The sequence below is a fragment of the Pseudobdellovibrionaceae bacterium genome (assembly GCA_020635075.1).
Taxonomy (GTDB): Bacteria; Bdellovibrionota; Bdellovibrionia; order Bdellovibrionales; family UBA1609; genus JADZEO01.
The window spans coordinates 634,386-749,728 of sequence record JACKAM010000001.1 but is presented as its reverse complement, the minus strand read 5'-3'; the positions used below and the strand labels follow the sequence as shown (position 1 = coordinate 749,728).

Annotated in this window: 110 protein-coding genes (2 of these 110 cut by a window edge); 42 read left to right on the top strand and 68 right to left on the bottom strand. The window is 50.9% G+C overall.

Annotated features, from left to right (window positions below):
• The 3 genes in view from H6624_03255 to H6624_03245 are tightly spaced (at most 33 nt apart) and all read right to left on the bottom strand, a layout consistent with a single transcriptional unit that may run on beyond the window.
• On the bottom strand, positions 1-479 hold the beginning of the coding sequence (locus tag H6624_03255) for a DUF2799 domain-containing protein (GenBank protein ID MCB9083332.1). The gene continues 541 nt to the left of window position 1, outside the view; 479 of the gene's 1,020 nt are visible here — the first part of the coding sequence; its start codon is at positions 477-479; its stop codon lies off the left edge, out of view.
• Between the two features lie 33 nt (positions 480-512).
• Positions 513-1,877 carry a hypothetical protein gene (locus H6624_03250; protein ID MCB9083331.1) on the bottom strand — a complete coding sequence of 455 codons (1,365 nt, stop codon included), beginning with the start codon at positions 1,875-1,877 and terminating at the stop codon, positions 513-515.
• Positions 1,878-1,890: 13 nt separating this feature from the next.
• Positions 1,891-3,486 carry a TldD/PmbA family protein gene (locus H6624_03245; protein MCB9083330.1) on the bottom strand — a complete coding sequence of 532 codons (1,596 nt, stop codon included), beginning with the start codon at positions 3,484-3,486 and terminating at the stop codon, positions 1,891-1,893.
• A 533-nt stretch (positions 3,487-4,019) separates the two neighbouring features.
• On the opposite strand from H6624_03245, the gene H6624_03240 reads away from it, so the two are divergent.
• The gene (locus H6624_03240) at positions 4,020-4,595 is read left to right on the top strand and encodes a hypothetical protein (protein MCB9083329.1); all 576 of its coding nucleotides are present in this window, start codon (positions 4,020-4,022) and stop codon (positions 4,593-4,595) included.
• A gap of 126 nt (positions 4,596-4,721) precedes the next feature.
• Here H6624_03240 and H6624_03235 read toward each other — a convergent pair whose 3' ends face one another.
• Entirely contained in the window at positions 4,722-5,906 is a 1,185-nt protein-coding gene (locus H6624_03235; protein MCB9083328.1) for an MltA domain-containing protein, read from the bottom strand.
• 557 nt (positions 5,907-6,463) lie between these two features.
• Here H6624_03235 and H6624_03230 point away from each other — a divergent pair.
• Together H6624_03230 and H6624_03225 are read left to right on the top strand one after the other, a co-directional pair.
• Positions 6,464-7,213: a tetratricopeptide repeat protein gene (locus H6624_03230; GenBank protein ID MCB9083327.1), complete on the top strand. Its 750-nt coding sequence runs from the start codon at positions 6,464-6,466 to the stop codon at positions 7,211-7,213.
• Positions 7,214-7,490: 277 nt separating this feature from the next.
• The gene (locus H6624_03225; protein ID MCB9083326.1) at positions 7,491-7,883 is read left to right on the top strand and encodes a hypothetical protein; all 393 of its coding nucleotides are present in this window, start codon (positions 7,491-7,493) and stop codon (positions 7,881-7,883) included.
• An 18-nt stretch (positions 7,884-7,901) separates the two neighbouring features.
• Here H6624_03225 and H6624_03220 read toward each other — a convergent pair whose 3' ends face one another.
• Complete coding sequence (locus H6624_03220) at positions 7,902-8,783, bottom strand: HAD family phosphatase (protein MCB9083325.1); 882 nt, start codon at positions 8,781-8,783, stop codon at positions 7,902-7,904.
• Positions 8,784-8,785: 2 nt separating this feature from the next.
• A complete protein-coding gene (locus H6624_03215) occupies positions 8,786-9,505 on the bottom strand; it encodes a hypothetical protein (protein ID MCB9083324.1) in 720 nt (239 codons plus the stop codon).
• A 249-nt stretch (positions 9,506-9,754) separates the two neighbouring features.
• Between H6624_03215 and H6624_03210 the strand changes: the two genes are divergently transcribed.
• The gene (locus H6624_03210) at positions 9,755-10,765 is read left to right on the top strand and encodes a nitronate monooxygenase (protein MCB9083323.1); all 1,011 of its coding nucleotides are present in this window, start codon (positions 9,755-9,757) and stop codon (positions 10,763-10,765) included.
• Here H6624_03210 and H6624_03205 read toward each other — a convergent pair.
• A complete protein-coding gene (locus H6624_03205) occupies positions 10,751-11,149 on the bottom strand; it encodes a response regulator (protein ID MCB9083322.1) in 399 nt (132 codons plus the stop codon). The genes H6624_03210 and H6624_03205 overlap by 15 nt on opposite strands.
• Before the next feature lie 226 nt (positions 11,150-11,375).
• Here H6624_03205 and H6624_03200 point away from each other — a divergent pair, with 226 nt between their 5' ends.
• Positions 11,376-12,854 (top strand): GHKL domain-containing protein, encoded by a 1,479-nt coding sequence (locus H6624_03200; protein ID MCB9083321.1) that lies wholly within the window; start codon positions 11,376-11,378, stop codon positions 12,852-12,854.
• Between the two features lie 19 nt (positions 12,855-12,873).
• Here the strand turns inward: H6624_03200 and H6624_03195 are convergent, their stop codons facing one another.
• Entirely contained in the window at positions 12,874-14,061 is a 1,188-nt protein-coding gene (locus H6624_03195) for a hypothetical protein (protein MCB9083320.1), read from the bottom strand.
• The gene (locus H6624_03190) at positions 14,058-16,898 is read right to left on the bottom strand and encodes an immunoglobulin domain-containing protein (GenBank protein ID MCB9083319.1); all 2,841 of its coding nucleotides are present in this window, start codon (positions 16,896-16,898) and stop codon (positions 14,058-14,060) included. The genes H6624_03195 and H6624_03190 overlap by 4 nt, the downstream gene beginning before the upstream one ends.
• Positions 16,899-17,180: 282 nt before the next feature.
• Between H6624_03190 and H6624_03185 the strand changes: the two genes are divergently transcribed.
• Positions 17,181-17,864: a hypothetical protein gene (locus H6624_03185; GenBank protein ID MCB9083318.1), complete on the top strand. Its 684-nt coding sequence runs from the start codon at positions 17,181-17,183 to the stop codon at positions 17,862-17,864.
• Between the two features lie 6 nt (positions 17,865-17,870).
• Here H6624_03185 and H6624_03180 read toward each other — a convergent pair whose 3' ends face one another.
• From H6624_03180 to hflK, 4 genes are all read right to left on the bottom strand, one after another.
• Entirely contained in the window at positions 17,871-18,980 is a 1,110-nt protein-coding gene (locus H6624_03180; GenBank protein ID MCB9083317.1) for a hypothetical protein, read from the bottom strand.
• 162 nt (positions 18,981-19,142) lie between these two features.
• Positions 19,143-19,838: an MBL fold metallo-hydrolase gene (locus H6624_03175; GenBank protein MCB9083316.1), complete on the bottom strand. Its 696-nt coding sequence runs from the start codon at positions 19,836-19,838 to the stop codon at positions 19,143-19,145.
• On the bottom strand, positions 19,835-20,830 hold the full coding sequence (gene hflC / locus H6624_03170; protein MCB9083315.1) for a protease modulator HflC: 996 nt from the start codon (positions 20,828-20,830) through the stop codon (positions 19,835-19,837). Before hflC ends, H6624_03175 begins: the two co-directional genes overlap by 4 nt.
• Position 20,831: 1 nt before the next feature.
• Positions 20,832-21,782: an FtsH protease activity modulator HflK gene (gene hflK / locus H6624_03165; GenBank protein ID MCB9083314.1), complete on the bottom strand. Its 951-nt coding sequence runs from the start codon at positions 21,780-21,782 to the stop codon at positions 20,832-20,834.
• Positions 21,783-22,011: 229 nt separating this feature from the next.
• Here hflK and H6624_03160 point away from each other — a divergent pair, with 229 nt between their 5' ends.
• Positions 22,012-23,061, top strand: a complete 1,050-nt coding sequence (locus tag H6624_03160; GenBank protein ID MCB9083313.1) for a class I SAM-dependent methyltransferase — start codon at positions 22,012-22,014, stop codon at positions 23,059-23,061.
• A 97-nt stretch (positions 23,062-23,158) separates the two neighbouring features.
• A complete protein-coding gene (locus H6624_03155) occupies positions 23,159-23,338 on the top strand; it encodes a hypothetical protein (protein ID MCB9083312.1) in 180 nt (59 codons plus the stop codon).
• 22 nt (positions 23,339-23,360) lie between these two features.
• On the opposite strand, the gene H6624_03150 is transcribed toward H6624_03155, so the two are convergent.
• From H6624_03150 to H6624_03120, 7 genes are all read right to left on the bottom strand, one after another.
• A complete protein-coding gene (locus H6624_03150; protein MCB9083311.1) occupies positions 23,361-23,756 on the bottom strand; it encodes a hypothetical protein in 396 nt (131 codons plus the stop codon).
• Positions 23,753-23,953 carry a hypothetical protein gene (locus H6624_03145; GenBank protein ID MCB9083310.1) on the bottom strand — a complete coding sequence of 67 codons (201 nt, stop codon included), beginning with the start codon at positions 23,951-23,953 and terminating at the stop codon, positions 23,753-23,755. Before H6624_03145 ends, H6624_03150 begins: the two co-directional genes overlap by 4 nt.
• Before the next feature lie 128 nt (positions 23,954-24,081).
• Positions 24,082-24,903: a protein phosphatase 2C domain-containing protein gene (locus tag H6624_03140; protein ID MCB9083309.1), complete on the bottom strand. Its 822-nt coding sequence runs from the start codon at positions 24,901-24,903 to the stop codon at positions 24,082-24,084.
• Positions 24,904-24,908: 5 nt separating this feature from the next.
• A complete protein-coding gene (locus H6624_03135; GenBank protein MCB9083308.1) occupies positions 24,909-25,655 on the bottom strand; it encodes a protein kinase in 747 nt (248 codons plus the stop codon).
• 1 nt (position 25,656) lies between these two features.
• On the bottom strand, positions 25,657-25,929 hold the full coding sequence (locus H6624_03130; protein ID MCB9083307.1) for a hypothetical protein: 273 nt from the start codon (positions 25,927-25,929) through the stop codon (positions 25,657-25,659).
• 122 nt (positions 25,930-26,051) lie between these two features.
• A complete protein-coding gene (locus H6624_03125; protein MCB9083306.1) occupies positions 26,052-26,456 on the bottom strand; it encodes a CBS domain-containing protein in 405 nt (134 codons plus the stop codon).
• A gap of 101 nt (positions 26,457-26,557) precedes the next feature.
• Positions 26,558-27,043 carry a YajQ family cyclic di-GMP-binding protein gene (locus H6624_03120; GenBank protein MCB9083305.1) on the bottom strand — a complete coding sequence of 162 codons (486 nt, stop codon included), beginning with the start codon at positions 27,041-27,043 and terminating at the stop codon, positions 26,558-26,560.
• 237 nt (positions 27,044-27,280) lie between these two features.
• On the opposite strand from H6624_03120, the gene H6624_03115 reads away from it, so the two are divergent.
• From H6624_03115 to H6624_03105, 3 genes are all read left to right on the top strand, one after another.
• Positions 27,281-27,658, top strand: a complete 378-nt coding sequence (locus H6624_03115; protein ID MCB9083304.1) for a hypothetical protein — start codon at positions 27,281-27,283, stop codon at positions 27,656-27,658.
• Positions 27,659-27,768: 110 nt separating this feature from the next.
• Positions 27,769-28,338 (top strand): biotin transporter BioY, encoded by a 570-nt coding sequence (locus H6624_03110; protein MCB9083303.1) that lies wholly within the window; start codon positions 27,769-27,771, stop codon positions 28,336-28,338.
• A gap of 42 nt (positions 28,339-28,380) precedes the next feature.
• Positions 28,381-29,280: an S-adenosyl-l-methionine hydroxide adenosyltransferase family protein gene (locus H6624_03105; protein MCB9083302.1), complete on the top strand. Its 900-nt coding sequence runs from the start codon at positions 28,381-28,383 to the stop codon at positions 29,278-29,280.
• Between the two features lie 6 nt (positions 29,281-29,286).
• Here H6624_03105 and H6624_03100 read toward each other — a convergent pair whose 3' ends face one another.
• Positions 29,287-29,820, bottom strand: a complete 534-nt coding sequence (locus H6624_03100; GenBank protein MCB9083301.1) for a hypothetical protein — start codon at positions 29,818-29,820, stop codon at positions 29,287-29,289.
• A gap of 225 nt (positions 29,821-30,045) precedes the next feature.
• Positions 30,046-30,642: a hypothetical protein gene (locus H6624_03095; GenBank protein ID MCB9083300.1), complete on the bottom strand. Its 597-nt coding sequence runs from the start codon at positions 30,640-30,642 to the stop codon at positions 30,046-30,048.
• A gap of 133 nt (positions 30,643-30,775) precedes the next feature.
• Here H6624_03095 and H6624_03090 point away from each other — a divergent pair, with 133 nt between their 5' ends.
• The 14 genes from H6624_03090 to H6624_03025 all read left to right on the top strand — a co-directional run bounded on the left by H6624_03090 (position 30,776) and on the right by H6624_03025 (position 45,125).
• Positions 30,776-31,516, top strand: coding sequence for a hypothetical protein (locus H6624_03090; protein ID MCB9083299.1), 741 nt, complete (start codon positions 30,776-30,778; stop codon positions 31,514-31,516).
• Positions 31,517-31,699: 183 nt separating this feature from the next.
• A complete protein-coding gene (locus H6624_03085) occupies positions 31,700-34,546 on the top strand; it encodes a TonB-dependent receptor (GenBank protein ID MCB9083298.1) in 2,847 nt (948 codons plus the stop codon).
• A gap of 25 nt (positions 34,547-34,571) precedes the next feature.
• Entirely contained in the window at positions 34,572-35,354 is a 783-nt protein-coding gene (locus H6624_03080) for a DUF3450 domain-containing protein (GenBank protein ID MCB9083297.1), read from the top strand.
• Positions 35,354-36,688: a MotA/TolQ/ExbB proton channel family protein gene (locus H6624_03075; GenBank protein MCB9083296.1), complete on the top strand. Its 1,335-nt coding sequence runs from the start codon at positions 35,354-35,356 to the stop codon at positions 36,686-36,688. Before H6624_03080 ends, H6624_03075 begins: the two co-directional genes overlap by 1 nt.
• A gap of 4 nt (positions 36,689-36,692) precedes the next feature.
• Positions 36,693-37,241, top strand: a complete 549-nt coding sequence (locus tag H6624_03070; protein MCB9083295.1) for a MotA/TolQ/ExbB proton channel family protein — start codon at positions 36,693-36,695, stop codon at positions 37,239-37,241.
• Complete coding sequence (locus tag H6624_03065) at positions 37,238-37,648, top strand: biopolymer transporter ExbD (GenBank protein ID MCB9083294.1); 411 nt, start codon at positions 37,238-37,240, stop codon at positions 37,646-37,648. The genes H6624_03070 and H6624_03065 overlap by 4 nt, the downstream gene beginning before the upstream one ends.
• 3 nt (positions 37,649-37,651) lie before the next feature.
• Positions 37,652-38,272, top strand: a complete 621-nt coding sequence (locus tag H6624_03060) for an energy transducer TonB (GenBank protein ID MCB9083293.1) — start codon at positions 37,652-37,654, stop codon at positions 38,270-38,272.
• Between the two features lie 11 nt (positions 38,273-38,283).
• On the top strand, positions 38,284-39,585 hold the full coding sequence (locus H6624_03055; protein MCB9083292.1) for a tetratricopeptide repeat protein: 1,302 nt from the start codon (positions 38,284-38,286) through the stop codon (positions 39,583-39,585).
• Positions 39,586-39,746: 161 nt separating this feature from the next.
• Positions 39,747-40,778 (top strand): outer membrane beta-barrel protein, encoded by a 1,032-nt coding sequence (locus tag H6624_03050; GenBank protein MCB9083291.1) that lies wholly within the window; start codon positions 39,747-39,749, stop codon positions 40,776-40,778.
• 350 nt (positions 40,779-41,128) lie between these two features.
• Positions 41,129-41,923 carry a hypothetical protein gene (locus H6624_03045; GenBank protein ID MCB9083290.1) on the top strand — a complete coding sequence of 265 codons (795 nt, stop codon included), beginning with the start codon at positions 41,129-41,131 and terminating at the stop codon, positions 41,921-41,923.
• A 198-nt stretch (positions 41,924-42,121) separates the two neighbouring features.
• On the top strand, positions 42,122-42,301 hold the full coding sequence (locus H6624_03040) for an HNH endonuclease (GenBank protein MCB9083289.1): 180 nt from the start codon (positions 42,122-42,124) through the stop codon (positions 42,299-42,301).
• A gap of 582 nt (positions 42,302-42,883) precedes the next feature.
• Entirely contained in the window at positions 42,884-43,825 is a 942-nt protein-coding gene (locus H6624_03035; protein MCB9083288.1) for a carbonic anhydrase family protein, read from the top strand.
• 170 nt (positions 43,826-43,995) lie between these two features.
• Complete coding sequence (locus tag H6624_03030; GenBank protein ID MCB9083287.1) at positions 43,996-44,268, top strand: DUF493 family protein; 273 nt, start codon at positions 43,996-43,998, stop codon at positions 44,266-44,268.
• Between the two features lie 185 nt (positions 44,269-44,453).
• Entirely contained in the window at positions 44,454-45,125 is a 672-nt protein-coding gene (locus tag H6624_03025; GenBank protein MCB9083286.1) for a hypothetical protein, read from the top strand.
• Between the two features lie 51 nt (positions 45,126-45,176).
• Here H6624_03025 and H6624_03020 read toward each other — a convergent pair whose 3' ends face one another.
• The 6 genes from H6624_03020 to amrS form a co-directional block, all read right to left on the bottom strand.
• On the bottom strand, positions 45,177-46,271 hold the full coding sequence (locus H6624_03020; protein ID MCB9083285.1) for a TIGR04283 family arsenosugar biosynthesis glycosyltransferase: 1,095 nt from the start codon (positions 46,269-46,271) through the stop codon (positions 45,177-45,179).
• Positions 46,258-46,662: a hypothetical protein gene (locus H6624_03015; GenBank protein ID MCB9083284.1), complete on the bottom strand. Its 405-nt coding sequence runs from the start codon at positions 46,660-46,662 to the stop codon at positions 46,258-46,260. The genes H6624_03020 and H6624_03015 overlap by 14 nt, the downstream gene beginning before the upstream one ends.
• Before the next feature lie 113 nt (positions 46,663-46,775).
• On the bottom strand, positions 46,776-48,014 hold the full coding sequence (locus tag H6624_03010; protein ID MCB9083283.1) for a hypothetical protein: 1,239 nt from the start codon (positions 48,012-48,014) through the stop codon (positions 46,776-46,778).
• Positions 48,015-48,085: 71 nt separating this feature from the next.
• Positions 48,086-49,459: a chloride channel protein gene (locus tag H6624_03005; GenBank protein MCB9083282.1), complete on the bottom strand. Its 1,374-nt coding sequence runs from the start codon at positions 49,457-49,459 to the stop codon at positions 48,086-48,088.
• A gap of 135 nt (positions 49,460-49,594) precedes the next feature.
• On the bottom strand, positions 49,595-49,918 hold the full coding sequence (locus H6624_03000) for a hypothetical protein (GenBank protein MCB9083281.1): 324 nt from the start codon (positions 49,916-49,918) through the stop codon (positions 49,595-49,597).
• Between the two features lie 360 nt (positions 49,919-50,278).
• Positions 50,279-51,358: an AmmeMemoRadiSam system radical SAM enzyme gene (amrS, locus tag H6624_02995; protein MCB9083280.1), complete on the bottom strand. Its 1,080-nt coding sequence runs from the start codon at positions 51,356-51,358 to the stop codon at positions 50,279-50,281.
• A 76-nt stretch (positions 51,359-51,434) separates the two neighbouring features.
• Between amrS and amrB the strand changes: the two genes are divergently transcribed.
• Positions 51,435-52,223 carry an AmmeMemoRadiSam system protein B gene (amrB, locus tag H6624_02990; GenBank protein ID MCB9083279.1) on the top strand — a complete coding sequence of 263 codons (789 nt, stop codon included), beginning with the start codon at positions 51,435-51,437 and terminating at the stop codon, positions 52,221-52,223.
• Positions 52,216-52,782 carry an AmmeMemoRadiSam system protein A gene (gene amrA / locus H6624_02985; GenBank protein MCB9083278.1) on the top strand — a complete coding sequence of 189 codons (567 nt, stop codon included), beginning with the start codon at positions 52,216-52,218 and terminating at the stop codon, positions 52,780-52,782. Before amrB ends, amrA begins: the two co-directional genes overlap by 8 nt.
• A gap of 12 nt (positions 52,783-52,794) precedes the next feature.
• On the opposite strand, the gene H6624_02980 is transcribed toward amrA, so the two are convergent.
• The 4 genes from H6624_02980 to H6624_02965 all read right to left on the bottom strand — a co-directional run bounded on the left by H6624_02980 (position 52,795) and on the right by H6624_02965 (position 58,747).
• Positions 52,795-54,729 (bottom strand): hypothetical protein, encoded by a 1,935-nt coding sequence (locus tag H6624_02980; GenBank protein MCB9083277.1) that lies wholly within the window; start codon positions 54,727-54,729, stop codon positions 52,795-52,797.
• A 152-nt stretch (positions 54,730-54,881) separates the two neighbouring features.
• Positions 54,882-56,537, bottom strand: a complete 1,656-nt coding sequence (locus H6624_02975; protein MCB9083276.1) for a hypothetical protein — start codon at positions 56,535-56,537, stop codon at positions 54,882-54,884.
• The gene (locus H6624_02970; protein MCB9083275.1) at positions 56,482-56,940 is read right to left on the bottom strand and encodes an ankyrin repeat domain-containing protein; all 459 of its coding nucleotides are present in this window, start codon (positions 56,938-56,940) and stop codon (positions 56,482-56,484) included. Before H6624_02970 ends, H6624_02975 begins: the two co-directional genes overlap by 56 nt.
• Positions 56,941-57,085: 145 nt before the next feature.
• Positions 57,086-58,747: a hypothetical protein gene (locus H6624_02965; protein ID MCB9083274.1), complete on the bottom strand. Its 1,662-nt coding sequence runs from the start codon at positions 58,745-58,747 to the stop codon at positions 57,086-57,088.
• Between the two features lie 193 nt (positions 58,748-58,940).
• Here H6624_02965 and msrA point away from each other — a divergent pair, with 193 nt between their 5' ends.
• The gene (gene msrA / locus H6624_02960; GenBank protein ID MCB9083273.1) at positions 58,941-60,032 is read left to right on the top strand and encodes a peptide-methionine (S)-S-oxide reductase MsrA; all 1,092 of its coding nucleotides are present in this window, start codon (positions 58,941-58,943) and stop codon (positions 60,030-60,032) included.
• Between the two features lie 572 nt (positions 60,033-60,604).
• On the opposite strand, the gene H6624_02955 is transcribed toward msrA, so the two are convergent.
• The 7 genes from H6624_02955 to H6624_02925 all read right to left on the bottom strand — a co-directional run bounded on the left by H6624_02955 (position 60,605) and on the right by H6624_02925 (position 68,240).
• Positions 60,605-62,662 (bottom strand): TonB-dependent receptor, encoded by a 2,058-nt coding sequence (locus H6624_02955; protein MCB9083272.1) that lies wholly within the window; start codon positions 62,660-62,662, stop codon positions 60,605-60,607.
• Positions 62,663-62,781: 119 nt separating this feature from the next.
• The gene (locus H6624_02950; GenBank protein ID MCB9083271.1) at positions 62,782-63,501 is read right to left on the bottom strand and encodes a PilZ domain-containing protein; all 720 of its coding nucleotides are present in this window, start codon (positions 63,499-63,501) and stop codon (positions 62,782-62,784) included.
• Positions 63,502-63,658: 157 nt separating this feature from the next.
• Positions 63,659-64,771, bottom strand: coding sequence for a hypothetical protein (locus H6624_02945; GenBank protein ID MCB9083270.1), 1,113 nt, complete (start codon positions 64,769-64,771; stop codon positions 63,659-63,661).
• Between the two features lie 101 nt (positions 64,772-64,872).
• Positions 64,873-65,994 (bottom strand): hypothetical protein, encoded by a 1,122-nt coding sequence (locus tag H6624_02940; GenBank protein MCB9083269.1) that lies wholly within the window; start codon positions 65,992-65,994, stop codon positions 64,873-64,875.
• Positions 65,991-66,908 (bottom strand): hypothetical protein, encoded by a 918-nt coding sequence (locus H6624_02935; protein MCB9083268.1) that lies wholly within the window; start codon positions 66,906-66,908, stop codon positions 65,991-65,993. The genes H6624_02940 and H6624_02935 overlap by 4 nt, the downstream gene beginning before the upstream one ends.
• Positions 66,909-67,733: a hypothetical protein gene (locus H6624_02930; GenBank protein MCB9083267.1), complete on the bottom strand. Its 825-nt coding sequence runs from the start codon at positions 67,731-67,733 to the stop codon at positions 66,909-66,911.
• A 153-nt stretch (positions 67,734-67,886) separates the two neighbouring features.
• Complete coding sequence (locus H6624_02925; GenBank protein MCB9083266.1) at positions 67,887-68,240, bottom strand: DUF1304 domain-containing protein; 354 nt, start codon at positions 68,238-68,240, stop codon at positions 67,887-67,889.
• 204 nt (positions 68,241-68,444) lie between these two features.
• Between H6624_02925 and H6624_02920 the strand changes: the two genes are divergently transcribed.
• Positions 68,445-68,867 (top strand): hypothetical protein, encoded by a 423-nt coding sequence (locus H6624_02920; GenBank protein ID MCB9083265.1) that lies wholly within the window; start codon positions 68,445-68,447, stop codon positions 68,865-68,867.
• Here H6624_02920 and H6624_02915 read toward each other — a convergent pair.
• From H6624_02915 to H6624_02905, 3 genes are all read right to left on the bottom strand, one after another.
• Positions 68,861-70,267 (bottom strand): sel1 repeat family protein, encoded by a 1,407-nt coding sequence (locus H6624_02915; protein ID MCB9083264.1) that lies wholly within the window; start codon positions 70,265-70,267, stop codon positions 68,861-68,863. The two genes, H6624_02920 and H6624_02915, sit on opposite strands and share 7 nt — an antisense overlap.
• A 90-nt stretch (positions 70,268-70,357) precedes the next feature.
• Complete coding sequence (locus H6624_02910) at positions 70,358-71,137, bottom strand: nitroreductase family protein (protein ID MCB9083263.1); 780 nt, start codon at positions 71,135-71,137, stop codon at positions 70,358-70,360.
• Positions 71,134-71,553, bottom strand: a complete 420-nt coding sequence (locus H6624_02905) for a hypothetical protein (GenBank protein ID MCB9083262.1) — start codon at positions 71,551-71,553, stop codon at positions 71,134-71,136. Before H6624_02905 ends, H6624_02910 begins: the two co-directional genes overlap by 4 nt.
• 92 nt (positions 71,554-71,645) lie before the next feature.
• Here H6624_02905 and H6624_02900 point away from each other — a divergent pair, with 92 nt between their 5' ends.
• Positions 71,646-72,536: a LysR family transcriptional regulator gene (locus H6624_02900; GenBank protein MCB9083261.1), complete on the top strand. Its 891-nt coding sequence runs from the start codon at positions 71,646-71,648 to the stop codon at positions 72,534-72,536.
• Here the strand turns inward: H6624_02900 and H6624_02895 are convergent.
• From H6624_02895 to H6624_02850, 10 genes are all read right to left on the bottom strand, one after another.
• A complete protein-coding gene (locus tag H6624_02895; GenBank protein ID MCB9083260.1) occupies positions 72,510-73,880 on the bottom strand; it encodes a GAF domain-containing protein in 1,371 nt (456 codons plus the stop codon). The genes H6624_02900 and H6624_02895 overlap by 27 nt on opposite strands.
• Before the next feature lie 184 nt (positions 73,881-74,064).
• Positions 74,065-75,591, bottom strand: coding sequence for a hypothetical protein (locus tag H6624_02890; protein MCB9083259.1), 1,527 nt, complete (start codon positions 75,589-75,591; stop codon positions 74,065-74,067).
• Entirely contained in the window at positions 75,575-77,158 is a 1,584-nt protein-coding gene (locus tag H6624_02885) for a hypothetical protein (GenBank protein MCB9083258.1), read from the bottom strand. Before H6624_02885 ends, H6624_02890 begins: the two co-directional genes overlap by 17 nt.
• A gap of 11 nt (positions 77,159-77,169) precedes the next feature.
• On the bottom strand, positions 77,170-78,420 hold the full coding sequence (locus H6624_02880; protein ID MCB9083257.1) for a hypothetical protein: 1,251 nt from the start codon (positions 78,418-78,420) through the stop codon (positions 77,170-77,172).
• A 272-nt stretch (positions 78,421-78,692) separates the two neighbouring features.
• Positions 78,693-79,295, bottom strand: a complete 603-nt coding sequence (locus H6624_02875) for a hypothetical protein (GenBank protein MCB9083256.1) — start codon at positions 79,293-79,295, stop codon at positions 78,693-78,695.
• Between the two features lie 465 nt (positions 79,296-79,760).
• Complete coding sequence (locus tag H6624_02870) at positions 79,761-80,243, bottom strand: peptidylprolyl isomerase (protein ID MCB9083255.1); 483 nt, start codon at positions 80,241-80,243, stop codon at positions 79,761-79,763.
• Positions 80,244-80,333: 90 nt separating this feature from the next.
• Entirely contained in the window at positions 80,334-81,197 is an 864-nt protein-coding gene (locus tag H6624_02865) for an aldehyde dehydrogenase family protein (GenBank protein MCB9083254.1), read from the bottom strand.
• Positions 81,197-82,720: an aldehyde dehydrogenase family protein gene (locus H6624_02860; GenBank protein ID MCB9083253.1), complete on the bottom strand. Its 1,524-nt coding sequence runs from the start codon at positions 82,718-82,720 to the stop codon at positions 81,197-81,199. Before H6624_02860 ends, H6624_02865 begins: the two co-directional genes overlap by 1 nt.
• 4 nt (positions 82,721-82,724) lie before the next feature.
• The gene (gene deoC / locus H6624_02855; GenBank protein ID MCB9083252.1) at positions 82,725-83,696 is read right to left on the bottom strand and encodes a deoxyribose-phosphate aldolase; all 972 of its coding nucleotides are present in this window, start codon (positions 83,694-83,696) and stop codon (positions 82,725-82,727) included.
• A 149-nt stretch (positions 83,697-83,845) separates the two neighbouring features.
• A complete protein-coding gene (locus H6624_02850) occupies positions 83,846-84,703 on the bottom strand; it encodes a sugar nucleotide-binding protein (GenBank protein MCB9083251.1) in 858 nt (285 codons plus the stop codon).
• Between the two features lie 202 nt (positions 84,704-84,905).
• Here H6624_02850 and H6624_02845 point away from each other — a divergent pair, with 202 nt between their 5' ends.
• On the top strand, positions 84,906-86,225 hold the full coding sequence (locus H6624_02845) for a response regulator (protein MCB9083250.1): 1,320 nt from the start codon (positions 84,906-84,908) through the stop codon (positions 86,223-86,225).
• A gap of 6 nt (positions 86,226-86,231) precedes the next feature.
• On the opposite strand, the gene H6624_02840 is transcribed toward H6624_02845, so the two are convergent.
• The 3 genes from H6624_02840 to H6624_02830 form a co-directional block, all read right to left on the bottom strand.
• Complete coding sequence (locus H6624_02840) at positions 86,232-87,731, bottom strand: hypothetical protein (GenBank protein ID MCB9083249.1); 1,500 nt, start codon at positions 87,729-87,731, stop codon at positions 86,232-86,234.
• A 4-nt stretch (positions 87,732-87,735) separates the two neighbouring features.
• On the bottom strand, positions 87,736-88,695 hold the full coding sequence (locus tag H6624_02835; GenBank protein MCB9083248.1) for a hypothetical protein: 960 nt from the start codon (positions 88,693-88,695) through the stop codon (positions 87,736-87,738).
• Between the two features lie 195 nt (positions 88,696-88,890).
• Complete coding sequence (locus H6624_02830) at positions 88,891-90,417, bottom strand: hypothetical protein (protein MCB9083247.1); 1,527 nt, start codon at positions 90,415-90,417, stop codon at positions 88,891-88,893.
• A gap of 233 nt (positions 90,418-90,650) precedes the next feature.
• Between H6624_02830 and H6624_02825 the strand changes: the two genes are divergently transcribed.
• The 3 genes from H6624_02825 to H6624_02815 all read left to right on the top strand — a co-directional run bounded on the left by H6624_02825 (position 90,651) and on the right by H6624_02815 (position 93,459).
• The gene (locus H6624_02825) at positions 90,651-91,445 is read left to right on the top strand and encodes an OmpA family protein (GenBank protein MCB9083246.1); all 795 of its coding nucleotides are present in this window, start codon (positions 90,651-90,653) and stop codon (positions 91,443-91,445) included.
• Between the two features lie 56 nt (positions 91,446-91,501).
• On the top strand, positions 91,502-92,248 hold the full coding sequence (locus tag H6624_02820; GenBank protein MCB9083245.1) for a potassium transporter TrkA: 747 nt from the start codon (positions 91,502-91,504) through the stop codon (positions 92,246-92,248).
• 218 nt (positions 92,249-92,466) lie between these two features.
• On the top strand, positions 92,467-93,459 hold the full coding sequence (locus tag H6624_02815) for a hypothetical protein (GenBank protein MCB9083244.1): 993 nt from the start codon (positions 92,467-92,469) through the stop codon (positions 93,457-93,459).
• Here H6624_02815 and H6624_02810 read toward each other — a convergent pair whose 3' ends face one another.
• Both H6624_02810 and H6624_02805 read right to left on the bottom strand, forming a co-directional pair.
• Entirely contained in the window at positions 93,460-94,185 is a 726-nt protein-coding gene (locus H6624_02810) for a viroplasmin family protein (GenBank protein MCB9083243.1), read from the bottom strand.
• Positions 94,186-94,262: 77 nt separating this feature from the next.
• Positions 94,263-94,988, bottom strand: coding sequence for a dienelactone hydrolase family protein (locus H6624_02805; protein MCB9083242.1), 726 nt, complete (start codon positions 94,986-94,988; stop codon positions 94,263-94,265).
• 247 nt (positions 94,989-95,235) lie between these two features.
• Here H6624_02805 and H6624_02800 point away from each other — a divergent pair, with 247 nt between their 5' ends.
• Positions 95,236-95,487, top strand: coding sequence for a hypothetical protein (locus tag H6624_02800; protein ID MCB9083241.1), 252 nt, complete (start codon positions 95,236-95,238; stop codon positions 95,485-95,487).
• 25 nt (positions 95,488-95,512) lie between these two features.
• Here H6624_02800 and H6624_02795 read toward each other — a convergent pair whose 3' ends face one another.
• Positions 95,513-96,562: a hypothetical protein gene (locus tag H6624_02795; protein ID MCB9083240.1), complete on the bottom strand. Its 1,050-nt coding sequence runs from the start codon at positions 96,560-96,562 to the stop codon at positions 95,513-95,515.
• Between the two features lie 199 nt (positions 96,563-96,761).
• Between H6624_02795 and H6624_02790 the strand changes: the two genes are divergently transcribed.
• Positions 96,762-98,072 carry an OmpA family protein gene (locus H6624_02790; protein ID MCB9083239.1) on the top strand — a complete coding sequence of 437 codons (1,311 nt, stop codon included), beginning with the start codon at positions 96,762-96,764 and terminating at the stop codon, positions 98,070-98,072.
• A gap of 156 nt (positions 98,073-98,228) precedes the next feature.
• A complete protein-coding gene (locus H6624_02785) occupies positions 98,229-99,911 on the top strand; it encodes a hypothetical protein (GenBank protein MCB9083238.1) in 1,683 nt (560 codons plus the stop codon).
• On the opposite strand, the gene H6624_02780 is transcribed toward H6624_02785, so the two are convergent.
• Positions 99,906-101,063 carry an inorganic phosphate transporter gene (locus H6624_02780; GenBank protein MCB9083237.1) on the bottom strand — a complete coding sequence of 386 codons (1,158 nt, stop codon included), beginning with the start codon at positions 101,061-101,063 and terminating at the stop codon, positions 99,906-99,908. The genes H6624_02785 and H6624_02780 overlap by 6 nt on opposite strands.
• 158 nt (positions 101,064-101,221) lie before the next feature.
• Here H6624_02780 and H6624_02775 point away from each other — a divergent pair, with 158 nt between their 5' ends.
• Positions 101,222-101,689, top strand: coding sequence for a hypothetical protein (locus tag H6624_02775; protein MCB9083236.1), 468 nt, complete (start codon positions 101,222-101,224; stop codon positions 101,687-101,689).
• A 10-nt stretch (positions 101,690-101,699) separates the two neighbouring features.
• Here the strand turns inward: H6624_02775 and H6624_02770 are convergent, their stop codons facing one another.
• Positions 101,700-102,353: a response regulator gene (locus tag H6624_02770; GenBank protein MCB9083235.1), complete on the bottom strand. Its 654-nt coding sequence runs from the start codon at positions 102,351-102,353 to the stop codon at positions 101,700-101,702.
• Between the two features lie 271 nt (positions 102,354-102,624).
• On the opposite strand from H6624_02770, the gene H6624_02765 reads away from it, so the two are divergent.
• The 3 genes from H6624_02765 (at position 102,625) to H6624_02755 (ending at position 106,165) form a co-directional block, all read left to right on the top strand.
• Positions 102,625-103,848, top strand: a complete 1,224-nt coding sequence (locus H6624_02765) for a hypothetical protein (GenBank protein ID MCB9083234.1) — start codon at positions 102,625-102,627, stop codon at positions 103,846-103,848.
• 221 nt (positions 103,849-104,069) lie between these two features.
• A complete protein-coding gene (locus tag H6624_02760) occupies positions 104,070-105,638 on the top strand; it encodes a serine/threonine protein kinase (GenBank protein ID MCB9083233.1) in 1,569 nt (522 codons plus the stop codon).
• A 155-nt stretch (positions 105,639-105,793) separates the two neighbouring features.
• Positions 105,794-106,165 (top strand): hypothetical protein, encoded by a 372-nt coding sequence (locus H6624_02755; protein MCB9083232.1) that lies wholly within the window; start codon positions 105,794-105,796, stop codon positions 106,163-106,165.
• A gap of 10 nt (positions 106,166-106,175) precedes the next feature.
• Here the strand turns inward: H6624_02755 and H6624_02750 are convergent, their stop codons facing one another.
• Entirely contained in the window at positions 106,176-107,165 is a 990-nt protein-coding gene (locus tag H6624_02750) for a rhomboid family intramembrane serine protease (protein MCB9083231.1), read from the bottom strand.
• Positions 107,166-107,374: 209 nt separating this feature from the next.
• Here H6624_02750 and H6624_02745 point away from each other — a divergent pair, with 209 nt between their 5' ends.
• The gene (locus H6624_02745; protein MCB9083230.1) at positions 107,375-108,538 is read left to right on the top strand and encodes a hypothetical protein; all 1,164 of its coding nucleotides are present in this window, start codon (positions 107,375-107,377) and stop codon (positions 108,536-108,538) included.
• 51 nt (positions 108,539-108,589) lie between these two features.
• Here H6624_02745 and H6624_02740 read toward each other — a convergent pair whose 3' ends face one another.
• From H6624_02740 to H6624_02710, 7 genes are all read right to left on the bottom strand, one after another.
• Positions 108,590-108,868 carry a hypothetical protein gene (locus tag H6624_02740; protein ID MCB9083229.1) on the bottom strand — a complete coding sequence of 93 codons (279 nt, stop codon included), beginning with the start codon at positions 108,866-108,868 and terminating at the stop codon, positions 108,590-108,592.
• 85 nt (positions 108,869-108,953) lie between these two features.
• The gene (locus tag H6624_02735; GenBank protein MCB9083228.1) at positions 108,954-109,475 is read right to left on the bottom strand and encodes a DUF1854 domain-containing protein; all 522 of its coding nucleotides are present in this window, start codon (positions 109,473-109,475) and stop codon (positions 108,954-108,956) included.
• Between the two features lie 12 nt (positions 109,476-109,487).
• Positions 109,488-111,842 carry an ABC transporter ATP-binding protein gene (locus tag H6624_02730; GenBank protein MCB9083227.1) on the bottom strand — a complete coding sequence of 785 codons (2,355 nt, stop codon included), beginning with the start codon at positions 111,840-111,842 and terminating at the stop codon, positions 109,488-109,490.
• 16 nt (positions 111,843-111,858) lie between these two features.
• Positions 111,859-112,095: a hypothetical protein gene (locus H6624_02725; protein MCB9083226.1), complete on the bottom strand. Its 237-nt coding sequence runs from the start codon at positions 112,093-112,095 to the stop codon at positions 111,859-111,861.
• A gap of 497 nt (positions 112,096-112,592) precedes the next feature.
• The gene (locus H6624_02720) at positions 112,593-113,981 is read right to left on the bottom strand and encodes a hypothetical protein (protein MCB9083225.1); all 1,389 of its coding nucleotides are present in this window, start codon (positions 113,979-113,981) and stop codon (positions 112,593-112,595) included.
• Between the two features lie 33 nt (positions 113,982-114,014).
• Entirely contained in the window at positions 114,015-114,668 is a 654-nt protein-coding gene (locus H6624_02715; GenBank protein ID MCB9083224.1) for a DUF4956 domain-containing protein, read from the bottom strand.
• Positions 114,665-115,343, bottom strand: partial view of a polyphosphate polymerase domain-containing protein gene (locus H6624_02710; protein ID MCB9083223.1) — the 3' portion only. It continues 122 nt past the right edge of the window; only the last 679 of its 801 coding nucleotides appear in the window; its start codon lies off the right edge, out of view; its stop codon occupies positions 114,665-114,667. The genes H6624_02715 and H6624_02710 overlap by 4 nt, the downstream gene beginning before the upstream one ends.

Sequence of the window (115,343 nt, the reverse complement as noted above, 5' to 3'; positions counted from 1 at the left end):
TTCGCCGTTTCACTGATGATGCCAACAATCGCCCCCACCACCGAGTTACCACTGACTTCCGAACTTTCGCCATTCATGGATTCCATTTGCCCGTCCAGCTCTTCGCGCGACTTCTTGAGCAAATAGACTTTTCTCCCTAAGGCGAAGTTCTTTTTGAAGACTTTCTCGTCAAGACCGGCACACTGCCCGTAATAGGACTTCCCCATGGCTCCATGCCCATAGGCACTTTCCGGCTGACAGAATTCCGATAAGCCTGACTGCCAACCACTTTCGTAGGCCTGAACATCCACCTGCGTGTTATACTCACCACAAGCTCTTTGGTGGCGCTTCCAATAGTCCTTAAGACGACCTTTGCGCGCATCCACCTGTCCGTATTGGGCCCAGTCGCCCACTTCACAGGCTTTTTCACTCATGCTGGCACAGCCACTCGCCAACAGGCCCATCCCGGCCCAAAACAACAACACCACCAATGGTCGCATCCCGTACCCCCTTTGCAACCACAATTCGCCACATCAAGAACTGACTGAAACCTCACTGACCAATGCGTACTCCGGGCCCACATAACTGGAACCTCCCCCGCCGTATCCCTCATGATTTTCCTCAATCATGGGCTGGGCCCATTTCACCTGAGCAAAGTTGCTCGGGAAATGGCCCGACAGGTTTCCGCCTTTCACATAGGTGACCTGACCAGAATCATTGTCATAGAGTTTGGCCAAGCGAATCTCCGAAGAGTAGGTTAAATCCATTTCGTTGGTGAAAAGTCCCGAGAACTGAAGGATCTCCAAAACCTTTCCTTTACTCTTGCGCAAAGTCTCAATATCAGTCATGGACTCAGGCTCGACGACAATACTACCCAAAACAGTTGTCACTGGTTGATCCAAATACTGGGACATCTGCGAGGAAGTCGGATTGTGTTGGATCACATTACCCTTTGCCAAAGTCATACGGTTCTGCAGACAGCCCTCGCCGCTATAGGTTGCACTGGCAAAACAAAAATCCCGATCCGGCACCAGACTCATTTCAAAGGCATCGCCCTTAAATCCCGGAATTAGCTCCTTGCCTTTTTCCAAAAAGGGCAGCTGATAATACTTCTGCCGGGCATCCAGCTGGCTGCGGACATCATGAAACAAGGCCGTCAACACGTCGGAGTGAAGAATCACATCGTAGTGCCCCGTCTCCGGTTTTTCAGTTTTTAGGCTGGCCTTGGCGTACTCAGCTGACTCCGCGCACATGCGAACAAAGTCAATCTGCTCGGGATGGGCGGCCCAACGGGTGATCAAAAACTCCTCGGACAGCCCGCTTTGTTTATCGGTCTCAGAAAAGCAAACCTCAGCATAGATGCGCGAGTCCACCACTTCGTTGGTGAACCCTGTCGATAAGGTGCGATGGCGCTTTTCTCTGACAACAAAAAGCTCGGCCGAGTTGAAATCGCCCTTTTCGCTGTCATTGATGGCCTTCGCCAAATCTTGATAGATCTGAAAAGAGCACCCGGCCAAGTCTTTCACCATCGGAGGGAAGGCCTTCTGAGGCTGCCGATCTGACTTGCCCCATTCGTCGGGGAAATGCCATTTCTTTTCGCCACCCAACTGAGCCTTCTTTTCCAACTCATTTAACTGAGTGGCCAGATCCAGTTTTTGAAACAAAGGGCTTTCGGCCGTTCCTAGGCGACCATCGGGCTTATTGATGTAAACGCGAAGTTTAAACACCTGATTGTGGACTTCACGAGACTGGTCCAACTCAGCCCGGCTACTCTTAGATTGGATTAAATAAAATTCCTGTCTGTCTTCCTCAATCTCCAAAAGCGCCCACTGGGCCCAGGAATCATCCAGGCTTTTTGTCTTCAAGGCCTTCATCAAATCATCACGTTGCCAAAACATGGATAAAATCTCCTTAGCTCAATAACACATTGTCAACTAGCATGTAGGGGCCGCCACATCCGGCGACCACAAACTCTTTGTGGTACTTCCCACATCCACCGACTTCATTCCAGGGATGAGGAGACTCGTCCATTTCATCCTGATGGGCCTCAATTTTTGATTTGGCCACAATGGACTTTAGATAATCTGGCACATACCCCGTCATCTGGATAGCCCCCCCGTTGGGCGCTTTAAAAGTCCGTCCCGTGAGCTGACCATTTTTGATTTCTTCTACGTAGGCCATTCCGACCTGAATCCCCATCCCCTTGGGATCTTCCATGCCCCCAAATGCGGCCGATGCCAGATACCCATGGTCAACCATGGACATGAGTTCACCAAGAGTCTTATCTCCCGCTGAAAAATAGGTATTGGTCTGTCGGGTGTACACGCCATGGGTCCAGTTCTCGCGCTTGCCGTTTGCTGTGCGGGGAACACCCAAACGAATGGACGATGTCAGGTGGGTCATGGGTCTCTGCAGAACACCCTCCTTAACCAGGTAATGTTCCTGAGCCAACCAACCTTCTTCGTCAAAGTAATATGAACCCCATGCTGCAAAGGGATCACTGCCATTTTGAAAGATAGCCGGGTTGTTCAGAATGGTTGCATGTTGATTGCCCACTTTTTCCTGACTCTCATAGAGCTCGCGGGCTTTGGAGCGCCCACGGGCCCAAGTGTCCCCCTCCTGAGAGTGACCAAAGGCTTCGTGGGCAAACACCCCGGTGATCGATGGGTGCATGAGCACCTTGTAACGGCCGGGAATGATTTTATCAGCAATCAGACTTTTGCGTAGCTTTTCATAGGACTCATAGAGCTCCTGATCGGTGAATGCCATGGTTTCCCGGCCACCCAGCCCTCCGGTCAGACAATAGCCGCGTTCGCCCCTTTTCATCACCACGGCCATCGCCATGTTACGCAGGAGACTTTGGCTCATACGCACTTCACTGTCCATGAAAACAAAATCGCACTTTTCCAGGGAAATCCGCGTCTGCAAAAAGTCAGGTTTTTTGGCTTCATGATCCGCCAGGAGTTTATCTTCCATCGATTTCAGTCGATCAAAGAGTTTTTGCGACTCAGCCATGACTTCTTCATTCTGTTCCCACAAAACCTGCTCCTGGCCTGTGCCGAAGTGTACCCACGTCTGAGAATCCAGGTTTGTTGGAATCTGGCTGACAATTTCCTCATCCAGTTTTTGAGCCAAGCGTTCTTTCCAGGTCACGGCCTTGTAGGGTTGCTTGCCTTGGCCGCCACCCTGGTGACGAACACGATCGATCAAGCGATCGGCCAATATCAACAATGGCTTTTCTTCAACTTCGCACGTGGCTTCCTCAAAAAGACTGGTGCCATCATAAATGCGCAGCACGGCTCCTTCGAGCAGAGTCTCGCTCATGCTTTCTGACTTACTGTTGATGGCATAGTCTCGCTTGTGACGTCTCTCCAGAACAAGAGATGGGTACCAGTGGGGATCACACTTCTCAATCAGGCGTTTGAATACCTTCTCCCATACCGGCTTCCCCGATTGAAAATGCTCACAAAGCTGAGCCCTGACCAGGCCCTTGTCGGCTATTCCCATAATCTGCTCCTTCTGAAATCGCTCATGGCAAACCTCAGCAGATTACCCGGACCGTTTTTGCCGACTCAAGAAAATTGTCCTCTATATTATTCCCAATGAGGCACAGCAGCAAAGGTCATGGTCTGGGGATCTACTCCAAAGATCCTTCCCCACCGCTGGGGTGTTCGGGACGAAAGTTGTCACCTGTAGACAGGGATTTCTCCAATTTTGGTCGCCTTGCGGAGCATCATTTTTAAACAGAGAAGGGCGACAGAGAGTGAGGGAACGACCGAATTGAAATTTGGTTCTACCTTGCCGGCGAGTGAGTTGAGTGAAAAGCTTGCAGGGTTTTTTGATTCATCAAATTTGTTCCGCATTATTTTGTGAACCCAAGGATGAAATTCCTTCTCGTGGTTGCGCCACAATCGTCACCGGGAAGTTTTTACTTTTGTGAGTTGAAAGAAGTCTCACCTGACCTCGTAAATGCCGTTTTCATTGGCACTCCGGTTGCTCAGAAAATTTCACGGTTATTGGAATTTTACGGAGGAATACACATGAGAGCATTCAAGATTCTCGTCTTACTTTGTGCTGTTGCGGCCTTTATTGGTTGCGGCCGCACCGATCGCAAAAACCCTAAGGACAAAAACCTTCAACCTCCTGGTGGAGAACATGCCAAAGTGGTCCTGCAACCCACAGCAGCACTGTTGGGAGAAAACGCTCAAGATGGATTTGAAGTGATTCTCCCTGTGGGTGATCAAACCCAGTCGATCTCCTACAAGGGCCGATGGGATGGCGGCAATGAACCCGTTGCCTTTGCCAACCCCGGTAACGAGTCAGAAAAAATCAGCTTCTATGCCATGGGCAATGACCTGGAAGTTCTCGTTGCCGTCAGTTATCCCAATTGGGACCTGAGCAACAGCAACGATGGCATGGCCTATGTTTTCACACGGATGAAAGACCAAGAGGAAAAGTACACTGGTCAATACAAATTGTCGTTTAGAGAAAAAGAAACCTCTGCAGCCTTTGTGATCACTTTGATTGAGGCCCACATGGAAGCTCAGGGAATGACCCCTGAACAAGCTGTAGCCGATATCGCAAAATCAAAGTCGAACGAACAACCGGCTCAGTAAGGTGATTTGAATTTGCAAAAAGAGGATTGAAAACGAGACTCAATACTCCTCTCGTTTTCAGCGAAAGTCCCGACCTTCAGACATGGAAAATCCCCCCATGACGGGGAAGGTTTTCTCACCCGCTCTTCACGGATGGAGGGCGGAATTTTTTTTTGGCACAAGATAAATCAATCGACCTGGATTCTTCATCACTCCGGCGGAGCGGGCCGCCTGCTTGCCTGAACCCCAGAAATAGTCCACCCGCCCGGCGCCACGAATGGCCCCCCCAGTGTCCTGATCCAAAACCAAGCGGGTGTGACCTTCCCATGCCGAAGGTTCAGCATCCGAGTCGCTGGCAAACACAGGGATCGTGGTTTCCAAGATCGCCAAACTGCCTTTGGGGAATAGTTCCTTGTCGGTGGCGATGGTTCTGCCACCAACAACCTGGGTGCCCTGATAGCTGACTCCGCGCCCATTGGGTGCCTCCTGAAAAAACACATAGCTGGGATTACGGAATAATAAAGCCTTTTGTTGGTCCTCTGGGAGGCTGCGCAAGTGGGCTTCGATACCCTGCAGACTCATTTCCTCTTTGGGAATGATCTCCAGCAAATCCCTTCCGATCGCATAGTAAGGGTGTCCATTTTGGGCAGCGTATGTCAGATGCAATGATTTCCCTCCACCAAGATCGATCCGACCAGACCCCTGGATATGGAAAAAAAATGCTTCAATAGGATCGACATAGCAAAGCTCAATCCCTTGTTTGGCCAGTACTTTGTCGTCGTCAATTTGCTGGCGATTAGGAAAGGGTACCACCGTATCAGGAACCCCCTTTTCATCTGAAGGAATCAATCGTCCGCGAAGTATGGAGGATATGGATTTTTGCTCAGTGAGCTTTCCCTTGAGGTCAGCCAGACTGGGGAGAGCTTCAGCAAATTCTCCTAAGTTGACGATTACCATATCCGAAGGAACTGAGTAGAGAGGTTGGGACTTTTCTTTGGTTGGTTTAGTGGACCCTTCGAGGACGGGCTCATAATAAGAGGTGACCAAAACCTCCCCCCACTTTTTACCACCATAGACCTCAAAGAAGCGAAAGTGTTCTTTCAGATAGCCATCAATAGCCTCATTCTGAGGATCACTCTTAAGAAAGGCCAAAAACTGGGAGAGAGACTCAGCATACTCCTGGCGACTGAGAGTTTCAGAGCCAAACACCATTGGGCCATTGCCGTTCTTGGTGTCTTGCCAAAATTCAACCTGTTCCTTAACTGCCTTCTTAAGGCTGGCCAAATCCCCCTGCTCAAGCTGCACAGGCAGTGATCTTTTCAGAGGCCTCATGGCCTCTGACCTGTCCTTCACCGGCGCCCGCGCACAAGAAACAACAAAGACCACAAGAAATAAGACCAACAAAGAGAAAACTGGGGCCCTTGGCTGCTGAACCACAAAACTTTGTGTTGCCTTTGTCTGGGTATAGGTCCGAATGCCGAGCCATTCCCGTAAATCCGAATCCTCACCGTCGCGCAGGGCAGGAGGCTGAGTGACCGAAGGGAATAGGCTCAGCCGAACGAGGCGCGGCAGGAAACCTGACGCGACCCGAAGACGAGCCTGCGGCCGAAAAGGTGCGTGAGGATTTGCGGAGGATGGTCGGCAAAGGACCGACTTCACTGATAATGGATTTTGTGGTTCAACAGCTAAGGGCCCCAGTTTTTTCCGTGCACAATGATTCACCATACCCTCCTCGTCCCTAAGCATGGGAAAGGTGACGCCAATTATCGGCCTTACGGGTGATTTTTTCACGATCAAAGGTCTGAGACAAGGCCTAGGTGGATCTGGTCCTGGCCACTCTCTTGCTGGAAGGGAGTGTGTTGGGTTGTCTCAAAACCAGGAGTTGGTTGATGAATCTACAGGAATGTTGTCCTCGTTGTCGTCTGATTGTTCCCGCTGAAAGAATGGTTGAAATACCTCCCGTTTGCCCCCATTGCGGCTGGATCCTTTCCAAAAACGAAGAGGATGCCGGTGGCTACCTGAATCGCCGGTTTCGCCAAGCAGCGGTTCTCTTTTCGGTGGGCTTGGTTGCGGGATTTATCCACCTGGTTACCTGGGATAGCTATTTTGTTTCCGTCATACCCCTGAAAACACGCCAGATTCTTCGCATCGCTTCAACCAGCGACCTCCTTCGTCTGGCTCAGATTTGCGAAGATCGCAAAAACCCGGAATGCTCGGAGGATGCCCTCACCGCTGCAGTCAAAAAAAATCCGGATGACGTCTCCCTCAAGGAAAATCTCGGAAAAATCCGCTACCAAATGGGCGACTTCAAGGGCGCTGCGGAAGTCTACACTGAATACTTCAATCAGGGTGGTCGCCAACTGGAGCCTGCATTTCTTTACGCCAAATCCCTCCAGGAATTGGACCGCAAAGGAGAGGCAGCTCAATATTACGAGTTTATCCTGGAAAAGAAACCAGAGACTTTACAGATCACGGTGACTCAGAAGTATGTCAATCTGCTCAAGGAGATCGGCCAATATCAGAGAGCCATTGAGCTGATCGAATCAATCCGCAAAAAGGGCTCCAATGCCGCCTATTTTTTGGATGCCGAGCTCCAGGACCTTAAGAAAAAGGCCCGTAGCCGCTCCCGCTCCACCTAAAGGGAAAACCTAATCTCGGGCGAGCGACCCAAGACTCCAAATTTCCATCCATGAGGCTGTCGAACATTTCGACAGCCCACTGTCCGTGAAGATCCTTCGTGGCATATAGCTTGTAATCACTTGGTACAACCGACGTATACAGCCCGTTATCTGACCTCTGTCGGCCAATATATAGACCTCAATTGTCACTACCGGCCGAAAATTGGCGGTCCACTCCCCTATGGAAGGATAAAAGGGAGAGGGCTTAATTGTGTTTCAGCGAACGAAGGACAACAGAATGAAAAAAGGGATGAGTCACTCCTTGTTTTGGTTTTCATGCGCAGCCATGATTTTTACTCTGCTGCTCGCCGCTTGTGGCAAGGATGACAAACGTCGAAATGAACCCGCCCAGGCCTGCTCCTACAACCATGTGTGGGTCGAAGGCCGAGGATGCCTCCAGCAGTGCTATGGGCGCCCTGGTTTTGGCTGGGACCCACAGACCGGAGCCTGCCTGCAGGGACGGGTCACCTCTTGCAACTTTAACCAGGTATGGGTTCCAGAGTACGAACAGTGCTTCAATCAATGCCAAGGACTGCCCGGCTACGGCTACATTCCTGGCGAAAACCGTTGTGTACCCGGCTATCCGGGCGGCTACACCAATGGATTCAACAATCCTTACTACACCAATTAAAGTCTGAATTTGGGCCGCTCAATCCCGCGGCCTGATGAGCTGCCAATCTTGGCGAATGAATTCCACCACACTGTCATCACCATGATGGCCAATTTGATGAGTTGAGAGAGCCCTGAGCTCTTCTATAGCATTTGCCACCGCAATGGCGCGACCAGCAATTTCAAACATCTCCTGGTCGTTACAGTGATCACCGAACACAGTCAGGTCTTGGGCGCTCATGCGCTGCTCCTGCAACAACCTTTTAATAGCCGTGGCTTTGGTAGCCGCGTAGGGCTGAATGGTGATCCAATACCAATCCCGATCATAGGGATTCTGAAAAAAGCGAATCCGCAACCGGTTAGGAAACTGTTGTTCAAGCTGCTGACGAAAGACATTGAGCACATCGAACCCTGAGACTACAGTAAAACAAATGGTGGACTCTTCATCCAAAATCTTGTCCACACGTGGAACTTGCCGAAGACGAGGGTCTTTGGACTTTACCCGCTCTTTGACGTACCAATCATAGCCCAGGTTTGGGATGTCTTCATAAGAAAGATGATCGTGCTCCCCATCAAAGCTGGAGACATAGGGCCAGTGCCCCATACGTGAAATGGTAAACTCCGCCACCAATTGAGCCAAACTCTGTTCAAAGCTAAGAACCGAAAAGTGCTGACCGGTTGAAAAGTCACTGATCATGGCTCCATTGAAATGAATGACTGGCAAACGCAAAGGCAGTCCTTTGAGAATGACTCTTACTGATTCAAGACTTCGAGCCGTCGCCACAGTAAAAGGCAAACCTTCCGACAACATTTTCGTTAGCTGCTCCCGGGAAAAACGAGACAGGGTGCCTCGTGGGCAGAGAAGGGTTCCATCCAAATCAGAGATATAGAGATGGCGCAGTTGGTTCTTTGCTGTTTTCACTCTTATTTTGAAAGGATCTTGAGAGCCTTGTTCTTTTCCTGAATATTCTTTTTCGCCTGCTTCACGGTATGGACCATATCTTTCATCGCACCAGGGCCATAGGCATTTAGGCCCTCCGGAACACCGGAGTCAACGAATGCTCCGTCTTTGCCCCCAGCACGGCGAGCCCGAGGTTTGGGATTGACCCCACCTGCTCGCTCACCATCCTCATCCTCGTCCGCCTCATTAACCGCGTACCTATTTTGAGCACGATCAATGACCAGGGTGGGCGTGCCGCTTTTGTCATAGTAAACCTGATTTTCCACACCCTGATAGTACTTCCCATCCTTGTACACGTAGTGTTTATTGCCGACTTTCTTGTTGTACAAATCTTTCTTTCTTCCCGTTTCCTCAGGTGGCAATAGCACTCGAACCCGGCTCGATGTGCGAACCTCCTCGTTCACTCCTTCCGGTGCATAGACACGGATTCCACAGTCCTTACAAGCAGTGTCGATGCCTTTCTGAACTAGGCTCAACCCCTTATCAAGGGCCCGACTCATCAAAGAGGGCTTTTCCCGGTTTGTGGCCGCAGTTGAACGCGAGGGAGCCTCTTCCCCATGCATCTGCTGACGCCCATCGCGAACCATGTCCTTTACTAGGCTTGGCTTCACAAAGGCCTGAAAGGCCATCACAGCCCCACCCATCACCATAAACCAAAAAAACTGACGAATTCTTCTACGCATACATTTAGGATACTGGAATTCTACTTTTGCACCAAGAATTGTTGGCAGTGAACCGCATGAATCCCCCCCTGAGACAGGGCCAGTTTGATTCACTCTGCCTCTAGGGCCCATCCAGAGCCACAACGCGACCAAAGCAGCCTCGCCCAAAGGCCTGGCCACTGGTTCAATTCAATTCGTCTTGTTGGGATGTGACTTGTTGCCCCTTAGAGCTGTGCTAGAATGAGTCGTTTCAAAAGGAGACGATCTGGCATGAACACGATCCCTACTGATTTTACTCGCCTCGTTGGCTGTTCCTACCCCATTATCGGCGCCCCCATGTTTCTCGTCTCTAATGTTCCCATGGTCGTCGCCGTCTCTGAATCCGGAGGCCTGGGCACCTTCCCCTCTCTCAACTACCGCCCGATCGAAGAGTACAAAAAGGCCCTTCAGGAAATGAAGGCCAAGACATCCAAACCGATTGGCGTGAACATTATTGTCAACAAATCCAATACCAGGCAGGGGGAAGATCTTAAATGGGCTCTCGAATATGGGGTCGAGGCCTTTATCACCAGCCTGGGCAATCCAAAAGGGGTAATTGCAGAGGCTCATAAAAACGGAGCCAAAGTATTTTGTGACGTCACTAATCTGGAACACGCCCTTAAGATTCAGGATATGGGCGCTGATGGTGTGATCGCTGTCGGCACCGGAGCCGGCGGCCATGCGGGCCCCATTTCACCAATTGTCCTCATTCCTTGGCTCAAGGAGAAACTCTCCATTCCCATTATTGCCGCCGGCGGCATTGGCAACGGTGCCACCATGGCGGCAGCCCTGGCTTTGGGGGCCTCCGCTGTCTCTGTCGGAACCCGGTTTATCGCCAGCCAGGAGGCTCAAGTGGATGCGGCTTACAAACAGGCCGTCCTCGACGCCGGGCCTGAGGATATTGTGCTGACGACCAGGGTGTCTGGCACTCCCGCCTCAGTGATCAAAACCGAATATATCGAAAAGACTGGGCTGGATTTGCCTTGGATTGTTCATGCTCTCAAAAAGAACAAAGTCTCAAAAAAGTATGTGGTGCCTTTGATTCATCTGATGGGCATGAAGGCCATGGAAAAAGCCGCCCAAGGACCCACTTGGAAAACGGTTTGGAGCGCGGGACAAACCGTGGGCCTGATCCATGAAATTCTCAGCTGTGAGGATATTGTTAAAAAATTGGCGCAGGAATACTTCGCCACCATTCGCGGGCTCCCCGGAACGGGAAGCTCCGCTTTACTGCAAGCCTAACACCTGGCGAATAAAACCTACCATCTGATCCAGCTGAAAGGGCTTGGCCACCAGCTTATCGACTCCAAGATTTTCTGCCTCTTCATCGGTGAGGTGAGAATACCCGGAAATCAGAATCACGTGGGGCCGATAGTCCGTGACCTCTTCACGAAGTCGTCGTACCAAAGACTCGCCTGTTCCTCCTGGCATCAATACATCAGATATAATGAGGTCGGGGCGAAAATCCAGGGCCTTTTCAAATCCTTGATTGCCATTTTCGGCAAACTGGATCTCGCAATCCAGGTCATCTAGAGCCATTTCAAGGAAGCTGCGAATCAGCTCTTCATCATCGACGATCAGGACTTTCCATTTTTTTACTTCTACGTTTGCTGCTTCAGTCGTCATTTTCGAACTCCTTGCTTCCCCACTAGAATAATCAATGAAAGTCACAGGAATATGAAGCCCTTAGGAAGGTTTCTTCAAAAATATGTTTCAATTAGGTACAGGTGTACTTACTAAGTCCGTCCTTAACTCAACATTGATCCAAGTTTGAGAATGGGCCTCATCAATGTTGAATTTGAACTGCCAGACTCCGATAAGCTCTAGGTCTGGTCCAGGGGGAGCTAAGCCAATGACAATGGAGCCCACAGAGTTAGATAACGAAGTCACTCAGGACATCCGCACGGGTCGTGAGGAGACTGTTGATCGCACCGCGTTCCCGAAAGTCACGGGATGGGCAGCTATCATAGCGACACTGGTGTTTATTACCACCCAGTTCTACTTTCAAGTCTCAAACCGCAAGGCCTTTAGAGATATCTACGAGACCCACTTCCCTATTGTTGAACGCAACTCAATCAATCTGAGGCTGCACGAAAGGATCATGGCGCTGGTGGAACTGGCGGTCACCAAAGGCGATGCCAAACTGGAAGAGGAACATGAAATTTTCATGGGGGCTCTGGAACAGAATCAGGAATTGACTCAATACACTTTGGCTCCAGCCAAGGAGTTGGGACGGGCCTATCAGCTCCCCTCGCGGGAAAACCTGAGTGCTATTGAACTGGAAATCTTTCGCCTTCTAAAGGACAATAACGCACAGGAAGCCCGCAGGCTATTCGAATCTGATCGCTACCTCTATGCGGGGGACCAATACACGGGAGCCCTACAGGAGGTCTCTGAGCAGCTCAGCACCCGGCGAGATGCGATTTTGGAGTCGCAGAACAAATCACTCACTGTCGGAATCACTCTGTCACTGGTGGCCTTCACCATCGTACTGGTGTTCTGGCTGCTCGTGATGCGCGGATACGCGCTCAATCTTCGTCTTAAAACCCAGGCGGAGCATCTCCTCAAGGAGGAACAGGCTCGAACTGTGCAGGCGTCGAAGCTCTCCACGCTAGGTGAAATGGCGGGAGGCGTGGCCCATGAAATCAACAACCCACTGACTATCATCCAAGGCTACGCCGAAATCCTCGGCCAACAGGTCAAGCGCAACCGCCTCGATCCTGCTCAACTGACGAAAATTAGTGATGGCATCACCGCCACCACGGCCAGAATTGCGAAAATCGTGCGCAGCTTGCGCACCTATGCCCGTGACGATTCGGCCGCGCCCTTTCAAGCGGCTTCCATGGGGATGATCGTCGACGACACCCTGAGCCTATGTCAGGAAAAGCTCAAGAATAATAATGTCAGGCTCGACTACACTCCCCCTGCTGAACCCATCATGATTCAGTGCCGAGAGGTGCAGGTCTCTCAAGTCCTCCTCAACCTTGTTCAAAATGCCATGGATGCGATTGACGGCCACCAAGGAGAAAAGTGGATTCGAGTCGAGTTAAATAAACGCGACCAATACTGCCAAATGAGAGTCACGGACTGTGGGGCGGGAATTCCGCCTGATGTACAAGAGAAAATCTTGCAGCCCTTTTTTACCACCAAAGAGATCGGCAAAGGTACTGGACTGGGACTCAGTATTTCCCGCTCAATCATGAAGGATCACAAGGGCCGTTTCTTTTACGACCAGGATCACCCCAACACCTCATTTGTCGCAGAGATTCCACTAGCTGGAGATAGGGCAAAGGCTGATGATTCCAAGAACGTTGGGCCCATTGCTTCTTGAAGGCCCACTTAAGGAATAATCACAGACCTCGCTTTGCAAACTCGGCTTCGAATCGAGCCGACCACTTGCCATTGAACATCCGTCCATCAGCCTGGCGAATCTTGCCTAAAAAGCTAACAAAATCATCCTGCCCGGTAATGTACTTTTGGGACTCCAAAAACAAAGCTTCCACTTCCCATGCACTATCCGCCGCCCGGGCCTCTTTCCAGATTTCAAACCAGATCGAGGCCATCAAAGAGCCCATGGTATAAACCTGACCTGGATATCCGACAGAGTCACAGGCCCCATAGGCTGCAGCTGCAGTCATGCCAGCCATGTACTCTAAGTGACGACTTTGCCCACAGTGAGTAAGCCCATTGACGTTTTGGCTCAAACTTTCGCCAAGAGTCGGAGCGTCGGGAAACATCCGCGCCACCCAAAAATCCGCTAGCCCGGCTGTCAGGGCCCGGGAGCAGCCGTTTTGACTTGTGCAACATTCCAATTGAAAGACAGGTCCATCCTGGGGGCCGCAGTCCTGGTGGTTTGTGTCTCCTGTCAGATCGTAAGCGGCACCAGCACTTGAATAATAGATATGAGCTTCCATCAAAAGATGAATGAGAACATCAGCACTCCAAGCTGCATTGTCCACCTGGCGAGACCCTTGAGCCAAGAATATCTTGCTCTCGGCCACGGAAAAACCGGTGTAGCCCGCCTCCGTGATGATGCTCAGATTCTTGCCGGCTAAGGCAGAAGGGCCATTGAGTCGATTCTCAATTTCAGCGAGAGAGGTCTGGGCCCAGTAGTAGGCCATCACCTGAGGCAAACCCTCGGCTCCGGTTGTACCATAGCGAAAGCGCCAGGATTGATCGCCCGCCTGAGCACGACCGTGTTGGGCCGAGTAGACTTCGAAACTGTCGTTCTTGAGGTAGCCAGACCCATCCAAATCCTTAAGTTGAACAGCTAGCAGTTGAAGTCCTGCCATTTCATCGGCAGCGACAGGTTGCCCTTTTTGAGAAACAGGGTTTTTAAAATACAAACAACTGTCGACGTCTTCCCGTTCTAGGCAGTCCTTTCGGAACACACCTCCATAGGCCATAGTGACCGTGTCAAACCCACGCACCGAAAAACCCTCGCCACAGTTTTGAAAAACCAGCGGAAGGGAAAGGCCGATCGTAGCCAACAGAACAATCATCCAACTGTTTTTAGGAATGAGATTGGTTTTTTTCATGGCCCGTACACTCCTGCTGTGCGATCAAGAGAGATGGGAACCGCGTTCCCTTCGTTATCCACAACTCGCTGAATGGACTGAAGTTTGAGTTCCACTGACTGAGTCCAGATTGTTCCCAATGAATTGCGAACTTCAAGCTCGTAGGTCCCTCGATCCTTCCAATCCACATTGGCCCAACTCAGATTGATGCCAGTAGCGCCCGGAACAACTACTCCGTTGTGGTACCATTGATAGGTCGGAGTCGGCACGCCCACCGCTCCTGAATTGAGACTCGCCGACTCGCCCCATGCCACAGTAACTGCAGCGGGCTGAGAGGTGATCTCCGGTGCATACTGGACTTCCACCACTGCATTGCTGCTGGTAACAGAACCACGCGTGTTGGTCACCACTACCGTGTACTGACCTGCCTGAGTTCGGTTGATCGACGGTAGGCTCAAACTGTTGGTTGTTTTGCCCGTCAAATTAGTCCCATTCCGTCGCCATTGATAACTCACTGATGGCACACCGCCAGCCACCACAGAAAGTGTGACGTTTTCCCCTTCAGTCACCCGGGTGAGGGCTAAGGGTTGTCCGAGAATACTGGGCGGGAATTCCACCACAATTTGACAGAAGTTGCTATAAACACTGCCATATTGATTGGTGACTTGTAGTCTGTAGCCTCCCGCCTGAGACGCCTGGATATTAGCGATGCTCAAATTCTTGCTGGTCTGACCAGCAATGGCCGTCGTTCCATTGTACCACTGATAGGTAAAGGGAGCGGATCCACCCACGACCACAGATGTCACACTCAAGGTGGTGCCTTCCAGAACGGCCACTGTCGTTGGCGGCTGGGTTGTGATCACCGGTGGACCACCCAAGGTCACCACCGCATTATTGGAATTCACTGAATTGTAAGGGCTCGAAACCCGCACATAAAAGGTACCAATATTTCCGGAACTCGCGGACGCCACGTTATAAGTCGCGCTGGTTGCACCTGAAATTGCCGCTGAGTTTCGGTACCATTGATAACTGAGAGTTCCGGTTCCTGAGGCCACCACTCGCAGGGAGAAGGATGACCCTTGAGCCACCGTGGTTGATGCTATTGGCTGTGTCGTTATCTGCACAGGTTGATAAACGGTAACTGTCACTTCTGTGGAGTAGACCTCACCGGCCGTGTTGTAAACTCGAACCTTGTAGCGACCCGAATGAGATGTCTGAGCATTACTAATGCTTAGACTGGCAGATGTTTTGCCAGAAATGACCGAACCATTAAGGTACCACTGGTAGCTCGGGCTGGGGGTCCCCGTCGCGGCGACAGACAGGTTGATGGCACCTCCAACTGGTACATTCCGGCCAACCGGCTGGGTCGTAATAGAAGGGGTCCCATCGGGGGGATAAACGTTACCCACTAGCGGGGTTGTGGTTCTCAGACTGCGGCAGTTATCCGAGGTGTTGGCCACCCCTGATGGCACGCCAGAGAAGTTCACAGACGGGTTGGAGTAGTACAAATGTCTTGTGCAACTCACATTTGGGCAGGCATAAGACATGGTGGTACGCACCCGGGCGCTTTCATTAAAGTGTCCGGTGGAATAACTGAAGTACCCACCGCCACTGGCATTTCGCGGGTCATGGTGATTGCCCATGTTATGGCCGAGCTCATGGGCGTAGCTGTAATAAGATGTCGCGCAAGTTGCCGACACCGTGGCGAACTGGGTGGACTTCACAACAGAGGCTGTCGAGCTACGAAGAAGGTAGCCGACCCCACATGCTCCTCCGGCAGTCGACCCGAGCATGAGAATGGTCATATCAGCCTTGTATTGATCTCTCAGGGCGTGAACATTGTCCATAAAACCATCGGATGATCCACGAAAATTTCCGAGATCCGTAGACATACTCGTCGTATTTTGAGTGTAGTTGTATTCAACCATGTGAACCAATTGCATCTGGGCATCGACGGCACCACGAGAAAAGGCCGTGGTTGTCTGAGAGGCTCCTGTCCCCATTTGGGCTTCAATCGCACTCTTTCCACCGGCCTTGTTTTTGGCGTCAGTGTTGTAGGCACCCAACAGGCGAATCACCACGGCATCCGCCACAATCTCAGGAATCTCTTCATCGCCCGCCGCTTCCACCCCGCCGTCATGGGTGGCTTCATCAGCCTGAGCCTCCTCTTCTGAAATGGAGGGAAGGTCTTTACCATCGCCAGGATGATCAGGCGGGAGTGCATCGGTGTTGACCTCGCGCAGGAGGTGAACACCACCGTCGCCATAGGCGATCTCAAAGGTACGATCATCCCATTTGACATGACCGTGCCAAACACCTTGATTGTAGGTTAGAAAAACGTCTGAAAATTGAGCCTCGGGGATTTCCCCCACCCATGTCATCATATCTCCAGGGTGACTGTCCACCCGTGTCTGCTCAGCCAGGACTTCCTCACCATTGCCCAAGGGCAGCCGCAGATAACGGCGCATGGGATGACCTTTTGGAGAGATTCCGGGAGGCAAGACCCCTTCGACTAAGGCCTGTGGGTCCATCTTGATGGGCACAGCCGTTTTCACAAAACCAAAGGGTTCGTCCAAACGCTTTAACCAAGCCTGAACGCGTTTAGGACTCACATCGACAATGGCCCATACAGCGGGAGCTGAAGTTTTAACTTCGGCGGGAGGCACGGCCGTCTCCTGGTCCCTCGCTTTATTGGCGGCCGGATCTTGAGAAGACATGTCCGTCTGGCTCTGAACTGATTTTGCGGAGTCAAATGCCTTAAAGGACGTGGGCAGTGACTTAGAAAGTCCCATGTAAATAAACGCAATGGCTAAACAAAAAAGCAGCACTCCACCGATTAAGGGTGCTCGTTTCTTCATGGTCCCTCCCCTATGAAAACCTATCGTCCTTCTAGTAATCTACCTCAATTTCAAAGTTCAAAGTCTGTTAAAAAAATCGACAAGGTCCTCTTCGTGGGACCAATTGGAATTGAGCAAAAGGAAAATCCTTAGAGGTGATCCGGACTTCGGGCACGAATGAATTGCCGCAACATTTGTTTTTTTCCTAGACGGAGGTCTGATCAGCAAAGATGTCCACTGTTAAAGCAGCGTCGAAACTCCTACACTATTTATATGTCTCAAACTAAGACGAAGCATTCCCTGTTGATATTGGCAACACTCGGCCTCCTGATGGCGGGATGCGGTCACAGCCGCACCCAAACGGACAGACATCCCGCAAACGAGCTCTCCACTTTCGCAGATAGCGAGGCATTACAGCCTTCGCCATCCGGTGGGACCTTTGTTCAACTGGCTGTATTGCATTGCAAGGGCTGTCCTGATGGGCCTGTTTCATTTACGCAACAGACTTTAGAACATAGTGAGGTTCATTACAGTTCAGGTGAACTGGAGGAAAAGGCCTTTGTTCACCTGCATGCTCGCCCGCGGAAAAAGACTTCCGTGTTTCCGCCAGAGATCTCCTTTCAACAAGTGGTCAGCCTGGCCGTAGCCGCCGACACCTGGCATTTGATGGGTCTTCAGTACGACAAGTCTTCAGGCACAAAAGTAAAGAAGTCGGCGAACTATAGAGTTCTCTTGTCCATTCCCCCGTCGACACTGGCCTTTGTGGCCCACCTCATTGTATGCCTGAAAGCCCCCTGTCACGACGGAGATGACAGAGAGTTTGGGGACAACGAAGTTATTTCACTTTATCCCATTTGCGGAGAAGGGGTCGTCCTAGTGGATGCCAGAACCCCAGCTCAACAGAAGCTCTTGGAAGGCAAACCAGCGGCCCTACCTCGGGAGTGCGAGGCCAGTGATCTTAAGAGATTCAAGACCACCACTCACTGATGATTTTTATTTTTGATGAATGGGCTTGTTGACGTTGGATAGACGTCTGGCGCTAATCAACCGGCCCTCTTCATCAAACAGGCCCATGTGGTATTCCATATTCTTAAAGCGACGAAAACGTCCATCGGCCATCTTTAAGAATAGTCCATACTCACTGAGGAAGAACCCTCTCTTCACCTGACCGTTGGGATGAAAGGAGATCTCATACTTGAACTTCAGCTTTCTTCCTTGAACGGGAATTTCCACGATTTCATCCTGCAAGAGAGCACGGCGAGGCACCCCCGTGGGATGAAAGGTCAACTCCACAGGCCCCCGCTTGCTGGAAATTTCAAGAGCGAAACCTTTGTCCGATTCATAGGTATAGGCCTTGTCTTTTCCAGCCATGGTCCCTTGCGCCACTTGCCCGTTGTCATGGACCCGCAATGGATTTGCCGAATCCAACCGATACTCCAGGCCATTGAGGCGAATCTCTCCCAGCAAAGTCTCCAAGCCTCTCAGGCCATAGACATAACGGGAAAGTCCCATATCACTCGGCCCTCCTTGACTCCAAAGGCGCACTAGAGCACGAACCTGAGAATAGTCTACGGATTTGCCGCGCTCCTGGAAATAATCGGCTAACAAAGCATGGAAAATCATGCCCGCCTGATCGTCGACGGCCAGCTGATCCCAAACGTCCTGGCGAATCGCAAAGCGCTTCTCAGCAGCGGCAGAACGAAAGAGTGCTTTTACAGCCCGACAGCTAAGAGGCAAACCGTTGGCCCGCGACCCATCTTGCACACCGCTAAGGTCACTCCCGGAAATATACTTCACCTGCCCTGGCATGGACTTCAGCCGTTCACTCAGCTCACCAACTAGCTTTGGGTGCTGTTCTTCCATACGTGACAAAGCCCATCGCACCTTGTCGAATACGTATTTCTCATGGCGGGGAAACCGAGCCTGAAATCGCTCACCCTCAAAATAGTCCAACAATCGGGTGACCTGGCGATTTCCTTCTGCGCAGGTGACGGCATAGCCTTCTGAGCTCACATCCACACGTAGTGCATTGGCCAAAGGCGCCAACAATAGACCATAACCGATCAGGCATAGTCCAAACAGACCTAGAAACCCTCTGCCCATTTTTCCCTCCGTAGAAGTGGCGTTTCCCAAAGATATTATTTCAAGCCAACCTGCCGATGACTAGTCCCGAAATCCCCAATGACAGGCCGATTCAGGCTGCCGAATTGGCGTTCCAATCCCGCCCTAGCCCAAGGTCATGGTCTTGGGGGAAACATCGGCCCCCTATTGAGGATTCCCTTCGCCCAATTTTAGGTTAGCGGGAACTGCTTCTTTTATCCGTACAGGGGGATCGAGTTTCAGCTCAGACATAATTCTCGCAAAGTCCTCAATCGTATGGTTGAGTCGCAGGCGAGGGTTATAGCGCTTCTCTTCACCAATAGTTGAAACCGTCTGCCCTTTGTAGTCGTGCCCGGGATAAACAAAAGTATCATCCGGCAAGGCAAACAGCTTCTCACGCACACTCTTAAACAATTTCGCACTGTCGCCCTGTTGGAAGTCTGTTCGGCCACACCCGCGAATGAAAAGGGCATCTCCGGTAAACACTCGGTCACCAACAAAATAGGACAAGCAGGAATTTGTATGTCCTGGCGTGGCCAGTACCTTGATGACAATCTCTCCCCGGTCAAGCACCTGCCCATCCACCAAGGGCTTGTCCACTCCCTCGGCACCTGCCACAGCCGCCACACCCACCTTGGCTCCGGTCTCTCGCCTCAGGAGAGCCGCGCCCGTGACGTGATCGGCGTGAATGTGGGTTTCAAGAATCAAACGTAACTGAAGGTTAAGTTCTCCTAAGATTTGCATATCCCGCTCAAACTGCTCACGCACGGGATCAATGATGACCGCATCACGGCTCACTGAATCGGCGAGCAAATAGGTGTAGGTGCACGTGTCCCGGTCAAACAGCTGACGAAAAATCATTCGGCCTTACCTTCCTGGAGTACATCAAAAAACTTAGACTTGGTTGATAGCAGCAGCCGTGTCTCACTCGGTAAACTCCTTTCGTAGGCTTCAAGCCTCCTAACGAAAGCATAGAATTTGGGGTCCTGACCAAGCGACTTTGCATAAATCGCGGTCGCCTTGGCTTCTGCCTCACCTTTGATCTTTTGAATCGTCCGGTAGGCCTCCGACTCAATTTGCTTTAAATCCTTATCGGCCTTCCCTTTGATTTTCGCCTGTTCCCCCTTGCCAATGGAACGAATTTTCTCCGCGATACTCTGACGTTCCGAAATCATTCTCGAATACACCTTGGACTGTACGCTTTGTTCGTAGGCAATGCGACGAATTTGAACATCGATGAGTTCAATACCCAGAGGAGCCAGTTCCTTTCTCGCTCCGTCGACAATCATCGAGCTGAGTTTTTCCCGTCCCACCTCGACTGGCTCAACATCACCGGTCAATTCATCTTCGCCCATATCGACTTGGACTTCATCCGACTCCTGGTCTTTTTGTTTGCGGGCATTCCGCCTTTCGGCCACAAGTTCAAAGACCTTGTTGCTATTGCGAACCGCTTCCACCAGGTTATGCCCTGAAATTACGTCACGGGTGATTCCATCTAAAATCGCATCTAGCCGTGAGCGAGCACCTCTTTCATTCTGAACCGTCTGAATAAATTTGAGCGGGTCCTGGATGCGCCAACGAGCTGTGGTATCCACCTTGATGTATTTTTTGTCTTTCGTAGGGATCTGATTGGGATAGCCGTCCCAATTCAAAATCCGCAGATCGAGCAACCGAACCTCGTGAATGAAGGGGGCCTTCCAATGAAGGCCAGCATCCGTAACCGTCCTCAACGGTTTACCAAACTGGGTGATCACCGCCTGACGCCCTTCCTCAATGGTGAAAGCTGCCGAATAGAGAACGAGAAACAAAAAGAATCCTACCGCCAAACTGATCGGGCCTTGCCATCGACTCATGTTACTTCCCCTTCTTCAGTTGATCGAAGATGGGGAGCAACCCACCTTTCATGCTTTGGTCCACTAAGGTCACACCTTCCAGACGCTGAAACACTTTTTCCATGGTCTCAAGATAAAGCCGTTCTCTGGTGATCGCCGGAGCCCGACGGTACTCCTGCAAAACCAAATTAAATCGATCAGCATCACCCTTGGCTCGATTCAAAAGGGCCGTGGCATAGCCCTGAGCCATGGCGATCTCTTTTTCAGCCTTGCCCTTAGCTTCGGGAATCACTTCATTATAATGTTTTTCCGCCTGATTAATTGCTTGCTCCTGCTCCTGCTTGGCCGCATTGACGTCATTAAACGAAGGTTTCACAGCATCGGGAGGGTTGACGTCCTGAAGCTTAATCGAGACCACGCGAACTCCCATGTCGTATTGATCAACAATGGCCTGGGCGAGGTTCATCGCCTCGTTGGCAATCTCAGCGCGCCCGACAGTCAACACGTCGGTCACCAAACGATCACCCACAACCCGGCGCATGACGGCCTCTGAAATATCGCGAATATTGCGGATGGGGTCACGCGTGTGAAACAAATATCTTTTGGGATCAGAAATCTGAAATTGGGTGATCCACTCCACATCGGCCACGTTGAGGTCACCCGTGAGCATCAGGGATTCGTCATCGAAGCCTTCAGCATAGGTGGTTCTGTCCCCGCGAAAACTCTCCGAGCGAAAGCCAAATTCCTGCTGAAGGATTAGTTTTGTCTTGACCTTGATTGCCTCGTCCACACCAAGAGGCAGCTTAAAATGAAGCCCTGGAGGGGTTGTTTCCACATACTGGCCGAAGCGGAGCACCACCGCCTCTTCATCAGGCTCGACGGTGTAAAAGGACGAAAACAATATGGGAAGCAAAACAATGGCCGAAAAAATTCCCACCAGAAGGCCGGGCCTCTCAGCAATGAACCGCCTCATTTTGTCAAACTCATCCTGAGGTGGCTTCCACCCCCCTTTCCCACCGCCGTAGGCACTCATCGCCCCCTCCTTCAGACAGGTTGTTGGTCTAAACTCACCGAATAGGGCCGTATTTTTACCCTGTCCCTTGGGTAGCCTCAACCCATCGCTCCACACAACTTGCCGCAGCAGACCTTTTCTTGATTGATGCTGAGGGCTGTAACCCCTACCTTGATAACAGGGAGGGCGCGTGGCTCAACACTGGAGGGAAATCAAAGCCTTGAGAGGCAAAGCACGAGGGCTGCATCGCACCTTTGCGGATGAGCCAATCACCTGGGAAATCCTCGAGGAAGTGGTGGACTTTCTGCTCACCAAGCTCCGACCAAAAATGAAAACTATGGAAACTGGTGCGGGGCTATCCTCGGTCTTGTTTGCGGAAAAGCAAACAGAGCATCTCGCTATCACTCCCTCCGCAGTTGAACGCGAGCGCATTCTAAAAGTCTGTCGCGACGAAAAAATTGGTATAGCAAAATTAGAATTCCTGCTTGATCGATCTGAAAATGTCCTGCCACGACTGTCGGACAATTACCGCTTTGATTTGGTTTTGATCGATGGTGGCCATGGTTTTCCCACTCCTTTTATTGATTGGTACTATGCCAGCCGCCATTTGAATACGGGCGGCTACCTGATTATCGATGATATCAATTTGTGGACGGGTTACACTCTTTACCGGTTTTTAAATCGCCATCCCCATTGGCAAAAGGTGGCCAACTTTTCCTGGCAGGCTGCTGTCTTTCGCAAGATTAACCCCGCCGCAGGGTGGGAGTTTGAAGACTGGTACCATCAACCTTGGTTGGAGCGCCTTTATCCCCCGGCCCCTCTGGTGCGCATGACCTGGGCCCCTCTAACCGGAAATACCGTTTGGCAAAAGCGACTGTGGAGATGGCTTTGCGATCAGATGTTCAGGATGACGATTCTTCACTTTTTTCATCACCTGATCCGACGGCCCATTTTGTTGGTTTACACCTATGCCATAAAAAAGGTGTACCTACACACCCTGCATAAGCTCTACCTCCATGTCATTCGCGAGGCCTTTATTCAACTCAATCGTCTGGCCTTCATTTTACTCCCCTCTTGGGGAGTCAAGGCCTACACCTATGGACGCACTCTGGTTTGGTCCATAAACCTTCCAGAGTGGCCGGGAATCCTGAGAATGTGGTTCTGGAAATGTGTCCCCCTCTGGGTAAGGAGAGAGAATCTCCGGCGGATGTGGAACAAGCGGAGTGGTGCCCAATCGTGATGATCGTCTCACATTGAAACACAGACCTTGGTCCGATAGCTCTAACCTGTTCACAATGCTAAAATTTCAGTCGAAACGAATGGTGAAGGAGTCCACTTTGGATGCTTTTGAGAAAATCTATTATGAACTCAAGCCCTACGTGACTTTGTCTCTCGCTGTTTTTGGCCTCGCATTCGATCACAGCAGCTTGATCCTTCGTCTTCTTTCTTTAGGGCTCCTCATCATTTCGATATACCTGATCTACGCACGCCTCAAAACCCGAGGCATTATTAAGTAGTCACTAATTTTAGCCGGCTTGATTATCTGGGAAACTTGCGGTCAAAGCGAGGTTTGCGGTTGGTGTTGTAGCGAGGATTTCCCTCCTCTACCAATCGAAACTCCACCTTCTTCTTAGAGGAACCAAAGCCATCGCCCCCGCCGCCTCCGCCTCGGGTGAAACTTGGACGACTTCCTCCGCCAGATCCACCACCCGGGGACGGGGCCCTTCGAAAATCGTCGGTTGGTATGGGAGGCTCATCTTCCATTCCGCCGCCTCCGTCATCGGGCGGCAGGGGTGGAACGCCGTCTTCAAAGGCGGTCTCCACCTCTTCCGGAGGGAGATCCCCTTCGTCTTGCCCAAGGGCAAACAAGGGAGAAAAAACCAGGGTAAAAAAAAGAAGCCCGCTGATCAGGCGGGCTCGGTAGACCATCATCACTCAGCCGGCGGCTCTTCCGCGTCCATTGGCTGTTCCTCAGCGGGTGGAGCTTCTTCCATCGTCTGCTCCTCACCGGCACCCTCTGATGTCGTTGATTCGACCATCACTTCAGCGCCGGCTTCCGATTTTTCTTCCTTGTCCTCAAGACACGCAGTCAAAGGTGCTACTAATGCAAGAATCATTAACCACTTAAGCATATGCTATCCTTGGTTGGGTGTAATATGGGGACATTTTATCAAAAGCTTTCCATGAAGACCAACTGTAATCTTGGGTTCAGCAAAAAACTTTGATAAATCGAAGAGATAGCTCCCCATCTGCGAGAGCCTTAAGCCCCTTCCTCGTCCGCCAGCCGAATCAGCACCATGGTGAGGTCATCGGGTTTCCCCTTGTCTTTGCTCATCTGTAGGTGAGCCCCATCCACCAGCTTGGCCATCTTCTCTTCCATAGAGCCCCGGCGCAGATCCTCGCAGATCACACTGTGCTTAAGATTATCGGTCAGCCCATCAGAGGCCAGCAGAATATGATCCCTCTTAGCTAGCTCCAGCTCCTGGCTGATTTCCATGCGAATTGGATCTATACCCAGCGCATTTAACACCACTCCCGAAGCCGGGTGGCCAATGACGTCGTCTTCGGTGATGGCGCCAGCTTCCAGGCAGTAGCCAACTGGTGAGTGCTCGACGTTTTTGAATTTGAGCGTGCCCATCCCCCCCATGAGAAGGCCAAAGGAGTCACCTAAACTGTAGAAACGAACCCAACTACTGGTCACCTCGGCCACAGAAATGGTCGTCCCCGCGCCAATGCCCATGGCCTTGATCTCAGCATGGGCCGACTCAATTGCCTGGAGAATCATCTCCCGCCGTTCAATCCGTTCTTTAGGGTCCTGTTTGCGCCAATGAAGCGCTGCCTGGTTAAGGGTTCCCACAGCCAACTTGGAAGCGGCGGCACCGCCTTTGTGACCTCCCAGGCCATCAGACACAACTGCCAGGGCAAAGTCTTCAAAAATCATCAACCCAACACTGTCCTCATTTTCAACTTTGTCACCCGGACAACGGGAGCTGTGAATAACCCCTTCGAGCCAACCCCCGTGAAAGGACTCCAACTCTTCGAGATTTTCATTGAGAACGATACGGCCAACGTACTCGCTCATATTCATCAACTCCAGGCCATCTGTTCCAAATGATGGCGTAACAATCCAGCCGTTTTAAATTTCCGCGATATCAGTGTCTTCTTAAGTCCACAGCAGATTTCTTTTACTTCCTCGGGTTGCCTTGGATAAAAACGGGCCCCACCCAAACAGTCGTAAAAAATGCGAATCATATTAGACACATCATCGCGAATATTTTCGGGAGAGGCTGAGCCCCAGTGAAACATGTCCAGAACCTTCAAATGGAATTCCAGCCCATATCGCTGAACCATAACGTTCCCGGAATGAAGGTCACCATGGTATTCCTTGAGGCGATGAACCTCCTCCATTCCCTTGGCCAATGCGGCTAACATGTGCATGGCCTGAAACGGACTCAGGCGTTTCCCTGGTTGACGAGCCAGGAAATCATCCAGGGTTTCGCCTTCAACGAACTCGGAAATCAGGTAAGTGATTTCGTGCCCCCGGTAATAGATTCTTTCCTGAGTCAGATATTGAATAAGGATGGAACAACTTCTAAGTTTATGAAGTTTCTTTGCGTAAAACTTGGCAGCCTTATTGTTGACATTACGATGGGGGAAGAAGACCTTGGCTGCTCTCTCGATTCCAGTGAACAGCTCTTCGACAATATAGACTTCGCCTTCCCAACCCTGACCAATCTTGCGCACAATCCGGTACTTTCGGGAAAGAATAAAGCCTTCTGGAAAATCAAAAGATTCAATGGGAGCCAGCTTCTTGGGGCGTGCTCGTCGAGTCATTCTAGCCTGTCTTGACCTCGTTGTCTCCGCGACCATCCAAAGAGCCTCTGAACCAACGGTCCACCCAGAGGTAGCTACGGCCAGTGGAGGCGCCCTTCACCCGACCTTCTATCGTGAGAGTCTCACCACAAAAATGGGCAAGTCCTCGACTGGAATCAGTATTGATAATGGAGAACTCGTCCCCGTGTTCATTAACAAGCAGGAGTTCCGAGTGTCCTTTGCGAGCCAACTCGATTCGACCCGATAATTTCTGAGTATTGAGATACCAACGCATATCAGCCTTCCGGATGTGGCGAAAACCACATCTGCCACTATGCTAACCCGCCCGGAATGGCTTTGTCTTTAGCAAACATATGGGGACCTGTTCCGCCCGACAGACCTCGACCTTGGTCGATGCTAAGGCAAGCCGAGAAGCTTCATTAACACATCAATGCGCGAGACCACACCGACCACTTTGCGAGTTTTGTCCACCACCGGAAGTCTGCGGTATTTGGTCCTGTAAAGGTGAACAATCACCTCTTTCAGAGGTGTGTCCAGGTCAATGGCAAGGACGTCGTGGCGGTATTCCAATGGCGACGATACATCCCGGGTTGCTGCCTGAAGTAAAAGATCATAGTCAGAGATAATGCCAATCAAATGCCCACTGTTGTCGACAACCGGAGCACCACTGATACGATGGGTTTGCAGCATTTTGACCGCAAAATAGATCCGGGTACCTGCGGTGATACTGAGGACTTGTTTGGACATAAAGGTGTGCGCCGGCGCCTCGGAGAGGTGCTTGTCCTCTGCCACCTTTTTCATTTTTTCGATAGGCGATTTACTCTCCACAGTCAAATTATGCAACAGCCCTGATTAATTTCAAGGCTCTTTTCACTCTAGTCCCAGATCGATGGCACCATGACCTAAGAACGCATATTTTCAAACTGTACCGGGATACCCAAGGCTTGCTGTTTGATGAACTGAATGCACTCCTGAAGGGCATCGATGCTCTTGGAAGTCACTCTCACCTTGTCGTCCACAATCTGCGGCTGAACCTTGAGTTTTGAGTCCTTGATCGACTTGGTGATTTTCTTGGCCATCTCCTTATCGATTCCCTGAACCAATGTTACTTTCATCTTGAGCATCATCCCACCGACCTGTTCAGGATCTGTGAACTGCAGTGCCTGAATGTCTACCCCGCGACGATGCATCTTAGTTTGCAGGATATCCTTCATGGCGCCAATTTTGTAATCGTCCTCAGCCGAAATCTGAATTTCTTTTTTGTCCCATTCAAGCTTGGCCTTGGAACCCTTGAAGTCGTAACGACTTTGGATTTCCTTGGTTGCCTGATTCACGGCATTTTCCACTTCTTGAAGGTTCACTTCCGAGACGATGTCAAACGAGGGCATAAGGGCCTCCTCCGGCTTCCGCATAGGTTGGATAAGTGAAAGATTTACCCTGTAATTCCAGAATCATAAAGCCTTGGCCCCCCGTGCAAAATGACACCAGGTCAAATGATCATGGGGCCCCAAATGCGGCCTGCTTCAGCTCAACAGCCCAATGGGGCCATTAAGGCACTAAAATCCTGGCCCGGATTTTGGAAGTTAGGGGGGCGGGACCTGAATTCCCTGTCTAGGAGGTGCAAAATGACCCGATACTTTTCACTGGCTGCTGGCTTGATTCTCAGTATTGGCCTTGCTCTCCCCTCGCACGCGAACATTCCTCGCTCCAGCGAGAGAACCCGGCCGATGGTGAGTCCTGACATCAAGTTTATCGTCGACAACCTGAATATCATCAATCCCGGCCTGAATTTAAAAGTCGACACCGCTGCCCTCAGCCAAGACGGTGAGGATGCGGTCGGCATGGACCTGGAGCGCTTGGAGGAAATCCTTCTTGCCCGCGCCAATTTCACTCCCAAAGAAATTAAGACCCTGGGATGCACTCACGTTGCCTGTGGTGGAGGCGGAAATGGCTGTGGCCCGCCCCTGTGCAAAGAGACCAACGCACGACCCACGAGAAATTGATTTTTCGTCTTTCAATTGAAACTCATAAAGATGGTCCTGGCTCATTGTCAGGACCATTCCTTTTCTGGTAACACTCGCTCAGCAAATGACGGTCACCAAAAGGGATGCCAATGATTTCTCAAGCGCTTATACCTCGTCTTTTTCCATCTGAATTGACGCACATCAAGGGCCGCTTGTTGGCTGTTTCCTCTGGAGTGGGCCTCATGTTCTTGTTGGCTCAGGTGGCGATCCCTCTCCCCTTCACTCCGGTGCCAGTGACGGGACAAACCTTTGGCCTGCTGTTCGTGTCTTTACTCTGGGGAAGACGCCTCGGCTTTGAGACCCTATTACTCTACATAGGCCTGGGGGCATTGGGCCTGCCGCTGTTTGCCCAGTTTAAATCGGGCCTGGCTGGTGCCACCTCAGGATATCTTTTGGGCATGCTGGCGGCCTCCTATGTGATTGGCTCCCTTGCTGATCGGGGCTGGGGACGCACCTATGTGAAGGCCGTGCTGGCAGGTGCCTTAGGGCTCGCTGTTGTGTTTGCTTGCGGGCTATTGATTCTTAGATACTTCATCCCGGAGGGCACTTTACTGTCCGCCGGACTCTACCCCTTTGTGCCAGGCGCCATCCTGAAACTTCTACTAGCCAGTGGCTTGAGCGCCCATCTCAATCGCTCTGCCACCAAAGATGGAGAGTGAGGGTGGACAGAGAGTCCATTTTGCCCTAATTGTTCAGAAATGATGAAGCCCTCCTTTTTCTCGATCTTGCTAGCGTCCTGCTTAATGGTAAACCCCTTGGCATTGGCAAAATCCCTTTTAGTTTTGCAAACTGATTTTGGCCTGAAAGACGGGGCCGTAAGTGCCATGAAAGGGGTCATCTTCCAAGTCGATGACAATCTCAAGGTCAGTGACCTCACCCATGAGATCCCTGCCTTCAACACGTGGGAAGCTTCATATCGACTGATGCAGGTGATGCCCTATTGGAAAAAGGGCACCGTCTTTGTCAGTGTTGTCGATCCGGGAGTGGGCTCTAGCCGCAAAAGCGTGGTCGCCAAACTCAAAACGGGCCACCTCATCGTCACTCCTGACAACGGGACTCTGACCCATCTAGCTCAGAAGTTCGGCATTGAGGAGGTGAGGCAGATTGACGAGAAAAAAATGCGAATCAAAGGTTCTACCCTTTCCCACACCTTTCATGGAAGGGACGTCTACGCCTACACTGGTGCCATGCTCGCGTCAGAAAAGACCCCCTTCGACAAGGTGGGGCCTGCGGTTAAAGACGACCTGGTGAAATTGGATTTCACCCAAGCCACCTGGAGTGAAGGTGTTCTCAGTGGCAATATTCCGGTTTTGGATCCTCAGTACGGAAATGTATGGACCAATATCTCCAATGACCTGGCCGACAAGATGAATCTGAACGTGGGCGAACTCTACCGGGTGCAGATATTTAACCAACAACGCCTGGTGTACAACCGAGTGATCCCATTTGCTCGCACCTTTGGTGACGTGACTGTTGGCGAAGATCTGATTTACCTGAATAGTCTGTTAGATCTTGCCCTGGCCGTAAACCAAGGCAATTTTGCCAAAATGAGGGGCATTGAATCTGGATCTGATTGGACAGTGAAAATCAGCCGTCCTTAAACGAGCTTAGGCTCCAGGCTGATTTTTGGCCTTTTCGCGACTCTTTTCAGTGATGACCGTGCGGAATTCTTTAGCGAAGGATTTTTCAGCCTTTTCCACCTCATACTCAGCAATGTCTTCGCTTTGCTCTAAGATGTACTCCTGAACACGAGATTGGTCCTCTTCGCTCGCGGGCATGCGATCCAGTTGTTTTAAAATGGCATTAACCCGCTTCATTTGTGCTGCAGAAAGTGTCTTGCTCACCTGCTTAATGTAACGTTTTTTGTTGGGACTCTTGTGTGCGAAAAAAATTAAGGTCGCATAGGCGTCAGCCAACTTGTTCTGGGTGTATTCCTTTGCCTCTTGAGCCAAGTCATAATCACCAACGGTGTCGCCTTCTGACTCTTTGGCAATCTCTTTCAACTTGTTCACGAGATCATCTGCCGAATTCGCCACTATGCTGGCGTTGGCGTTGGTTCTTTTCCACCCGGCTTGAGCTGTCTCAGCGCGAAACAGTCCAAATGTTGCTGCGATGACTAGTACATAACTCAGTTGCTTCATTTTCATTCCCCCCCCGACCTTGCACTGAACTAAAAAGCAAAGCTAATGCCATGCATTACTCACCTGTTCGCCAAATGACGGGGGGCTCGTCCGAACCTGAGACAGACCGGGTGTCAAGTGGCTCAGGAAGGCCTACAAGTTCGACATCGGATTTCTCGACAGGCTGGTCAGCTTGTCCAGATTGTGGACACTGCATTCAGGTAACACTACTGAAACACATAGCTTTCAATGGGGGCGACCGGCCTTCCAATCGTCGACAGTGACGACAATGGGTTCTGACCCAAAATCAAAAAACCAGGAATCAATGACCCAATCCTCTCCACTGGCCACTTCCTTAATGGCCGCAGAATAGTGCTGAGCAAAAATAAACCGCATTCGAAAAGCATATTCTGTAGATTGGTGAAACCGCAGAAGACCTTCCTGCTCCAAGAGAGACAAATAAGTATAGACGTTGCTGCTCTTGTCCAGGCAGTCCATTTCGCCAGGAAGATCTCCGCCATTGTTGCGGCCCCTATCCATATATATAGGAGATTTTCGGCCTGCTATGGTCTCCATCAAGGCCATCACTGACTTGAGGAGCTGTCTTTCCTGCTCAGCATTTTCAACAGTCTGGCGATAAAAAAGACCAAGCACCTCATCCCTTTCCTCTCCACTCCATACTGTATTTGTGATGACCCGACAGTTGTAGCCCCAGCAAATCGGCACATGGGACCAGGTTACATCGGGAAAGACCCGCGGCTCGGGATCACGCCCATGTGCCCGTTCACTCATCATTAGGCACAGGCCGACCATTAGGATTGTTGCTGATCTGACACCCCTCATAGATCCTCCCCTATTTCCCTAACCGGATAGTAGCCACACACCTCAGAGCCTGCAAATATTTCTCACCGATCCCAGCCCTTGACCCGGCACTCCGTAGCTGTGAGACCCAATGTATCGACGGGAGGAGAGGGGTTTGTCACTTTGGCAAAGGCTGACTACAGGGCCTTTAATCTGTTTGTTGTTTCTACTCACAACAAATGCATACGCCAGCAATGCCGCTTCCCTAGAGAGGCGCCATCCAGCCCGTTGCCCAGGCCACTCTTTTGCTGTCACCGCCTTTGACCCCCAAATCGAGTGGGTGAGCGAATCGACCTACCGATTTCATGTAAAGGTTGCTTTACAGACTTGTGATTCCACTTCCTCTCGCTGGCAGCTCTATCGCAGCGACGGACAATCCGATGATGTCATTTTGAGCTTTGAACACCCTTGGACTCTTACTCCACCGCAAGTGCAAAAGGCTTTGCCAACTCCGGCAGCCATTCCCCTATCAGGTGTGAGCACGACTGAACTTCGCCGTTGGCTGCGTGAGATCTACCGCCCGGCGGGCATCGAATTGGGACACCGACCAGACTCCTGGAATCGCACCACCCTGTTGCGCTGGCTCTACCACTTGCTAGAGCAAAGATCCTTTCCTCGCCCCCTCAACCGCAGCGACCAAAATCTATCGCTTCACCTGGTTTCTCTGCAGTTCGATTTAGATCAAATCCTCACCTCAAGGGATCGGCAAAGTCTTCGCGAGCAGGAAATGGGTTTAATCAAACAGGGCGACCTGACGTTTGCCTTCGCCAATGGAACAAAAATCTCCTACCGGGTTTTACTTAATATAGATGAGTGGGGACAGGTCCGCGTTCATCACCTCAAACCACTTCCCTAATGCGCGACCACCTCTGGGGTCATTTCTTCACTGAAAATAAAGCTCCGTTGAACCGAATTCCCCTTCAGATGTGTCTGATTCTTTTTTGACAGGAAAAAATGACACCTGTCAAAGCGGTACGGACTTTGCTGATACCCCCATTGTGTGCCCTTTGTGGCACCAGCAAATGGGGGATTACTGTCTATGGGGTTTCTTATCTGTCGGGGTTTCGCCTCGGCCATACGGCGTTTTTTACTCTGGACTTCACTGATTGCAGCCTTAAGTTCATTTCTCTTGCCGGAAGTGTACGGTCAAGAATCAGAAGCTCCTGCTGCAACTGAACAATCCAGCGAAGAAACAACTGAGAATAGTCCGGCCACTGAAAGTACCACTGATCAAGAAGACTCAAAAGAAGAGTCAGAGCCCGAAAAAAAGGATGCTGCCAAGACCGAATCTCGACCTGAATCCGAAGCTGCACAAAATTCCGAGGAAAATACCGATGGTGATGCTGGCAAATCCGTCACCGTCACTCCCATAGTCGAATCCGAGGCCGAGCAGCGCGCCGCTGCTGAAAAGGCCAAATCTTATGATAAACGCGTTGAAAAACTTGAAGTCACCGGTTCTCACATCAAACGCATTGATGTGGAAGGCCCCTCACCAGTCGTGGTTCTCGACAGAGAACACCTGGAAAGATCCGGTTACAATTCCGTCGCCGATGTTTTGCGGGAGAGCACAACCAATTCCTTTGGTTCTGCTCGTGAAGCCTCGGGAAGTAACGCGGCGGGAGTTGCCCATGTGAGCTTGCGTGGACTGGGTGCGAGTCGCACCCTAGTCCTCCTTAATGGAAAACGTCTTCCTTCTGACGCCGTCACCGGTGCCGTGGACCTAAACCTGATCCCCATGGCTGCTGTCGAGCGCATCGACATCCTTAAAGACGGAGCCAGTGCCACTTATGGTTCTGATGCCCTGGGTGGAGTGGTCAATATCATCACCCGCAAGGATTACAACGGCACGGAGCTCTCGGCTCGTCAGCATGTCCCCGACATGAAGGGTGGAGAAAAGGTGGAGCTGAACCTGGTGACAGGTTCCAGCTCGGCCGAAAGTTCACTAGTAACCACGGTCCACTACAGACAAAACAAAAAGATTTTTGCCCGCGATCGCAAATGGAGTGCTGAAGGCACCTCCACCCTTGGCAGCCCTGGCTCTTACCGTCAGGTGAACGGCGACGGATCTAAAGAACCTTGGAAAGCCGACGCCCTCTGCCCTGCCGACCAAATCAGGTCCACACCAGGCGGTGACTTCTGTACTTTCAAATACGCCGACTTCGCCACCACACTTCCGGACCTGGAACAGCTGAGTGCTTTGACCGACTATACTTATGAGTTCAATGAACAGTATCGTTTTTTTGGTCGGGTCAATGCCACTCGCAAGCGAGCCAGCTGGGTGTATGCTCCTTCTCCCGGCATTTTTAAGGTACCTGCCGCCGTCGCCGACACATTGGGGCCTGGAAGCACTCCTCTCCCCGGCGTGACTCCTGGGTCAGATGTGGAGATTCGCTACCGCCTCATTGAACTGGGCAACCGACAAAGTGTGATTGAAACCACCGCCATTGGGTTTCTGGCAGGGTTTAAGGGAGAGTTCTTCAACACCTGGGATTGGGAACTGAGCAGCCATACTAATCGCGTCCACCGCACGGACTTTGGCGTCAGCGGCTATGCGGTAGAAGCAGACCTGGATGATCTGATCGCCACAGGAGCCTTTAATCCTATGGCCCCTGCCGGCTCTCGCGGCTCTTTGGACAGTGCCTTTTACAAGCCCTGGCAGGAGTCTGTCTCGGAAATCTCAGCCACTGAACTCAAACTAAGCGGTGAGCTTTTTGATATCTGGGGTGGAGCCCTAGCGCTGGGACTTGGCGGGACATTCTCCCACGAAGCCTACCAAGACATCTTCGATCCTCTTTCAGTCCAAGGAAAAGTCTTTGGTAACGCTGGATCGTCTGGAGGAGGCGAGCGCGACACCCAATCGGGTTACATGGAAATCTCAGCACCTCTGACACAGAATTTGGAGCTGCAGCTTGCCGGACGTCACGACAAATACAGTGACTTCGGAGAAACCACCAATCCTAAGGCCGCCATGCGCTGGCAAGCCTCAAAGTCTTTGATGTTCCGCGCCTCCGTCGGCACAGGCTTTAAGGCTCCGGCCATGCAAGACCTTTACGCATCGACTAGTGAAGGCTACCCGAGTTTTATCGACCATGTCGCCTGTGAAGCGGAAAAAACCGCCGGTGGTTCAACACCTTCCTGCACTCCACAGCAGTACTTGAGAATCTCTGGGGGGAATCCCAATTTGAAAGAGGAGAAGTCGCAGTCCGTGAACTTCGGTATGATCTACCAACCTTCGCAGATGTTCTCGTTCGGTTTTGACTGGTGGCAGATCAATCTCGACAATGTGGTGGGCCTGAGTCTTGAAGACGCCACCAAAGCTGAGCTGGCAGGAGCAAACCTGGCTCAATATGGTGTGGTCATTAAACGGGACAGCAGTGGATACATTGAAGAAGTGACGGCCCCACTGTTGAATCTCTCCAAGCAGGAGATCTCGGGCCTTGATGTGGCCACCGAAATTCGCCACAAGAGCAAGTTGGGCCTGATTGGATTTAAGATCGAGCATGGCCTGATCTTTTCATACAAGCAAGAAGGATTCCCAGGTACCGGATTTAAAGACATCCTGGGTGAACGCGGACTACCCCCTTGGAGAAATACGGCCACGCTCTCCTACGCTCCCAATCTCAACAATGAGATGAGTCTTGTTGCGCGTACCGTTGCCGGCACCGAAAAAACAGTGAAAGAAGAAGGCGACCTGGACAACTACACCGAGCTGGACCTTCAGTACAACTACACTGCGCCCTGGGATGGTACTTTGACTATGGGAGTGAAGAACATCGCCGGTTCCACTCCCCCACTGGATGATTCGGATCCCAATAATCAATTGGACGGAAGCCTGTTTGATGCCATCGGCCGCACCGTCTATGTGGGCTACAAACAAAATCTGTAATTGGATGAAGGACGAGAGGAACCATATGAAACAAAAGCTAATACCCATTATCCTTGGAACTTTTCTGTTTGCAGGGGCGGCCATGGCGCAACAGCCTGCTGAAACAGAACAACAGAAACTCAACCAGGTCCTGTCCTCTCAGGAAAAGGCCAATAGCGAGTCTGCACAGGCTCAGAAAAAGATCACCGAGATCTCGGATGAGACCCGCAGGCTTCTGGATGAGTACCGAATGACATTACGGAAAATTGACAACACCAAAATTTACAACGCTCAATTGGAAAAGCTCCTGGCCGACCAGGTTGCCGAAATGAAGGCCATTCAAAAAGACATCGACTCCATCCGCAACACGCAAAGGGAAGTGGTGCCACTGATGATGCGCATGATTGCCACTATGGAAAAATTTGTTCAGCTGGACATTCCTTTCCTGATGGAAGAGCGACAGGACCGGATTGGCAAACTCAAGACCATGATGAATCGGGCTGATGTCTCGACCTCTGAGAAGTTCCGGCGCGTGTTGGAAGCTTACCAGGTGGAAAACGACTACGGTCGAACCATTGAAGCCTACCGCGGCCTCCAGCAGGTGAATGGCAAAGACCTGACCGTGGATTTTCTGCGTATCGGTCGCCTCGCCCTGATCTATCAAACACTTGATGGCAAACAGGCCGGCCAGTGGATGCCTCAACAAAAAAGGTGGCTCCCCCTAGATGACTCTTTCGCCAAAAGTATTCGCAAAGGTCTGCGCATTGCCCGCAAAGAAGCCGCTCCCGATCTGATGAAGCTCCCCATCCAAACCGCTGAGGTGAAATAATGAAAAGACTTATCACTTTAATCAGTTTAATGACTGTTTTCTCCCTCCCCGCCTCGGCCAACCCGTCAAATTTGGACGAGCTCCTGGCCCAGGTCAAAAAAGAACAAGGGACAAAGGCAGAGCTACAAATCCAACGGGAAGAGGATTTCCTGAGTAAACGCGATCAGCAGATGGCGCTTTTGAAGGAAGCCCAGTCTCAACTGGCAGCGATTGAAAAGGTCACAATGGGCCTCACTCGGCAATTTGAAAAGAACGAAAAGGACCTGGCCGGAATTGAAACCCAAAAGCAGATTGTTCTGGGAACTCTGGGGGAAATGTTTGGCGTGGTCAAACAAGTCGCCGGCGACATGAGAGGCCAGTTCGAAGGTTCGGTGATTTCAGCCCAAATTCCAGGTCGCAAAGAAGCAATGGCCGATTTGGCTGAAAGAAAATCCCTGCCAGAGATCCAAGATCTGGAAAATCTGTGGTTTCACCTCCAGCAGGAGATGACCGAATCAGGAAAGGTCACCCGCTTTAAAGCTTCGGTGATCGCCCCTGATGGCACTAAGAATGTTCAACCCGTGGTGCGCGTGGGGAGCTTTAACCTGATCAGTGATGGCCTGTACCTTCACTTTCAACCCGCCACCGGTCAAATCATGGAACTGGCCAGGCAACCTGAGGGTAAGCATTTGTCGCTTGCCAGTGACTTTGCTTCCAGCAGATCATCCTTTGCCGCCTTCAGCCTTGATCCCAGTCGGGGAAGTCTTTTGTCCATGCTGGTCCAGGCCCCGAGCTTAGGCGAGAGATTTCAGCAAGGCGGAGTTGTAGGTTACGTCATTATCGCCTTGTTGATCTTGGGCCTCATCCTGGTGATCGAGCGACTGATTGTCCTTTACCGCGAAGGCAAGAAGATCACCAGCCAGTTGGCATCGACTGAGGCCAACCTCAACAATCCTCTTGGCCGTATCATGCAGGTCTTCTCCCAATACCGGGAAAAGGATCTGGAAACTCTTGAACTCAAAATTGATGAGGAGGTTTTGCGCTCTACTCCTAAACTGGAAAGAGGAATTGGCACTATTAAACTGCTCTCGGCCGTGGCACCTCTGCTCGGTCTTTTGGGAACAGTGACCGGTATGATCCTGACCTTCCAAAGCATCACTTTGTTTGGCACCAGCGATCCAAAACTCATGGCCGGTGGTATTTCCCAGGCCCTGATCACTACGGTGTTCGGATTGGTCTGCGCCATCCCGCTGCTATTGCTACACAACTTTGTGAACTCCAAGAGCAAGGGCCTGATCCAGATCCTTGAAGAACAAAGCGCTGGCATGATTGCCAGTCGCGGGGAGAAGGGGTGATCCAATGCTATTTGAAGCCTGGGAAGTCATTCAAGATTTCTTAGCCACCGGCGGTCAGGTGTTGGCGTTAATATTTGCCACCACTCTGGCCCTGTGGACCCTGATATTAGAACGAAGTTTGTTTTTGAAAAAGGACTTCCCGTCTCTAGCCAAGTCCATCAAACAGGAATGGGACAAACGCGGTGACAAAGATTCCTGGGACGCTCACCAGATCCGCCTGGCTAAAATCTCCCAGGCGCAGCAAGCGCTTTCTGAGCGCATTCCATTGATTAAAACTCTGGTCTCCGTTTGCCCCCTGCTGGGTTTGTTGGGCACGGTGACTGGAATGATTGCTGTCTTTGATGTGATGGCCGTGACCGGAACCGGAAACGCCCGGCTTATGGCCTCGGGCATTTCAATGGCCACCATTCCCACCATGGCCGGCATGGTGGCCTCCCTGAGCGGCCTCTACATGGGATCATGGCTTGAGGGAAAGGCCAAGGTTGAAACTGAAAAGCTGTCTGAGAGCCTGGTGTTTCAGGAAATTGTACGTACAAAGGAGAGTGGAATATGAGCCGCCGTCGTCAACGCCACAAAGAAGAAGACACGGGCATTGATTTGACTCCCATGCTCGACGTGGTTTTTATCATGCTGATCTTTTTTATTGTCACCACTTCGTTCGTCAAAGAATCAGGCTTGGATGTGAACCGTCCGAGTGCAGCCACGGCTGAACAAAAAGAAAGGGCGAATATTCTGATTGCCATTTCCGAAGGCGGCGACATTTGGATTCAGAAGCGCCGGGTGGATGTGCGCTCAGTGAGAGCAAACGTGGAGCGCATGCATGCCGAGAGTCCAGAAGGCTCGGTGGTCATCCAAGCTGATCAAAAATCTGAAACTGGATTACTTGTCCAGGTGATGGACCAAGTTCGACTGGCAGGGGTGGAAAACGTGTCCATTGCTGCCAATGAAGCTGCGAGGTAACCAATGCTCAGAGCCAGCGCTGCATTTTTAGCCGGACTTTTCGTGACCTTGTCTTTGTTTTATTTCATGTCACGACTGATTACCGGCGACCACCAATTGCCAAAGACCGAAGACTCGGCAAGCTTTATCGAATTTGTCCGCCTTAAGTCCCAGGATCAGGTGGAGACCCGGCAGCGTAAACTTCCGGAAAAGCCTCCCGAACCCAAAGAAACTCCGCGCATGGACCGCATGAATGTGGCCTCGGCTGATGTACCGACACAGGATCTGGCACAAATGAATATTCCGGCGATGGATCTACCATTAAATTTTGGTGGCGGCCCTCTATTAGGTGGTGCAGCCGGTGGTGGCGGCAGCGAAGTCATGCCTCTCGTGCGCATGGAACCTCAGTACCCGCGTAAGGCGGCCATGATGGGAGTGGAAGGTTGGGTGGTTCTGCAGTTTGATATCACTCCTGCGGGCACGGTCTCCAACGTCCGAGTGATGGATTCTCACCCCAGGCGTATCTTTGACCGCTCGGCCCGTCGTGCCCTGTTGAAATGGAAGTACCGCCCCAAGGTCATCGAAGGTAAACCCATTGTTCAGGAAGGCCTTAAAGTCAAAATTGACTTCAAACTGGAGAGCTAAGGAGAGACATTATGTTACGCACAACTCGACTTTCAGTTTTGATCCTCAGTCTGTGTTTGTGGGCTGTGCCTTCGTTTGCCGCTATTCCGCCCAAACAGGAATTGCAGAAGATCAAACAGCAGTTGCTTGAGAGACGCTCAGCTCTGGTCTCGCAGAGTTCTCACAAGAAACTCCAGCGTATTTACGGTTGGATCCAAAAAGAAAAGTACGATCAGGCTCTGGATATGGCCAACCTGTTGATCAAATCGACCAGCAAACGCCCTTTTGAATTGGCCCAGGCCTATCACCTCCAGGGAATCATCCATGCGCAAATGGAAAACTACCAAGCTTCAGAGGAAAGCTTTGGCCGCGCTTTAAAACTTGAGGTTCTTCCCTACACGCCAACCATGACTCTCATGTTTGCCTTGGCTCAAGTGCAGATGGCCGGAAAAAATGGCAACAAGGCCCAAGAGACTTTGGAGTTGTGGATGGCACTGGCTGAAAATATTCGCCCCGAGGCCCGGGCCTTTATTGCCGCGGTCTATGCCGAAAACCGCCAGCTTCAGTTAGCTTTGGATCAAATCACCATGGCCTTGAACGAAGTTCCAAAAGCCAACCCGGCCTGGATTCGTCTCGCCATGGCTCTGCACTCAGAATTGGGGCAATCGGAAATGGCTGTGAAAAGGGCCAAACAACTGACGGCTCTCAAACCTGACGAAAAAGCCAATTGGAAACAGCTCTCCGGATTACTCCTCAACAGCAACGAAGCCAAACCGGCCCTAGCCTCCCTGGAAACAGGAAACCGCATTGATCAGTTTAAGGAACAAGGCGAAATCATGAACCTGGTGGGATTGCGCCTACAAGAAGGCCTTCCATTTGAAGCCGCTCAACTGTTGGAACAGGGATTAGCAACGGGTAAAGTGGAGAAGACCCAACGCAATTGGGAAATCCTTTCGGCTGCATGGCTCCAGGCCGAAGATTTGGACAAATCCATTGCCGCTCTTAAGCAAGCCGCCCAGCTCAGCTCAAAGGGTGATCTAGAGTCCCGCCTGGGCCAGCTGTATATGGAACAAGAAAAGTGGCCCCAGGCGGTCTCTCATCTTAAGCGTGCTCTCCAAAAAGGAAAGCTCAAGCGGCCCAGTCAGATTCACCTGGGCATTGGCATGTCGCTTTTTCAAATGGGGAAACTCGACGAGGCTTTGCAATCATTGAAGGTCGCCAAGAAGGTCACAGCCAAAAAAGATGCGTCTCCTCTTGATGGCTGGATTGCCCACATCGAATCGGAACTTGCTCTGCGAAAAGCTGGGACTCAGGTCGCCAAAGGTTCCAACTAGGACTTGGTTGGTTGGAGCCCCCCGGCTCCCTGGGTCCCACTTTTCGCAGAGACTTTTTTTGATTCCCTATTCGAAGCGTCGAAACTCGGGGCCTCCACCGAAATCGCTTGGCATATCCGGAAAACATTTTGTCTAATGAGGCCTCAACGGGAGGCTTCATCGTGGAAGTGCTTAAGGATCTGGCTCGTGTAGGGCTTTGTTTGACATTGACTCTCGCCACCGCACACTCGTTCGCTGAAACTTTGCCTGCGGCCTCCGCCACCAGGTCACCTGCTTCCACCTCTGACTCCAGTACCACCATTTCTGGTTTTGCTGATGTGGGCTACAGCTGGATTGATGAGGACTCCTTCAATAGTGGTTTTCGCCTGTTCGCCGGCTCTCTGATGGTAGAGCACAAGTTTCAAGACAGTCGATTTTATTTAGACCTGCCGATCAAGTGGGCTGGACCCTTGGATACGGACAATGACGGAATTGCGGATTCCGCCGCGACCAACAACTTTGACTTGGCCAAAGAAAAGGCTCAACTCTATTTGGAACACAAGGTTGGAGAATGGACTCTGACTCTTGGACAATTTGATTCCATCTATGGCTATGAGGCCAACGACGCCGCCGACAATTTTTTTGCCCGCTTGGCTTGGGTGGGAATTAATGTTTCTCATGGCACCCACAACGGCCTGATGCTCGCCCACCAAAGAGGCCCTTGGTCTTTAAATCTGATTGCCTCAGACGCCGTTGGCAAAGGCTCTTTGGGCAACACTTCGCCCGAGTATGGCGGCATGATTGGCTACACTCAGGAAAATGGCTATCTCAAACTCGGCTACATTGAGTACTCAGATCACGGCGATCCCATGCGCTTTAGCGAGATTCTTTTAGGACTCATGCGCGACCATTGGGATCTTCACCTGGAGTTGGACCATGTGGATCAAGTCGGCCAACAAGATGACACCCAAGCCTTTTTAGTGAGCTTCACTTCTCAGGCAAATGACAAGTGGGCCTGGGGCCTGCGCTTTGAAGGCACCAGTGATTACCCCGGCACCTACCGCCGCATGGATCAAACTGCGGGCCTCAAGCGAACCGTCAATGATCATCTGGTCGTCAAACTCGACTACCGCCACAGCAAATCCCAATCCACCCAAGGAGCCACCGAAAGCAAAGAAGACAGCGCCGCCCTTTCCGCCGTCTATCGTTTTTAGCCTTTGTACTCTCTTTTGTGACCAATAATTCGCCTTCCAAAATGGGTGGCGACGGTTCACCTATTAGATGAAACACCTAGCCGAGGAACCACGACCTGGAACGCTCCTTGCAAAACCTTTTCGCATGCGATCAGCGCTATTTTTCCTAGTCAATTTAATGCTTTATACCGCCCTGCCGGCATCTGCGGGCTGCCGCAAGGAAGTCGCCAGGTTGGCCTCTCATGCGCCGATTGTGCTAACTCTCAAGGAGGCCCAGGACGCCTACTGGCAGATTCTTCAGCGCAATTTACCTAGAATTGCAATCGACACCAAGCCACTCCTACCAATTCCAAAAAAGTGGCCAGCAAATCGTGTGGTTTGAATCCGTAGAGGCTTACAACAAGGCCGCCAAGGATCGAGAATTTGTCCGAGGGGAGGTTCTGGTCATCGAGGACGTTCAGCGTGGAAGGCGTCTCGCTTGGTACGATTTCACTCCCTGGATCAAAAAAGACCAGCGCCCCTACCGAGAAAGGTCCGCTCCAAAACTGCGTATGCTTCAAGCGGAAGACGCCTTTTTCATCAACGACTTTGGTCTTTATTCCCGGGAGGCCCCTTTTGAAATGGGAATTCGCAATCAGGGTGGTCAGCTGAGTTTCAAAGATGCCGCTCACTACTTGATTGAGCAATCCCCTGGGGATTCCATCATATTCACCCGAACCATGTCAGAGGTGGAATTCAAAATTTGGCAACATGATCCCATTGGCTCCATCACACTGGGGCTGGACCGCCACCGCCAGGAAATCGGCACCCCCTACCATCACGTCAGTTTTTCTGTAGGCGGCTATTTCAGCGACGGACTGCCCCGCTGGCAAAGGGAAATTGATGTGAGGGTGAGTAAAGATCAGCTTCTGAGCTGGTATGAACAAGGACAGGTCTATGTGTGCCCCTTTAATATATTTGCGGTTAAACCCTTAAGATACATTTTTGATACCGACTTCCCTGTCGGGTTTGAAGTCGCTTCCGTTTCCCAAACCGTGAACCGCTACCTGGTCGAAGCCTATCGATACCAACTGGGTCAGACAGATGCTAAGAGAGCGGAGTACCATAAGGTTCTCCAGGAGACAGTCCCTATTCGCGAAGCTCACTCCGATTTTAAGATACGCTAGCTAGTCTTAAGGCAAGTTCCCGAAAATTCTGCGTCAAGCGATCGACGTCAGAATAACAGTCTGGAGTGTGGGCAAAATGAGAATAGGCGCAGTACAACAGGCCGTATTCACCCAAAGGCTAAGGGGACGAAGAGAACCAAAGCTGAATCTAAAACAAAGAAACGAAGACCGCTCCCCGCTGCCATCAAACACCGGGTGATGCTTAAATTTGCCGGCCGCTGTGGCCATATGAATCACCAGGGCCAACGATGTTCAGAAACCAAATTTCTGGAAGTTCATCACATCAAACCCCTTTCCCTTGGCGGGAACAACCATCTAGAGAATTTAACCCTCCTCTGTTCAGGACATCACCGCGCCCAACACATGGGCGTCACCTAAACACCAACGGCAAACTGTGGCTGTTTTCCGAGCCCATTGCCCGCAACCCGTTACCCGAAACGGTTCACGGGTTCGGGCGACTCTATTTCGGGTTGCGCAGTTAAAACTGGTCCCTTTGATTGTTGATCCACAAAATTGTGTTTTGCCTTTGTCCGGGGATTGGTCCGATTGCCGAGCCATTCCCGGAAATCCGAATCCTCTGCCGTCGCGCAGGGCAGGAGGCTGAGTGACCGAAGGGAGTAGGCTCAGCCGAACGGGGTGCGGCAGCAGGCTGACGCTCTCCGAAGACGCGCCCCCGGCCGAAAGGCGCGTGAGGATTTGCGGAGAATGGTCGGCAAAGGACCGCCTTCACTGACAAAGAACTTTGTGGTTCAACAGCCAAGGGCGCCAGTTCTAACTTAGCAGGTGCTCTCACTCAGCTGGGAAGAGCGAGCAGAGCCTCATGCCCGGTCCTTTCTGGAGCATGGGTTTATACGTATGGATACAAAAGCCCGACCTTTGTCGATGGAATTCAACCATCACTACAGTTTACTCCATTTTTCTTCTAGAATTTCAGGGTATTAACATCTTAGGGGGTCCTTCATGCTTGTGAGAAAATCTCTCCACTCGTCACTTGTGTCCCTGGTTGCCCTTAGTGGTACCCTGCTACTTGTTACCGGTTGTTCTTCGAGCAGCAAAAGCCAAGGTTTGCCTGAGGAAAAGCAAATCACCAAACAAGAACCTGTTCCCATGGAGGAACAAAAGGATGCCGAAGCTCAACCCCCAGCCGCTAATGCCGGACCGGGCGACCATCACGAAGAAATGCACCCCGATGAAAAGTCTCACATGGAGCATCACGCCACTGCCCATCCCCGCTGGGGATATGAAGGCGTTCTCGGCCCACAGATGTGGGGCGATTTGGCGGCAGAGTACTCCACCTGTAAGGCAGGCGATATGCAAAGCCCCATCGATCTCAAATGGTCAAAGCCTTCTCAGGGCAGGCCCCTGCAGTTTAACTATAAACCTTCGCGTTTAAAGATTATTGATAATGGCCACACCATTCAGATCAATGCCGATCAGGGAAGCCAGTTAGTGGTCAACGGTGAAACCTTCGACCTGATCCAGGTTCACTTTCACGCCCAAAGTGAGCACACCCTCAGTGGCAAACACTTTCCCATGGAAATGCACTTTGTCCACAAGTCAGCTTCTGGAAAACTGGCCGTCGTGGGGCGAATGCTCAAAGTCGGCGACAAGGCCAATCCGGTGATTGAAAAAATTTGGGCCAATCTTCCCAAGCAAAAAACGATGGAGATGGAAGCCGCAGGACATGCCATTGACTTTTCAGCCATGCTACCCAAGTCGCTTACCTATTACAACTATGCCGGATCCCTCACCACTCCGCCATGCACCCAAGGAGTCGACTGGAACGTACTCAACACTCCCCTGGAGATTTCCAAAGATCAGTTGGCGGCCTTTCGTGCTCTTTACTCCAACAATTTCCGCCCTGTCCAATCGCTCAATGGTCGCAAGGCTATCAACTACTAATTGTCCGACAAGAAAAAGACGACCCATCATCGCCAGCCGGTGATGGGTTGATCTAGATAAGCCCTTTGCAAAGAAGTGGCTGGATTTAGATTTGACCACGACCTTCCGATAGGAAATAAAGTGTTGGAGCAATCAATTTGTCTCAATATGAGATGTAAGGCCAAACAAGAATGAAACCTCGCTACCCTGGTGACCACATTAAGTTCAAAGCCATTCTTGATAAGGAATACAACTGGCCCTGCGAGTATATGTTTAAGTTCATTGTCCCCAAGGATTCCCTGCCCCAGGTCGAAGCCCTGTTTCCCAATAACGAAATCCAATTCCGCGATTCGCGCAAAGGCAACTACGTCAGCGCCACCATTAGCCTAGAGGTGGACTGCGCCGATCTAGTTATCGCCATCTACGAAAAGGCAGCCAAAATCAACGGCCTCATCGCCCTCTAAATGACTCCATAAGTCTTTGAAACCACTCATTAAAATGACAATTTAAGGCACTAGTTTTGAAATTATTACCGGCCAGGTGGGCTCAGCTCTCTCCTATTCCAGGTACAGGCAGGCATCGGCCTTGCTCCTGTTTAGGGGATTCATACTGAAGGATTCATTGACTCAAAAATAGGGAGTACCGGGTTATGAGTATCAAGAAATGGTGTTTAGCTTCAGCCGTTATGGTTGTTTTGGCGGCTCCAGCCGTTTTGTGGGCCAACGATGACTATGAGCGCAGCAACGCCGAAGAGACCTTGAACGAGGTTTCTCTGGAAGCTGAAGTGGAAGAAATGGAAGTCTACGACGAGGAAGAGCGGGCCAAAACCACAGCTCAACGCTTGAAGGAAGCGGAAAAGGAAACCACCCAGTACCGCTCTCAGATCAAAAAACTCGAAGCCAAAAAAGCTCGCTTACAAAATCAAATCGACCGTCAGAGCAAGCGCTTTGACAACAGCTCTGAAGTAAAAGCGCGAGTTGAGTCCCAGGCAAAGGATGCTGAAAGAAAAAGAGACCGCCTTAAGGACAAACTGGCCAAGCTCCAGAAGGACGTCGACCGGGTTGAACAAGCTGCTATAGACGCAAAAAATCGCAAGTCTCAGGCTCAGCGTGATGTCCGGCGCGAAGAACGCCGCGAGCGGATCCTAAAAACCCGCAAGAAAGAGGCCAATCGTCTGATCACCAAGTATAACAAGCAGATCGAGCGCAACAAAAAGCGCAAGCGCAATCTCAGTCGCACCAATCGTAAGCTTGAGCGTGACGTGATGAAGAAGGAGAGCCAAGCCGCTCGCCTTAAGCAAAAGGCCAAGCGTACAATGTAAGGCCAACGGGGCCTCAAAAGGGGCTCAGCTGAAATTAGAAGGTCAAAAGGTTTAAGCCTCTCCCATGTGAGAGGCTTTATTTTTGCCAGGTGGGGCCTGCCGGCTATCGACAAAAAAGAAGTAGGGACCAAGAATCAGCATAAACCAAACAAAAACCAAACACCCATTAATAGCACTGCACACCGCATTGTTGGTTAGCGGATAAAACACCTGATCATGAAATCGCAGAAATGGATAGCGGCCGGGTCCGAGCCATGACCGCATCCAGATATCGAAAAAATAAAACATCTGCCAGGAGTTTTGCCTCACGTATTCGCCCACCCGATACCAGGCCTTAACGCTCCCCTTAAGCCCCATATCTTTAACTTGCATCACCCACAAAATTTTGAAAAAGGGCCACAGCTTAAGACTTCCGGTTTTATCCTGCTCTTTATATACGGCGGGGGCCCGTTTAAAAAAGCTCTCCGCTCCGGTTGAGTGCAGACCCATGATGATTCCCATTAAAATGTAGCGCCGATGGAAGCCCTCCACTTCAAAGCGCCGGGCACTGGTCTGCAGGAATCCTGGCAGAAGGACCCAATGCCCCTGGCTCCGGATCTTTTCTGCCAGCTTTTGGTCTTCCAAGAAGGGCAGGGAATCATCAAACCCTCCCAGCTCCGAAAAGTACTGGCGACTCATGAGAAAGCCCTGATCCCCATTAGTGGTATTGACCCTATTAAATCGGGTCTTTTCTTCCACATAACGATAGGCCATATCATGGCCTCCATGACGACGGAGAAACTGCAGGCCAAAGTGACCGGCAACCTGATGGCTTCCATTTCTCTGCACCTCATCCTGTAGGTACAACAAAGCGTCACTTAACAAGGTCTCGCTTGGAATTCTCGAATCCGCATGCAGAAACAAAAACCAATCCGCCCTGGCCATGGTTACTGCGGCGTTGAGTTGAGCCCCTCTTCCTTTGGGAGCTCTCATCACTCGACCACCCCAAGCCTTTACAAGATTGATGGTATTGTCCGTCGATCCACCATCGCCAACGATCAATTCGAAACGCAGGCCTCTCTGGCGCCCTAAATCGTCGAGGAGTACCGCAATGCTGTGCGATTCATTGAGGGTAGGGATAATGACTGAGAGTTCAGGATTCTCCACGGCTTTCCCTTACCATGAGGCGCCAACTTCGGGTGCTGCCCGGTTCGACAATTATCTGCTTGTCTTCCTGAAGCAACAGGGAAATCTCCTCTTTCCCACCCTCACCGTCGCTTAGGGAAAGAAGCAGATAGGAACCCTTTAGCTTGTAGGTACCCGACCGCCCAAGCCCGGCTTCCACCAACAGGACCCGACCACCGGAATCAAAGACCAATTCCCTTCGACAGCCATCATTGGGCCCATCAGCACAGTCACCGTCCCCTGAGCGAGGAATGAGTTGGTAGGTTCGACCTTGATTGAAATGGGAGGAATCCCACCACGGACCGCCAATCTGAAGTCCCAAATAGAACCCGACAATCAGCACAACACTTAGAATTAGACGAAATGCCTTCACGCCTCAAGGCCTCCTCAGTGGGATCTCATATTACGAGTTTTTCCCCATCTGTCATGGTCTAGGGCAGAGTGTTAGCCCGGCCTAGGCCCTTCATAGCGGAGATCAAGAAAAAATCACCGGCTCGGACTATAGCCTGAAAAAAACCTCTCCTTGAGGCTGGATCTCAAGGCACGCCCATTCCAGCGATAAAGAGGCATAAAATCATAGTCCTCAGAAAACATGGATGCGGACTGCTCCTTGGCCAAGCGCAAGGCCACCCTGTCCCCCGGGACAAATGAAAAAAACTGGGCAATATCAAAATAAGTTTTTAGTTTAGGATTAAATTTGAAATTCATTCCAGGAGGCCCGGACTGAAAAAAACGCAGGGGCCCCAACCCCCGCCTGCCTCCCAATGGAATCCAAGCCGTGTAAAGGGGGTCTTCGCTCGGGAGATAGGCGAGGTCGTAGTCAATGGGAGTGGCTCCGCCAGCCTCACCAACCACTAGGTCATGCCCGGTAAATAACCCTCCACCCCCGTCACCTTTGCCAAATAAAAAATCCACATGGTCGGGAGTTGCCGCAGCAGGAACATTTCTTGTTGCTTGCTTCAGTGGGCAGGGATAGGGCTCATTGGATCTCTCAGCAAAGCAGATACGCAACCCTGCCTCCGGCGACCACATAATATCCGAACCTACGAGATAGGTACGAAAATGATTGTGCTGAGCCAAGAGTACCATAAAAGGCTCGCCTCCACTCCCCTCCACAAACACATGAATAGCTCCATGCAAATCCAGATCATGCCAATGTTTGGGGTCCCCCACCACGCCACTCAACCATTCCTGCGCACGACTCAATCGTGCAGGGAGGCCGCTATAGGGAAAGACAAAATTGTATTTGAGGACTTGATAATGAAGAACGACTCCTTCACCCAAATCCACGTCCCCATAGTACACTTGTCCATAACCCCTTGTTCTCTTGTTGCGGCAGGCCTCGCCAATACAGACGGGGCTCGGCCCCCGAAACCTCAGACTAAACCCAGGGCTCCTCTCAAAAGCCTTTAGGAGCATGCGATTCACTCGGCGACTGGCCACCTTCCCCGTATGATCCACCAATTCCGTCTGTGGAAGATAATCCTCATAAAAATCAACCGGCCCTATGCCCCGCGGGCTAATGAAAACCCTCGGTTTGTAGGTCTTGAGCAAGGTTCTTTCGTATGGGTTCGGCGTTAGACCATAGGTGGTTTCTGACCAGTTTCGATAGGGCGTGGATAGAGCTTCAAAAAAACGTCTCTCTTGCGGACTCCACTCATAGGGGCCGGAACACCCCAATAGAAAAACACCTGCGAGAATGGCCCATGCTATCCTTTGCCCCATATCTTTATTCAATCTCGATCAGAACAAAAGGCCAAGCCCTTCTCACAAATTTGGACGCCTCGGAACGACTCTCATAAATAGCGTCGGGCCAAAGCCATATAGAGGGACTCTCTTTGAATCAACATGGAAGTTCCATAAGAGGCAAGAGATGCCAAAAGCAAAGGAAAGAGGAGGCTATGGTTATGAGTCATCTCGGAGACAATGATCACCGCGGTTATCGGTGAACGAATCACGCCCGCAAAAAAGCTCACCATCCCAAGCAGGACAAAAGCCTGGTAAAAGGGAGTGTCGAACAGATGGGCCATAATGGAGCCAATGCCGGCACCGATCGACAAAGTGGGTGAAAAAATACCACCGGGAATACCCAAAAAATAGGAGAGTAACGTAGCTAGTATCTTGGCAAAGGGAAACACGGAAAAACCCGAAGGATGCCCCAACAGATGACGAGCCTCCTCATAGCCCGTACCAAAGGTCGACCCATCTGTGAAAAACCCAATTGCCGCAATAAGAACGGCAAGCACAAGAGTCCAGATCCATGCCTTTCGCCCAGCAAGGGAAGACATTTTTGCCGTCCCCCGCACAACAGCCAAACTAAAAAGACCGCCGAGGGCGCCCCCAACGAGTCCGACCGGAGCCGCGTAGAGAAGACCAAATCCACTTAGGCTAGCTGCCGCCACACCAAAGTAAAAGTATTGTCCACTAATCGACAAGGCCGTCAAACCCGAAACCACAATGGCCATGAGAAGAACCGATGTTTCCTTCTCATAAAATGACCTTCCCAACTCCTCGATAGCAAAAACAATTCCCGCTATCGGCGTATTAAAGGCCGCAGACACACCAGCCGCTCCACCAGCCAAAATCAGGGATCGCGGAGAATACAAGACTGGAGCCCTCAAATAACGCCCAAAGCTTTTCAAGATAATGGCACCCAATTGCACCGTCGGACCCTCACGACCAATGCTAGCCCCGCACAGGAGCCCCATGACAGTACCGACAATCTTTCCCACCCCCTGCTTAAAGTTGAGGATTTTATCGGCATTCGCACAGTCTGGCTGTAGAGCCGCAATCACCTGAGGGATACCTGAGCCCTCCGCTGCGGGAAAATAGCGCGTTACCAAATAGCGTAGGCCCACCAAGCCCAGGGGCGTAACAACAAAAGGAGCCCAATTATAGCGCTCATACAGTCTATAAAAAATACCCGCCGCCTCATCTGAAAGGGTGGCGAAGACAATGGCCGCCACCCCCAATAGGGAGGCTCCCACCCATATGTATATTCGATTCAACCAATGGTGAGTGGAGCGAATTTCATCCGGGACGTCATAATCAATATTTAGGGACGGGATGTGGATGTGACCGTGGCGTATCTCATTGATTTGATTCTTTAGATCTTCGGCGTGGCGCTTGAGGTCCTTATACTGCTGCTTTAAATCGTCAATCTTTCTCATCGACCCGCGTTACCACTTCAATTCAAGTTCATTACCAAAAGGAGAGGTCTGGGATCGACAGTAATCAATTATCCCTCCATTGGCAAGGACTGCCCTCCTCCCTCCCCCAAAAGAAGGGCCAGCCCGAGCAAACCTCTACCAACTGGGGTAAAGGTCTTTCTTCCAGCGTCGCCGGTCGACCCTTCGATCCTGAATACGCCGGCGTTGCCGATCGATTTGCTTCTTCAAGGACTTCATCAGACTCATCAGATTGCCTCCATTGGCATGGGCGACCAGACGGTGTTTGAGAGTTCGCACTGAGAGAGTCAGGCCATACTGCCGTTTTCTCCCCTTGGGCTCAACAGACAGATGAATGTCAGCACCTCTGGGCAAACTTCCTTCGAGCCATTCCAGGCTCTTCGTCATTTCGTCGCGAACCAAGTCCTTCGGTTCCATTCCTTTGTAGTTTACTGAAAACACGTGAACCTCCTTGTGGGGAAACAAACCAGTCCATTTTCCGGACTGGAAGGTCAAAACAACAACAATCAAAGGGACATTTATGTGGAGCGGGGACTCATCTGCCCGAGGGCGGATGGCTTTCTAAAGCGAATTCAGGGGACCAATGAAAGGTGGAATATAGCGAAAGCAAAGTCGTGGCCAGAAGTGCTGAAATCAAAATGAGGGTCATGTGAACTCCTCCTTCCCATTGGCTTAAAGGCTCTGGGATGATGGTCGTAAACTTACCGCAACTCACCCGAAAAATGGAAATTAAAAAAATCAAGTGGACCCATAAGCTCAGCTTGTTACAGTCTGAAAAGGGGCCAAATCACTCACCTTTTTTTAGGCAAAGTCAGCCAAACGCACAGGGAGCCGTCTGGACCCCCAGTTCCCTGGAGACTGTTCATAGACACCAGAAATCTGACATCCACACTTCTTACAATTGCTGCCAGCCAATTGGTAATCGAGGAGATTATACCAGTCTCTCACAATCACAGCCTCGCGGCACTGAGGGCAGAATGTCGTGTCGCCTTCAACAAAGTGTACATTGCCGGTGTAAACAAAATGTAGGCCTGCCCGCATCGCCGTTTGCCGGGCGCGAACGAGTGTCTCAAGAGCCGTTCTCTCCTTGTCACGCAGCTTATAATCAGGGTGAAAGGCGCTGAAATGCACAGGGGTCTCTGGCCCCAGTTTTTCATAAATCCACTGAGTCATATTTTCCAACTCACCCTGGCTGTCATTTTCTCCAGGGATCAACAAAACAGTGATTTCCAGCCATACCTTCGTCTCTTTCTTGAGGTATTCAAGTGTATCCAAAACCGGTTGCAAATGCCCGCCACAGAGTCGGTGGTAAAACTCCTCGCTAAATCCCTTAAGATCCACATTGGCCGCATCCATATGGCGAAAAAAGTCCGGACGAGCTTGATCCGTTATATAGCCGGCCGTCACAGCAACTGTTTTGAGTTCCCGCTGGTGGCAGGCAATAGCGACGTCACGAGCGTATTCATAAAAAATGACCGGATCGTTATAAGTAAAAGCGATAGAGCGACAGCCAAGGTTTTCCGCCGCCCGGGCAATCAATTCTGGCGGAGCAGAATCACTCAATGTCTGCATCTCTCTCGATTTCGATATATCCCAATTCTGACAGAATTTGCAGGTGAGATTACAGCCAGCTGTGCCAAAGGACAACACAGGGGTACCTGGCAAAAAGTGATTGAGAGGTTTTTTTTCGATAGGGTCGACGCAGTAGCCACTGGAAAGACCGTAGGTGATCAGGACCATCTGTTGGTCCTGGTGGGCCCTGACATAGCAAAGGCCTCTTTGGCCTTCTTTCATTTGGCAGTGACGCGGACACAGATCACATTGGATCCTTCCGTCCTCCATGCGATGCCAAAATTCACCTTTCACTGTGGTCTTACTCATAGGAACATTATGGGACCTGAATTTCATTTGGCAAGATGACTTGACCCGCACCCCTTTCGTGCACAGATTGTTATTAATGGAACACGTAAGACAGCCGGCTGTCGCCGGGGCTTTTTATCCTTCCTCACCTGAGCTGATCAGAGCTCAAATTCAAGAATTTATGGGACTTGCCGCCGAGGTACAATGGCAGGCTAAGGCCCTAGTTGTTCCCCATGCAGGTTACATCTACTCTGGACCAATCGCGGCCCAGGCCTATCAGAGTTTAACCGCCCTTGGATCGACACCCTCACGAGTGATCCTTCTTGGCCCCTCCCACCGGGTTCCTGTTCGTAGTATGGCCTTACCAAGTGCAAGTTCTTTTTTGACTCCCCTGGGCAGCGTTGCCATTGATCATCAAGCTGCGAAAACCCTGGGATCTCTGGAATTCGTGGAACTGTCGGATGAAGCCCATGCCTTCGAGCACAGCCTGGAAGTGCAGCTCCCCTTTTTGCAAACCATCCTTGGGCAGGATTTTCAGATTTTGCCTCTGGTCGTGGGTCATGCATCACCGGAGCAAATCTGCCAAGCGCTGGAACTTGTGACTGACAAGGACAGCCTTATCGTGGTGAGTACAGACCTCAGTCACTATCTGTCTTATCGGCTCGCTCAAAGTGTTGATCAAGAAACTGTTTCAGCAATTTTGAAGTTCCAAAGTGATGTCATTGAGCCCAACCGTGCCTGCGGGGCCTATCCTCTCAAGGGGCTGATGAAATACGCTCAAAAAATGGGTTGGAAACCAGAGCTCCTTGATCTACGAAATTCAGGAGACACGGCCGGAGACAAAGACCGGGTGGTTGGCTATGGAGCACTTCTCTACCATGAGTGAACAAATACTGAGTCAGGAAGACAGGTCTCGGCTGTTAAAACTCGCCCGCCAGGCCATTCAGAACCGTCTGGATGGCGGAATATCTGAAATTGAAATCGAAGATCAGTCTCTTGTTCTCCAAACTTCAGGTGCGAGCTTCGTGACTCTCAGAATTGATGATCAACTCCGAGGTTGCATTGGCAGCCTTCAAGCCTATCGACCTTTGGCAGTTGATGTGTGGGAAAACGCCCAAGCCGCGGCCTTTCATGATCCACGTTTTTCTCAGCTAAAAGCCGCTGAACTGGCTCATCTTAAGATTGAAATTTCTGTCCTCAGCCCACCACAACCCTTGCCTGTGGAGAATGAAGAAGACCTACTAAGCAAGATACGCCCGGGCATTGATGGACTCATTCTCACTTCGGGCTCACGGCGCGCCACTTTTTTGCCTGCTGTATGGGAAAGCCTGCCTGACCCCAAGGAGTTCCTTTATCACCTCAAACTCAAGGCCGGAATGGGCCCAAATGAGTGGCCTGAGGACATTGAATTCGAAACCTACGGGTCCACTTCTTTTGCAGAATAGTAACGTGAGCCTTCAGTTATTCTGAGCGCCGTCTAAAATCCAGATCTTCACCTGTTTGATCTCATCAGCGCTAATCGGCCCTGTGGGAGGCATTTCGCCAGCATTGATGCGATTGTAGATCAATGATTTGGATGGGTCCCCCGGGGTCACCCGCAAGATGGCTGAGTCATACTGGTCCAATCTTTGCCCACCTCTTTGTTCGGTGGGTCCATGACAACCGAAACAGTTCTTTGAAAATACACCCCCCGTAGCCACCAAATCCGAGTAGGTCGTAGCTATGAGATTGCCTGCGCGCAAACAGGCTTCGACACCTGCCAATCCATTAGTTGTAATACAATTGTCGATTTCAGTTCTCCCTACCTTAAAAGGTTTAATGCCACTCTCCTCCAAACAAGTGGCGATCCACGCCTGGTCACCTTGGGTGGAACAACCCTGGAATTGGGCCTGAGTGGGAATTAGCGGCAGATGTCCGCGGTCGGCTAAACAGGCAGCCACCTTACCCGGTCCGGCGGCAGCCACGCACGAATCAATTTCGGTTTGATTGACGGGAGCAGGTAAAACACCATGAGCTCCTAGGCAGGTGGCCACTCCGGCTTGCCCCTTATGCTGAAAACAGCCCGTAATTTGCTCTTGGAGCAGAACCTGGGATGTGTGCCCTTGCAGGCGCAAACAATTGGCAAGGCTGCCCACCGTCACATTGGTGATACAGGCACTGACCACTGATTCGGTTACTGTGGACGGCAACAATCCTTCTCGATTCAAGCAGGCCGTCACTTCGGGGGCCGTTTCGCCCTCAAACTGGACACAGCTATTGACGTCAGGCTGCATGACCGCCCGGCTTAAGAACCCCCGGTTGCGAAAGCACTTGGTGATATTCTCAAGACCCACTGCTGTTTTACAAGTTTCGTACTGCACCTGATCCAAGCCAGGAGGGAGTGCCCCGCTCGCTGCCACGCAATTGACCACATTCGCCTCACCGCCAACTGAATCACAAAAGGCAATCTCTGGTTGAGTTATAACCGCGGGCAACTCTCCACGGATTCGCAAGCAAGCCACAAGGCTGGTAAAAGGAACTGAGTTCAAACAGGAGTTGATCGATGCCTTGGCCACTCCACTTTCCAAAAGGCCATTCAAATCCAAACAGTCTGCCAAATTGTCCACGCCCACCTCCTCGACACAGCGACCAACATGAAGAGGACTCATAAACAAGGGGACATGACCACTGCGGCGCAGGCATTTCACAATGTTGCCTTTTCCCACGGCACCGATACAGCCGGCAATGACAGTCTGATCCACTCCATTAGGGAGGATGCCGGAATCGTCCAAACAGCTGGCCAGCCTCGCCTGACCTTCGACCGCGTCACAAATGTTGACCTCTCGCTGAGAGATGAATTTTTTCTCAGGAATATGCCCATTGGCGCGCAGACACCTTTCGATATTTTCCGGACCCACATTGGTGTGGCAGGCGCTCAAGTCGGCTTGAGTCAGTCCTTCCCACAATACTCCCCATCTCTCCAGGCAGTTGGCCAAACCGTCAATACCCACACGCTCGATACAATTGTCCACGTCGGCCTGTTTGGGCAGGCGATAACCATGCACCGGAACTCCTGCCTGGGTCATGCACATGGCTAATTCAAATTCACCAGGTCCGGCCACGCCCACACATTGATCGACCAGATTTTGAGTCAGACTCGGGGGACGCACACCCATTTGGCTCAAGCACAGAACCAAACCCTCGGGGCCAGAGCGGTTTCGGCACTCGCGGAATTCAGAAAAAATGAGTTTTTCAGTTCTTAAAGGTGGCAACTGATTGTTATTGCCTCCACTGGAGCCCTGAATGGAATTGATCTTCTTAGGGGAAAACTCACCCCCACAGTTTTGAAATGATAATACAAAAATCAGACAGCAGACGGTCGCCACCGCCCATCGGTTGACAATCCCACCCATGAAACATTTCCTCCTGGCTTCACCCTTAAGGCATTACCGATGCAAGAATGCCTCCCAGTGAGTAGGCGGACAAGTCGCCAGGAATACAGATTTATCTCACATTGAAACAGTGACTGCTTTGTCTATATATATCGCACTCGCGGGGAGATTGATCACTTCTGATCAAGAGGGGGGCGAACGGGGAGATAGGCGGTGGCTCGTAGCTCAAAATCGGATAGTTGTTTTTCAAGCTGATCAAGAAGCCGGGACTTTACTTCTTCATTTACAAAGGCCTCTGTCAATGAATTGAACCATAGCTGACGAAGTTCAAAATAAGTGATATCAGTTTTTTCAACCGCATTTACACATTCATCAATGATGGAGCTGACGAAAATCCCCTCATCATCGGTGGACAAACTCACCCGCAAACCCAGCCGCAGGAAGCGCAAAAAAGGATGCATTTGGTCTCTATCCACGGCACCCAGCTTCCAATTACTGATCTGGCTATTTTCAATGGCAATCGAGTTTTGCTTCGCCCACTCCAGTGTCACGGGATCATTTAGCAACAACACACCATGGCCAATCCGTTTGGCGCCAAAGATGATGGCGTCTCGCACATTGCGCGGATCTCCCAGCTCTCCGGCATGAGCCGTCATCTGCAGGGGGAGAACCTGCTCCTTAAGTTTTCCTCTTTTAGCCGCCAGGACCGGACCGTAGATCACCTGGCCATTTTCAAGAAAGGGAGTCTCGGTCTCATTACCTAGAATATCGACACCTAACAGAACCTCTCCCCCGCCATTTTCCTTGGCGTGATCCCAAAGTGCCTTCAGTCGCTTGCGGTTTTTTTCGGCCGATCTCGTGCGGGCAAAAGCGCCATTCCACCTCACATCAATCCCAAACTTTTGCATGAATGCCTGATGAAGCGGAGGATAGACCTGAGCAAAGTTCGGGCGTGAGCCTGTGCTGCGGGTAAACTCCACATAGGAAACACCAGCCTTTTTGGCCCTTGCCAAAAAATCTTCATAAACCATTAGGTCAAACTTCTGTTTGCCCACCACTTCTTCCAGCCAATCAAGAAGCACAAAGACCACGTCAAAACGGGTAAAAGGATGTGAAGCTGGCTTCTCTGACAATACAAACAGATTAAGAAGTTTTTCTTGATCAGCCCTAGGCGCTGACTTAAATCGCCTGCCCTTTGGCCACTTTTGCAAGAACGCCCTTTCTTCAGGGTACAAAGTGAGTCCACCTACCCTCTGAATAAGATCCTGCCCATCGACGATGGGGTTGTGCTTTTGAAGGACCTCCCTGAGGAGGTCCACGGTCACCGTCCCAGAGGGGTGAATGTGCAACAGCCCCCCTTTGGGAATTTCTCGACAAAGGCGCTGAACCAATTTCGATTGCTGACGGACTCGATCAAGATCAAAACGGGAAAGCTTTGCCGCCCTAATCCGACTCTCGGCCACTCTAGCCTCCTGCCGATCACGCAACTGCTGCAGCTCTTTGTCAGACAGCTGGCAACCGGGATGGGCTATCAAGCGATCTTCCCAATCAGCTCTTTCAATCAGTTCCGGGGTCTCTTGGGCATAGTGATCCGCCACGTAGGCAGAAGCCTGCTCATACTTAAGCCATTGGTGAGTCAGCTTGTCGTCCAGATTCGCGCAGAGCGGAGCTTGGACCCCACTGCCCAAATGCTGGCAGCCAAGCTGAATCACAGCTAGCAGGGCAAAAACAATTGGAGATCCTTTTGAAAGGGAGGGGCGCACAGAGGAAATACTACTTTGCCCCATTGGCCGAGAGGAAGGAAGCCACATCACGATGAGATCCGGCATTGGCAAATCCAAGAGGAGTCATGCCTGCTGAATCCTTGGCATTGACGTTGGCATTTTTGGAGACCAAATACTTCACTACGTTCAAACGTCCATCCATCGCAGCCAAACACAGGGCTGTTAAGCCTTGGCTACTTGAGGAATCCAGCGACGCTCCTTTTTCCACCAAAATCTTAACCACAGGCAGGTGCCCTTGCTTTGAGGCAGCCATCAAGGCGGTCATGCCAGTCGCGTCTTTTTTGTCCACCTCAGCCTGGTTCCCCAACAAAAACTCCACCACTTCCACACTGCCCTTTAGAGATGCCATCATCAAAGGAGTGAGTCCCTTATCAGTTGCCGAGTTCACATCCACTCCACCTGAAACCAGGGACTTTACGGTGGAGAGATCCCCTTTCATGGAAGCCATGATTAGCTTTTTGGAGTCATCCGCATGTGAGAAAGGTGCCCACAGAAAGAGACAGCAAACCGCTACCACAATTTGTCTCATTACCACGACTTCACTCCTCAAGATCCACCACCATTGTCGATCATCCGCCCCAAAAAGAAAAGCCTTAGGCAGAGCGACTATCCCCATGCATCATATCAGATCCACCTGACCAACCGCCGCCGGCAGGGCCCGTGCCCCCGTCGCCATCATCATCCTGATCGCCACTGAATTGGGCCACCGCCAATTCGCCTTCGCCCTTCACCAACTGATTCAGCGATCCCACACTAAAGGACAAGGACTCCGATTGTTGTTTGAGTTGATCCGCCAGGTGAGTCATGCTCTGAGCCAGGTTTTCGGTCTCGGCTGCAGATTGATTGAGATCAACCATGGCCTTGACCACCTGATCCACGCCCTTGGCCTGTTCACTGGAGGCCGTGGTGATATTGCCCACCATATTGCGGATTTCCCCCGAGCGGCCAATCAGGTTTTGAAAAACACCCTCACAGCGATTGGACATCTCCTGGGCTCTTTCGATACGAGTCCGGGTCTGGTCAATGGCCTGGGCCACCCTTCGGGCACTGGTGTCCAACAGACCCTCGATTTCCTCTGCGGCTTTTCCGCTCAGATCGGCCAGGTTGCCCACCTCAGTGGCGACCACGGCGAATCCTCGCCCCAGTTGCCCGGCTCTTGCAGCTTCGATATTGGCGTTGAATGACAACAGCTGAGTCTTGAACACGATGTCGTTAATCACCCGGGTCTTTTCGTGAATCTGCCGCACGACCTCATTAACCTCTTCCAAGTCCTTGTAGGCGGCTTCAATATCACTCATGGAGATGCGCAGATCGTCGATCACACCTCGACCCTTATTGGCCTCGGAATAACTCTCTTCAGAAATCTGACTGGCCTGATTGGTGATCTGGTAGGTACGATCCAGCAACTTTTTGATTTCTTCCATGCTGTGGGCGGTTTCCGTGGCCGAGTGGGCCTGGCGGATGGAGCTACTCTTCAGCTGGTCCGAAGAAACCTGGGTCTCGTCACAAATACGATGCATCCGCCTCGAAGCCTCATAAAGATTTCCATTAGCTTCGTTAAGAGCCCGATTGATCTTAAACATCACCAAAATCAATAATACGCCGACCGCTGAGGCGACACCCATCAATACCAGGCCTGAGACCATGGCATTTTCATTGCTGCGATTGACTCCTTCAACAGCGCCCTTCATGTGGCGTTCGTAGCCCTTTTGGATGCGATCCACCTCCCGAGAGATATCAAGTAGCCCTGTCAAATGTCCCCGCATCTTGTCCTGTGTGGCCGCCGGATCTTCCATGCCTACCACGTAGGCCTGGACCAGTTCATATCCTGCTGAAAAAGTGGTTTCAAAATTTTCCGTCAGTCGTCTTAGATCACCCTTAACTTCTGAATCCTCTGAGCTAAGGGCATTAAACCTATCCAAGGCTTGGCGATGTGAGGTTTCCAGCTTCCCTAGTGCATCAGTATTTTGTTTCATAGCTGCTTCGTAGAGGTCATCACGAACCGCCACAACACCGGACTCAAGAGACGACAGGCGACTCAAAAATGGCAGGTGGTGCTCCACCACCTCGGTGAGCATTGCGCGGTTTTGGTAGGCCACTGAGTTGGAGTGGAAAAAGTAGAGTGCGAAGCCAATGGCCCCAATAAACAATAGGAGGGTTGTTTTCTTGTGCATTGACATACGCGAAAGGCGCCCGAACATAGCCACCATATCCTTGTTATAGAATGATCCACCTTTAGAATACTCTGTGGCCACTAGTGCCACAACGCGACCAGGGCCTGGAATCCAGTTTCCTGCTGGCAGTTCTAGCCCTACGACGGTCGCGGCCCCGGCCCTAGGTAAGGGGGCCGAATCTCATTTTGGCACATTGAAACCTTTTGGTTCCAGGCCCGTATTACAATCAAAGGGCCCCCGATGGCGCCCGGTATAAGGAAACAACGAGGTCCCAATGAAGTCCAAATATCTAATTGGTTTATCAAATATTGCATTCCTGCTAGCCTTTGCCCTACCCAGCCTGGGAGGAGATAAGCCTGTGCTTAAGAAAGCTATTTTTGCCGGCGGTTGCTTTTGGTGTATGGAGCCGCCCTTTGAAAAAGAGCCAGGAGTGCAAAAGGTAATCTCTGGCTACATCGGGGGAAAGATCAAAAACCCCAGTTATGAACAGGTCTCATCAGGCGGCACGGGACACACCGAAGCCGTGATCATTGAATATGATGCCAATAAAGTCAGTTACGAGAGACTGCTGGAGATCTTTTGGCGACAAATTGATCCCACTGATTCCGGAGGACAATTTGTCGACCGTGGCAGCCAGTATCGATCAGGAATCTATCCTTTGGATGAAGAACAAAAACAGGCGGCGGAAAAATCCAAGAAAGACTTGGCCGCTTCGGGTCAGTTCAAAAAACCGATTCTCACAGAAATCGTCATGGCCGACACCTTTTACCCGGCCGAAGACTACCATCAGGACTATTACAAAAAAAATCCCATTCGTTACAAGTTCTACCGCAACGGCTCGGGAAGGGATCAGTTTTTGAACCTCGCATGGAAAGCGGACAAAACCAAAGCTGCGACCAAAATGGAGACCGCCAAGATGCCCACACAGAACTGGACAAAACCCTCTAAAGCTGACCTTAAAAAACAGTTGTCCCCCATGCAGTTTAAGGTGACCCAGGAAGAGGGTACCGAGCCCCCTTTTAAAAATGAGTTTTGGGACAACAAAGCCGAAGGCATCTATGTGGACATAGTCTCGGGAGAGCCCTTGTTCAGCTCTAAAGATAAATACAAATCCGGCACTGGCTGGCCCAGCTTTACCAAACCCATTGTCGAAACTAACATTGTGGAGAAAAAGGACCGTAAGCTCTTTATGGTGCGCACAGAAGTGCGGTCAAAGATGGGCGACAGCCACTTGGGCCACGTCTTTGACGATGGCCCCCCGCCCACCGGCCTCCGCTACTGCATCAACTCGGCCTCTCTCAAGTTTATCCCCAAAGAGAAACTCACCGAAGCGGGCTATTCCCAATACATGGACCTCTTCAAGTAACCACTACCAGAAGCACCTTCTTTGAGTTGGCCAATGAAAAAGACCGTCCACTTAATAGTGAGTCCGCAAAATCCTTTGTCCGTGATGTCGGTCCGTTGCCGACCATTCTCCGCAAATCCTCACGCGCCTTTCGGCCGCAGGCGCGTCTTCGGACTGCGTCAGCATTGCTGCCGCAGTTCGGATACGCCCTTGCGCGACGGCGGAGGATTCGGATTTACGGGAATGGCTCGTCACCCGGCCCTCCCTCACCGCCAAAGGCGACCCCAGGTTTTGCGGACTCACAATTAAACCGACTCGCTTCAGGCGGATGGGTAGTTGGCGAATCTCATTTGGCCAATCAAAAAGACTTGGATGCTAGGCAGAGAAGCATTGATCTTACTGCCGTGTGAGATTGATCAAAAGGGTCCAGATGCAAGGCGGACAAGTATCGATCTTACTGCCGTGTGAGATTGATCAAAAGGGTTCGAATACGAGGCGGAGGGTTCTTTTCGAATGGAGGCGTACCTGAGTGGTACGTCGGAGTGAGAAAAGGGCCCGACAACGACGTAGACGGACCCTTTTCATCAATCGAATTAGAAGTTCATGCCGACGGTGGCCATATACCAAGCCCCCGCCTGCCGAAACGGAATCTGGGTATTATTCTGCCCACCCTGATAACGTTCGGCATCAGTTATATTGTAGCCACGAGCATCCAGATACATGCCGTTCCAGATGTCGTTCCAGCGCACACCTAAGTTAAAGGTGGTGGCTGCATCCACGTCCACATCATTGTTGCTACCGTCATCAAAGATCTGAGAGCCCACGTGCTGAAGAGTGAGGTTCATCATCAGATCTTTGTTAAACCAGTAGTTAAAAATCACATTGGCTGTGAGCTGAGGTACGTGATCGAACTTGTCGTCCGAACGGAAGTACTCCTCATCATCCTGAGCCTTGTAGTATTGGAAGTTGAAGAATGTTTGGTACTTATTCTCCACCCAACCAAACTCGTTCTCAAGACCAATGCTGGTCAGCTTACCTGTATTGGTGTAAAAAGGAGGACCAACTGGCTGACGGCTCACCAAGTCTTTACCATTTTGGTGGTAAATGGTGGTGGCGTTACGGAATCGCTTGTCGCTGGATTTCCAAACTACCTGAAGCTGAATGGCATCCAACAGTTCCGGCTCCAAGCTTTCGGCTCCAGCGAAGGTTGATAAGGTGGTGTAGCGGTACCAATAGGGCGCATCCACGAAAGACTGAGAATAGGACAACTTGTATTCCCAAGTGTCATCCGGCAGGTAAATCAGGGCCAGACGAGGGCTCAAGTTGGTGGTGTTATCCAGAGTCTTGCGGTTTTTCAGGTCATAACGAGCGCCGGCATTGAGAATGAATTGATCGCTAAAGCGATGCTTAGCTTGAAAGAAAGCCGAGTAAATGGCTTCCGAACCCGTTCCCAACAGCTGCGTGGCGGTGGTGTCGATAGTTGAATAATCGTGTCCTGAATAGCCAACCAGCACTGAGTCCGTCAGCTCAAAAGCATCGACCTGGATTCCCGCCAGGAATGTTCCAGTTCCACCGGCGGCTTCATAGTCTTTGTTGACCTGAGCGACCAATCCAATGTCTTCTTCCTGCCAGTGAATCGAAGACCCACCGCCAGTATTGGTGGCGAGAATACCGCTGATCGTCGCCGTATCTGCGTACGGATTGACCGACCAATTCCAGCCATCCCCGGCCTCGTCTTCATAGGTCAAACCGACATGACGATGGGTGATTCCCAATCCCGGACCCGCTTCGTCAAACACGCGGTAGGATTCATAGTCGTATGGATTGTTGCCGCTGCCGTAGGGCTCAATCCATTGGCTGCGGCGAGAAGCAGCGAAAAGAGTCATCTTGCCTGATTTATAGGTCATCCCCACATCGTGCGAAGGCTGCTCATCGACTCCATCAATGCGGATCTCGCCGGTTTTGCCGGTGTTGTACTTCTCATTCCCATCCAACTCATAAATTTCACCGGCGGCACGGTAGTACTGGCCCCAAGCCAACATGTCCCAGTTGTCGCCACCGTCTCCAGTTAAGAAGCGCAGACGACGCTGGCCATGGTTACCGCCAGCCACTTCCATGGTGCTCTTGCCTGCCAGGTCTTTACCTTTTTGGGTGATCAAGTTGATCACCCCGGCCAAGGCCACGTTTCCGTATAACGACGATCCAGGTCCACGCAGAACCTCGATGCGCTCCACATTGTGCAGGGCAATTCCGTAGTCGGGCATGGCGGTCAGATAAGAGCGGGAGTTGATGCGGTGACCATTCACCATGATCAGCACTTTTTGCTGAGAGCTGGCGTAAATCCCCCGCGGAGCAAAGTTCAGCTCATTGCGGTCTTCCACATCCGTATAACCCGGCACAAACATGATAACCGCTTCGTGCACATTGCGTACACCGGCGGCCTGGATCATTTCTTTGGTGATCACAGTGATGGGCACTGGGGCTTCACTCAAAGGTTCCACCTTTTTGGAAGCAGACTGTACGTTAAGGTTAAGAAGATCAGAGAGGGTCATCTCTGAAAGGTCGTCTGAGTCCTGAGCTTGCACACCGCCCGCCGCAAAAACGGAAAGCAGAAGCACACCCAGGATGAGCCTAAGCTTCATCCATTCCATGGTGAAAATCCTCCTTGAGACTAAAGTCTGTTATGTATTCAGGCAAAAGTATGAGATTTTCTAATGGATGACACAACCAAAAAAGGACCTGGGCCGTCTTCGTGCGTTATATTGAATGATTAGCTATTTTTGAGGCGGGCACCAAAGCGATTGGTGAGGCGATAGCACTTCATCACCACTTCGTTGACTCGTGACTCTTCAAAGCTGTTGAGTTTTCCAAACTCAACACCCAGTCGATACTTCTTGGGATCTTCAGGAGCGCGAGTGACACGCCTGACGACAGCATTGAGAGGTACCACCTTGCCGCCTTCCACAGTCATGGTGACTTGAATCTGGGCTTCTTGTTGTAAGGCCTGGGAGCTGCCTTCAATCTCGAGAAAGCACCCCCCTAAGCTGATGTTCAACATACGAGCGAGAATCTCTTTTTCTGGTCGGTTGATCTGGCGAAGGGCAACTTTTGGAACAATGTGGATAGGCACATCAACGCGAAAGTTCTTTCGCCTCTGCACCAAATAAAAATCCCCACGCAAATCCAAAAACCATCGCCCCTGTTCCGTCCATTGAAGAGAGGACTTAACTAAATATTTACTCAGATTTAGGACAAAGGAAACACCAACCGATCCAGGCACCGTCCCCTCGGGAACGACACTGGCACTGATTTCGACGATGGAGCCTTTGAGTGGACCACACTTGGCTTTGAAATGATCCCCGTTGGTCAAGGCCACGTCCACTTCCAGTCCCGGCATAGCCGCCACAGAACCAAGAAGTTCCGCCCGCTCAGCGGCCGTGATCTTGTTCAAATAGTCTTTTTTGTTGGGATCTTCGGTGTCCTTCGCCATGAATCAGGTCTACCCCCGCTTCAGTGAACCACTCGCTGGACACTCTCACAATAAGAATCCCCCAAGAATGGGGACCTCTGGACCAAGGGCGGTCACAAAAAAAAGGGGAGACTTCCCGTCTCCCCTCAGCTCCAAATCCGTGAGCCTAATCTCAACATTAATAGGCGTATGTCATGCCCACGCGAGACATGATGTTACCCGCGTTAAGGGTTCCACCAGTGGTCGTGAAACTGCCGTCCAGTTTGAAGGCATCAAAGTGAATGGAAAGACCTGCAGCAACCGCCGTGGTGTCCGCCACCGATTGATCGGCGGAAGGAGTTCCAGTTGTCTTGGTGGAAGTGTCGTTCAAAAGCACCCCTTGCATCACTGATCCACGTAGGCTCAACCAATCCTTCACCTGACCTTCAACGCCAAAGCCGAGTTCAATTTGAGTGGTTTCAGTTTCGGTGGAGACTGCCGGAGCGGTGTCTGTTTCTACCGTGCTGCGATTAAGTTCTGCATAGTAGAACAAAAAAGCATTGGAACTCAGCTCATTCACACGAGCCGCACCGGCGGTAATGATCATAGCCGAAATATCCAGACTGGAAGCTCCGGAGGGTGTGTACTCGGCATCTTTCTTAGCCAATTGCCCATAGATGCGATAGCGGTCGTGGTTGTAGACGCCGGCCAACATTAGGCCCAAGCCACCCTTGTACTCATCGCCATCAGCCGCGGCGCCATCGGCCTCGTCCAGAAGATGAAAATGACCAAACACTTCCCAACGATCTCCCAAAAGAACGCCGGCACGAACGGAAGCAAAGGTCTCGGAGCGGTCAATACCACCAGTCACTTCGTCTTTGTTCTTGGAAAAACCGACTCCAAATCCCCACTTGTTCATCGAAGAACCCGCAGCCCCCCATGTGAAGTCAACCGTGTTGTCGGGCTTTAAGAAACTGGTGCTCGCTGTGTTGCGATAGGTAATGGCGTCTTCATCTTCGTTGCCCAAATAAAAAGCATAAGGCATATCGTTTTTGCCATTGTACCAGCCGCCTTCAGCTTTGGGAGTCGCTGTGGCATCCACCTTAGTGGCCGAACCCGCAGCCCCCCACTCCAGGGTCAGACGACGATCTACGTTATGGATATAGGCGGGATTGAGAAAGATGTTTCGCTCATCTTTAATAAAAAAGGACCCACTTGCTTCCTGACCTAAAGCCTCCAAACGAGATTTGGTCGCATGAGCGGTACCTGCTGCCATGACTAAGGACACAGCCAAAAGCCAATACTTGATCATATTAATTTCCCCCGAAATCAGAGTTGTTGTTGCTGATCGAGGAAAATTAATCACTTGTGTTTGGGGTTGCAATTCAAAAAACTGACAAGGGGCGCATGGGTTCAATTGGCCACGAAAGCGCGGATTTCTTCAAGTTTTGGTTTAACAAAAAACTCTTTTTCACCTAAATTAGAGTCAATTCTCATCTCGGCTCTCCCCTCAACCGTGACTCGATAATGACCGGGAGCCAGTTCCTTGCTAAAGATCCATTCGCTGGCACGAAAAATCTGATTCCGAGAGTACTCTTTCCACTCCTCACCCAACAAATCTTTACGGTATAGAATGCACAAATATTGGGCACTCTTCACCCCTCGCCACTTGACTCCTTTTGGATCGAGGGGTTGAACAATTTCCAGTTCAGGCTGGGGCAGCTGTTTGCCAAAAAGAACGAACTGAAATGGCGGACTCTTCCTTTGATAGCGAACGCCGCTTTTACTGACGGGGAAAACCTCCCAGAAATACTTGCGCCCGGCTCGCAATGTCAGATTGGCCTGGGCACTGCGGGTTTTAAACATCTTGGGCTTGTCTTTGTTTCGCTCCGTCCACACGCGAAAGATGTAACCCTTGGCACTTTCAAAGGGCTCCCACTGAAAAGTCACCACCGTCTTCACGGTTTTGGCTTCTATCTGCTCGCCGTCTCCGGGAGACTGCATAATCACTTCCTGGGGTTTAGCCACAATGGTGACAGGTGAACTCCAGTTCCCCCGATCTCCCTTTTTGTCGATCGAACGAATGCGGAATCGATAAGGACCAGGGGAAAGCGAGGTTTTAAACTGACTCTCAGCGGTTTCAAAGCGTTGTGATTCTTCTGAGCCTTCAATTGGCTGAAACTCCAGCTCGTAGGCCTTGGCTCCCTTTGACGCCTCCCATGCCACCTCCACTTCGGTCAGAACTTTGGGGTCCGACTCTGGTTTCCCACCGTCGCCAGGCTTGGACAACTGAATGGGTTTTCCCCCGACTGTCGGAGTCGCCTCAGTAGAGCTGCCCTCCTCAGCGGCCTTGGGAGAAACTTCACTCGGCTGCTCCTGTATGGGCTTTTTTTCTGGCAAAACCCGAGGGGATACTTCCTGGGCCCACAGCAGTGGGGACCACACCAGGCCCGCCACCAAAGCCGCAAACCATTTACAAGCTGCCCGCTTTGATTGTTGATCCACAAAACCCTTTGCAAGGAGCGCCTTGATCATTTCTTGCTCGCGTCTTCACCATGAGCCAACTCAACGGCTGATTTTGCTAATGGCAGAGGGGCTCCGGTTGCTGAGCGACGAGCCATACGCAAGGCAAATTTGAGGGCCTCATGCGGCGGATAATTTAAACCTTTTTGTGAAACGGCAAAATCATAGCCTTTATGAAAATTGTCAGGAGCGCGTGGACCATATTTTAGAACCCGAATAATGACCTCAAGTGAATCCTTCACCGACAGGCCAAAGCTCTCACCCGCTCGCAACTTCCCATAGAGTTCCTGAAAGGGCTTGAACACCCCTTCCGGATAATGGGGACTCAATCGCACCAACTCAAGAGCCATCAGTCCACAGACATTCACCGGCACTGACATCTCTTTTGGGTTTAGGCAGAACTTCACCAGGGCAATAAAATCGTCCCGCGCCCGCCCGTGGTAGGCCTTTAGTTCTTTGGAGAACTCATAGGCGATCTTGAGGGCCACCTCAAAGTCGTAATTGAAGAACTCCGTGAGATAGGAGTGTTGAAGAATTTCAAAAAAGTTTTCCTGCACTTCTGACGACAGTTGAGAAAACTCCATAGCGATTTCAAGGGCCTTAATATGATTGACCCCCATTTTTGCAAGCATTAGGTAGGTCTGGCGAAACCGCTCGGCCGCTCCATCACAACCACGTGAAACTTGATCGGCTAAGCCCCGGGCGACTTCGTCCCTCATTCCTGCGGTGCCATGGCTGCGCAGAAATTCCAGGGCCTGAATGTACTCCTGGGTGGAGTGACAAAGCTTAACCTGCTCCTCTTGACCCTCTGGAAGGGGCGCTCCCACCGCATAGCTAAATCTAGAAAACATGAGGAGAGCCGCCAGGCCAATCTGATTGGTTCTAACCGCAAAGTGAGTTGGAAAGAAACCTTTCCTCCGCTTCACTTAGTACTCCACAACCCAGGTAAAGGAAGGATACAAGTCGGTACCTCCTGTGGGTTTATTCACCGCCGCCATCGACACCACTGGTGAAAAGATGTTTCGCTTGTACTCCAAGTGCTTATTGAAGTTGTAGACGTACCAGTCGTCAAAGATCATGGGCAAAAAGGCGAGAGCTCCACCGATGGCGGCAAAAACCTTCCCCTGATCATCCAAAAAGGACCCCACATATCCAGCCGCTGCCAGGTTAGTAAAGGTCGACACATAACTTAAGACCTTCATGGTATGGGCTGGTTTTTCCAAAGACTCTTCAGCCAAACGCTCGCGCAACAGCTCATTGCTTCGGCCCCCTCCGGAAAACCCTCTCACCTTGGCCCAGGCTTTTTGGTAGGGCTTGCGACTGGCAATGAGCATGGTGCCAAAAAACCAGGCGGCGCCAATGGTGCGGGCCACAAGCGCTCCTGAGCGAGCATCTTCTCTTTCGATGGAAGTCAGATCATCGCGAAAGGATTGCTCGGCCGTTGTACCCATTGCAAATGTGGTCAAAGCCGACAAATAAAATGGCCAATGGATGTACCACCAGTTTTTGTCTTCCTCACCGGCTTCCATCTTGAGGCGTTGACTGGCTCGGGGAACAACCTGCAGCTCGGGATAATCGAGGGATTTAAACAGGTCTTTTAATGATGAACCTGAGTCATCGGTTTCCTCCGGAGGAAGGGCTGACCCCTTATCCCCTTCTGAATCTGTTTTGGTGGCAGACTCTTTTTTTGCAGAGGTCGTTCTCTTCTTGGACTCCGCACCATAGCTGACCGGAGCCAGAGAAACGCTCATTGCAAACACCATTGCGAAGAATACTCTCGATGTCATAAGCTAGCCTTGGTTAGATTACTTCCTCCATATTATAAAGAGGGTCATCAAAAGGGTACCTGGACCCAATAAGGATTCGGACCGAGGGCTAGCCTTTTTGTTACGTCTAAAAGGGACTTAGAGCCAGATCAAGAGAAGGGCCAACAGTGCCGGCAGGGATTGAATCACCAGGATCCGCCAGCTCACCGTCATTGCCCCAATCACACCCGCTAGCACAACACAAGAGAGAAAGAACACCTGCAACTCCAAGGCTGTGGTTTCTTGAGGGTGGAGAAGGCTCCAGGCCAGACCCGCCGCCAAAAACCCATTATAAAGACCCTGGTTCTGACCCATGGCTTTTGTCTTGTCTGCATCCTCTTGGCTCAATCTGAAGATCTTGCGACCAATCGGCTTGGTCCACAAAAAGGCCTCAAGAATCAGAAACAGGAAGTGTTGGACAGAGACAAAAGCAACGAGAGCGGTTTTGATCATACAATACCCCAAGTGAGCTAAGAGAATTTCATGACTACTATTATCTACTCTTGGTACACAAGCCAAACTTCACCCACCCGACCGATGTTAAGCTCCAGCTTTGAAGACACCCGGCCGATTGAAATCTTTTCCCTCCAATGATCCCTCGGTTTTTGCTAACTCGTGTTCATCCGGGGTTTAACAGGGAAAACAGGAGGGTCCATTATGGGGACAGCCCCCACTCGACGGTCATCAATTTCGCGGCAATTAATTCTTGCGGGCATTTTGGCTCTATCGAGCCTTTTGACCCTGCCGACATCTGCCAAATCAGGAGAGGGTGAGATCAGGCTGATGGCCCAACACCAACGGGTGTTTGAATCCGCCTTCAATAAGATCATCAATGAGGAGTGGCCAAGTCTGACCCAAATGTGCGGCACCACCCGCTTCAACTACCGCTTTCATGCGGTTCCGGAGCAATGGATCGGCATACGTGAGTTGGATATTCAAGGGCCACTCATGGTCGGTGGATTTTATGTGACTTTCTATTTTGATCTAGATGAATCTCTACCCACTTGCGGTGAATATACTAAGGATGTAGGTGAGAGATTGAATCAGTACCGATCGGTGCTTGCCACCTTTCATCACTGATAAAGATAGTAGCGGCGAAAGATCCCCATATCGCGAAACTCGTACTGATTCTCCAGCTCAACCTCGATTTGTCCTCTGCACCAATTATAGCTTTCCATATGGGCTTCGGCCCCAGTGCCAAAAGAAATAAGAGCATAGTAGGCTCGCCCACAGGAATACAGACGTTTCATCCTCATGTCCTGTTTCATTAGGGAGACCAGAGGGGCAAGGCTCCGATTGCCTTTGGCATCTGCCAGATCCTCAGTGTCGGGGGGGTGGTAACTGCCGCTTTTCAACATAAACTGAACCACTTGGCCAACGCCAGCCCCATCAAAGTGGACCTTGCGCAACTCAAGCAAATTCCAGCAGGGCAAGGGATTGAATCCGTAAAGGCCCTTTTGTCTGAAACAGCCTTGAGTCAAAACCCTGTGAATTTCCAACTCATTACCCCGGCCTTCGTTGGTCATCATACTGGCCAATTGGTAACAGCCGGCAGGCTCAAAATTGTTACAGCTCATGCGCAAAGACTCTTTGGCCATCACTGCGTTTTTATTCACATCCATCTCGGCTGATGCCAGGGAAAAACAGCTCCAGCCTCTCCATTTATCCCGGGTCTGACACAGCTTGCGCAGTAAGGGCAGGGACTTCTCAGTCATCCCTTGCCACCTGTAAAGTTCCGCCAAGGCAAAGCAATTTTTCGTATCCCCTTGCTTGCACCCTTTGTTAAAGTAAGAGCGAGCCATTTGATCTTTAAACTGCTGAAAATAGCGATGACCGAGAGCAAAGCAACTGGAGGCATCTCCATCGCTACAGGCTCTCTCCAATATCACTACCACTTCCCGGGGATATTCTTTTTCCGGTCCTATCGCCGAATTCGCACAGGACAAAACTTTTGATCCTGACCTAAAGTAGGCGTCACCCAACTCGCATTCAAAAAGAGTCGCCTGAGCACCCTTTAGGTTGTCTCTGATCTGCAAAAGAACCTTTTCCCGGGAGTTGTAACACTGGCTGGATTGAAAGTTGAGCTGACACTCACGCTTTACCTCAATCGCCAACTGGGGATCCAGTAGGCGATCAGCCCAGCGGCCAACGACTTTCCAAAAGGCCAACTCCAGGGATTTGACTTCCTCAATTTTAGCCGGATCAACCGAGCCGGCAAAGACCCGGGCAACACTTTCAGTCAACTCTTTGTCCCGAACGCCCCCCACCGAGGCTGGCCCGCGTTTCAATGGCGAGCTGGGGGCAGCCACAGCCTTCCGGGGAACATCTCGTATGTCGTGAGGAAAGCTGGCCATCCACAGCCAATTAAGGGCAAAAGCCAGAGACCAACCAAGGGTCACCGATACCGTGAACAGTGTGCCCACGACATAGCGTTGTTTCTTGAGATCAAGACCCAAATAGCATTGAATGAGTTTTTGCAACTAGAACCCTACCCAGTTGTTCGTTGCGCCCGGAACATCCCTAGAATAGCGCCACCTGGAGCCGTATCAAAGAGGGAACAGAGACCCGTCTCATCCTGAGACAAAGCCCTGCCGCCGGAGGTATTTCTTCACTGTCTCGGAGTAGCCGAGATGAGACTCCCTTGTGTATTTGAGCTTGGTGTAGACCTGAGCCAAATTACTGACTTGCGCACCTTCTACCCGTTGCCGCAGCTCGGGATCACTCATATATCGATTCCAGCCCTGGCTCTCACGATCCCGGTAACCTTCCAGAACCTCCTCATCCGACCGATCCCGGTAGGTCTCCTGATGCACCAGGAGGTCATGGGGTAGTCGATCCCTCATCTCCGGGTCTTCTGCCGGGTAACCAAGAGAAAATCCAACCACCGGCACCACGTGAGAGGGGCAACTAAGCAGATCGCCAATCTTGTCACAATTGGCGAGGGTCGTTCCCATATAGCAGATTCCCAAACCCACAGACTCCGCGGCCAACGCCACATTTTGTGAAACCAGAATGGCATCAATGGCGGCAATCATGAAACTCATCGGATTGTCAAAGTTCATGGGGGCATCCCGAAGCCTCAACCAACTGCGCATGCGATGAAAGTCCGCGCAGAAGGTCAGGAGGACGGGCGCCTCTCTCACCATCGACTGCTCAAAGTGAGGCTCGTAGAGTTTCTCCCTCAATTTAGGGTCCCGGGTCACGATGATCGAATAAGCCTGCATGTTTCCCGAGGACGAAGCACGAATTCCTGCCTGCAAGACCTCCTGCAAGAGAGCCTCGGGAACATCCCGAGGCTCATATTTGCGAATCGACCGGTGCTTACGAATCTGCGACATCACCGGATTCATGTGGACTCCTTGGCGAAAAAGACCCGGACCGCCTCCACAGTTCCGATCACCTCACCCTTCTCGTTCTTAATTTCACCGGTTAGGCGATCCATCTGTGGATCAGGGCGCAGAACATAGTCCAGGAGACTCTCTTCTCCCCCTTCAACCACTCGAACCTTAAGATCCAGATGAGGCTCAATGTCAGACCAACTGATGCCGTACATCCTGCCCTCAAGCGGCACTGAGAATTTCCCCGGCACAGTCAACGAGCCAGTGACCTGAGTGCCAAATCCGAAGGGATACTCTGGCAAATTGTCGAATACCAAAATGTCCTGGAAGGTGGTTTGGGCAAAGCGGGTGGTCGCCCGATATATGGATTCCGCTCCGGCTCCATGGATTCCTGTCAGCAGTACTGCGATAACAAATAGTTTTTTCATATTTCCCCCTTTCGCAGAAGAACCAAACCTAACCTGCGCCAATGTTAAAAAAAATTACTGATTTTTTTCTATTTGTTAGCTAAAGATTAACAATGGATCTGACCCGACTTCGCTATTTTTTGACTCTCGCCGACACCGGCCACCTCAGGCAGGCGGCCGATCTCTTGGCCCTATCCCCTCCGGCTCTCTCCAAGGCCATCCAGCTTTTGGAGGATGAAATGGGCCAGCCCCTGACCCGGAGAGTGGGGCGCGGTATTGAGCTCACCCGGGTGGGAAAGGATTTGGCCTCCCAGGCTCGCCCACTGGTGGAACGGATCCTCCAACTCCCGGAGAGCCTTCGTCACCAACAGTCCACGGGAGCCCCCTTAAGAATTGGCACCTTTGAGGTCTTCTCCACCCACCTATTGAGATATCTTCCCGACAGCACGGGCGAAGGATCGCCAATGGAAATCCATGAGTTGATCCCTGGCGAGCTGGAACAGGCTCTCATCGAAGACCGAATTGATCTCGGCCTGACCTATCTGCCCATTCCCCAAGCCCATCTGCTCTACAAAAAAGTCGGACGGGTACAAATGGGAGCCTACTCGGCCAACAAAGGCTTTGCTCACCAACATTGGACAGAGTGGCCCTTTGCCATTCCTATTCAACAGATCAGTGGCGCCCCCACCAAAGTCAGAGGGCTCGATGGATGGCCCGATGATAGACTGCTTCGCCGAATTCAGTACCGGGTGACGCTGATGGAGTCCGCTCTGGAACTCTGTCGACAAGGGAAGGCTGTGGCCTACTTACCAGATTTGGTCGTCCACCACCACAATCAGCGCTGTCGAGCCCAATTTCGATTACATAGCCTTCTTCTGCCTCCACTGGGGATCAGTCGCCAACAAGAGGTTTATGCTCTAATGAGGGCCGACGACCTTCCCCATCTCTCTCATATCATCTTAAAAATCAAGGAAGTCTTAGGCAGCGTCGTGGCTCGAGGCTGAGTTGAGTACATGAAGTGACTGACCATAAAGGCGCTTTAGCCACAGAGTGACTTCCGTTCCAGCAGGTTGGCCATCGGCGAGTTCTTGCCAGGAGCGAATCGTCATACGTCCGCCGTAACGTTCAAGGTAAAACTTCACTTGCATAAGCCCATAACCAGTGCCCGCCTCACCACCGGTTCCATCAGTGCTCTCCACCGCCGTCACCGCCCGCTGGATTTCGGCGACCTTCTCTGAACTCATGCCAGTTCCAAAATCGCGAATCACCAGGCCGATTTCATCCCCGTCTCCGTGAACCGCTCTGACTTCAATGTGAGACTGAGCAGGGGAAAACTTAATGGCATTGGAAAGCAAATTACTCACCACAGAGTGGACCAGAGGGAAGGGCTCGGCCAGCACCACCACATCACAGAGGCTTTCAATATCAATCTCCAATTCAATGGATTTGATGCGCATCCGATCTCCCAATACAAAGGACGACTTTTGACAAACCTCAAGTAAGGGGGCTTGGGCGTTCTCCTGAAGAAGTGCCGGGCGCTGCTTGTACTTGTCGGTGAATTGGCAGAACGAACGAACCTCTTGGGTCATATCCACCACTGCTGAGCAGGCCTTCATGATGCGATCAAAAAAGTCGACTTTAGGATTTTTCCGACCCAATTCACAACTGGCCGTCACCACGTTAATCGAATTCACCAGGTCGTGGCAAATGCCGCGCAATAGAGCTGTCTGATTTTTCAATACGTCTTCAAGGTCCGATGTCCGAGCCTTGATGCGCTTTTCAAGATCCAAATTGTGATCCTCCATGGTGCTGAGGAGGTGATCCCTTTCTTTGAGGGCAAACACATTGCCCAACTGGTCGGCCAGAATTCCGGCACTAAAGATCTCGTCCAGCTGCCACTGCCTTGGACCACCGACATGCTCCAGGCAAATTACCCCCACAATGTCGGCCCCACAGTGAATGACCGAGTCTAATAGGGCACCAATGTTCAATGGCCGACAATAGGACTCACGAAATTCCGCAGTGACCGGATCAGTCAGAGAATCATGAATGGGCAGGGAGCGATCTTCGAAAATCTTGGCAAAATAAAGCTTGGCCATCTCCACAGGGAAAACTGTCCCACTGGAGTACTCACCTGTTGAGGAATCATACTGTACAGTACTTACCAATGCCCTTTGTTCGTTGTCCAGCAACCACACTCCCACCCTTTGCACATTAAAGTATTCGGAAATGGCTTTGGTCGCAATACGGGAAAACCCAGTAAAGTCCCCGCGGTAGAACTCGGGCGCAAGAGACAAATTGCGAAATAGAGCGTACTGTTGCTCAAGTCTTGTGGACGAATCTGCCATGGTGAATTCTTATCGTCAGGCCCGGGGGACGATTCAACCGTACGGACGGAGTAACTGACATTAATTCTAAATATCCCGCCTTGAAACAAACAAGATTGATTCAAGGCAGGCTTCCCCCCTAGACTTCTGCAGTTTATATGAAGAACAGGTTAACCTGCGGTCCATTGACCCACTGTCTCAAGAGCTAAAAGTTGAGGGAAAAACTGGCCCCGGCCTTCACATAGGTGGCCGAATCGCTGTCTGATGTACCGGTTTGGCTATAGTCATTGCTGTGGTTTTCGACCGACAAAAAGCCACCGAGTCGGTACCGACGCGACCAGGGATAGGAGACGTAAATGGCATGGGTGCTGGCCTCACTGCTATAGAGAAAGCGACTGGATTCAAAATCAAGTCGGCGCAGGATCAAACTATAGGTCCAATCGGCCTTCCACAGATCGAACAAAGTCACATTCACTCGATGACCTGAAAGCTTGGTGGTGTAAATCACCCCGCTGCCTTCTTCGTCTTCCTCTTTACCCACACCTAGGCTCGCTTCCACAGCAAACTTGTGGGTGCGGTAGCTGAGGCCAAAACGATTGAGGCCATAGGCTTCATTCTCCAGCTCTATTCCATTATGCATCCCCACCTGGTAGACGTCGGCCAAGTAGAGCTGAATGGCCCAGTGACCAAAGTCAAAACCCATTTCGATTTGACTCACACTGTTCCAGCGGTCATCGGCTCCCTCAAAGTCCCCGTCCTGCCATTCGTAATTGCGACCAACAAGAATCAAATTGGGGTCCGCCATGGCCGAAAAATGGAAGTACGAAGCCTTGAATGAATAGAGGGAGTGCACCTGGGGTTCCTCATGAAGCGAGGTCATGATCGGGGCACTACCAGCCACAAAGGTATGCTGGTAATCAAAGATATCGGAGCTATATGAGTCCGTCAGCACAGGGGTGAAGTTACTCACCCGTTTGCTCGAACCACCATGTCTGTAACCAAATGTGTGCCACAGACCTAGACTTGTCACGTTACCAAAGACTTCTGGCACAGGATAGAACTTCTGCTCCCGATTGTAGCGCTTAAGCCTTTGCGCCTCACTCTGGAATTCATCCAACTCGCGCTTGATCATCACTGGGTGGCTCAGAACCTGCTGAGGAAAGATCTTTGTCGAACCCTGGTTAAATTGGTCACTCGGACAGTCGCGAAACTGATAAGGATGAACGAACTGGTACTTGTTGTAACTCCGCTTTTGGTTAAAACTCCGCGATCCTTTGAGTTGAGTTTCCTTGAGACTAAACAAGCTCCTGCGGCTGACCACGGACTCCTGCCCATCAGGATTCAAAAAGGCGATCTTATCTTTGGTAAAACCAATCGGCCATCCCCGCACCAACTCCCGAACCGAGCCGTTGTTTGAGGTCTGGACCTGATAGTAATCCAGGTCCTCTGGATTTCTGACTCCCACCATGGGCAACACGTCCATTGGGTAATAGGCCAAATAAATGATTTCATGCTTGGGCACCGTCTTAACCTTGCCACCTTCGAGACTCAAAAACTGAATGTTCTGTTCGCCCACTTGCATGATGAGACCCACGTCTCTTTGGCAGGCGGCGGTGTAGATGGAATTCAGGTTGATGGCAAAGGCATCGGGTCCAACAAGCAAGCCGAGAAGCCCCAGGAAACAGGAATGAACGAAAGTGAGGGAAGCACCTCTCTTAAAAAATGAACTCAAAGGTGCCTCCATAGGTGATCTGTGAAGTGGAATCCACTTCCTTAAATCCCGAAAAGTTATAGTCTTCTTCGACCTTAAAAAAGTTGATATAGGCCCTTAAAGCCACATATTCGCCAAAAAAGTGACGAACCGAGGCCTGAGTCACCAAATGACTGAAGTCCATGGCATTGCGGGCGCTGGTAACCAGATTTTCTTCATAGCTGGCCTGAAGCCACAGTTGATCCAGGGTGAACTCCAACTCAGGATTAAACTGATAGTCCACTCCGACTCGCACATACTGGGAGTCAAAGTCGTAAGACTGAAGATAACCAACGACAGAAAGGTTCTCGTCCCGGCTCACCTGGGTGTCGCTCACTCCACCATCCCCATCCAACTGGGTCTGGCCAATCAGTCCACGTAGGCGAAAATTGGGGCCCGTGTACATCAGGCGAAAGACCGGAGCTAACTTGGAAGCCAAAATCTCACGAAATTCGTTGCGAACCTGCACCATGAATACTGGAAAGTAAGTGCCCACAGATAGGGACCATGGCCCCCAGTCCCCGCCCATCAAAGCCATGTAGTTTACTGAAGCCGCCGAATGAGCACGGAAACTTGGCTTACTTGGGTCAATGGGTAGCTGATCCTGGGCGGGGGTAAAGTACTCCGTCCCCGCAGCCAGGGCACTCAGATTGCCGACAAAGGTGGCATGAAAAATGTGAGACTTGAGGTCTGAACGAAAGGTCATCAAGGGTTCGACCGTCGGCAAATATTCAATAGGTAATGAGCCCACCTGATTGAAGCTCTGAAAGCGGAATTCGCGCCCTTTGGTCCACTGAAAATACATGGGCATGGGGCTCTTCGGATTGAGTTGATACTCGTCATTGACGAGAAAACCAAGTTTGGTGCTCTTTTCATAAAGAAAAGGGCGAGCATACACGTAGGTTCGCTCCTGAAAGCTTTTGACATCCTCAAAGCCGTTTTCAAATTGAGTGAGAAACTCAGATATTTGAATCTGGTCACCAAGCATTCGCGTCGGACGCACCCGGTTGCCTCTAGCCTCCCCTTTACCAGGCAGTTGACAGTCACTCACCCAGGACACATAGGACAATTTCACGGGATCATGGGCCAATTTCTTGGCTGGAATATGGGCACCCTTGAAGGGACGAATCTTGCGAATCTTGAACAACTCAAAAACATGAGTCTTGCCTCGCAGATCAAAAAAGATCACCAGGTTTTCAACGAACTTGACCGGCCAGCCAATAAAGGATGGCTCATCGGAATTACGCACGTAAATCTCCACCAACAGTTGGCGCAGCCTTGGGTGGTCTTCAATCCGACCAATAGGATTATCGACGGTGTTATAAATCGCCAAGTGTCGCAGATTCTCACGTTCTATGGTTGAATATTGCCCATCGAGCCCTAACATCTCAACCTGCGTTGGGGTGATACCCAGGATCAATCCCTCTCTCAACTGGCATTTTTCATCCAGCAAGGAATAGACTTCCAATGCCCAAGCAGCTGGCAAGGCCATTTGCAAGAAAACAATCACAGACATAATTTTTAGTATTCGGTTGAAGTGCGGTTTCATCCTGCCCAATCCTAGTAGTTGTCCCGATATTTGGGTGTGAGTCTCTTTTCCGCCTCCGACCACGGGAGGGCATGACCAAGAGTGAGAGACAGATCGTCTGTGCCGATAAGACCTACGGAGATGCCATTGCCAGTATCCTCACGAACCTTGAACACCAGCCGGACTTTTTCAGGGTTGGCCTTAAGTTGCTCAATCATTCGATCGGCACGACAGGTGGTTGAGCCAAATCGCTGTCCAGACTCAAACTTGAACTCCGCGTCCATGTAGCCCAAGTGATCCTTTTCTTGGTGCCGCAACAAAATCCGGGGAATAGCGAAGTTCAACTCAAAACCGCAGTTCCCACTTTGAGAAAGTTCTTCCCTTTTCCATGTCAGCGTTTTTCGTTTCTCATCAAAGTGGAGCTCTTCCCGCGGTGAATCCACCTGCCACTCTTGATAACGACTTTTCTCGTAGTTGTATCCACGCTCAGCACCCAAAAAGAGCCCTTGGGCCACTGACCAAAACCGTTCTGTCAGATCAATTTCCTTGACCTGCGACTTCACCCAAAACCTTTGGTGAACAACGTGGTAGGGATCATAGGACTTAGAATTGTATCGAGAGCCAGGAATAATCTCCAAGTGAGTAGCCGTGTAAGAGATGACTCCAAAGGTGCTCTGAATTTCGTAGGCTTCGGGTTTGCTGTCACGACAAATGGTCTCCAATCGTCGATTTAGGTCCTCTTGTGGGAAAGCCTCGGCCATGACTCCTGCCTTGGTCACTTCCTGAATCTCCTGAAAGGCGAATTCGGCAAAACCAAATGAGGCGAGATACTTGGCTCCTTTGTTCATCATGTTTTCCATCTCCCAATCGTAGCGAAGCCCTTTCTTTTTTTCTGGAACACGAACAAAGTCCTCAAGCACTCCTTCGCGACCGAAAAAACAGGAGAAGGATATTTCACTCTTGTCCCCATACCTGGGATTGAGACTCTTGATGGCCTCGGGCATGATGATACGGGTCCGGGTCCCACGCTCTGTTTGCAGTTCCAGCTGCAAATCAGGGGTGACCCACAAGGTGATTTTATTGGGTTCGTTACGACCCTGAACGGCATCGCCTTCAGCAGAGATCACCAGTTTTTCATTGTTAAATGAAACATAGTCCCCGTGATTCGAGGCCAAAAACTCCTTGCGCAGGCTCACGCCGCCAACGGTCTTTTCCGGATTGTCCCCACAGCCAACTGCCATGAGGGCCAGGGCAAGGGCGAGCCCGGTAGTTATGCTTCTCACATCTTCCTCCGATTTTTTCCAATCAGCCGGACAGGAGGCAATCTGCGGGCCAAGCCCGAGCGGGGATCAAATGGCCCTCAGTTGGACGAGAGGTGAAAGAAGTCCTCAACCTGGAACCAAATTGGGCCCAACACCGACAAAGTTTGTCCCTTGATCTCTTTGATATCCCTCAGCTTTTTTCAAATTTGAAAAAATCAGGCGCTGACTGAGAACCAAAAAAAACGGGACCCTCGTAGGGGTCCCGTTCAAAATCAAACTTTAAACTCCCAACATTAGGGAGCCAAAATCTCGTTGAAGAGCATGTTCATCTCTTCAGGAGTCTGACGCTTGTCCAGCTCGGCGCCAGTCATGAGTAGTTTGGAGAAGCTCATCAAGCAGGCACCCTTTTCGGCAAATAGGGCCTTGGTGGTGGCGAAGGAAGATGAGTACATTTTTTTGACTGCCTCATAGCTACGACCCTGTTCGCCGGCGAGCCACAAGAAAATAAACTCGAAGGATTCCCATAGAGCGGCCACTCCACCACCAGCAACTCCCCGACCAGCTTGTCCGGCAGCTGCAAGAGAGATAATGGAATCAAAATCAATTGATTTGTAGTCTTCGTCCACCAGGTTGGCTGCACCTTCAGAGATAAAATTAAACACAGGAAGTGTGTCAGCGATAAAGCTTCCTGCAACCACAACCACGTCTGCCGAACAAGCCGCTAGCATTTTGGAGCTGTACATGCCCATCCGCCAAGTCAGAGAAAATTTGGACATATTTGGCAAGGATGCCTCATACTCCTGAAGTTCCACTTCCCAAGCCTCCAGCTCAGCCGCCTGAACCTGAGTGCCCATAAAACCAAAAGCTATCGCCGCAGCGATCAATAACCTCGTCATAAAACCCTCCTCGATTGTTTTTGATGCGTAAAATCGGATTTAGAGGAGGTTGGCCCAAATAGCAGCAAATTCCTGCATTCCCGCCCATGATGAAAAAAAGGCCTGAATCTCTAAATTCAGGCCTCAGAACCTTTTTCAATCTGGCCTACTTAACTGTTGATCCGCAGAATCCATTGTCAGTTAAATCGGTCCTTTGCCGACCATTCTCCATAAATCCTCACGCACCTTTTCGGCCGCAGGCTCAACTGACCGGGTCGCAGACACGTACTGGTACGTTGGAGTGATCGAGAGTCCATCTAACGCAGCAGATGGACCCTTTTCACCATTCCTATCATCATGAGGCTGGTCAAAAGGGTTCAGATGCAAGGCAGATGGATTCAAGAGAACGGAGGCGTACCTGGGTGGTACGTTGGAGTGATCGAGAGTCCATCTAACGCAGCAGATGGACCCTTTTCACCAGCCTCTCTAGTGTTGGTGGCCGCCGGGCCCATGCACATGCCCATGCGCCAACTCTTCCTCTGTCGCCTTCCTGACATGAACGATCTGCACGTCAAAGTGAAGGGTCATGCCAGCCAAAGGATGATTGCCATCCAAAGTGACAGTGTCGTCGCCGACCGCCGTCACGGTAAAGATTTGCACACCTTGAGGAGATTGTGCCTGCAGTTGAATACCAACCTGAAGATCTGGGATCTGAGCGAGTTCAGTGCGAGGAACTTCATTGATGAGCTTATCGTTGCGCTCGCCATAGGCTTGGGCAGGAGCCACGGTCACCTTAAGGGCATCACCGATAGTCTTTCCTTCCAGCTCACTTTCCAATCCAGGAATGATGTTACGCGCACCATGAAGGTAGGCCAATGGGCCACGACCTTGGGAACTGTCCAGGACCTTTCCGTTGTCGTCAGTTAGGGTGTAAGCAATTTCGACCACGTGGTCCTTGGAAATAGTCATGAAGGTATCCTTTTTTGCCATTTCGGCGGTTGATTTTTAAGGCTACAGTCATACCCCAGATTGGGTGGTAGACCAACCGCCCCGTGTCGATCAAGACCCCACCGGGTGCCAGACGGTTTTAAATTCGACAAAGCGGAGGATGTTCTCCAGTCCCAGATTGTCCTCAGGAGAGGTGGCCACTCTTTTCATGTTCTCTGCCGCTGCTTCACGGAGCTTGGCCAGCACCTGATTGTCCGTACCCTGGTAACACAGGGACTGAATCTCCATGTGGTCACCAAAAATGGGACTCAACTCCTCGGTGTATCCGCTCAATAGATTGATCACCCCTTTAGGCAGGTCGGATGTCGCGAAAACTTCAGACAAGGGGCCGAGAAGAGCAGCACCTTCTTCTTCCATAAGCACAACAAGGGAATTACCGGAGCAAATCACCGCACACATTTGCGCAACCAGCCGGTCCAATTGAAAACTCTCGCTGGCAATAAGACCAACGACACCCACGGGTTCTGAGCAGGTAAAATTATAATGAGGGCTACTGACAGGGTTTTCACTGCCAGCCAGTTGCTGGTACTTATCGGCAAATCCGGCATAATAGACAAAAGAATCAAGGGTACGATCAAAGACGGCCTGTGAAGAACTCTCATCGTAGCCAAGGGTAGTCTTGAGCAGCTCGACAAACTCAGCTCGCTTGCTTTCCGCCATCTCAGCCATACGATAGAGAATTTGGCTGCGGTTGTAAGCACTGCGCCCAGCCCATCCCGACTGCGCCGCTTGAGCTGCAGTGACAGCATTTCGCAGGTCTTTGCGCGATGCCTGACAAAGGTTGGCGTAGAGCTTTTTTGATTTTGCCTCAAAGACCGGAAAGGATCGGCCAGATTCGGTTCGTACAAAGGCACCGTCAATAAACAGTTTAATTGTTTTGGGTACTGCCAGTCCCGCACCTGTTAGACCAGACATTAGTGAACCTCCAGGTAGGGAAATAGTCCGTGCCGACCACCTTCACGGCCAAAACCGCTCTCATTGTAGCCACCAAAGGGGGACGTGGGATCGAATTTATTATAGGTGTTGGCCCAGATGACTCCGGCTTTCAACTGCGAAGCGACTTGATGAATCTTGGCTCCTTTTTCGGACCAAATACCGGCCGCCAGCCCATATGGGGTGTCATTGGCTTTGGTAATGGCCTCTTCTGGAGTTCGGAAAGTGGAAATGGTGAGGACAGGACCGAAGACCTCCACCCGACTGAGGGTGGACGAGGAGGCCACTTTGTCGAAGAAACAGGGCTTGTGGAAATATCCCTTGGCCGGAAGCTTACAGCTCTGAGGTTCAAAAAATTCGCCCTCCTCCTCTTTGCCAATGGCCACGAGTCGCTGGATTTTTTCCAACTCTCCTAGAGAGTTGATCGCACCAATGTCGGTGTTCTTATCCATAGGATCGCCCACGCGGATGGATTCCATGCGACGCTTCAGTTTCGCCACCACTTCATGGGAGATGGATTCTTCAAGGAGGAGTCGAGATCCTGCACAACACACGTGACCTTGATTGAAGTAGATACCATTCACAATGCCTTCAACAGCTTGGTCCAAGGCGGCATCTTCAAAGATAATGTGCGCCGACTTCCCGCCCAGTTCAAGCGTCAGTCGTTTATCTGTACCGGCAATCGCGCGGGCGATGATCTTTCCCACCTCGGTTGAGCCCGTAAAGGCTACCTTGTTGACGCCGGCATGATTGACCAGGGCAGCTCCGGTTTCGCCAGCTCCGGTGATGATATTGACCACTCCATCCGGCACACCGGCATCACGTATGATTTCGGCTAACATAAGAGCGGTCAAAGAAGTGGTCTCGGCGGCTTTGAGCACCACAGTATTACCAGTCGCCAAGGCCGGCGCAATCTTCCATGCCGCCATTAGCAGGGGAAAATTCCAGGGGATGACTTGGGCGGCCACGCCAAGAGGTGACACCATCTTGCCGGGCACGGCATACTCAAGCTTATCCGCCCAGCCCGCATAATAGAAAAAGTGGGCTGCCACCAGGGGAATGTCCACGTCACGGGTTTCCTTAATGGGCTTTCCATTGTCCAAAGTCTCAAGGACGGCCAACTCCCTGGCTCTTTCCTGGATCAGGCGAGCAATGCGAAAGAGGTAGCGTCCGCGATCGCGCCCCGATGTTTTAGACCAGACGTTTTCATAGGCCTGACGTGCCGTTTTAACCGCCAGATCCACGTCAGCGACATTGGCGAGCGCCAATTGGGACAGCACCTCTCCCGTGGCTGGGTTCACCGTGGGGAAGTACTCACCGCTTTGGGGGGCCACAAATTGTCCACCGATGAACAACTCATTTTGCTCCTTGATGCTGACAATATCGCAACTTTCAGGAGCCGGGGCGTACTGAAGGTGAAAAGCCGCACTGGAACATTTGCTCGCATCAGCTGGGTTCACCTTCTTTTTTGTCGGGCTTTTTTTATCTTGTAAATCTGTTCTCATAAATCTAATCCAGTGAAAAGGCTTTGCTATAGTAGTAGCGGCCAGTGGCTTGTTTATAGACCTGACGAAGAAGATCATTAAGCAAACTCGAAGCGCCAAACCTAAAGAGATCAGGAGTCATCCACTCCGGCCCCAACACCTCGGAGACCATACACAGGTAATGAATGGCCTGTTTGGCGGTGCGAATACCGCCGGCGGGTTTCATGCCGATTTTCTTTCCGGTTTTATCGTAGTAATCAGCAATGGCCTGCAACATCACAAGAGTTACGGGCATGGAGGCCGCTGAGGGAATTTTCCCGGTGGAGGTCTTGATAAAATCGCCACCGGCTTCCATGGCAATGTTCGAAGCTAAGCGGATGTTATCAAAGCTCCCCAATTCACCAGTTTCCAAAATAACTTTTAGGTGAGCCTTGCCACAGGCTTTTTTAATGGCCACAATTTCGTCAAACACATCTTGGTAACGACCTTCGTGGAAGGCCCCACGATCAATGACCATATCGATTTCAGTGGCCCCGGCTTCCACGGCCTGATGTACATCTTGAAGTTTTATGTCGAGAGCCACCTGACCTGCAGGAAATCCAGTGGCCACTGAAGCCACTTGAATACCCGTCCTTTGAAGTGCCTCCACTGCTGTCTTCACCCGGTTGGGGTAAACACAAACTGCCGCCACACTGGGAATTGGCTCCACCTGAACACCCGCCTGACGAGTCATTTCCGCAAACAGATATGGTGGTGCAGGATGAATGGCCTTGGCACACAGCTGGCGAACTCGATCGTCGGTATCCGCACCCTCTAGAGTTGTGAGATCCACCATCTTGATCGCTGTATAAAGGGCCCACAGCTTGGAGTCTTTTTTAATGCTCCGAGTGGTAAAAAAGTTGGCCCTCTCCACTGTTCCCACTTTGTCCACGGGAGCAAATGGCAGAGGAATCTCATGACCGTCTGGCTTTTTTATCGTGATATTTTCTCTCAAGATTCACCCCTCAGAAGCCTCTGGTTAACAGACTTCGGGCCGCGAACCAAGCACCATGTCTAATGCGTAGCATTAGCTTGGTTCTTCTGGAATTTAAGGCCTTTTTAGCGGCTCTGCCTGGCAAGCGGGCAGGCCTTAATCACTTCTTAGGGTCACTTGGCCGATCGGTACTTCTGCAGCTCCGGCGTCTTCACGATCTCGCGAATGGTGTCCCCTTCGCGAAAGCGCCATCTATCGCCAAACATCTCATAGATCTTTCCGGGAATCATAAAGGCATTAATGGGTGTGAGTTGTCCCTCAATGATTTGATGTTGCGAGTAGCCGAATTCCTCTGCCAAATGACGAAGAAAAACCAACTCTTCGCTGGCATCTTCGGGGCCAAGATGGAAAACCCCCTGCCCTTCCGCAAGAATGGTATCAATCATCATGCAAGCCAAATAGCCAACGAAGGGACGGTTCTGTAGCACACCTCGATCAACAGTTACTTCCTCACCTGCCTGAAGCTTCTGCAGAAAGCTCTCCGTCCGCGAAAGCCTCCCTGGAGCCCACCCATGGACAGCGGCGAAGCGAAAGATAGCAAAAGACTGGCTCTTCTCCATCAATTCATTTTCACACTGAGCCTTAAATTTTCCGTAGCCCGTTTGTGCGTGAGCCAATTCGTTTTCCATGTGATCGGTTTCGGTGTTGCTATCCACAGCATTAAAGGAGGAGGCGAAGGAATAGTGAATACCCAAGCGATTCAAAATCGGAATGAGATTCTGATGAAAAACAAAATCCTCGTCTTCCTCTCCGCGCGCCAAATGGAGAAAGTAATCGGGACGGACCTCCTCGACGATTGGCAAACAGTCCGAGTTCCGATCAATGGGATATAGAGTGCAGTGACCCTCCTCGAACTGAGGGCGGTGGGAACGAAATGTACCATGCATCTCCAATCGAGGATACTCATGGCGAATGTAGGGGATGGCGTAATGGGCCGTCCAGCTGGAAATACCCTGAATAAAAAGTTTCAAATTCCCTCCCGTCTTTCCTGACCATTATCAACCCACTTCTCAAGGACCCGGTCAACATTGATTCCCCTCAGCAGGGCTGCAAGACCAAAGTCCTTTCTTTCAGGACAAATGTTCCCAAGGACTGAGCCCTCTATTTCCCCGCCCACCATTCCTGTTTATAATGAGATCGCGATCTGGCCCTTCATCACAATTAGGATCTTCCTTGGCACAAGTTCTTCTCGTAGAAGATGACCCCGAACTCTGCAACCTTCTTGAAGGCTGTCTCACTGCCTTCAATCACCAGGTGACAACCACAACCAATGGCAAACGGGCCATTGAACTTCTTAAAAAAACTGATTTCGATATCGTGGTCTCAGACTTTCAAATGCCTGAGATGGACGGCATTAAGCTTTTCCAGTGGATCAGGGAGAACAAGAAAACGCCTTTTATTCTCATGTCAGGCTATGCCGATTTCGGCGGGCAACTGCCTGAAGTCACAGTGGAGATGGACCGGGTTCTGGCCAAACCCTGTCGGCTACAGGACATTCGAGAAGCCCTAGACGAGTGTCTCAACGTCGGCAGCAAAGACCGCTCAAAAGATCACGAATACTGCAAGGTCCCCATCAACGAATTCATTGTCGAAGCAGATTTGGATTTTGATATCTTTATCCGCTTAGCCGGCAACCGCTATGTCAAAATTGGCCATCACGGATCACCACCGAGTCGCGAACAAATGGAGTCTTACATTAAAAAGGGCGCTCAGCATCTTTATCTCAATAAAGAGGACCTGGGAAAGCTCATTCACTTTAATGTTCAAGTCGCCAAGGCCGCCACCCAACTTTCCTTGGACAATGTCATCGAAAGAAATTTGTTCTTGCGCTATACCGCCGAAACCATCCTAGAGCAGACCTTCGTGGTGGGCATGAACCAACCCGCCTTCCAGTCAGCCACCGAGTTCATGGAAATCATGCTCTCCTCCTTTGAAAATGAAAATGAGCTTTTGAATCAGCTCATCCTGCTCGACAGCCAAACCAGCTGGATCTACCGTCACAGCTTGGCCGTGTCCATTTACTCCATCATGATTGCCCGGCAAATGAGACGCTTCAGCCTTCAACAGGTCCTGTTGGCGGGACTAGCTGGCATGTTTCACGACGTGGGCAAGAAAGAGTTTGACCCCGGGCTGATGGAAAAGTCTCCGGGCCTTCTCAGCCCTCAGGAAAAGGCGACCTTAAAAACCCACCCCACCCTTAGCCGCAAAATCCTGGAGAAATCTCCAGGTACTCAACCGGAACTCCTCGAAATTGTGGAGCAGCACCACGAGCAGCTGGATGGAAAAGGCTACCCGAAGGGACTCAAAGGTGACGCCATTCACCCTCTGGCCCTAGTGGTTTCAGGAGCCAACATTTTAGCGAAGCTGCTACTTCCTCCGCGACAGAAAGTCAGCAAGCTCGACTTCGACCAGGCCTTGGCGAAAATCAACGCCGACCCACACCACCCCATTGCACCATTGGTGTTATCGGCGATTCGCGAACTACACGAATAAGCTAATTTATGCGGCAAGGGGTGATTCGTCGGCCGCACAAAGCCGGTATTTGATCCGGGGCCCACTACCCACCTTTTCCAGAAAACCGTGATCAACGGCCCAGGCGATCAGGGTATTTGCCTTGCTGTGCGAGAACTCGGCAAATTCGGAGAGCTCGCGAGCGGAAAACAAGCGTTCCCCCCACTCCTGTTTGAGACGTAAGAAGACCACAAGCTGCGATGGTTTGCCCACCTTTTCTTTGTAGACCTTAATGCCATATGGCTCTTCACTGGCCAATGCATAGTCACCGTCTTTCTCCACCACTTGAATGGGAATTCCGCTCTTCGCTAGCCACTGCCTCAAGCGCTTGACCAATTGATAGATCCGATCTGGGGATGAAAAGGGACAGAAGTAATCATTAGGAAAGAGTTTGGAGTAAATCTCCCCCATGCGGAATGGCCGATAGTAATCAGAGTTCAAGATGGCAAACAGGCGATGAACCAGTTGCCCTGGCTTGAGCTCAGCCACATTTCCTTCTTTTGCCAGACGCATATCGAACACCCGGTTTGGCCGCTCCTCCTGCTCGTCAGATCGCCAGACATGAGATCTGGAAATTTGCACTGGCGAACCATACATCTCCACCATCTTTTCCCGGTAAGAGGCAAATGGGGTCCCGTACCATACATGGTTGAGCAGCCTATCATCTTGTTCCGCAACGGCCCGATAAAAGTCACAATCTCGAATCGATTCCCAGTGGCCAAGAGTTTCGGCCTCTCGACGAATGCCTGCCAATTCATCCAGGGCAGCCGCATTTGGCCCTTCATTAAGAAGTCTCAGGAACGCTTGGTCCTTGCGCACAAAAAACTCATAGATATTTTTCTTTTCACCAAAGACGCAAAGCCCCTTCTCCAAAAATTCGGCCGCCCGTGAGAAATCTCTCTGAAACATCGCCGACTGGGAGGAAAGCTCAAGGCAGTTTCCATAGAGCAAGTCATGGCCACCCGTTAAGGTATGCTCCCTCAGCTCGACCAGCAATTGGTCAGCCTCCCTGTACCGACTGGCTCCAATCAGGCCCGAGGCCAAATTAACTTGACCCACCAGCCGCATATAATCATCGACGCCAGGGGCAACAACAAACTCCTGCAAATGTCCGATAGCAGCCGCCGAATCCCATTCTGCAAAGGCTGCATAAGCGCGATAGAGGAAAACCATCGGATCGGAGGACGCATCGAGAGTATCAAGGATCTTCTTGGCTTCAGTGACCACACCAATGCGGGTCAGGGCCACGGCATACTCGGCCTGTTCTCTTGGAGTTGCAGGATGAATCAGGTCCTCTTGATTGCGAACAATTGGATTGAGCAGGCGAACCGCAAAAATGGGAATCCCCGCCCGCCGTGCGATGTTGGCCGCTTCGACTAAGAGCTCTCGCGGAATCTTAGCGGTATTTACCTTGTGTAGGCGATGCACCACTTCTCGGGCTTTTCCCAAACGAATTCTATTATCCAAGTCTTTGAAGAGCTCTCTCATGGGATCACTCCGCAGCTGACTCAGGCTTGCCGACCACGAAGCCCTCGCGCCCGGAGCCGACGATTATGACGTTTGATCCGCTACCACCAATAACGATGGTCGATCCACTTCCCGAACCCGAACCGACTTTGCCGTCAAAGCCCGGTCCACCAAAGGAGCCGGGTCGCCCCTCGTAGCAATCAACACTGCGGGCGAACATCAGCCGATCAACAACCATTTCCAGATTCCCGCGCAACGAGCCAGCCGTGGGATTGTAATACTGAATCATCAAATCGAAGTAGTAGGCGCCGGAAGAAAAACCCGGATAGTACCCACCAATGGGACTTACGGGAAATGGCGCCACCAATTTTTTCTGAAACACATTTGGTTCAATTTCTTCACCCTGAATCACCTCTGACTGATAGTTGCCATTGGCTAGATTGCGGCGGATGAGGACATCGATTCCACTTCCGCTGTAATCCTGATAGCGGCAAAAGAGTACCAGCTCACTCGTAAGATCGGCCAAATTAGGGGCAAATTCAAAACGCTGATAGAGGCCGCCCTCATAGCCGATGATCTCAGGATTGTAAGGCACTTGGTTAATCAGGCGATCCAATACCGGCTGAGGTGCATCCTCACTACAGGAGTCCTTGGCAAACATGAACTGGGTGCCATCATGCCAGATCCGTCCCGCATGACTGAGCCTCCCTTCACAGGTATGCCCGGGTACGATCCTTAGGTAACGACCTCCTACGCCCGCATTGGGGTCGTAGCTACCGCCAAAAGCGCTATCGAGAGAGCGCATTCCATCATAGCCCTGACCATGGCCACTGGACGCCGAGGAAAATTGACTGCCGTCAAGGCCATCAATTGAAAGCTTACATCCTAATAACTGAAATGAAGTCAACAGACAGATCAGGAAAAGAAAGACCGAGTGACCTGGAATCCGTCCTGGATTGTCGTGACCAAAATTCCCTTTAACCACAATCGCCCCAATCGTTACTTCTCATTTTACTACAGTTCCTTATGATTTAATAATGCCCTAGGTACGGGTTATTGTGTCCTGATATTTTTTGGGAGGTACAGGCTGATTCGTCTCATATTGAGACGAAAAAACAAAGCTCCCTGTGGGGGACAGGGAGCTTACCTTCACACATTGGGGATGAGCAAAGATCGAAGACTATCGGGAAGTCAGGGTGTGTTTGACCTCAAATAATGAAAAGTACACATCGTAGGTGTGACATCCTTTTGAGCCACACTGTGACGGCCCCCAGAATTTCGACTGATATTTCACAACATTGTCAAAAAGTCCTCTCGACTGTCGAGCCTCGGGGACCTCGCTGTATCCAGTATCAATGGCAGTGACACCCGCCTGTTTCAGATTCTTCAACTCATCAGGCTGAGATTGACCATCAAGGTTTGTGTCGAACCAGACCAGGAGTTTTTCAAATATCGGGGCCCGATGATCAATGACCGATGTGCATTCCTTCAGATCCTCCGCCTTAGGAAGATACTGACTGAGAGCCAAATATCCGTTCGGAGCGAGTTCGCCACCTGGTAAAACCGTCGCCTCACCGAACAGTTCCCCACCGCCATCAATGCGGCCATTGCCGTTGAGATCAAGAGCGAGGAATCCTGTCTCGGGAGCGATCCAGCCCATGGACTCTTGGCTCCCATCGTTGTCGATATCGAATTGAACCATCTTCTCAGCAGGAGCCAGGGTTTTAAAGTTCTGGGCCAAACTGAAGTCCATGACGATGGGGCTACTTATTCCGCCCTCAGCACCACACTCAGGCGTTCCATTAGGAGGTGGATTTTCATTCCGAGGTGGCACCTCACCCGGAGGCAAATCAAAAGTACTGGCACTGTTGTTATTCAGGTAGACTGAGAAAACCACCTTGCTGACATTGGTGTAGCTTCCACCCTTCATTTGGGCCCAGTTATTTTTCTCAAGCACCTTTGAGAATGGGAACTTGTGCACTGTCTCGTTGGCCGCCACCGTAAAGCTCTTAGCCGGCATGCGGATTACCGACCCTGAGGTGTATCCGGAGACCTGAACAGTGATGGTGTTGACATAGCCAGCGGTCTCCACCACCACTGCCATGTCATCACTGGCCGTGCGAAAACTGTTCCCAGGAATGCGCATGGTCTCAGGAAAGTTTGGCAATGTTCCCGAGCCAGACCCCGACCCAGTCGCGTTTAAACCCACCACCTGGTTGGCGTAGTCGCCCTTATTGCCATAGTCGTAGGTGACCCCTACCTTGCATGTGCCTGGCGCTGGAGGGGTCCCTGGGGTGCCACCACCTTCGTCAATATCTTGAACTTCCACCCGTCCAGACTCGATGTAGCCCTCGAATCCATCCGCGTTGGCGATAAAGTACTTTTTATTGGAGGCCGTTATCACCTCAGCCACCAGATTCACCAAATCACCTGGCGACAAGCCCTGTGAAAAGGTGTTTGTGGACTCCTGACTGGATCCTCTAACTTTGCCCTGAGGCGTACGGCCTTGGGCATCAACAAGAGAGTTGAATGTCAAAATGGCCGAACCATCCGGTGTCGCCGGTAATTCTCCAAAATCGCTTTGCTTGAATGGCGAATTCCCTTTACGTACTTCAAATGCCTGCTGACATCCCATAAATGCCAGACCAATTCCAGCCAATAGGGCGAACCTACAGGCTACCGACAATGATCCTTTTGTCTCTTTCATATTTTCTCCCAATCACGTTTTGGGGTTTTGTTAACCTTCACACGTTTTCTGCAGTTTCAGAGTAGCCAGTTTCCTCGGAAGATCGGACTGAGAAAAATTGGGAGCTATTGTCCCTGTTATTTCAACGAGTTAGAGGCCTAAGCGGGACTCGAACACACGCTGGGCCATGACTTGACCCTAGGAGAAATTGTAAAACAATAGAGCTCATGTACTTTCAATGGCGGAGGGTTTAAATGCGACATCTATTATTGATTGCGATCCCCACTTTGTTTTTCGTTGGCTGTGTCTCGTCGGGCAAATACGACAAACTGGATGGAGAGTTTAAGGCATCCCAGGTCGCCAATGAGGAGCTGACGAAAGAAAATGATGGGCTGAAAAAAGAGATTTCTGGCCTTCAGGACGAAGTGAAACAGCAAGGAATCTTAATCCAAACCTTAAAAGGACAGCTGGGCCACGCCTCCTCCAATGTTGAGGAAATGAAAACCGCCCTCAAACAGGCCGCCGAACGCAAGAAGGAAGCAGAAAGGCGGATTCAGGAGTATTCCACTCTATTGAGTCGGTTCAAAAAGCTGATTGATGCCGGCAAACTTCAGGTTAAGATCGTTCGTGGCCGCATGATTGTTGAACTTCCTAGCGACATCCTCTTCAAAAGTGGGTCCTCAAGGTTGTCTGATAAGGGCGAGGGCTCGATTAAAGAAGTGGCCGCCGTGCTCGCAAGCATTCCTGACCGGGAGTACCAAATCGAAGGGCACACCGACAACGTACCAATTCAAACCTCCAAATACCCATCAAATTGGGAGCTGGCATCTGACCGAGCTATCACCGTTTTAAACACCATGTTGACAGCGGGTATGCCTCCGGACAGAATTTCGGTTGCCAGCTTTGGTAAATACAAGCCACTCAACGCCAATGAGACGGAGGAGGAAAGGACTGCCAACCGGCGCATTGAAATTGTCGTCATGCCCGACCTATCCACCCTTCCCGGTTTTGATGAATTGAATAATATCTCTGGAACGGCAACTCGGTAGGAAGACGCGGGTCCTTCCTGATTGACAGTGATATTGGTCATTTCTAAGATTGAGTTGTGGCACTCATTCCTATTCTTTCATTTCTCATCGTTGTTCTTTTGTCGTTTTTGGTTATTCGAATTGGCTCCAGCCTTCTCAGCCTGACTGGCCTGGATGAAGACACCTCTCGGTTTCAGGCGATTTCCGCCTTTACCGGGGTTGGCTTTACCACAACCGAATCCGAGACCATCACCAAGAATACGGCACGTAGGAAAATTGTTATCCTACTTATGTTAGCGGGCAATGTGGGGATCGTCACCATGGTCTCCACCCTCCTACTTTCATTTATTCACCTTTCAGAAGCAGACGAAAAGATTTCTTATGCCATGGGGATGGTAATCGGGCTTGCTCTGCTGATCGTTTTGATGAGAAGCGCCCGAATCAATGACTTTGTTATTGGCTTTATAGCCAGAATACTCCGCAAGTGGGTAGAATCAGAGACAATGAACTATCATAAAATTATGAAGCTTGAACGCGGCTATGCAATCAACGAGTTCGTGGTTCTTCCTGACAATTGGCTCGCTAACAAATCCCTGGCTCAATCTCGTGTTTCTGACGAGGGCATTATTGTCCTCGGCATATATCGACCCGACGGAACTTACTTTGGCGCTCCGAGCGGGGAAGTTTTCATCAATGGCAACGATAAGATTATTCTCTACGGCAAGGAGTCCGTTTGCCTCAACCTGGCTCGCCGCCAACAGGGGACTGCCGGTGATCAGGTCCATCAGATACTGGCGGCCCAAACAGGAGCCTCGAAAGAGTAGTCCCTCGTTGAGTCCACTTGTCTCTATTTGAAAGCCATCTTTATCTACTTGAGACACGCCACTCCTGTCTCGAATCTAGAGTATTCCTAATATGACATGTCGATATCCTGAGCGAACTGTCTGAGTAAACGAACAACTTCCACTCAGCTGCTCATAGATTCGACGCGCATTGGTAAGTCCTTTGCAAATTAATCCACCAGTACGTCCAGGGGGGATTCATGTCGGGTGTCTCATTTAGACCTATTGGTCTCATTGTTGGCTGTCTCACCGTTTTAATGTTGGGCTTTCAAAACTGCGCAACAGACATTCAGTTTTCACCGGATGCCAATCTCAAAGCTGATCCCGGAACGAGTTCAGATGTTCCCGGCTCTGTTGGCCAGAACGGCGGCATGCTCGACAATCCAGAATCGTCCAATAATAGAGATAACAGTGGAAGCCCAGCGCCCTCAGAAGAGGATGATGCCGGGACTCTTCTTCCTCCAAATCCAGTTGCTGGCCAACAGCCGCCAAGAGAGGTCATTTGTGATCCATTAGCTCCCTCATCTGAAATGTGCGAGCCTCCCCCTTCCGGAGGTGGAGGAGGTAGCTCGGGAGGAACGCCTCCCCCGGGAGGGCCTTTGCCTCCATCTGGTGGTGCGCCGGAGCCCGGTACATCGCCTGGTCTTATGGGTGATCTGTATTATCTCAGCCGCACGGCACATGGTGATCTTTTTGATGGTAACCTCAATAATGCCCACCTGGATGACTACCAGGAATTTGGTACCAAGACTCCCTTTGCTGTGGTCATGACCCAGGTAAATGTCACTCCTCGGTCCTGGCAGGACAGTTTCACCAGCAACATGGGCAATACGGTTGTTGATGATCAGGACAATGTTCTATTGGAGTGGTTCTCCCTGCGTCTCAGCGGTCAGATTAAACTGCCCGCTGGCAGTTATCAGTTTGCCATGATCTCTGATGACGGCATGAGGGTCACCATCGACAACGTCCCCATCCTGAACCACGACGGCGTCCACGCTCCAGCTCTAGATTGCGCATCCATTGCTGTCAGTTTTAACGGACAGGATGCTAAGCCCATTCAGGTGGCCTACTTCCAAGGCCCGCGGGTGGAAATCGCCATGCAGCTTCTGGTCCGCCCACTTTCTGAAGATAACGGACGTTGCCGCAACGATGGCTCCTGGCAGACAATTCCGGCCTCGGCCTACTCTCATTAATTAGTCGAGATTATCCAAGAGGGATGGGTCCAAACCCCATCCCATTAAGATGGATTCCTCATCACTGGCCGATGTGGCCTTCTTGAATTTGGCCCCCGGCCTTCCTTTCACTTGAGCCTCGCAATCACTCCATGTGGAGTGACGAAGCAGCTTGCCATTGACGTAGCTTAAGTAAGAGTGAGCCGCCTTCTTTTCAGTTTTGGGCCTCATGGGCGGCAGGGACATGTCCTCAGGAAGATCATAGATGGGGACCTCATACTCCAGCAGGGTGCCGGAAAACAAAGATGGTCGCTTCTTCTTGGTAAAGGCCACGGCAATCTCATCGCAGCGTTCGTTACCGGGAGTTCCCTGGTGACCGCGAAGGTACTTCCACTCCAGACTCCCGAACTTCTTCCGATCACTGACTTCCTCAGCAAGCGCTTCCCAAAGGTCACGGTTGGTGACTTCGTTACCCTCAGCCGTCTTCCAGCCCTTTTTCTTCCAACCCCAAATCCACTGGGTGATGCCGCGGATGACATAGGTGGAGTCCGTGAGAACCCATACATCACCCCTCATCCCCTTTATCTTTTGCAGACCTTTAATGACGGCCACCATTTCCATTCGATTGTTGGTTGTGGATGGGCGGCCCTCGCCCAACTCGTCCACCCGACCGTCGGGAACCACCACAATTGTGCCAAAACCACCAGGCCCCGGGTTGCCCGAACAGGCACCGTCGGTGAAAATCATGATCTTGTTTGAGAAATCCACATCCATGACGGAAGAATACCCTGAGGCTGGGATCAGGGGCAAGCATCGTCCTCGATCTATTGGCCGAGAAGCTCCTTCATCTTAAGACCTACATCGACCACAACATTGGGCGGAATGGTGTGCCCTCCATCGAAGTCCCGAAAAGTCACATCGCGGCTCAGCTCGCCTATTTTGAGAACCGACGCCCGAGCATCCGCAAATGGAATAATCTGGTCATTCTTACCGTGATAGGCATAAATCGGAGAAGAAATCACAATGGGGCTCGCCCCCTCATTTGTGAAAAATTCTGGAGGCAGGGAACCGCCGACGGTAAAGATGCCCGCAAAATAGTCCGAATAATGAAGCGCCAAATAAAGGGCCATGGTGGCGCCCATGGAAAAACCGAAAACAAAGGGCTTGCCTCGGGTCCGATATTTTTTCTTCAACTCCTCCGTGGAATAGGCAATGGCTTTCCCCACCATGCGAAATTGATCCTGGTAATCCGCCTGAGCCGCCATTTTGTTGGTCCCATCTCCCTTGGCCCAAGTGTATCCGCGCTGAAATTTGGCGGGCCCACGGAATGAAATGACCCGCAAGGGAACATCGGTGTGATCAAAGACGTTTAACAAATCCTTTTCGTCCGCCCCAGCCCCATGCAGAACAATCACCATCGGCAAAGCCTGCCGAGTTGCCTCTCCATGGATTTTGGAAAGGTACTCCAGTTGATAACCGGAATAGGTGGACGTCTTCTGCAGACCAAATAATGTCGAATAGATGAGGTAGACAATACCCACTGCGGCCACAACCGCAATTACTATGAGCCCATGATGTTTAGGGAGATCATCTCCTGTCCTGCGCCCTCTTGGGGGGCGGGATTTTGAGCCTCCACTCCTATTTTGACCGGCCATGACTAATCTCATCACATTATGCACCAAATATTAACCATCGCCTCTCATCTCCGGCCCTTCGTCCACAGTTTAGCTTTGACATCAACCCCTCCCCTTAAGATGATTGGGGCATCATTAACATAGCGGGTAAATGGGGTAGCAAATGTCCGAAGAAGATCTTCAAGCAGAACTTGAGCGACTGAGAAAAGAAAACACCGAACTGAAGAAAACCAAGTCGGGAGGCAAAAAGGACATTAGCTTTAAGGTCAGCCAAAAGGGCGCCGTCTCCGTCTATGGTATGGGCCGATTCCCGGTCACTCTTTATAAGGAACAATGGATTCGTCTTATGGACAAGAAAGACGACTTACTGGCCTTTATTGAGGAAAACGACGCCGATCTAAAGACTAAAGAGTAAACGGGCCCTGCCTGCCCGGCTTAGCCTACATACACTTCTTAGCAGTTTCACCCTTAGGAGCGGCCTCCCTGCAGGCCGCAAAATAGATCTTAGGCAAATCCTGGAGGATGGGCGCCTCCAGATCACGGTAAACCTGCCCCAACTGCCAATACACCTGGGCCAAGGCTTCCGGGTTTTTGCGGTCAATCAGTGTTTGATGAAGCAAAAAGCTTTTGAGCAAATTCAAGACGTAAGCTGATTCTGTCGTCTTTCTCATAGCAACCGATCTCTCGGTCACCTTAGCCAACTTTTCGCTTTCCCCACCTTTGAGACTTAGCCAGAACTTCAGATCTTCAGACCATTGAGCCGTGGGTTCTCCTTGACCGGCTTTGGTCTTGGTTTTTGCAAAGGACTTCTGAAATAGCCCAATGGCCTTTTGCGCTCTTGCCACATCCTGGAGAGAACGAACCGAAATCAAAAGATGCATCCGCAAAAAGGGCATGAGGTCGACAGGCTGACGGGACTTCTTCAATCCCTGCTTAAGTTTTCCCTCGATGATTTTTAGGGCTGGAGCAAATTGCCTCAGAGCCACCAAGACTTCAACCTTACTCATGGCATCGAGAGGAATCCCCTTCACCTCAACATTCATGCGTTTAATCTGGGGCCCCATTTGGTAGGCCGTATGACAGGCGAAGCACTTATGAACGGCCATTTTGACCTGAGACTGAGCCACATCGTGTTGCTTAGCTTTGAAGGACTGAGCCGCCTCATCGAGAACTTGGGTGATTTGGGTGTTAAATTGATCAATTAAAGGATCTAGGCCAATAAACCGCTCGCCCACTGAAACCGGAAGAGTGTGGCTACTCTGTTTGAACCTCTCAATGTAGCTCTCAATGCGTTTTACATTCTGCGGCTGGCGAAACTCCCGTTTGGAGTAGAGAAAGGGAAATCCGTCAGCAAGAACCTTGGCGGCCTCCTGCATCTTTTCCGCCCATGTGTCGGGTGGCTGTTCGGCACCAGCTGAACTCAGAAGGCCAATGCAACAGATCCCAACGAGGACCCGACGAAAGGAACAAGCTGGCTTTCTCACACCCATCTTCCACTCCCCTTGCTGTTGTAGCCCTTTTATTCTGATCCCAATCATCCCTATTGTTCAAGTGACCATGTTGAAGACCAAAGCGGATGGGTCAGACCGACCCATGCTGCCTAGACCAAAGGATTAAAGAATCCGCTTGCCCAGGGTGACACTGGCCCAAACCGATGGAAATTCCTATGATCACAAAGGGGAAGAAAACATGAATTCAAAAAATCAATGTCTACGTGTTTTACTTAGTCTTTTTCTCCTTGCGGACTTTTCAGCCTCGGCCAACATGATTGGCAGTGACGCTCAGAACTTTAGCCCTACTCAAGATGGCTTGGACTTTGTCACTGTCCACTCAAGTGAAACCCTGGATCCTGGAATTCTCAACCTTGGTTTTTTTGTTAACTATGCACAAAACACCTTTCCCGCTTATGAGGGTGGGGGGCCGGCTCCAAACCAAAGTGTTTTTGACAAAAATGATTCCTTTACAAGTGCAGATATCAATTTTGCTATCGGCGTCTCCAAGAACTTCCAAGTGGGCATGAGCTTCCCCTACGTCATCGACCAGACATTTGATACCAAACAAAACTTGGGACGCTTTGAAGGCTCCGGAACTTCCGAAATTCGCGGCGCAGCCAAGTTCCGCATTACCGAGGACTACAAAGGCTGGGGCATCGCCACCGTGGTTTCCATGAATCACAACCGAATCAAAAATAACCCCTACGTGGGCGACGGAGCAGGTCCCAACTTCAACCTTGAATTTGCCGCCGACAAAGACTTCGGTAAATGGAATTTTGCCTTCAACCTCGGCCACCGCTGGCGGGATCCAGGCAGCCCAATCCCCAATGCCGGCATTGACCCACTTCCCAATCAGATCATTGCCTCTGCTGCCGGCAGTTACCTGCTCACTTCGATTGATACAAAGTTAATTCTGGAAATCTACGGCAGCCAACCCACCAAATCCACATCAAATCTGACTAATCGGCAAGGCTCTTCCTTTGAGGCCCTTGCCGGGCTTAAGCATGATATCACCCGCAATCTGGCCTTCCACGTCGGTGGTGGTACAGAGTTGGGTCACGGCACCTCAACACCCGACTGGCGGGTGTACTCCGGGATCAACTATGCCTTTGGCCCTGTGTTCGACAAGGTGGCCCGCCTGCTTGAAACTAGGTCCGCAAAGTTTGTCAGCTTTACTGTTCTTGATCTTCAATTCGAGTTCAACTCAGCCAAACTCACGCCCGAATCCAAGCCAGTGATCGACGAACTCGTCGAGCGCATTCAAAACGTGAAGCCCATTAATGTCGTGACGGTCGAAGGCCACACCGACTCCGTGGGCAACGCCGCCTACAACCAACAACTCAGCTTACAAAGAGCTGAAACCATCAAAGCTGTCCTCATCGACAGAGTCCCCCTACCTCCGGGCAAGGTAAAAGCCGTTGGCAAAGGGGAAACTGAACCCATCGCCGACAACGGCAATTTTCAGGGCCGGCAGAAAAACCGTCGCGTAGAAGTCAAAGTCGAATAGAAAATCGACACCCCAGCAGAGCTTAGACATCGCCAGAAGGAAACATCTCGCTAGGGGCGCTTTTTCCCGCCGCTAGGGTATGATCCAAACTGGAACTCCGTTTGCATCCTTAGTCATCTGGGTTGTGTAACAATTTACACAGATGGGTTGGGTAAAATGAGAACAGTAATTCTGGGTTGGGTCACCCTGTGGACCTCTATCGCCCTTTTGTGCTCTTGCCAGGACTCCTTTGAAAATCTCAAAATCAAGGAGCTCACTTCCAGGAGCCAAAGTCTCACCATTCAAAAATCGGAAGGTCTCAACGTCAACGAGGCCGATGCGATTTGGGTCTCGGCCATGAAGCCCCATGATCCGGCTAGCGACACCCGAGTGGTCAAACTTCATCGAATACAGCTCAATCTGGAGAGGAACTACCCGATCACTTCGTTTGACCTTGTATTGCAGGGTGAAGAAGGCCGCGCAGGCTCGGGCATTAGAACCTACGTGATTCCTGAGGGACTGCTCATGGGGAAAACCTCAAACGGTGTGGTCAACATGTTCTTGGCCACTAAGGATAAAAAGGTGAAGCGCATCTTTAAAGAGACCGGCCATGAACCGCGAGGGCGCGCCACTCCCTTTTCCTATCGGGTCATTCGCAATGGTGTGACCTACGAATTCATCGCCCTGGCCTACATGGAGCTCAATGCGACACCCACATTCCGCGTGGCGCGCTTTCTCCGCCTCGGACAGGACTTCAAAAGGGTCCGCTCCTATCGACTGGCCGTACCTGGAGCCAGCACAGCCGGGGTGTACACGGGCACTCTTGATCCCTGCGGATCAAAGAAACAGGGCACTTGTGCCCCAAGATTCTTTGGTGGGACGAGTGCCAGATTCTTTGGCATTGACCTCACTCAAGATGTGCCACCCTCTCCTTATGCGTCTGGAACCTTTGTCAACGTCAATCTTCTCGAGCCGATCAACCGAAGTTTTGCCTCCATATCTCACCCTCCCGGTGGGTCCTATGGCACAATCAATAATGGTGTCTACTCCATGGCCAGTGATGAGTTTGGCAATCTCATTCGCGCCCACTATCCTGACACCAATCCAGGCAACAACTTTGTTTCATACGACAAGGTCAATCAACTGGTGTTTCACTCCCACCGTTCAACACGGCTGGAACCCGACGGCACTTTGGGAACACAAAGCCGAAGCCTCATTACCGTTTACAAGAGAGAATGCTTTAGCTCTGATCCCAAGTGTAGCCCCATCGTCTCCACCCAAGCCAAGTCTCGACTCTTTCGCGACGTAGGCGAGCAACTTGGTCCCACTTCAGACTTGGGAAATGGCTGTGTCGCCGTATTGAGCTTTAAGCGGCCTGGTGAAGAGGGAGGTAACACCTGGTTTACCAAGGTCTACAAAGCCTGTATTCGCGACAGCGCAGACTTGGATCGAGGCCTAACCGTGAGTCTCCTTGGTGAGGTCGAGGGGGCTGCCTATATGTACAATGATTTCACCGGCGCGACTCTCTTTGACCGACCGGTCTACATCCTTTTTGACTTTGCTGAAAAGGGATTCGTTGGCTTGGGTGGAGTTAAGTATCACTGGACTCCAAAGGTCGGCTTCGCTACGACACCAGTGGGCCTGATCAGCTCTTTTCGTTGCTACTCCGCTGGGCAAAAACCACCTGGAGATGCCGGATTCACCCGCTTTGATTTGGGGAAAGGCATCCAAATGCACCCCCTTCCCAATTGCAAGGGAAATGGGGTCACACAAGTCGAACTGAAGCTGGAGCGCGATCCAAATAGCACGGTTCGTTTTACTCGCTTTCAAAATCTCAGCATAACAGGTGACCGATTATAGTATGAGCCCCGGCAAAACCTGTCGCAAGACCAAATATATGGCCACTCCCACCACCGCCGCGATAGGAAGAGTGATGACCCAGGCGAGAAGAATACTCTTGATCGTATCCTTATGAGCCTGGCCCGTCGCCAGACCGATGCCGAACAAGGAACTGCAAGAGACATGGGTGGTTGAAACTGGCAGCCCAAATTTTGAGGCAACTATCACCAGACCACTGGTCACAAGATTTGCCACGAGTCCCTGGCTGGTATTCATTTCTGTCACTTTTTCTGACATCGTTTCCGCCACTCGCCTCGCATTCAGAAGGCCGCCGACCGCGATGGCGACGCCGACCGCAAGGATGGCGGCTTGCATGGAAAAGGCCTGACCGACCAAAAGGATGGCGGCAATTTTTGGAGTGTCATTGAGGCCACGAGCAAAGCTGACTGCACCGGCACTCAGGTAGTGAAGACCATCTAGAAGATTGCCGGCATTAAAACCAAACACCTGACCGACATAGCGCTCGCGACACTCGGGTTCTAATCCGACCTCTAGGGCCAGTGGAGCTGACGTGGTTACCTGGGAGGCAAAGTAGGCCTCCGCCCGCCCGCCACTGATTCCCGCAGGGGCGACGGCTAACACCTTTTTCCCGACGCACAAACAAATCTCTCTCTTCACCCCCGTCCCTTTAGCCCATCGACGGAGAGCGGGATAAACCAAGATAGTGCCAACAACGGCGAGGACTGGACTGATCAGAAGCGGAAGCATGACCTTCGATCCCAGGGTGGTAAAACTCACTTGACCAAAAGACGCCACCAGCCCCACCCCAGTCATTGCACCCGTGAGGGCGTGGGTCGTCGAAATAGGAAATCCCAATCGAGTGGCCAGTAACACCGTTAATCCGGCTCCAAGGCCAACGGCCAGGGAGAACTCCTTCAGGCTTGCAACTTCATTTGGGACGATTCCTTTTCCTGAAAAAGTAACCAGCAAGCTTTTGGCGATAAAGAGGGCCAGAATGGAGCCCGCCAAAGTCGCAATGGTCGCCAGCGCCAAAGCCCCCCGGTAGCTGGTGGTCTTACTGCCATAGAGCGTAGCCACCCCTTTGAAATTATCGTTGGCTCCATTCGCGTAGGCCAAGATCAGTCCAACGACGATACCAAACAAAATCAACATAAGCGCCTCCCTGCCAAAGTATATGGGCTCCGATCCAAAAAGTTACCTTTAATGGAATATTATCCGCCCCGTCATGACTTTAGGAGATAGCCGACGTGGATAGACACCAATCAGAGGCCGTGATCTAATCAGACCACACCAATGACAAAGAGAGGGCTATGGGGGACCAATTCCGTGATCTTCATGGTGACAACTCAGGCAATCCCCAAGGAGGATCGGGCAAACGACCCGCCCTGGTGTGGATCATATTCTTTTTTGTCATGGTTTCCACGGGCTGGAGCCTTTTGTCTTTGGCCATTATTCATTTCAACCTGATTCCCTTGGACAACCAGACGAAGACTTACTTTGAGTCTCAGTCCTGGTTTGATGTTCTCTACTCGGTCGTCATTGGCCTACTCAACATCGGTGGGACAGTTATGCTTTTTCTCATGCGCCAACAGGCCTTCAAACTCCTGCTTTTGGGATTTCTTGTTTCAATTGCCTCTGTGGTTTATCAAACCATATTCAAGAATTGGTTGATGGTCGTGGGAATACCCGGGGCCGTCGGAGCCTTTATCGGCTACTGCATTTCGCTGGCCATTATTTTGTACACGAAATCCTTGATGGACAAGAGGATGCTCAAGTAGGCGTCTGCTGTTACTTGACTTTGAGGGTCTTGGAATTCTCCGAGTAGTCCTCGTACTGCACCTGCCCACCTAATGTGGCTTTCTCGATCTTTTTAACAATTTCAGAAATGCGCCAAAGAGATTCCTCTAGCTTATCTAAATCCTCCGACGAATGCTGAGCCTTGACAAACTCCAGACAACTAGTGGCAATGGCCAATGGATTATTGACCTCATGATTGTAAGTCGTCACCAGTGTTTGCATAATTTCCAGCTCGTTTAAACGGGCCATTTCACGGGACAACTTCCCGAGGCTTAAATGGGTATTCATGCGCGTGAGCAACACCTCAGGGTTCACAGGCTTAGTGATGTAGTCATTGGCACCAAGCTCAAGGCATTTCACAATATCCTTGGGCTCGGTCTTTGAAGTCACCATAATGATGGGCAGATCAATAGCATTGTGGCTTCCACGCAGTTTCTGCAGAGCTTCTGTCCCTGTCATTGTCGGCATCATGAAATCCAAAAGAATCATGTCCGGTCGATACTCATCCACTTCATGCAAACACTCCTCACCAGATGCAGCTTCAATGACTACAAATTCAGGGTTTTTCTTTAAAATCTTTTTGAGCAGAAGACGAAATATCTCACTGTCATCGACAATCAAAATGCGCTTGGTCTCGACAGACAAAATCTTCTCCCCAACCACTAGGCTCAATCTTATAAATTTGAGACGGTTTGCTGGCTTCTTAACCAGGATCTAACCCTACTCTATCGGCATCTCCCCTGGCCTCTGAAAGGATTTCTAAGCCTTTGGGCCAAGTGTTTTAATCCTAGACAGTGCCCAAAAACTGAGCCGCCACCATGTCTCATTCCCCAACAGATTTGAGTTAGCCCGCACCAGAATTGCAAATAGACAGGATGGGTCGTGTTCGCGCATAGGGTTTGTCAAGGAGGACAAAATGCTGGGGTTGCAGCGAGCGGACTATATCCGGTCCATTTCACTTTTCAATTTGAGTTTACTTGGAGCAATTGTTCTATCAATCTTGTCCTGTGGTCGTTTTCAGGCTCTCAAGGGCAATGTGTTTTCCGACAAGGCTCTCTTTTCCAAACAGATGTGCGACAACCCGGGAACCACCCCCACTCCGACTCCACCACCTGAATATGTGGAAACCAAGACTGAATCTACCGATCCCAACACCTGTAAGACCATTGAAATTCGATACGACTGTTCGGATCGTATCACCGAGTCCGTGGGTACCAATCTGGTCCGTCAGGAGGGCAACGGAGTCTCAATAACGGTTTATGAAGAGGGCCACAATGATCGCCTAACTCTGGCGACTCACCTTGACGGAGAGGTCTTCCGCAAGAACATATGGAGTCAAGTCGTTAACACCAAGGAGATGACCTTCAACTTAAGAAATATCGCCCAGATGCTTGGCAAACCTGGTGACTACGCCATTCAATTCCGCGCCAACGAGGTCCCAGGCAGCAGCCTCGCTCCCGATTTGAGCGATATCACCGATGCGGAGAAGGGAAACATTGGCTCTTTGAAAAACGCCATCCGCCTCAGTGTTGATGACAACATGACAGCTCACTTGAGGACTGGAACCACGGAGCTGATCTACTCGGGAAATCGTGAGATCGACCCGGAAGAAAAGGAAAATTGCGACCGGAGGCATTCGCCCTTGATGGCTAATCTCGACGGTGGCCCAATCACCCTGTCGCCTCCCACCGCGGGTACCAAATTTGATATCAACGGCGACGGCAAGGTTGATCGCATCTCCTGGCCCACCCAGGACTCGGTGGTGTTTCTCGTCCACGACAGGAACAACAATGGCGTCATTGAAGACGTCCACGAAATGTTTGGTGACAACACCAAATTTACTGGTGGCAAGACCTACAGCAACGGCTTTGAAGCCCTGCGCACCTTTGACGCCAATGGAGACAACCGCATCGATCGGGCCGACAGCCGCTTTGGCGAACTCCAATTCTGGTCGCCCTCAGCCAACAAACTCCATCGCCTAGGCGACGTCGGTGTAGAGTCCATTGATCTCAACTATGCCAACATTGACGAAAAAGACGAATTCAAGAATTCCTCAAGACAAAGATCACTCATGGATATGAGTAACGGCAGCCGGATCAAGATCTTTGATGTGTACTTTCGGACAATTCCGAGCAAGTAATCTAGGCAGAGGTCCGGGTTCAGTCTAGGTGCCAGGTTCCGAAAATGCGTCTGGGTGCACCAACCTGAAGGAAAAAATCCTTCAGGTTGGTGCACCCAGACGCATTTTCGGAACCTGGCACCTAGACCGTCCAGAACTTTCAATCCTAAGTCCTTGAAGGTCAACGCAAGAGGCAAAGAGACCGATGTATTAGTGGGCGTTTTTGTAGGCTGGGAGGGCCGTTGAAGGACCAACGCATCGACAAATATTACCTGCTCGAATCCATCGGCAAGGGTGGCATGGGTGAGGTGTATCTGGCCCGCAATCCCGGGGCCGGTGGAATAGGCAAGTTTGTCGCCATCAAAAAGCTCCTCAAAGAGTACGACCTCAATCAAAAGAGATCTAAGCTCTTCCGTCGGGAAGCCGAGGTTACCATTAAGCTGAATCATTCCAATATTGCTTCGATCTACGAAGTGGGTGAACACGAGGGAACCCTCTACCTGGTCATGGAATACATCCCCGGCATCACTCTCAAGCAGGTTTTTGAACGTCACCTAGAAGGTCTTATGGATCTTGGTGTCGCCGATGCCGTCCATATTGCCATTTCCGTCATGTCCGGCCTCTCCTATGCCCAACGCTTTGTAGATCCCATTACTAAAATGCCCAGCCCAGTTCTTCATTGCGACATTTGTCCACAAAATGTACTGGTCAGCTTCGAAGGTGAATTAAAAATCATCGATTTTGGTGTGGCCAAGGTCGTTGGACAAGAGACAACCACATCCCAGTCAGACTCTATCATCGGCAAGGTGAAGTACATCTCTCCCGAACGAGCCCAGGATCTCACTGTCGACGGACGCTCAGATATATACTCAGTGGGCATCATCCTTTGGGAAATGCTCAGCGGACAGCGATACTACGACAAAGATGACTTCTCCATCATTCGCTCTTACCTCTTGGGAACCAAACCGCCCAAACCCCTTCCGCCTTTTGTCCCCATGACTGAACAGCTTCAACCCATATTAGACAAAATGCTCGCCAACAATCCAGAAGACCGATACTCCAGCGCCGAGGAGGCCGAAGCAGAGCTACGCCTATTTTTTAACCGGAACTTCCCGGAGTACTTGCCCAGCAAGTTTCGCGACTCCATCCAGATTTCCTTTGCTGACGAGATTATTGAGAACAGTAACCTGATGGCCGAATACGCAGATGCGACCGGAAAGGTCACCGCTCAGAACCAACCCGCTCCGAGTCCCATAATGACGGGCAAGGTGGAGGATTTTACTCTCAGGCAAACAGATGTCCCTCCAACCCACCTAAACCCTCCACAGCAAAAACACCGCGATGAACACCTCTACAGTCACATTAACATTGTTCAAGGGCCACCTCCGAAACAGATCAATTGGCAATTAATTGGGGTGATGGCGACAATCACTCTTATCGCAGGGTATCTCACCTACACCAAGCCCTTTGCCAGAGGCCTGGTCAAGAGTGTCAGTTCTTGGTTTTCACAGGAATCGCGAAATCCTGCCAGTACCGACAGGTCTGACGCCGCTATGGACAAGATAAAAGAGTGGGCCAAACCAGCTAAGGGGATTGAGGTGACCATCGAAACCATGCCCTCGGGGGCAGACATCATTCTTGATGGCCGCAGGCTCTATCGTCAGACTCCTGCGACGATTTCTATCTCTCCTGATCGCTCCTATCGGCTGCAACTGACGAAACCGGGCTACAATCAACATTTGGAGCTTTTCAGTTCCAAAGGGGGAAGCCACCACGTCCTGCTTCGTCCATCGGGAAAGACCCACCGTTAACTGCCTCAGAATGAGCCATCCCCAGAGGTGCCACCTGACTGACAATCCTTAACAATATTGACGGACTAAGATGAGAAAAGCGCCTGTTTATAGTCGGTGTTTTTGGCCTAGCCCTTGCTCCTGAATGAACCGAAGATGGTTCAGGGGGAAATTTGATGAAGAAGAATAAGTGGCTAAAAGTCCTAAGTTCAACCATTGCTGTCGCAGCGGTCGCCTATGCCATGTTCAACGGAACTGGCAATTCCATTCTTCAACCACTATCGGACTGGTTATCCCCTCAAATCAAAAAGGACCTGCAGCATGGTGAAATGGGCTATCGTCAAAAACCCAAGTCACTTGAGGAGACGATGGAAAAAGAGGATGCCGAAATGATGAGCTTCCTTGATCGCGAGCTTCAGGTGCAAAGGAACATCGCATCTTCCATTACGGTCGATTTTGCCACTGAAAAGAAAAAAACTCAGAAACAGGACAAAGATGACCCGCTGCAAATTGTTTTGATAAAAAAGGACAATGATGACCAAAAATAGAGTTCAATATCTAGCGAGCTACCCTACCTCGACTCATCTTTTCTGAGATCCAGAAAATGAAACCGGCCAAGGCTCCCCCAATATGGCCAGCAAAGGACGTGGCCACCAGCTGCTCTTTGGCCATAAGTGTCCCGATGAACTGTAAACCTACCCACACGAGAACATAAAAGAAGACAGGAATGCGCACCCACAGAAAGAATAGGAACACCATGCTGAATTGCTGGCGGGGAAAGGACAGAGCATAGTATGTGACGATTGCCGAAATCCCCGTACTGGCCCCCACCAAAACGGCGTCGGGTGCCTCGGTTGCCAGATGGTGAAAAGCCACTCCAAGAAGAGTTCCGAGCACCAGCAGAAACAAGAACCTCCAACCCAGTTTGTCCTCTACATTGTCGCCAAAAACCCCAAACATATAGAGATTACCAATTAAATGCCCATAGTCCGCATGGACAAAAAATGATGTAAGAGCTGTAATTCCGCCCCACCTCCAAGGAGCTTCCGGAATGAATCCCAAAAGTGGCAACCATTCCTGGTTCCAATGAAAGACCGAGAGACTGAAGGCTAATATGAGAACAAACACCGATATAGTTATATACGGTATCCCTCGAACTCGGTTCTGATGTTCAACGGGAAACCCCAAAAAGGCCAAACCTGCTTTTCGGCCGAGCTTTTTCATGTGCTCAAAGCCTACCTGAAAACCAAAGTCCGAAGTGGAGAAATCAAAGACCGTGTGTTGGGGAACCGCCTGGCCAGCTTCCATTCTGATCTTTGACAACTCTTCAGCTACATCTCCCGGCAGATTTTGGGCGAAGGGCACATCGAAAAACTTCGAGACCTTTTCCAATTCCTGATGATCAAACCATACCTGCTCGCAACTGTGACAAACATCAACTTCAACCATCCCCTCATCGGTGGCCAGACCAAAGGCTCGCATCCGACAGGGTTTCTTGTCGCACAACTTCTTCTTGGACCACCCCAAGCGTCGACCTCGCTGGAACATCCTCCTCCATGAGGGGGCAACAAAATGTCGTTGCAAAATTGCGATACTGACGGAGCGTGTTCCGCAATTGGTACAGACTGTGGTTAGGGTTTCTGATCTGTGATCTGCCTCCAGAATGGTGAAGCACTGGGGGCAGGATTTTGGCTCACTCATGTTTCAAAGAGTAGCACGAATCTCAATTAAGGGAGCCGAAATTCCGAAAGGAGGTTGTGAGTCTTTTTGCACGACCCTCGCGATTTGTCAGATCCAAGCTCAACCTGGGCGAACTATCAGGTGTAGGTCGAACTGCATTTAAACGTGTCACTCCCTTGGCCAGTGCGGTTGGCGCCGCGGCTGATTTTGCCAGCCCATTGGGAAACTATTCCGACTATTTGAGCTGGATCACAGGTGCTGCGACCTTTGCTCTCCTCATCTACTGGCTCAGCTTCCGCCAACGGGCCAAAAGCGAAGAGGTCGAAGCCAGTATAATACCCAAAGCGCTGATCTATTGTGGCGCATCGGCCGTTATCTTTACAGGTATTTCCATTTCCAAAGCGTCGGCAGACACCTCCGACACGGGGCTGATTGCCAGTCACGTGCCTGCTTTAGCCAATCTCCAGAAATCCCTTTTTCGCCTTGAGGAAACAGCCAAGGAAATGAACACCAAGTTGGACCGAATCGAAGACAACGTCAATCAACTCAAAAAGGTCTACACCATTGAACAAATTCAAAAGCTAGAAGAACAGGAAATCTGGGAAGACGTGATCACCCACTTGGAGGACATTGATCCCCTTAAACGAGACGACGAGTGGCAACGACTACTCGAAAACTCCGTGTATGAATACATGAGAGACTTGGATCGACGCCAGGAGCATCAGAAGGCCGGGGAAGTAGCCAATGACGTATTTGAGAAGTACAAAACTCTCAAGCGCTCTGATCGGGCGATGAAATTACGCAATAAACTTCTCATTCATCGAATCAAAGCCTGCTACCAATCCCGAGAACCCATGGAAGATTGTCGCCCACGAGCCCTGGGCATGATCGAATACCATCCAAAATATCGGGCTGAAATGGGCTTTGAGGTGGGAAAACTGGTCACTTACTACCGCTGGCACCGAGCCGCCCTGCCCTTTTTTGATATTGCCCTCCAAGAGGACGCCCGAGAGGACTACTGCGCTGAAGAGCGTCTGGCTCTGGCCGTGGTCAATGGTTTCGGTGGCTCGGATACCGACCCGGACACGAAACTGGCTCCCTTACTGGCAAACAAGTGTTTCCCTCATATCAAGGATGCTCTGGCCAAAGAACTATCCGCAAATCCAAAGGGCACCCGTTTTGCGGATGCCCTTTGTGCGATCTTCAAATCCAACAAGGCCAAACATTCTCACTGCAAATAGCAGACGGAATCAAAAGACCTGAATCCTGCGAACAAGCTGCTGGCGTCGAGATTACTTTTTCACCTTCTGGGCTTTATCGTGGGCATCTTTAGCCGACTTGTCCAACGCCGCAATCTCAGCCTTGCCTTTTTTTGCACACTCGCGAAGAGCATCAAAGCTCTCTGCCTGGGCCATACAGGTGGTTGTTTGGCTCATCGACATCATCTTTTTCTGCATATGAGAGATATAGATGGTCTTAACCTTGTTAAAGCTGGCCATCTCATCTTTTTTGGAGCCCGCATAAGCTGACAGCGAAGCGAGAAGCACCAACAGTCCAAGAGTCATTTTCATGGAAGTCTTCCTTTGTTAATTGGCCCCACCATACCCCAAAAAAAGGGCGCCGACCACAAAAAGGTCGCCGGCGCCCGGGAGATTATTACTCGATAAAGGCCCAAAGCAGCTCTCGACTGCGCTGATCCAGACTCCTCAGGCCGCCGACATGGTAAATGTCCCCATAGACATCTCGAATCAGCAGATCACCCCCGGGGAGCTCCCGGGGCCAATCCTCAAGACGAGTCTGAAAACGGCGCTGACCCTGCTCGGTTTCCACCAACCAGTGCCTCAACTCAAACTCCTCACGGGCCTCAATAATTCTCGTGATCTTAAAGAAAAATCCTGACTCCCTCATCGCCTGAAGAACTGCGTCCTGGCTTTTCTTCTCAAGATTCTTTACATCCTTAATAAACATCATTTCCTCATCATCTCCATTTCGAATCGACAAACACTGGGTGGGTTGAGACCAGGGAAAGCAGCGGCGGATTTCCACCGCGATATACTGTCCCTCCTTCCAGAGGGACAGCTGGCCTTCATCACCCATCACCAGAAGCTGTCGATGGTTTTCATCCACTTCATTTTCCTGCTTCATGGTTTTCACCCTATTTAATTGCAAAGCTTCCATATTCATTTCCTCCTAAGAACACTGACCCAAATGGAGCTGCTGTTGAAGGTCAACCAAGTGTCGGTAGACTCCGGAATCAATCGCCATCAACTCGCCGTGAGTCCCTTCTTCCACCACTCGACCCTCCTTCATCACCAATAGCCTGTCGGCCTTGGCCAAAGTAGAAAGTCGGTGAGCAATAGCGATCACGGTTCGCCCCTTGACCAAACGGTCCAAGGCCTCCTGAATCTTTCGCTCTGTTTCCGTGTCCACAGCACTGGTGGCTTCATCCAGGATCAAGATCCGTGGATTTCTGAGCACCGCTCGTGCAATAGAGACGCGTTGCCTTTCTCCACCGGACAGCGTGTGACCTCTTTCACCCACCACCGTGTCGTAACCGTGTGGCAAGCGACAGATAAAGTCATGGGCATTGGCCACTCGGGCGGCTTCAATCACCTCAGCTTCACTGGCGTCCGGTCGGGCATAGCGAATGTTTTCCAAAACCGAGCCATGAAACAAATAAGGATCTTGCAAAACCATTCCCAATTGCTGACGGTAAGCTCCGATTTCCAAGTCACGAACATCTTCTCCGTCGATGAGAATCTGCCCCTGATCCAGGTCGTAAAAGCGCGCCAACAGGTTGATCAAGGTCGTTTTGCCACTTCCAGAGGAACCCACAAGACCAATCATTTCGCCGGGTTTCACCTTGAAGTTCACCCCTTTGATAATCTTGCGGACTCCATCGTAAGAAAACACCACATTGCGAAACTCCACTTCACCTTCGATCCGCTCAGGCGTCATCGCCCGGTGACGGTCCAAAATCTGAGGCTCTGTATCCAAAACCTCAAATACTCGCTGTGCCGAGCTTGTCGCCCTGTTCACCATTCTCGCCATCTGTCCGATCACCTCAATGGGCTGAACGAACATGGTCATATAGAGAACAAATGAGACAAAAACACCTGGACTTAGACCACCTGGCTCCGCCACTCCTGCATTCAGATCACTGATGTGAGCGAGCACCCGAGGCACTCCAAAAACCCACACCGCCACCTGGATGGCATGAATCGTCAGCATCAGTTTTGGCCAGAACCGAGTCCACACATGGTGGATGCGGGAAAACTCGCCCAGTACCTTGTTGTTGCGATCCATGAAGCGCTTGGTCTCATGCTTCTCCTGGTTGAAGGCCTTCACCACCCGAACTCCCGGGATGGTGTCAGACAAACAGTCCGTCAGAGCCGACCACTTTCTCCACGCCCGCAAAAAAAGATTCTGCATATGCTCACCATGCTTCATGATGGCATAAAGAATAATCGGTACGGGCGCGGTCACCATCAACCCCAGAGGCCAATCCAGGTAGATCAACACCACACCAAGTCCGGTCAGCAACATCACCGAAGTCGAAACCTCCACCACACCAAAGGCGATGAAGTCCCATATCCGGTCTGTGTCGCTTCCCACTCGACTGATCAAACTACCCGTCTGTCGGCTGGAGAAAAAACTCAGACTCAGCTTATGCAGATGAGCATAGACATCGTCCCGCAAGTCCTTGGCCACATACTCGCCAAGCACCGACATGGTTCGCAGCCTCACCCATGCGAAAATCTCCCGGAAGACAAAGGTCACCGCCAAACCAGCGATGAGCAGCCACACCAAATGAGTGGCTGTCTCCATGTCCATCTGGCCCGCCTGAAAGGGCTTGATCACCCGATCAAACATGCGGCCAGTCAGAAACGCCGGCACCAGGGCCACCAAAGTCATCAAAGTGGCTCCGATCAAACCAAAAATCACCTGTCTCCGATAGGGTTTCAAATAACCCAAAAGACGCCATACCACCGCCATCTGGTTCCCAGCGACAGAAGCCTGTGCCTCTCTGACGGGATGAAGAAGATTCTCGGCATAGATTTTCTTTGCCGACTTCCCCCTGCCCACCTCGGAGATCTGCGATCTGTTCTCTTCCTCCAAGCTGAACTCCAGCAAAGTCTTGATCACCCCAACCAGTCGCCCCTGCCGATGGGTGTAGCGAACGGTGAGGAGAATTCCCTCATCATCGCTATCACCAATCACCAGGCGATTGCAGCTCAGCCCACAAATCTCTCTTAAACTACCGATCTGCTGACGTTCAATTCTTCGAAACCTCCAGGCCTCAGACCCTTTGATTTGCTTGGCGTAAACCAGCCAATCTTTGGTCAACACCAGCCACGACTCGGCCAATCGAAAACTCTCATCCAAGTCGATCAGGGCGTAGGCTAAAAGAGCCTGGTTCTCGACTAACTCACTGAGCTGCTTTTTAAGAGCTTCAGGAAGCACCTGCGGCTGAGCCGTGTAATGCTCAATCTGCTCGGCCTCAGAGAGCTTCGCCCTCGTTCTTTTCTTAATTCGCGTTAACATTTTAAATCTCCAAATTTCAATATCTGTGACGCAACTCTTCGGGTGAATTTCGGATGACAATGTCCTCCGACCCCGGCCCAACCTTGCGAACCACACTGGCATAAAACAAATAATGCCAAACTTCGTTTACAACCTGCCAAACCCAAAGGCCGATCCGTTTTGGCCACTTTCGCGCCAAAACAAGACCCACTTCTATCGGGATGACCTCTAATTTTACTCGTGCCAAAACCTGGCGTTTTTCCGCTGCGCCCATTGCGCTCTCCTTATGCAAAACATGAATGTGCAGTTGGTGGTGGACTGGACCAAAACGGAGGCCCACGTATTCGCTCGAAACCAATCTGCCAACAGACAAATCCAAATCGACACGAAGGTGGGGCCTCGACGTATTGGACGAGCCCGCAATCTATTAAGTTTTTTGGTATCTTAGGCGGCTTTTAATGCTTTCGATCGCGTAGCCGAAGGAGGATGCCCATGCCGGAATCCCCCATCATGGGGCAAAAGGAAGCTACCGCAGTGAACTCGCCGACGATGCCAAATACTGTTTGAATTGCTTTAATCACTGGTGCCTCCTTTCAATAGAGTACATTAATGCTAAATCCATTTGACAAAGACTTGCAACACTTTTTTTTCAGCAAATGAATTTTTGTCGCGCGCATCGGCAACTACCAGCGAAATTTTTGAGTTTGAATAATATAGTACTAGAGATCCCATAAGTTCGAGGCTGACGAACAAACCTAAGTCCGATCTTAACTAAAAGCCACCAACATAACGAAGTCCCAAGCTCGTGGTGCTCTCATTGAAGTCTGTATCTCGCACCATCTCATGTCCAAGCTTCAAGTCTATATTATCGCTTAAATCAAATCGCAGAGCTGACTCCACTCGTGTCCTATCCTTGGTCTGCCCAAAATGCTTCTGGTCCGCTGAGTTTCCGGTACTGTATTGGCTTTCACGCTGGCTATAGCCCAACTCCAGCCGCACGGACCGACTCACCTTAGCCTCACAACCAAGACTCAGAGTCCTTCGGGACTGGGAGCGGTCAACACTCGTCACCAAAGCAGCATTATCCGTCTGAACCCCATCGCTATTCAGGTCCGCTCCGGCACTCACTTCGTCCACCAGAGTGAGCTCCTGTCCACTCCCCGTCGACAATTTCTCCAAGCGAATTCCTGCAATGACCTTGATCTCTTTGTTAAACCGGTAGCTCACCCTCCCGCCCGCGAACATTCCGGATCGATCCTGATTTCCAAAGGGTTCATCAAAGACCCTGGCCGTATAGCCAAGAAAGGGGCTCAAGTCGATTTGATGAGACCCTTGATCAAAAGCCCTGGTTTGATAACTCAATTCGGTTTCAAACTCATTGAATCGAGCCTGATCATAGATACGCTCACTACTTGAGATATTACCATTGTTATCCTTGTCGACGGCACCGGACAGATCATTGTCTTGGTGGTAATCTATCATCCCACGCCCCTCGATCTTGAGCTCCCTGCCACCAGCCCAATCCCAGGTCAGCTGACCACCGCCTTTTAGATATGAGGCATCCTGGTTTTTGCTCATCATGTGGTAGGCCAACTCGTAGTCCAACTCAAAACTCTTTGAAAACTCGTGAGACATTTTGAGTGTTGGCACTAGCGCCATATCCGCCACCGAGTCCATTCCCACATATCTTCTCGACGTTTGATCTTCCGCTCTGTTTGACTCGAAACGCTGTTGGTCGTCATCAGAAAGACGAAATCGATTGGAAAGCTGTTCCGTTCCTAGGCCGACTTTAAATCTATGCTTTGGCTTGTCACTTTTGGTGAGGCGGCCATGGCTTTCCATCTGCCGCCCCTCCAATAAATTCAGTTTTACCTTTTCGGCCGAAGCTAGCCGTCTAACTTTGGCTCGGCGATTGACCTTCCACAGAGACTGCCCCTCTTTGATTTTTACCAGCTTGCCCTGGGCCACAACCTGCTTGTTGGCAATAAATTGAGCCTGATCGTGCCTCTCCAAACCGTCGCTGCTTCCCTTGTTAACCACCACGAGATTGTTTTTCAGGGAAACTTTAACAATCTTTACCTTCAGGTTTTCCGCTGAAACCTGCAGGCTCAGCATCATAACTCCGAACACCACCCACACTCGTCCAATAAGTCCGTTCATAAATCACCAATTTCGTTAACAATTAAACAAACACTATGCCGCGACAGAGAAATCCACCTCAGATGGTTTGTCGAAGTGAATGCGAATCTCTGCTGTATCATTGAGAAAGTTGATTTCCACAACATCGACTCGTACAATATTCAAACCCGTGCGCCGCCGCAGATCCGCGTAGAGTTGCGCCTGGTTTTCTGGCCGAATCAGATCAATTTTTTCATACCGAACGGTTTTAACGCCACCTCTCTGCCTGTACCAAATCCGATCCAGGTAGTAGACAAGGCCAACCACAAATGCGTTGGTAAAAATGAGTTCTGCATGGGACACTTCGGAGTTCGCCAAGGCATTTATCACTGCCACGACAATTACGAGAAAAAGATAGGTCATTTGCTTAATCGGCACTTGTTCCGTTCGGTAGCGAATGATAGAGAATACGGCAAATAGGCCGAAGGCAAAACCAATCTTAAGCTTTACTCCGCTCATCAGCAGACAGATGAGAAAGGTTGATATGTTGATCAAGCCAAGAGCAAAGACATAATTGCGATCCCGGTAAATCGGCAAAAAGATGCCCTTCACGATAAAGGCGCACACAGTAAGGTTAATTGTCAGTCGATAGAGCAACTCACCCATCGACGCAAAGTTGATCAAATGGCTTCCTAAAAATTGAATTGATTCCAAGTCCGTGACTGTCATGACACCTTCTCCACGTCAGAGTTTAAATAGCTTCTAATTCTTGTTTTAAATTCATTTGATTTTATGTCCGGGTTGAGCAGCCCGACTGCCAGGCAATACTTGCTCATGCCTGAGGGGAGAATTCCCAATTTTTTCGCCACCACCTGAAACTCTGACGGCTGGGCCGCCTTTTCTCTTTTTAACTCGGCAATGACCAATCCACATTTTTTCTCCACCTTTCCTCCCGTAATCTCGGATTTAAAGCAAAGATCCAAATCTATGGTCACTCTTTCTCCGTCCTCAGGATTGGCAAGGGTAATCCTTCGGAAGTTGGTCCAAAGCGTGGGTATGAAATTTCTCACCCCGATCTCTAGATCTCTTCCCATTGGCTTCAGGACCTCCTGATAGGCGGGAGCATCCAGTACGTATGGGACTTCCGCAATCAACTTTCGGGTTTTTTGGGTCTTCCCTTTGTTCGATTTGAATTTGACCTCCAAAAAGATTTCACCGCTGTCTAAGTAGCGACGAACCCTGACCTTGTAACGGTTCTTCTTACCGTTGTGATGCTGTCGATAGAGAAAGAAGTCAGGGGTATCGAAGTAGAGGGTGTTATATTTGAAGCTTCTCTGCCCCTCTACCTCTAGAATTCTATAATGACGAGAAAGACAAATGAGGAGCGGGAGAAGCTTGCCTTGT

Bases quoted from the DNA above. Each gene is read 5' to 3' on its own strand.
- H6624_03040 (MCB9083289.1), top strand. From the start codon at position 42,122: ATGCTTAAATTTGCCGGCCGCTGTGGCCATATGAATCACCAGGGCCAA.
- H6624_03140 (MCB9083309.1), bottom strand. From the start codon at position 24,903: ATGAGCGAGTACGTTGGCCGTATCGTTCTCAATGAAAATCTCGAAGAG.
- H6624_03065 (MCB9083294.1), top strand. From the start codon at position 37,238: ATGAGCCGCCGTCGTCAACGCCACAAAGAAGAAGACACGGGCATTGAT.
- H6624_02900 (MCB9083261.1), top strand. From the start codon at position 71,646: ATGGATCTGACCCGACTTCGCTATTTTTTGACTCTCGCCGACACCGGC.
- H6624_02950 (MCB9083271.1), bottom strand. From the start codon at position 63,501: ATGGCGAAGGACACCGAAGATCCCAACAAAAAAGACTATTTGAACAAG.
- H6624_03245 (MCB9083330.1), bottom strand. From the start codon at position 3,486: ATGGGAATAGCCGACAAGGGCCTGGTCAGGGCTCAGCTTTGTGAGCAT.
- H6624_02750 (MCB9083231.1), bottom strand. From the start codon at position 107,165: ATGTTCCAGCGAGGTCGACGCTTGGGGTGGTCCAAGAAGAAGTTGTGC.
- H6624_02735 (MCB9083228.1), bottom strand. From the start codon at position 109,475: ATGGAAGCTTTGCAATTAAATAGGGTGAAAACCATGAAGCAGGAAAAT.
- H6624_02810 (MCB9083243.1), bottom strand. From the start codon at position 94,185: ATGATTTTCACCGACGGTGCCTGTTCGGGCAACCCGGGGCCTGGTGGT.
- H6624_02865 (MCB9083254.1), bottom strand. From the start codon at position 81,197: ATGTCTGGTCTAACAGGTGCGGGACTGGCAGTACCCAAAACAATTAAA.
- H6624_03035 (MCB9083288.1), top strand. From the start codon at position 42,884: ATGCTTGTGAGAAAATCTCTCCACTCGTCACTTGTGTCCCTGGTTGCC.
- H6624_03030 (MCB9083287.1), top strand. From the start codon at position 43,996: ATGAAACCTCGCTACCCTGGTGACCACATTAAGTTCAAAGCCATTCTT.
- H6624_02860 (MCB9083253.1), bottom strand. From the start codon at position 82,720: ATGAGAACAGATTTACAAGATAAAAAAAGCCCGACAAAAAAGAAGGTG.
- H6624_02940 (MCB9083269.1), bottom strand. From the start codon at position 65,994: ATGATCAAGGCGCTCCTTGCAAAGGGTTTTGTGGATCAACAATCAAAG.
- H6624_03200 (MCB9083321.1), top strand. From the start codon at position 11,376: ATGACAATGGAGCCCACAGAGTTAGATAACGAAGTCACTCAGGACATC.
- H6624_03125 (MCB9083306.1), bottom strand. From the start codon at position 26,456: ATGAAAAAGGTGGCAGAGGACAAGCACCTCTCCGAGGCGCCGGCGCAC.
- H6624_02715 (MCB9083224.1), bottom strand. From the start codon at position 114,668: ATGACAGTCACGGACTTGGAATCAATTCAATTTTTAGGAAGCCATTTG.
- H6624_02815 (MCB9083244.1), top strand. From the start codon at position 92,467: ATGTCGGGTGTCTCATTTAGACCTATTGGTCTCATTGTTGGCTGTCTC.
- H6624_03105 (MCB9083302.1), top strand. From the start codon at position 28,381: ATGAAGCCCTCCTTTTTCTCGATCTTGCTAGCGTCCTGCTTAATGGTA.
- H6624_02775 (MCB9083236.1), top strand. From the start codon at position 101,222: ATGGGGGACCAATTCCGTGATCTTCATGGTGACAACTCAGGCAATCCC.
- H6624_02730 (MCB9083227.1), bottom strand. From the start codon at position 111,842: ATGTTAACGCGAATTAAGAAAAGAACGAGGGCGAAGCTCTCTGAGGCC.
- H6624_02895 (MCB9083260.1), bottom strand. From the start codon at position 73,880: ATGGCAGATTCGTCCACAAGACTTGAGCAACAGTACGCTCTATTTCGC.
- H6624_02800 (MCB9083241.1), top strand. From the start codon at position 95,236: ATGTCCGAAGAAGATCTTCAAGCAGAACTTGAGCGACTGAGAAAAGAA.
- H6624_02755 (MCB9083232.1), top strand. From the start codon at position 105,794: ATGAAGAAGAATAAGTGGCTAAAAGTCCTAAGTTCAACCATTGCTGTC.
- H6624_03145 (MCB9083310.1), bottom strand. From the start codon at position 23,953: ATGCTTAAGTGGTTAATGATTCTTGCATTAGTAGCACCTTTGACTGCG.
- H6624_03175 (MCB9083316.1), bottom strand. From the start codon at position 19,838: ATGATTTTTCGTCAGCTGTTTGACCGGGACACGTGCACCTACACCTAT.
- H6624_02790 (MCB9083239.1), top strand. From the start codon at position 96,762: ATGAATTCAAAAAATCAATGTCTACGTGTTTTACTTAGTCTTTTTCTC.
- H6624_03110 (MCB9083303.1), top strand. From the start codon at position 27,769: ATGATTTCTCAAGCGCTTATACCTCGTCTTTTTCCATCTGAATTGACG.
- H6624_03240 (MCB9083329.1), top strand. From the start codon at position 4,020: ATGAGAGCATTCAAGATTCTCGTCTTACTTTGTGCTGTTGCGGCCTTT.
- H6624_02955 (MCB9083272.1), bottom strand. From the start codon at position 62,662: ATGGAATGGATGAAGCTTAGGCTCATCCTGGGTGTGCTTCTGCTTTCC.
- H6624_03085 (MCB9083298.1), top strand. From the start codon at position 31,700: ATGGGGTTTCTTATCTGTCGGGGTTTCGCCTCGGCCATACGGCGTTTT.
- H6624_02840 (MCB9083249.1), bottom strand. From the start codon at position 87,731: ATGAGAGAGCTCTTCAAAGACTTGGATAATAGAATTCGTTTGGGAAAA.
- H6624_02875 (MCB9083256.1), bottom strand. From the start codon at position 79,295: ATGACGAGGTTATTGATCGCTGCGGCGATAGCTTTTGGTTTTATGGGC.
- H6624_03190 (MCB9083319.1), bottom strand. From the start codon at position 16,898: ATGAAGAAACGAGCACCCTTAATCGGTGGAGTGCTGCTTTTTTGTTTA.
- H6624_03230 (MCB9083327.1), top strand. From the start codon at position 6,464: ATGAATCTACAGGAATGTTGTCCTCGTTGTCGTCTGATTGTTCCCGCT.
- H6624_03075 (MCB9083296.1), top strand. From the start codon at position 35,354: ATGAAAAGACTTATCACTTTAATCAGTTTAATGACTGTTTTCTCCCTC.
- H6624_02870 (MCB9083255.1), bottom strand. From the start codon at position 80,243: ATGACTATTTCCAAGGACCACGTGGTCGAAATTGCTTACACCCTAACT.
- H6624_03205 (MCB9083322.1), bottom strand. From the start codon at position 11,149: ATGACGACTGAAGCAGCAAACGTAGAAGTAAAAAAATGGAAAGTCCTG.
- H6624_03080 (MCB9083297.1), top strand. From the start codon at position 34,572: ATGAAACAAAAGCTAATACCCATTATCCTTGGAACTTTTCTGTTTGCA.
- H6624_02980 (MCB9083277.1), bottom strand. From the start codon at position 54,729: ATGGGTGGGATTGTCAACCGATGGGCGGTGGCGACCGTCTGCTGTCTG.
- H6624_03235 (MCB9083328.1), bottom strand. From the start codon at position 5,906: ATGAGGCCTCTGAAAAGATCACTGCCTGTGCAGCTTGAGCAGGGGGAT.
- H6624_03120 (MCB9083305.1), bottom strand. From the start codon at position 27,043: ATGCCCTCGTTTGACATCGTCTCGGAAGTGAACCTTCAAGAAGTGGAA.
- H6624_03135 (MCB9083308.1), bottom strand. From the start codon at position 25,655: ATGACTCGACGAGCACGCCCCAAGAAGCTGGCTCCCATTGAATCTTTT.
- H6624_02725 (MCB9083226.1), bottom strand. From the start codon at position 112,095: ATGGGCGCAGCGGAAAAACGCCAGGTTTTGGCACGAGTAAAATTAGAG.
- H6624_02825 (MCB9083246.1), top strand. From the start codon at position 90,651: ATGCGACATCTATTATTGATTGCGATCCCCACTTTGTTTTTCGTTGGC.
- hflK (MCB9083314.1), bottom strand. From the start codon at position 21,782: ATGAGGCGGTTCATTGCTGAGAGGCCCGGCCTTCTGGTGGGAATTTTT.
- H6624_02740 (MCB9083229.1), bottom strand. From the start codon at position 108,868: ATGAAAATGACTCTTGGACTGTTGGTGCTTCTCGCTTCGCTGTCAGCT.
- H6624_03025 (MCB9083286.1), top strand. From the start codon at position 44,454: ATGAGTATCAAGAAATGGTGTTTAGCTTCAGCCGTTATGGTTGTTTTG.
- amrB (MCB9083279.1), top strand. From the start codon at position 51,435: ATGGAACACGTAAGACAGCCGGCTGTCGCCGGGGCTTTTTATCCTTCC.
- H6624_02795 (MCB9083240.1), bottom strand. From the start codon at position 96,562: ATGGGTGTGAGAAAGCCAGCTTGTTCCTTTCGTCGGGTCCTCGTTGGG.
- H6624_03055 (MCB9083292.1), top strand. From the start codon at position 38,284: ATGTTACGCACAACTCGACTTTCAGTTTTGATCCTCAGTCTGTGTTTG.
- H6624_03210 (MCB9083323.1), top strand. From the start codon at position 9,755: ATGAACACGATCCCTACTGATTTTACTCGCCTCGTTGGCTGTTCCTAC.
- H6624_02830 (MCB9083247.1), bottom strand. From the start codon at position 90,417: ATGAAAGAGACAAAAGGATCATTGTCGGTAGCCTGTAGGTTCGCCCTA.
- H6624_02930 (MCB9083267.1), bottom strand. From the start codon at position 67,733: ATGAGCGTTTCTCTGGCTCCGGTCAGCTATGGTGCGGAGTCCAAGAAG.
- amrA (MCB9083278.1), top strand. From the start codon at position 52,216: ATGAGTGAACAAATACTGAGTCAGGAAGACAGGTCTCGGCTGTTAAAA.
- H6624_03130 (MCB9083307.1), bottom strand. From the start codon at position 25,929: ATGCGTTGGTATCTCAATACTCAGAAATTATCGGGTCGAATCGAGTTG.
- H6624_02765 (MCB9083234.1), top strand. From the start codon at position 102,625: ATGCTGGGGTTGCAGCGAGCGGACTATATCCGGTCCATTTCACTTTTC.
- H6624_02720 (MCB9083225.1), bottom strand. From the start codon at position 113,981: ATGAACGGACTTATTGGACGAGTGTGGGTGGTGTTCGGAGTTATGATG.
- H6624_03005 (MCB9083282.1), bottom strand. From the start codon at position 49,459: ATGAGAAAGATTGACGATTTAAAGCAGCAGTATAAGGACCTCAAGCGC.
- H6624_03100 (MCB9083301.1), bottom strand. From the start codon at position 29,820: ATGAAGCAACTGAGTTATGTACTAGTCATCGCAGCAACATTTGGACTG.
- H6624_02975 (MCB9083276.1), bottom strand. From the start codon at position 56,537: ATGCCGGATCTCATCGTGATGTGGCTTCCTTCCTCTCGGCCAATGGGG.
- H6624_02780 (MCB9083237.1), bottom strand. From the start codon at position 101,063: ATGTTGATTTTGTTTGGTATCGTCGTTGGACTGATCTTGGCCTACGCG.
- H6624_03070 (MCB9083295.1), top strand. From the start codon at position 36,693: ATGCTATTTGAAGCCTGGGAAGTCATTCAAGATTTCTTAGCCACCGGC.
- H6624_02925 (MCB9083266.1), bottom strand. From the start codon at position 68,240: ATGATCAAAACCGCTCTCGTTGCTTTTGTCTCTGTCCAACACTTCCTG.
- H6624_03225 (MCB9083326.1), top strand. From the start codon at position 7,491: ATGAAAAAAGGGATGAGTCACTCCTTGTTTTGGTTTTCATGCGCAGCC.
- H6624_03010 (MCB9083283.1), bottom strand. From the start codon at position 48,014: ATGGGGCAAAGGATAGCATGGGCCATTCTCGCAGGTGTTTTTCTATTG.
- H6624_03215 (MCB9083324.1), bottom strand. From the start codon at position 9,505: ATGCGTAGAAGAATTCGTCAGTTTTTTTGGTTTATGGTGATGGGTGGG.
- msrA (MCB9083273.1), top strand. From the start codon at position 58,941: ATGAAGTCCAAATATCTAATTGGTTTATCAAATATTGCATTCCTGCTA.
- H6624_02970 (MCB9083275.1), bottom strand. From the start codon at position 56,940: ATGGCTTCCATGAAAGGGGATCTCTCCACCGTAAAGTCCCTGGTTTCA.
- H6624_02910 (MCB9083263.1), bottom strand. From the start codon at position 71,137: ATGAATCCGGTGATGTCGCAGATTCGTAAGCACCGGTCGATTCGCAAA.
- hflC (MCB9083315.1), bottom strand. From the start codon at position 20,830: ATGAGTCGATGGCAAGGCCCGATCAGTTTGGCGGTAGGATTCTTTTTG.
- H6624_02920 (MCB9083265.1), top strand. From the start codon at position 68,445: ATGGGGACAGCCCCCACTCGACGGTCATCAATTTCGCGGCAATTAATT.
- H6624_02885 (MCB9083258.1), bottom strand. From the start codon at position 77,158: ATGAAACCGCACTTCAACCGAATACTAAAAATTATGTCTGTGATTGTT.
- H6624_03095 (MCB9083300.1), bottom strand. From the start codon at position 30,642: ATGAGGGGTGTCAGATCAGCAACAATCCTAATGGTCGGCCTGTGCCTA.
- H6624_02945 (MCB9083270.1), bottom strand. From the start codon at position 64,771: ATGATCAAGTATTGGCTTTTGGCTGTGTCCTTAGTCATGGCAGCAGGT.
- H6624_03180 (MCB9083317.1), bottom strand. From the start codon at position 18,980: ATGGGCAGAGGGTTTCTAGGTCTGTTTGGACTATGCCTGATCGGTTAT.
- H6624_03115 (MCB9083304.1), top strand. From the start codon at position 27,281: ATGACCCGATACTTTTCACTGGCTGCTGGCTTGATTCTCAGTATTGGC.
- H6624_03060 (MCB9083293.1), top strand. From the start codon at position 37,652: ATGCTCAGAGCCAGCGCTGCATTTTTAGCCGGACTTTTCGTGACCTTG.
- H6624_02905 (MCB9083262.1), bottom strand. From the start codon at position 71,553: ATGAAAAAACTATTTGTTATCGCAGTACTGCTGACAGGAATCCATGGA.
- amrS (MCB9083280.1), bottom strand. From the start codon at position 51,358: ATGAGTAAGACCACAGTGAAAGGTGAATTTTGGCATCGCATGGAGGAC.
- H6624_02785 (MCB9083238.1), top strand. From the start codon at position 98,229: ATGAGAACAGTAATTCTGGGTTGGGTCACCCTGTGGACCTCTATCGCC.
- H6624_03250 (MCB9083331.1), bottom strand. From the start codon at position 1,877: ATGTTTTGGCAACGTGATGATTTGATGAAGGCCTTGAAGACAAAAAGC.
- H6624_03195 (MCB9083320.1), bottom strand. From the start codon at position 14,061: ATGAAAAAAACCAATCTCATTCCTAAAAACAGTTGGATGATTGTTCTG.